Origin of the sequence: Streptomyces cinerochromogenes, from assembly GCF_014648635.1 — a bacterium.
Lineage (GTDB): Bacteria > Actinomycetota > Actinomycetes > Streptomycetales > Streptomycetaceae > Streptomyces > Streptomyces cinerochromogenes.
Window position 1 is genome coordinate 1 of record NZ_BMRM01000009.1, and the last position, 111,102, is coordinate 111,102.

General features: G+C 73.1%; 108 protein-coding genes and 1 tRNA gene (1 of these 109 only partly in view). 64 read left to right on the top strand and 45 right to left on the bottom strand.

The annotated features are described in order from the left end of the window. From IEZ20_RS18330 to IEZ20_RS18380, 11 genes are all read left to right on the top strand, one after another. Positions 1-662 (top strand): glutamine amidotransferase-related protein (locus IEZ20_RS18330; RefSeq protein WP_444545258.1); only part of this gene is annotated, 662 nt, incomplete at its 5' end. A 126-nt stretch (positions 663-788) separates the two neighbouring features. Beyond that, positions 789-1,415 carry an NUDIX domain-containing protein gene (locus IEZ20_RS18335; RefSeq protein WP_189299923.1) on the top strand — a complete coding sequence of 209 codons (627 nt, stop codon included), beginning with the start codon at positions 789-791 and terminating at the stop codon, positions 1,413-1,415. A gap of 175 nt (positions 1,416-1,590) precedes the next feature. Then, on the top strand, positions 1,591-3,666 hold the full coding sequence (locus IEZ20_RS18340; protein WP_189299925.1) for a tetratricopeptide repeat protein: 2,076 nt from the start codon (positions 1,591-1,593) through the stop codon (positions 3,664-3,666). Between the two features lie 146 nt (positions 3,667-3,812). After that, positions 3,813-4,928 carry an alanine dehydrogenase gene (gene ald / locus IEZ20_RS18345; protein ID WP_229896145.1) on the top strand — a complete coding sequence of 372 codons (1,116 nt, stop codon included), beginning with the start codon at positions 3,813-3,815 and terminating at the stop codon, positions 4,926-4,928. A 414-nt stretch (positions 4,929-5,342) separates the two neighbouring features. Next, entirely contained in the window at positions 5,343-6,476 is a 1,134-nt protein-coding gene (locus tag IEZ20_RS18350) for a ParA family protein (protein ID WP_189299931.1), read from the top strand. Next, positions 6,461-7,009 carry a hypothetical protein gene (locus IEZ20_RS18355; RefSeq protein WP_189299933.1) on the top strand — a complete coding sequence of 183 codons (549 nt, stop codon included), beginning with the start codon at positions 6,461-6,463 and terminating at the stop codon, positions 7,007-7,009. Before IEZ20_RS18350 ends, IEZ20_RS18355 begins: the two co-directional genes overlap by 16 nt. Before the next feature lie 18 nt (positions 7,010-7,027). After that, positions 7,028-8,140 carry a segregation and condensation protein A gene (locus IEZ20_RS18360; RefSeq protein ID WP_189299935.1) on the top strand — a complete coding sequence of 371 codons (1,113 nt, stop codon included), beginning with the start codon at positions 7,028-7,030 and terminating at the stop codon, positions 8,138-8,140. Further along, entirely contained in the window at positions 8,137-8,754 is a 618-nt protein-coding gene (scpB, locus tag IEZ20_RS18365; RefSeq protein ID WP_189299938.1) for an SMC-Scp complex subunit ScpB, read from the top strand. The genes IEZ20_RS18360 and scpB overlap by 4 nt, the downstream gene beginning before the upstream one ends. Before the next feature lie 13 nt (positions 8,755-8,767). After that, positions 8,768-9,829, top strand: coding sequence for a pseudouridine synthase (locus tag IEZ20_RS18370; RefSeq protein ID WP_189299941.1), 1,062 nt, complete (start codon positions 8,768-8,770; stop codon positions 9,827-9,829). Positions 9,830-9,892: 63 nt separating this feature from the next. Continuing rightward, a complete protein-coding gene (locus tag IEZ20_RS18375) occupies positions 9,893-10,900 on the top strand; it encodes an ADP-ribosylglycohydrolase family protein (protein ID WP_189299943.1) in 1,008 nt (335 codons plus the stop codon). A 3-nt stretch (positions 10,901-10,903) separates the two neighbouring features. Continuing rightward, positions 10,904-11,653 (top strand): nucleotidyltransferase domain-containing protein, encoded by a 750-nt coding sequence (locus IEZ20_RS18380; RefSeq protein WP_189299945.1) that lies wholly within the window; start codon positions 10,904-10,906, stop codon positions 11,651-11,653. Here IEZ20_RS18380 and IEZ20_RS18385 read toward each other — a convergent pair. Together IEZ20_RS18385 and IEZ20_RS18390 are read right to left on the bottom strand one after the other, a co-directional pair. Beyond that, positions 11,579-12,322, bottom strand: coding sequence for a nucleotidyltransferase domain-containing protein (locus IEZ20_RS18385; RefSeq protein ID WP_189299947.1), 744 nt, complete (start codon positions 12,320-12,322; stop codon positions 11,579-11,581). The genes IEZ20_RS18380 and IEZ20_RS18385 overlap by 75 nt on opposite strands. A gap of 22 nt (positions 12,323-12,344) precedes the next feature. Next, on the bottom strand, positions 12,345-12,839 hold the full coding sequence (locus tag IEZ20_RS18390; protein ID WP_189299949.1) for a Rieske (2Fe-2S) protein: 495 nt from the start codon (positions 12,837-12,839) through the stop codon (positions 12,345-12,347). Between the two features lie 150 nt (positions 12,840-12,989). Between IEZ20_RS18390 and aroH the strand changes: the two genes are divergently transcribed. From aroH to der, 5 genes are all read left to right on the top strand, one after another. After that, complete coding sequence (aroH, locus tag IEZ20_RS18395; protein ID WP_189299952.1) at positions 12,990-13,352, top strand: chorismate mutase; 363 nt, start codon at positions 12,990-12,992, stop codon at positions 13,350-13,352. After that, a complete protein-coding gene (locus IEZ20_RS18400; RefSeq protein WP_189299954.1) occupies positions 13,349-14,434 on the top strand; it encodes a prephenate dehydrogenase in 1,086 nt (361 codons plus the stop codon). Before aroH ends, IEZ20_RS18400 begins: the two co-directional genes overlap by 4 nt. Before the next feature lie 99 nt (positions 14,435-14,533). Continuing rightward, entirely contained in the window at positions 14,534-15,229 is a 696-nt protein-coding gene (cmk, locus tag IEZ20_RS18405; RefSeq protein ID WP_189299956.1) for a (d)CMP kinase, read from the top strand. Positions 15,230-15,291: 62 nt separating this feature from the next. After that, complete coding sequence (locus IEZ20_RS18410; RefSeq protein WP_229896146.1) at positions 15,292-15,879, top strand: lysophospholipid acyltransferase family protein; 588 nt, start codon at positions 15,292-15,294, stop codon at positions 15,877-15,879. A gap of 74 nt (positions 15,880-15,953) precedes the next feature. Beyond that, positions 15,954-17,447, top strand: coding sequence for a ribosome biogenesis GTPase Der (gene der, locus IEZ20_RS18415; protein ID WP_189299960.1), 1,494 nt, complete (start codon positions 15,954-15,956; stop codon positions 17,445-17,447). 61 nt (positions 17,448-17,508) lie between these two features. On the opposite strand, the gene IEZ20_RS18420 is transcribed toward der, so the two are convergent. Further along, entirely contained in the window at positions 17,509-17,868 is a 360-nt protein-coding gene (locus IEZ20_RS18420) for a hypothetical protein (RefSeq protein WP_189299963.1), read from the bottom strand. 55 nt (positions 17,869-17,923) lie between these two features. Next, positions 17,924-18,715 (bottom strand): DUF8842 C-terminal domain-containing protein, encoded by a 792-nt coding sequence (locus IEZ20_RS18425; protein ID WP_189299965.1) that lies wholly within the window; start codon positions 18,713-18,715, stop codon positions 17,924-17,926. A 543-nt stretch (positions 18,716-19,258) separates the two neighbouring features. On the opposite strand from IEZ20_RS18425, the gene IEZ20_RS18430 reads away from it, so the two are divergent. Next, the gene (locus IEZ20_RS18430) at positions 19,259-19,969 is read left to right on the top strand and encodes a LysM peptidoglycan-binding domain-containing protein (RefSeq protein ID WP_189299967.1); all 711 of its coding nucleotides are present in this window, start codon (positions 19,259-19,261) and stop codon (positions 19,967-19,969) included. A gap of 98 nt (positions 19,970-20,067) precedes the next feature. On the opposite strand, the gene ctaD is transcribed toward IEZ20_RS18430, so the two are convergent. Beyond that, complete coding sequence (gene ctaD, locus IEZ20_RS18435; protein WP_189299969.1) at positions 20,068-21,759, bottom strand: aa3-type cytochrome oxidase subunit I; 1,692 nt, start codon at positions 21,757-21,759, stop codon at positions 20,068-20,070. A 413-nt stretch (positions 21,760-22,172) separates the two neighbouring features. On the opposite strand from ctaD, the gene IEZ20_RS18440 reads away from it, so the two are divergent. Continuing rightward, on the top strand, positions 22,173-22,388 hold the full coding sequence (locus tag IEZ20_RS18440) for an I78 family peptidase inhibitor (protein ID WP_189299971.1): 216 nt from the start codon (positions 22,173-22,175) through the stop codon (positions 22,386-22,388). Between the two features lie 119 nt (positions 22,389-22,507). Here the strand turns inward: IEZ20_RS18440 and IEZ20_RS18445 are convergent, their stop codons facing one another. Both IEZ20_RS18445 and IEZ20_RS18450 read right to left on the bottom strand, forming a co-directional pair. Continuing rightward, positions 22,508-23,587, bottom strand: a complete 1,080-nt coding sequence (locus IEZ20_RS18445) for a phosphatase PAP2 family protein (protein ID WP_189299974.1) — start codon at positions 23,585-23,587, stop codon at positions 22,508-22,510. 237 nt (positions 23,588-23,824) lie between these two features. Then, the gene (locus tag IEZ20_RS18450; RefSeq protein ID WP_189299976.1) at positions 23,825-25,231 is read right to left on the bottom strand and encodes a glycosyltransferase family 39 protein; all 1,407 of its coding nucleotides are present in this window, start codon (positions 25,229-25,231) and stop codon (positions 23,825-23,827) included. Between the two features lie 260 nt (positions 25,232-25,491). Here IEZ20_RS18450 and IEZ20_RS18455 point away from each other — a divergent pair, with 260 nt between their 5' ends. Both IEZ20_RS18455 and IEZ20_RS18460 read left to right on the top strand, forming a co-directional pair. After that, complete coding sequence (locus IEZ20_RS18455) at positions 25,492-27,258, top strand: MFS transporter (protein ID WP_229896130.1); 1,767 nt, start codon at positions 25,492-25,494, stop codon at positions 27,256-27,258. A 96-nt stretch (positions 27,259-27,354) separates the two neighbouring features. Continuing rightward, positions 27,355-28,545: an acyl-CoA dehydrogenase family protein gene (locus IEZ20_RS18460; protein ID WP_189299978.1), complete on the top strand. Its 1,191-nt coding sequence runs from the start codon at positions 27,355-27,357 to the stop codon at positions 28,543-28,545. A 39-nt stretch (positions 28,546-28,584) separates the two neighbouring features. Here the strand turns inward: IEZ20_RS18460 and IEZ20_RS18465 are convergent, their stop codons facing one another. Then, positions 28,585-29,022 carry a cell division protein SepF gene (locus IEZ20_RS18465; RefSeq protein WP_103812297.1) on the bottom strand — a complete coding sequence of 146 codons (438 nt, stop codon included), beginning with the start codon at positions 29,020-29,022 and terminating at the stop codon, positions 28,585-28,587. A 266-nt stretch (positions 29,023-29,288) separates the two neighbouring features. On the opposite strand from IEZ20_RS18465, the gene IEZ20_RS18470 reads away from it, so the two are divergent. Then, complete coding sequence (locus IEZ20_RS18470) at positions 29,289-30,617, top strand: DUF5685 family protein (protein ID WP_189299980.1); 1,329 nt, start codon at positions 29,289-29,291, stop codon at positions 30,615-30,617. On the opposite strand, the gene IEZ20_RS18475 is transcribed toward IEZ20_RS18470, so the two are convergent. Next, positions 30,618-31,541: an ABC transporter substrate-binding protein gene (locus tag IEZ20_RS18475; RefSeq protein ID WP_189299982.1), complete on the bottom strand. Its 924-nt coding sequence runs from the start codon at positions 31,539-31,541 to the stop codon at positions 30,618-30,620. It abuts the gene before it with no gap. 424 nt (positions 31,542-31,965) lie between these two features. On the opposite strand from IEZ20_RS18475, the gene IEZ20_RS18480 reads away from it, so the two are divergent. From IEZ20_RS18480 to IEZ20_RS18515, 8 genes are all read left to right on the top strand, one after another. Continuing rightward, positions 31,966-32,823: an amino acid ABC transporter permease gene (locus tag IEZ20_RS18480; RefSeq protein WP_189299984.1), complete on the top strand. Its 858-nt coding sequence runs from the start codon at positions 31,966-31,968 to the stop codon at positions 32,821-32,823. After that, positions 32,820-34,595 carry an FAD/NAD(P)-binding protein gene (locus tag IEZ20_RS18485; protein ID WP_189299986.1) on the top strand — a complete coding sequence of 592 codons (1,776 nt, stop codon included), beginning with the start codon at positions 32,820-32,822 and terminating at the stop codon, positions 34,593-34,595. The genes IEZ20_RS18480 and IEZ20_RS18485 overlap by 4 nt, the downstream gene beginning before the upstream one ends. After that, a complete protein-coding gene (locus IEZ20_RS18490) occupies positions 34,592-35,353 on the top strand; it encodes an amino acid ABC transporter ATP-binding protein (RefSeq protein ID WP_305809417.1) in 762 nt (253 codons plus the stop codon). The genes IEZ20_RS18485 and IEZ20_RS18490 overlap by 4 nt, the downstream gene beginning before the upstream one ends. A gap of 115 nt (positions 35,354-35,468) precedes the next feature. Next, a complete protein-coding gene (locus tag IEZ20_RS18495; protein WP_189299988.1) occupies positions 35,469-36,251 on the top strand; it encodes a DUF1684 domain-containing protein in 783 nt (260 codons plus the stop codon). A gap of 191 nt (positions 36,252-36,442) precedes the next feature. Continuing rightward, complete coding sequence (locus IEZ20_RS18500) at positions 36,443-37,345, top strand: S1 family peptidase (RefSeq protein ID WP_189299990.1); 903 nt, start codon at positions 36,443-36,445, stop codon at positions 37,343-37,345. Positions 37,346-37,653: 308 nt separating this feature from the next. Then, entirely contained in the window at positions 37,654-41,163 is a 3,510-nt protein-coding gene (locus IEZ20_RS18505; protein ID WP_189299992.1) for a DNA polymerase III subunit alpha, read from the top strand. Then, the gene (locus tag IEZ20_RS18510) at positions 41,160-42,128 is read left to right on the top strand and encodes a DNA polymerase Y family protein (RefSeq protein ID WP_189299994.1); all 969 of its coding nucleotides are present in this window, start codon (positions 41,160-41,162) and stop codon (positions 42,126-42,128) included. Before IEZ20_RS18505 ends, IEZ20_RS18510 begins: the two co-directional genes overlap by 4 nt. A 167-nt stretch (positions 42,129-42,295) precedes the next feature. Then, the gene (locus IEZ20_RS18515; protein ID WP_189299996.1) at positions 42,296-43,162 is read left to right on the top strand and encodes an esterase/lipase family protein; all 867 of its coding nucleotides are present in this window, start codon (positions 42,296-42,298) and stop codon (positions 43,160-43,162) included. A gap of 52 nt (positions 43,163-43,214) precedes the next feature. On the opposite strand, the gene IEZ20_RS18520 is transcribed toward IEZ20_RS18515, so the two are convergent. Continuing rightward, entirely contained in the window at positions 43,215-44,204 is a 990-nt protein-coding gene (locus IEZ20_RS18520) for a lytic polysaccharide monooxygenase auxiliary activity family 9 protein (RefSeq protein ID WP_189299998.1), read from the bottom strand. 177 nt (positions 44,205-44,381) lie between these two features. On the opposite strand from IEZ20_RS18520, the gene IEZ20_RS18525 reads away from it, so the two are divergent. Next, positions 44,382-44,882 carry a GNAT family N-acetyltransferase gene (locus IEZ20_RS18525; RefSeq protein WP_189300000.1) on the top strand — a complete coding sequence of 167 codons (501 nt, stop codon included), beginning with the start codon at positions 44,382-44,384 and terminating at the stop codon, positions 44,880-44,882. 47 nt (positions 44,883-44,929) lie between these two features. On the opposite strand, the gene IEZ20_RS40405 is transcribed toward IEZ20_RS18525, so the two are convergent. Next, positions 44,930-45,064 (bottom strand): hypothetical protein, encoded by a 135-nt coding sequence (locus tag IEZ20_RS40405; protein ID WP_256464732.1) that lies wholly within the window; start codon positions 45,062-45,064, stop codon positions 44,930-44,932. Between the two features lie 141 nt (positions 45,065-45,205). On the opposite strand from IEZ20_RS40405, the gene IEZ20_RS18530 reads away from it, so the two are divergent. Beyond that, positions 45,206-45,826, top strand: coding sequence for a class I SAM-dependent methyltransferase (locus tag IEZ20_RS18530; protein WP_189300002.1), 621 nt, complete (start codon positions 45,206-45,208; stop codon positions 45,824-45,826). A gap of 25 nt (positions 45,827-45,851) precedes the next feature. Here the strand turns inward: IEZ20_RS18530 and IEZ20_RS18535 are convergent, their stop codons facing one another. Both IEZ20_RS18535 and IEZ20_RS18540 read right to left on the bottom strand, forming a co-directional pair. Then, entirely contained in the window at positions 45,852-46,391 is a 540-nt protein-coding gene (locus tag IEZ20_RS18535; protein WP_189300004.1) for a ribonuclease FAU-1 family protein, read from the bottom strand. Then, the gene (locus tag IEZ20_RS18540; RefSeq protein ID WP_189300006.1) at positions 46,372-47,301 is read right to left on the bottom strand and encodes a GNAT family N-acetyltransferase; all 930 of its coding nucleotides are present in this window, start codon (positions 47,299-47,301) and stop codon (positions 46,372-46,374) included. Before IEZ20_RS18540 ends, IEZ20_RS18535 begins: the two co-directional genes overlap by 20 nt. A 72-nt stretch (positions 47,302-47,373) precedes the next feature. On the opposite strand from IEZ20_RS18540, the gene IEZ20_RS18545 reads away from it, so the two are divergent. Further along, positions 47,374-47,745 (top strand): GntR family transcriptional regulator, encoded by a 372-nt coding sequence (locus IEZ20_RS18545; protein WP_189300008.1) that lies wholly within the window; start codon positions 47,374-47,376, stop codon positions 47,743-47,745. Positions 47,746-47,831: 86 nt separating this feature from the next. Here IEZ20_RS18545 and IEZ20_RS18550 read toward each other — a convergent pair whose 3' ends face one another. Next, the gene (locus tag IEZ20_RS18550; RefSeq protein ID WP_189300011.1) at positions 47,832-48,602 is read right to left on the bottom strand and encodes a DUF72 domain-containing protein; all 771 of its coding nucleotides are present in this window, start codon (positions 48,600-48,602) and stop codon (positions 47,832-47,834) included. Between the two features lie 15 nt (positions 48,603-48,617). Beyond that, positions 48,618-49,712, bottom strand: a complete 1,095-nt coding sequence (locus tag IEZ20_RS18555; RefSeq protein WP_189300013.1) for a DUF5925 domain-containing protein — start codon at positions 49,710-49,712, stop codon at positions 48,618-48,620. Between the two features lie 251 nt (positions 49,713-49,963). Here IEZ20_RS18555 and IEZ20_RS18560 point away from each other — a divergent pair, with 251 nt between their 5' ends. Further along, a complete protein-coding gene (locus IEZ20_RS18560; protein ID WP_189300015.1) occupies positions 49,964-50,770 on the top strand; it encodes an SGNH/GDSL hydrolase family protein in 807 nt (268 codons plus the stop codon). A gap of 179 nt (positions 50,771-50,949) precedes the next feature. Here IEZ20_RS18560 and IEZ20_RS18565 read toward each other — a convergent pair whose 3' ends face one another. From IEZ20_RS18565 to IEZ20_RS18575, 3 genes are all read right to left on the bottom strand, one after another. Continuing rightward, positions 50,950-52,527 carry a HoxN/HupN/NixA family nickel/cobalt transporter gene (locus IEZ20_RS18565; protein ID WP_189300018.1) on the bottom strand — a complete coding sequence of 526 codons (1,578 nt, stop codon included), beginning with the start codon at positions 52,525-52,527 and terminating at the stop codon, positions 50,950-50,952. Next, positions 52,524-54,113, bottom strand: coding sequence for a tetratricopeptide repeat protein (locus IEZ20_RS18570; protein ID WP_229896131.1), 1,590 nt, complete (start codon positions 54,111-54,113; stop codon positions 52,524-52,526). The genes IEZ20_RS18565 and IEZ20_RS18570 overlap by 4 nt, the downstream gene beginning before the upstream one ends. An 88-nt stretch (positions 54,114-54,201) precedes the next feature. Then, positions 54,202-55,743: a DUF4331 domain-containing protein gene (locus tag IEZ20_RS18575; protein WP_189300020.1), complete on the bottom strand. Its 1,542-nt coding sequence runs from the start codon at positions 55,741-55,743 to the stop codon at positions 54,202-54,204. Between the two features lie 210 nt (positions 55,744-55,953). Between IEZ20_RS18575 and IEZ20_RS18580 the strand changes: the two genes are divergently transcribed. The 3 genes from IEZ20_RS18580 (at position 55,954) to IEZ20_RS18590 (ending at position 57,719) form a co-directional block, all read left to right on the top strand. Continuing rightward, positions 55,954-56,496, top strand: coding sequence for a sigma-70 family RNA polymerase sigma factor (locus IEZ20_RS18580; RefSeq protein ID WP_189300022.1), 543 nt, complete (start codon positions 55,954-55,956; stop codon positions 56,494-56,496). Next, positions 56,493-57,335, top strand: a complete 843-nt coding sequence (locus tag IEZ20_RS18585; protein ID WP_189300024.1) for an anti-sigma factor — start codon at positions 56,493-56,495, stop codon at positions 57,333-57,335. The genes IEZ20_RS18580 and IEZ20_RS18585 overlap by 4 nt, the downstream gene beginning before the upstream one ends. Positions 57,336-57,461: 126 nt before the next feature. After that, complete coding sequence (locus IEZ20_RS18590; RefSeq protein WP_189300026.1) at positions 57,462-57,719, top strand: hypothetical protein; 258 nt, start codon at positions 57,462-57,464, stop codon at positions 57,717-57,719. Positions 57,720-57,761: 42 nt separating this feature from the next. On the opposite strand, the gene IEZ20_RS18595 is transcribed toward IEZ20_RS18590, so the two are convergent. The 3 genes from IEZ20_RS18595 to IEZ20_RS18605 are packed head-to-tail and all read right to left on the bottom strand — an operon-like array spanning position 57,762 to position 60,809. Next, positions 57,762-58,958, bottom strand: a complete 1,197-nt coding sequence (locus IEZ20_RS18595) for a CaiB/BaiF CoA transferase family protein (RefSeq protein ID WP_189300027.1) — start codon at positions 58,956-58,958, stop codon at positions 57,762-57,764. A 46-nt stretch (positions 58,959-59,004) separates the two neighbouring features. Beyond that, positions 59,005-59,754 (bottom strand): ABC transporter permease, encoded by a 750-nt coding sequence (locus tag IEZ20_RS18600; RefSeq protein ID WP_373303948.1) that lies wholly within the window; start codon positions 59,752-59,754, stop codon positions 59,005-59,007. Between the two features lie 26 nt (positions 59,755-59,780). Next, positions 59,781-60,809, bottom strand: a complete 1,029-nt coding sequence (locus IEZ20_RS18605) for an ATP-binding cassette domain-containing protein (RefSeq protein WP_189300032.1) — start codon at positions 60,807-60,809, stop codon at positions 59,781-59,783. Positions 60,810-60,873: 64 nt separating this feature from the next. Here IEZ20_RS18605 and IEZ20_RS18610 point away from each other — a divergent pair, with 64 nt between their 5' ends. Together IEZ20_RS18610 and IEZ20_RS18615 are read left to right on the top strand one after the other, a co-directional pair. Further along, positions 60,874-61,584, top strand: a complete 711-nt coding sequence (locus IEZ20_RS18610) for a TetR/AcrR family transcriptional regulator (RefSeq protein ID WP_189300034.1) — start codon at positions 60,874-60,876, stop codon at positions 61,582-61,584. Positions 61,585-61,612: 28 nt separating this feature from the next. Further along, positions 61,613-62,152 (top strand): nucleotidyltransferase domain-containing protein, encoded by a 540-nt coding sequence (locus IEZ20_RS18615; RefSeq protein ID WP_229896132.1) that lies wholly within the window; start codon positions 61,613-61,615, stop codon positions 62,150-62,152. 95 nt (positions 62,153-62,247) lie between these two features. Here the strand turns inward: IEZ20_RS18615 and IEZ20_RS18620 are convergent, their stop codons facing one another. From IEZ20_RS18620 to hmgA, 3 genes are all read right to left on the bottom strand, one after another. Next, positions 62,248-63,402, bottom strand: coding sequence for a type ISP restriction/modification enzyme (locus IEZ20_RS18620; protein ID WP_189300036.1), 1,155 nt, complete (start codon positions 63,400-63,402; stop codon positions 62,248-62,250). Positions 63,403-63,534: 132 nt separating this feature from the next. Then, the gene (locus IEZ20_RS18625) at positions 63,535-64,281 is read right to left on the bottom strand and encodes a GntR family transcriptional regulator (RefSeq protein ID WP_189300038.1); all 747 of its coding nucleotides are present in this window, start codon (positions 64,279-64,281) and stop codon (positions 63,535-63,537) included. Between the two features lie 46 nt (positions 64,282-64,327). Further along, positions 64,328-65,638, bottom strand: coding sequence for a homogentisate 1,2-dioxygenase (gene hmgA, locus IEZ20_RS18630; protein ID WP_189300040.1), 1,311 nt, complete (start codon positions 65,636-65,638; stop codon positions 64,328-64,330). A 151-nt stretch (positions 65,639-65,789) separates the two neighbouring features. Between hmgA and IEZ20_RS18635 the strand changes: the two genes are divergently transcribed. The 9 genes from IEZ20_RS18635 to IEZ20_RS18675 all read left to right on the top strand — a co-directional run bounded on the left by IEZ20_RS18635 (position 65,790) and on the right by IEZ20_RS18675 (position 76,455). Further along, entirely contained in the window at positions 65,790-66,452 is a 663-nt protein-coding gene (locus IEZ20_RS18635; RefSeq protein WP_229896133.1) for a hypothetical protein, read from the top strand. A gap of 125 nt (positions 66,453-66,577) precedes the next feature. Next, positions 66,578-67,195, top strand: a complete 618-nt coding sequence (locus IEZ20_RS18640) for a TetR/AcrR family transcriptional regulator (RefSeq protein ID WP_189300042.1) — start codon at positions 66,578-66,580, stop codon at positions 67,193-67,195. A 113-nt stretch (positions 67,196-67,308) separates the two neighbouring features. After that, positions 67,309-69,540, top strand: a complete 2,232-nt coding sequence (locus IEZ20_RS18645) for a molybdopterin oxidoreductase family protein (protein ID WP_189300044.1) — start codon at positions 67,309-67,311, stop codon at positions 69,538-69,540. Between the two features lie 124 nt (positions 69,541-69,664). After that, complete coding sequence (locus IEZ20_RS18650; RefSeq protein ID WP_189300046.1) at positions 69,665-71,053, top strand: CitMHS family transporter; 1,389 nt, start codon at positions 69,665-69,667, stop codon at positions 71,051-71,053. A 22-nt stretch (positions 71,054-71,075) separates the two neighbouring features. Then, positions 71,076-72,314 (top strand): MFS transporter, encoded by a 1,239-nt coding sequence (locus IEZ20_RS18655; protein ID WP_189300048.1) that lies wholly within the window; start codon positions 71,076-71,078, stop codon positions 72,312-72,314. Between the two features lie 102 nt (positions 72,315-72,416). Then, positions 72,417-73,118 carry a hypothetical protein gene (locus tag IEZ20_RS18660; protein ID WP_189300051.1) on the top strand — a complete coding sequence of 234 codons (702 nt, stop codon included), beginning with the start codon at positions 72,417-72,419 and terminating at the stop codon, positions 73,116-73,118. Then, positions 73,105-73,815, top strand: coding sequence for a class F sortase (locus IEZ20_RS18665; RefSeq protein ID WP_189300053.1), 711 nt, complete (start codon positions 73,105-73,107; stop codon positions 73,813-73,815). Before IEZ20_RS18660 ends, IEZ20_RS18665 begins: the two co-directional genes overlap by 14 nt. Before the next feature lie 154 nt (positions 73,816-73,969). Next, entirely contained in the window at positions 73,970-75,358 is a 1,389-nt protein-coding gene (locus tag IEZ20_RS18670) for an aldehyde dehydrogenase family protein (protein WP_189300055.1), read from the top strand. Positions 75,359-75,372: 14 nt separating this feature from the next. Continuing rightward, the gene (locus tag IEZ20_RS18675) at positions 75,373-76,455 is read left to right on the top strand and encodes a Zn-dependent alcohol dehydrogenase (RefSeq protein WP_189300057.1); all 1,083 of its coding nucleotides are present in this window, start codon (positions 75,373-75,375) and stop codon (positions 76,453-76,455) included. A gap of 331 nt (positions 76,456-76,786) precedes the next feature. Here IEZ20_RS18675 and IEZ20_RS18680 read toward each other — a convergent pair whose 3' ends face one another. Both IEZ20_RS18680 and IEZ20_RS18685 read right to left on the bottom strand, forming a co-directional pair. Next, complete coding sequence (locus tag IEZ20_RS18680) at positions 76,787-77,500, bottom strand: ArsR/SmtB family transcription factor (protein WP_189300059.1); 714 nt, start codon at positions 77,498-77,500, stop codon at positions 76,787-76,789. 46 nt (positions 77,501-77,546) lie between these two features. Further along, a complete protein-coding gene (locus tag IEZ20_RS18685) occupies positions 77,547-78,182 on the bottom strand; it encodes a TetR/AcrR family transcriptional regulator (protein WP_189300061.1) in 636 nt (211 codons plus the stop codon). Positions 78,183-78,273: 91 nt separating this feature from the next. On the opposite strand from IEZ20_RS18685, the gene IEZ20_RS18690 reads away from it, so the two are divergent. The 3 genes from IEZ20_RS18690 to IEZ20_RS18700 all read left to right on the top strand — a co-directional run bounded on the left by IEZ20_RS18690 (position 78,274) and on the right by IEZ20_RS18700 (position 80,471). Beyond that, on the top strand, positions 78,274-79,425 hold the full coding sequence (locus tag IEZ20_RS18690) for an acyl-CoA dehydrogenase family protein (protein ID WP_189300064.1): 1,152 nt from the start codon (positions 78,274-78,276) through the stop codon (positions 79,423-79,425). Positions 79,426-79,485: 60 nt separating this feature from the next. After that, positions 79,486-79,773 carry a YiaA/YiaB family inner membrane protein gene (locus IEZ20_RS18695; protein WP_189300068.1) on the top strand — a complete coding sequence of 96 codons (288 nt, stop codon included), beginning with the start codon at positions 79,486-79,488 and terminating at the stop codon, positions 79,771-79,773. 74 nt (positions 79,774-79,847) lie between these two features. Further along, positions 79,848-80,471, top strand: coding sequence for a TetR/AcrR family transcriptional regulator (locus tag IEZ20_RS18700; protein ID WP_189300070.1), 624 nt, complete (start codon positions 79,848-79,850; stop codon positions 80,469-80,471). 9 nt (positions 80,472-80,480) lie between these two features. On the opposite strand, the gene IEZ20_RS18705 is transcribed toward IEZ20_RS18700, so the two are convergent. Next, entirely contained in the window at positions 80,481-80,942 is a 462-nt protein-coding gene (locus IEZ20_RS18705) for a MaoC family dehydratase (RefSeq protein WP_189300072.1), read from the bottom strand. 104 nt (positions 80,943-81,046) lie between these two features. Here IEZ20_RS18705 and soxR point away from each other — a divergent pair, with 104 nt between their 5' ends. Further along, a complete protein-coding gene (gene soxR, locus IEZ20_RS18710; RefSeq protein WP_189300074.1) occupies positions 81,047-81,505 on the top strand; it encodes a redox-sensitive transcriptional activator SoxR in 459 nt (152 codons plus the stop codon). 192 nt (positions 81,506-81,697) lie between these two features. Here soxR and IEZ20_RS18715 read toward each other — a convergent pair whose 3' ends face one another. Then, positions 81,698-82,300, bottom strand: a complete 603-nt coding sequence (locus tag IEZ20_RS18715; RefSeq protein WP_189300076.1) for a hypothetical protein — start codon at positions 82,298-82,300, stop codon at positions 81,698-81,700. 207 nt (positions 82,301-82,507) lie between these two features. Here IEZ20_RS18715 and IEZ20_RS18720 point away from each other — a divergent pair, with 207 nt between their 5' ends. Then, positions 82,508-85,297 carry a penicillin acylase family protein gene (locus tag IEZ20_RS18720; RefSeq protein ID WP_189300078.1) on the top strand — a complete coding sequence of 930 codons (2,790 nt, stop codon included), beginning with the start codon at positions 82,508-82,510 and terminating at the stop codon, positions 85,295-85,297. 18 nt (positions 85,298-85,315) lie between these two features. On the opposite strand, the gene IEZ20_RS18725 is transcribed toward IEZ20_RS18720, so the two are convergent. Beyond that, positions 85,316-86,614: a serine-threonine protein kinase gene (locus IEZ20_RS18725; protein ID WP_189300079.1), complete on the bottom strand. Its 1,299-nt coding sequence runs from the start codon at positions 86,612-86,614 to the stop codon at positions 85,316-85,318. Positions 86,615-86,644: 30 nt separating this feature from the next. Continuing rightward, positions 86,645-87,865, bottom strand: a complete 1,221-nt coding sequence (locus tag IEZ20_RS18730; RefSeq protein WP_189300080.1) for an exo-beta-N-acetylmuramidase NamZ family protein — start codon at positions 87,863-87,865, stop codon at positions 86,645-86,647. A gap of 130 nt (positions 87,866-87,995) precedes the next feature. Here IEZ20_RS18730 and IEZ20_RS18735 point away from each other — a divergent pair, with 130 nt between their 5' ends. From IEZ20_RS18735 to IEZ20_RS18745, 3 genes are read left to right on the top strand one after another with little or no spacing between them, the layout of a single operon-like run. Further along, positions 87,996-88,769, top strand: a complete 774-nt coding sequence (locus IEZ20_RS18735) for an SDR family oxidoreductase (RefSeq protein WP_189300081.1) — start codon at positions 87,996-87,998, stop codon at positions 88,767-88,769. After that, entirely contained in the window at positions 88,766-90,427 is a 1,662-nt protein-coding gene (locus tag IEZ20_RS18740; protein ID WP_189300082.1) for a class I adenylate-forming enzyme family protein, read from the top strand. Before IEZ20_RS18735 ends, IEZ20_RS18740 begins: the two co-directional genes overlap by 4 nt. Positions 90,428-90,453: 26 nt before the next feature. After that, on the top strand, positions 90,454-91,047 hold the full coding sequence (locus tag IEZ20_RS18745) for a TetR/AcrR family transcriptional regulator (protein WP_189300083.1): 594 nt from the start codon (positions 90,454-90,456) through the stop codon (positions 91,045-91,047). A gap of 79 nt (positions 91,048-91,126) precedes the next feature. On the opposite strand, the gene IEZ20_RS18750 is transcribed toward IEZ20_RS18745, so the two are convergent. The 7 genes from IEZ20_RS18750 to IEZ20_RS18780 form a co-directional block, all read right to left on the bottom strand. Further along, positions 91,127-92,341 (bottom strand): acyl-CoA dehydrogenase family protein, encoded by a 1,215-nt coding sequence (locus tag IEZ20_RS18750; RefSeq protein ID WP_189300084.1) that lies wholly within the window; start codon positions 92,339-92,341, stop codon positions 91,127-91,129. Positions 92,342-92,346: 5 nt separating this feature from the next. Further along, positions 92,347-93,369: a phosphotransferase family protein gene (locus IEZ20_RS18755; protein ID WP_189300086.1), complete on the bottom strand. Its 1,023-nt coding sequence runs from the start codon at positions 93,367-93,369 to the stop codon at positions 92,347-92,349. 238 nt (positions 93,370-93,607) lie between these two features. Continuing rightward, the gene (locus IEZ20_RS18760) at positions 93,608-93,907 is read right to left on the bottom strand and encodes a hypothetical protein (protein ID WP_189300088.1); all 300 of its coding nucleotides are present in this window, start codon (positions 93,905-93,907) and stop codon (positions 93,608-93,610) included. A gap of 244 nt (positions 93,908-94,151) precedes the next feature. Further along, positions 94,152-94,478 (bottom strand): DUF202 domain-containing protein, encoded by a 327-nt coding sequence (locus IEZ20_RS18765; protein WP_189300090.1) that lies wholly within the window; start codon positions 94,476-94,478, stop codon positions 94,152-94,154. Next, positions 94,475-94,867 carry a YidH family protein gene (locus IEZ20_RS18770; RefSeq protein WP_189300092.1) on the bottom strand — a complete coding sequence of 131 codons (393 nt, stop codon included), beginning with the start codon at positions 94,865-94,867 and terminating at the stop codon, positions 94,475-94,477. Before IEZ20_RS18770 ends, IEZ20_RS18765 begins: the two co-directional genes overlap by 4 nt. A 21-nt stretch (positions 94,868-94,888) precedes the next feature. Then, entirely contained in the window at positions 94,889-95,404 is a 516-nt protein-coding gene (locus IEZ20_RS18775; RefSeq protein ID WP_189300094.1) for an NUDIX domain-containing protein, read from the bottom strand. A 52-nt stretch (positions 95,405-95,456) separates the two neighbouring features. After that, positions 95,457-96,371, bottom strand: coding sequence for a DMT family transporter (locus IEZ20_RS18780; protein ID WP_373303942.1), 915 nt, complete (start codon positions 96,369-96,371; stop codon positions 95,457-95,459). Positions 96,372-96,888: 517 nt separating this feature from the next. On the opposite strand from IEZ20_RS18780, the gene IEZ20_RS18785 reads away from it, so the two are divergent. The 3 genes from IEZ20_RS18785 to IEZ20_RS18795 all read left to right on the top strand — a co-directional run bounded on the left by IEZ20_RS18785 (position 96,889) and on the right by IEZ20_RS18795 (position 99,386). Beyond that, the gene (locus IEZ20_RS18785; protein ID WP_189300098.1) at positions 96,889-97,863 is read left to right on the top strand and encodes a hypothetical protein; all 975 of its coding nucleotides are present in this window, start codon (positions 96,889-96,891) and stop codon (positions 97,861-97,863) included. Between the two features lie 148 nt (positions 97,864-98,011). After that, a complete protein-coding gene (locus IEZ20_RS18790) occupies positions 98,012-98,776 on the top strand; it encodes a molybdopterin-dependent oxidoreductase (protein ID WP_373303943.1) in 765 nt (254 codons plus the stop codon). Beyond that, positions 98,760-99,386 (top strand): cytochrome b/b6 domain-containing protein, encoded by a 627-nt coding sequence (locus tag IEZ20_RS18795; RefSeq protein WP_189300100.1) that lies wholly within the window; start codon positions 98,760-98,762, stop codon positions 99,384-99,386. Before IEZ20_RS18790 ends, IEZ20_RS18795 begins: the two co-directional genes overlap by 17 nt. A gap of 20 nt (positions 99,387-99,406) precedes the next feature. Here IEZ20_RS18795 and IEZ20_RS18800 read toward each other — a convergent pair whose 3' ends face one another. Genes IEZ20_RS18800 through IEZ20_RS18815 form a run of 4 tightly spaced genes read right to left on the bottom strand, consistent with a single transcriptional unit; the run spans position 99,407 to position 103,178 of the window. Further along, positions 99,407-100,426 (bottom strand): L-idonate 5-dehydrogenase, encoded by a 1,020-nt coding sequence (locus tag IEZ20_RS18800; protein ID WP_189300102.1) that lies wholly within the window; start codon positions 100,424-100,426, stop codon positions 99,407-99,409. 14 nt (positions 100,427-100,440) lie between these two features. Further along, positions 100,441-101,202, bottom strand: coding sequence for an SDR family oxidoreductase (locus tag IEZ20_RS18805; RefSeq protein ID WP_189300103.1), 762 nt, complete (start codon positions 101,200-101,202; stop codon positions 100,441-100,443). Between the two features lie 10 nt (positions 101,203-101,212). After that, a complete protein-coding gene (locus IEZ20_RS18810) occupies positions 101,213-102,610 on the bottom strand; it encodes a GntP family permease (protein WP_189300104.1) in 1,398 nt (465 codons plus the stop codon). A 40-nt stretch (positions 102,611-102,650) separates the two neighbouring features. Continuing rightward, positions 102,651-103,178: a gluconokinase gene (locus IEZ20_RS18815; protein WP_189300105.1), complete on the bottom strand. Its 528-nt coding sequence runs from the start codon at positions 103,176-103,178 to the stop codon at positions 102,651-102,653. Between the two features lie 139 nt (positions 103,179-103,317). On the opposite strand from IEZ20_RS18815, the gene IEZ20_RS18820 reads away from it, so the two are divergent. Beyond that, entirely contained in the window at positions 103,318-104,019 is a 702-nt protein-coding gene (locus IEZ20_RS18820; RefSeq protein WP_189300106.1) for a FadR/GntR family transcriptional regulator, read from the top strand. On the opposite strand, the gene IEZ20_RS18825 is transcribed toward IEZ20_RS18820, so the two are convergent. Next, positions 104,020-104,172, bottom strand: coding sequence for a hypothetical protein (locus IEZ20_RS18825; protein ID WP_189300107.1), 153 nt, complete (start codon positions 104,170-104,172; stop codon positions 104,020-104,022). It abuts the gene before it with no gap. 224 nt (positions 104,173-104,396) lie between these two features. On the opposite strand from IEZ20_RS18825, the gene IEZ20_RS18830 reads away from it, so the two are divergent. Further along, entirely contained in the window at positions 104,397-105,590 is a 1,194-nt protein-coding gene (locus tag IEZ20_RS18830; RefSeq protein WP_229896134.1) for a putative hexosyltransferase, read from the top strand. 34 nt (positions 105,591-105,624) lie between these two features. On the opposite strand, the gene IEZ20_RS18835 is transcribed toward IEZ20_RS18830, so the two are convergent. Further along, positions 105,625-105,999, bottom strand: a complete 375-nt coding sequence (locus IEZ20_RS18835) for a YchJ family protein (protein ID WP_189300108.1) — start codon at positions 105,997-105,999, stop codon at positions 105,625-105,627. A gap of 95 nt (positions 106,000-106,094) precedes the next feature. Here IEZ20_RS18835 and IEZ20_RS18840 point away from each other — a divergent pair, with 95 nt between their 5' ends. The 3 genes from IEZ20_RS18840 to IEZ20_RS18850 are packed head-to-tail and all read left to right on the top strand — an operon-like array spanning position 106,095 to position 108,848. Further along, positions 106,095-106,406, top strand: a complete 312-nt coding sequence (locus IEZ20_RS18840; RefSeq protein ID WP_189300112.1) for a dsRBD fold-containing protein — start codon at positions 106,095-106,097, stop codon at positions 106,404-106,406. Between the two features lie 11 nt (positions 106,407-106,417). Then, positions 106,418-107,719 carry a phosphoribosyltransferase family protein gene (locus IEZ20_RS18845; protein WP_189300114.1) on the top strand — a complete coding sequence of 434 codons (1,302 nt, stop codon included), beginning with the start codon at positions 106,418-106,420 and terminating at the stop codon, positions 107,717-107,719. Between the two features lie 10 nt (positions 107,720-107,729). Further along, entirely contained in the window at positions 107,730-108,848 is a 1,119-nt protein-coding gene (locus IEZ20_RS18850) for a CapA family protein (protein ID WP_189300116.1), read from the top strand. 10 nt (positions 108,849-108,858) lie between these two features. On the opposite strand, the gene polX is transcribed toward IEZ20_RS18850, so the two are convergent. Together polX and IEZ20_RS18860 are read right to left on the bottom strand one after the other, a co-directional pair. Then, positions 108,859-110,586 (bottom strand): DNA polymerase/3'-5' exonuclease PolX, encoded by a 1,728-nt coding sequence (gene polX / locus IEZ20_RS18855; protein ID WP_189300118.1) that lies wholly within the window; start codon positions 110,584-110,586, stop codon positions 108,859-108,861. 64 nt (positions 110,587-110,650) lie between these two features. After that, positions 110,651-110,738 (bottom strand) — tRNA-Leu (locus IEZ20_RS18860). A 232-nt stretch (positions 110,739-110,970) separates the two neighbouring features. Between IEZ20_RS18860 and IEZ20_RS18865 the strand changes: the two genes are divergently transcribed. Then, positions 110,971-111,102 carry the 5' portion of a M20/M25/M40 family metallo-hydrolase gene (locus tag IEZ20_RS18865; RefSeq protein WP_189300121.1) on the top strand. 1,194 nt of this gene lie beyond the right edge of the window, so only the first 132 of its 1,326 coding nucleotides appear in the window; its start codon is at positions 110,971-110,973; its stop codon lies off the right edge, out of view.

Genomic DNA, 111,102 nt, shown 5'->3' on the forward strand with positions numbered 1-111,102 from the left:
AGATCAAGTGGGTGACCTCCGACGACTGCAAGACCCCGGCCGGTGCCCAGGCCCAGCTGGCGGACGTGGACGGCATCTGCATCCCCGGCGGGTTCGGCGACCGCGGTGTGCTGGGCAAGGTCGGCGCGATCCGTTACGCCCGGGAGAACAGGATCCCGCTGCTGGGGCTCTGCCTGGGCCTGCAGTGCATCGTGATCGAGGCCGCCCGGAACCTGGCGGACATCCCGGACGCGAACTCCACCGAGTTCGACCCGGGCACCGCCCACCCGGTGATCTCCACCATGGCCGAGCAGCTGGACATCGTGGCCGGCGAGGGCGACATGGGCGGAACGATGCGCCTGGGCATGTACCCGGCCAAGCTCGCCGAGGGCTCCATCGTCCGCGAGGTCTACGACGGCAAGGAGTACGTCGAGGAACGCCACCGGCACCGCTACGAGGTCAACAACGCCTACCGCGCGGAACTGGAGAAGAAGGCCGGCATCGTCTTCTCCGGCACCTCCCCCGACGGCAAGCTCGTGGAGTACGTGGAGTACCCGCGTGACGTCCACCCCTACCTGGTCGCCACGCAGGCGCACCCGGAGCTGCGCTCGCGGCCGACCCGTGCGAACCCGCTCTTCGCCGGGCTGGTGAAGGCCGCGGTCGAGCGGAAGAACTCGAAGTAACACACCGGTTGTACGGTGGCCGGGGTGCATACCTTCAAAGGTGGGCACCCCGGCTTCGCTTTTCCGGTGCGCCGCGCGGCCCGCGGGGAACCGGTCTTCGTGTGAACGTGTGTGGAGGGACAGGGCATGACGATCAAGGACACCCCCGAGGAGTGGGAGATCCGGGCCACGGACACCCCCTTCGTGGGCAACAAGACCTCCGTCCGCACGGACGACGTGGTCATGCCCGACGGCTCGGTGGCCCGCCGTGACTACCAGGTCCACCCCGGATCCGTGGCCGTCCTCGCCCTCGACGAGGAGGACCGGGTGCTGCTGATCAACCAGTACCGGCACCCGGTGCGGCACAAGCTGTGGGAGATCCCGGCCGGCCTGCTGGACGTGCCCGGCGAGAACCCGCTGCACGCCGCCCAGCGCGAGCTGTACGAGGAGGCACACGTCAAGGCCGAGGACTGGCGGGTGCTGACCGACGTGTACACCACCCCCGGCGGCTGCGACGAGGCCGTACGGATCTTCCTGGCCCGCGGCCTGTCCGACGCGGAGGGGGAGCGCTTCGCGGCGGAGCACGAGGAGACCGACATGCAGCACGCGCGCGTGCCGGTGGAGGAGCTGGTGCGCCGCGTCCTGGCCGGAGACGTGCACAACAACTGCCTCGTGGTCGGCGTGCTCTCCCTGGTCGCCGCGCGCGGCGGGGACGGACTGGACGCGCTGCGCCCGGCGGACGCGCCCTGGCCCGCGCGGCCCTTCGAGAGCTGAGCGCGGGACGAGCCCGACCCGTCCGGGCCACTGGTGTGACGATCGCCTGATCCGATCGGGCGATCCGTCCGCCGCGCTCCTCCGGGAACGTCGCAGAGCGTGAACTAGGCTCTTCAACGCCCGTACCGGAAGACACCGGCGGGCTTGCGCGTGCGGTGGGACGGGAGTGTGGCCCGTGACGGATCAGGCGGTGGACCCAGACGGTGCGGAACTGTCCGCGCGCCCGGCCGCGGAGGACCGATTCCTGGGCCGTACCCGGGAGTTGAAGGAGCTGCGCGCCGACATCGAACGCGCGGGCCTGGACACCCTCTCCGGCCGCAAGGCCCCCCGCGCGCGCGTGCTCCTCATCGCCGGCCGCCCCGGTTCCGGCCGTACCCGCCTCGCCGAGGAACTCGTCCGGCAGGTCGCCGAGCGTTACCCCGACGGAGTGCTGCGGGCCCGGCTCGGCGAGCCCGGCGGCACCCCGGTGCCCGTCGAGCAGGCCGCCCGCGACCTGCTGGCCGCGCTGGGGCTGCCCGCCCCCGCCGGGGCCGCCGAGGACGACCTGGCCGCGGCCCTGCGCGCGGCCCTCGCCGGCAAGCGGATGCTGCTCCTGCTGGACGACGCGGCCGGCGCCGAGCAGGTCGACGCACTGCTCCCGGACACCCCCGACTCCCTGGTGGTCGCCGTCTCCCAGGGCCCGCTCACCGGCATCGCGGACGTCCGCCCCTGCACGCTCGGCGGCCTCGACACCAAGTCCGCGCTGGAGCTGCTCACCGGGTACACCGGCTCGGTCCGCATCACCGTCGACCCGCGCGCCGCGGAGAGCCTGGTGGAGGCCTGCCAGGGCCACCCCGCCGCGCTGGTGCTGGCCGGCGGCTGGCTCGCCGCCCGTCCCCAGGCCGCCGTCTCCGACCTGGCCAAGCGGATGCACGCGTACACCGAGGGCGGCGCGGACGGCGCCGACGGCACCCCGCTCTCCCGCGTCTTCCGGCTCGTGTACGAGCAGCTGCCCGGACCGGCCGCCCGGATGCTGCGACTGCTCTGCCTGGCCCCGGCCGGCCTCGCCGACCCGCACACCGCCTCGGCGCTGGCCGGCTGCTCGGTCGACGCCGCCCGCGCCGTCCTGGACGACCTCGTCGCCCTCGGCCTGCTCCGCGCGGCGGACTCCCCGCTGCCCCAGTACGAGGTCCCCGGCTGTCTGCACCCGTTGCTGCGCGCCCTGGCCGAGAGCCAGGAGCGGCCCGCGGAGCTGCAGCTGGCCCGGGCCCGGATGCTGGAGCGGACGGTACGGCTGCTCCAGTCCTGCCGGGCGATCACCGAGACGGACAGCCCGCAGGCCAGGGAGAAGCTGAACGGCATGCCGCCCGCGCTGCGCTTCCCGAGTCCCCGGGCGGCCGCCGACTGGCTGCGCATCCGGCGGCCCGCCCTGCTGGCGTCCGCGCGTCTCGCCGTGGCCGACGGCGAGCTGGACACCCTCGCCCGCCGTCTGATGTCCCAGCTGGTCAGGGCCCTGGCGGCGCATGTGGGCACGCAGGCCGCCGCCCCCGACCTGTACGGCGTCCACGGCCTCGTCCTGGACATCGCCGAGCGGCGCGGGCTGCCCCGGGAGAAGGCCGCGGCCCTGCTGAACCTGGGCGATCTGGACGCGCAGACCGGCCGCACGCGGGAGGCGCTGGTCCGCTACCGGGCCGCCCTGGACGCCGGACGGGAGGCGAACGACCCGTACGCGACCGGCCGCGCGATGGAATCCGTAGGCGGCGCCTACCAGGAGCTGGGGGACCACGACCGGGCCGCCGACTGGTTCGGGCGGGCGCTGGCCGAACGGCTGGCCCGGGGGGAGCACCCGGAGGCCGCCCGGCTGTACGGCCGTATCGGCACCGCGCACACCTACGCCGGGCGCTACGGCGAGGCGCTGAGGAACTGGCGGGCCGCCCTGGCCGGCTACCGCAGGAGCGGTGATGTCGCCGCCAGCGCACGGGCGTTGAGCGAGATCGCCCGGGTGCAGGAGTACGCGGGGCGGCCCGAGGAGTCGCTGCGCACCTGCCAGGAGGCCGTGGAGTGGGCGCGGCGCGCCGAGGACCGCCGGTTGCAGGCCGCGCTCCAGCTGCGGCTCGCCGACACCCTCGACCGGCTCGGCGACCCGGCGGCGGCCCGCCTGCACCGCGCCGCGGCGGAGCGCATGCTGGGTGAGGAGCCCCCGGAGGAGGATGCAAGGCCGGAACAAGCCGCTAACACCTGCGAAATCCGCACTGCATCCAGCGAAGATTGATGCAATGAAAGGCTAGACAGCAGGAACACCTTCATTAGACTGGCTCTGCCGCACGTTCTCCTGCGGTGTCTCCCGGTATGCCCCCGCATGTCTGGGTACGTCTGTATTGCACCCCCATACCCTCTGAGCCAAGGACCGTGATCGACGTGAAGGTCGGCATCCCCCGCGAGGTCAAGAACAACGAGTTCCGGGTGGCCATCACCCCCGCCGGTGTGCACGAGCTGGTGCGCAACGGCCACCAGGTCGTCATCGAGCGGGGCGCCGGCCTCGGCTCCTCGATCACGGACGAGGAGTACGTCAGCGCCGGTGCCGCCATCCTCGACACCGCGGACGAGGTCTGGGCCTCCGCCGATCTGCTGCTGAAGGTCAAGGAGCCGATCGCGGAGGAGTACCACCGCCTCCGCAAGGACCAGACCCTCTTCACCTACCTGCACCTGGCCGCCTCCAAGGAGTGCACGGACGCGCTGCTGGAGTCCGGCACCACGGCCATCGCCTACGAGACCGTCGAGCTGCCGAACCGCGCCCTGCCGCTGCTCGCCCCGATGTCCGAGGTCGCGGGCCGGCTGGCCCCGCAGGTCGGCGCCTACCACCTGATGCGCGCGGCCGGCGGCCGTGGCGTGCTGCCGGGCGGTGTCCCGGGTGTGACCCCGGCCAAGTGCGTCGTCATCGGCGGCGGTGTCTCCGGCTGGAACGCCACCCAGATCGCCGTCGGCATGGGCTTCGAGGTGACCCTGCTCGACCGCGACATCAACAAGCTGCGCGAGGCCGACCGGATCTTCGGCACCAAGGTCAAGGCGATCATGTCCAACTCCTTCGAGCTGGAGAAGGCCGTCCTCGACGCCGACCTCGTCATCGGTGCGGTCCTCATCCCGGGCGCCAAGGCCCCGAAGCTGGTCACCAACGAGATGGTGTCCCGCATGAAGCCGGGAAGTGTCCTTGTCGACATCGCGATCGACCAGGGCGGCTGCTTCGAGGACTCCCGCCCCACCACGCACGCCGAGCCGACCTTCCAGGTCCACAACTCGGTCTTCTACTGCGTCGCCAACATGCCGGGCGGCGTGCCGAACACCTCCACCAACGCCCTCACCAACGCCACGCTGCCGTACATCGTCTCGCTGGCCAACAACGGCTGGGCGGAGGCGCTGCGCCGCGACGCCGCGCTCGCCAAGGGTCTCAACACCCATGACGGCAAGGTCGTTTACAAGGAGGTCGCCGAGGCGCACGGCCTCGACCACGTCGAGCTGGAGTCCCTGCTCGGCTGACCCCCGTGACCTGGTGAGTCGTTAAGTCGCCCACCGGCAAAAGGCGATTCGTCAACACGTCTCGTCAACCCCGCGCACCCGGCCGGACCTTGCCCGACAAGGTCCGGCCGGATGTGTGTATGGTCACTTTGCGACTCTCGGTCAACTCGCCTCGAACGTAACCCTTCGACCGATTCGCACACCGGTGAAACCTGCTGTGCGACGGCCGTACGCCCTTGACAGAGGGATGTTTCATTGCCGACACATCCTGCCGGGTCCGGCGGATTGTGTTGCTGCGGACCGCCGACACGCCATAGAGTCGCCAACCGTCGGCATGGTGCCACGCTGACCTTGTCTAGAAGTTTCCTGGTCACCAAGGAGGTAAGACGACTTGTGAATGAGTCGACATTTTCTCCCGGGGGTGGTCAACCAGGAATGCCTGCACGGGACCAGGGTCCCGCGGGTTTCGAGGCTGTCGGCTCCGTAGCTGTGCGCACCTTCGCAGCCCACCAGAGTTCCGGTCCGCAGGCGGCCGGGACAGCACACCCGAGCATGGATGGCCATCACGTGAACGCCATGGCCGGCGACGGAAGTGGCGCGCCCCACAACCACTTCGCCGACTACGACGAACTGCCCGAGGGGCACTTCTACGACCCCGACGCCGAGTACGAGCCCGATCCCGAGTACGCGGCCACGCTCGCGCCCGACGCGGCCCGCCAGCGCCGTGAGCGCATCGGCCCGACCGGACGCCCGCTGCCGTACTTCCCGATCCCGGGCCCGCTGACCGACCACGGCCCCGCGACGATCATCGCGATGTGCAACCAGAAGGGCGGCGTCGGCAAGACGACGTCGACCATCAACCTGGGTGCCGCGCTCGCGGAGTACGGCCGGCGCGTGCTGCTCGTGGACTTCGACCCGCAGGGCGCGCTGTCGGTCGGTCTCGGCGTCAACCCGATGGAGCTGGACCTCACCGTCTACAACCTGCTCATGGAGCGGGGCATGTCCGCGGACGAGGTCCTGCTGAAGACGGCGGTCCCCAACATGGACCTGCTGCCCTCCAACATCGACCTGTCGGCCGCCGAGGTCCAGCTGGTCTCCGAGGTCGCGCGCGAGTCGACGCTCCAGCGGGCGCTGAAGCCCCTGCTGCCCGACTACGACTACATCGTGATCGACTGCCAGCCCTCGCTCGGCCTGCTCACCGTCAACGCCCTGACGGCCGCTCACAAGGTGATCGTGCCGCTGGAGTGCGAGTTCTTCGCCCTGCGCGGTGTGGCCCTGCTGACCGAGACCATCGAGAAGGTCCAGGAGCGGCTCAACCCCGAGCTGGAGCTGGACGGCATCCTCGCCACGATGTACGACTCGCGCACGGTGCACAGCCGCGAGGTGCTGGCCCGCGTGGTCGAGGCGTTCGACGACCACGTCTACCACACGGTCATCGGCCGCACGGTCCGCTTCCCGGAGACCACGGTCGCCGGTGAGCCGATCACCACGTACGCCTCCAACTCCGTCGGTGCCGCCGCCTACCGCCAGCTCGCCAGGGAGGTGCTCGCCCGGTGTCACGCCGAGTGAGTCTGCCCGGGGCCGACGAACTGTTCCGCACGACCGGGGGGATGGCGCTCCAGCCGTCCACGCCCCGCCGGGCGGTCAACGGCGAGGCCCGGGTGCCGGCTCCCGCGGGGGAGAGCGACGAGGCGGCCGCCGCCGAGGACGCACCGCAGGCGGTGCCCGTCCAGAGCGGGGACGGAGAGGGCGCGGAGCACGTGGCGGCGGAGGCCGAGCCGGCCGAGGCCGGCGAGTCCCGCACCCGGCCGGCCCGGCGTCAGGCGGCGCAGGAAGGTTCTGCCGCCGCGCAGCCGCGCAAGCGCGGCCGGGCGGCGACGCGGCGGCCCAGCGGGCGCGAGCGGCACGACGAGAAGATCACCGTCTACGTCTCCGCCGAGGAGCTGATGGACCTGGAGCACGCGCGTCTGGTGCTCCGCGGTGAGCACGGGCTCGCGGTGGACCGCGGGCGGATCGTCCGCGAGGCGGTGGCCGTGGTCCTGGCCGACCTGGAGTCCCGCGGGGACGCGAGCATCCTCGTACGACGGCTGCGCGGGCGGTAACGGTAGCCTGCGGGGGCTATGACCTCGAACGGAGCCCCTGCCCCCGGCGCAACCGCCGGCCGTCGGCGTGCGCTGGGGCGAGGGCCGGGCGCCGCGCCGGACGAGCCGGTCGCCGTACCCGCCGAGACCCCTGGACCGGAGCTGCCGGAACCGGAGCCGGCGCCCACCGGGCCGGAGCCGGCCGAGCCGGAGCCGAGTGAGTCCGAGCCCGTGGGGCCCGAGCCGCGCGAGCCGGAGCCCGTCGACCCCGAGTCCACCGAGCCCGAGCCGACTGCGCCCGAGCCCGCTTCCGACGGTGTCTTCACGGTGCGCCTCTCCAACTTCGAGGGCCCCTTCGACCTGCTCCTCCAGCTGATCTCCAAGCACAAGCTGGACGTCACCGAGGTCGCCCTGTCGAAGGTCACCGACGAGTTCATGGCGCACATCCGGGCCATGGGCCCCGACTGGGACCTGGACCAGACGACGGAGTTCCTCGTCGTCGCCGCCACGCTGCTCGACCTCAAGGCCGCCCGGCTGCTGCCCGCCGCCGAGGTGGAGGACGAGGCCGACCTGGCGCTGCTGGAGGCCCGCGACCTGTTGTTCGCGCGGCTGCTCCAGTACCGCGCGTACAAACAGATCGCCGACATCTTCGACCAGCGGCTCGGCGAGGAGGCCCGGCGCTACCCCCGTACCGTCGGCCTCGAACCCGAGCACGCCGAGCTGCTGCCGGAGGTCGTCATCAGCATCGGCCCCGAGGGGTTCGCCAGGCTGGCGGTCAAGGCGATGCAGCCCAGGCCCAAGCCGCAGGTCTACGTCGAGCACATCCACGCCCCGCTGGTCAGCGTGCAGGAGCAGGCCGGCCTCGTGGTCGCGCGGCTGCGGGAGCTGGGCGAGGCCAGCTTCCGGGTGCTGGTGGAGGACACCGACGACACCCTCACCGTCGTGGCGAGGTTCCTGGCGCTGCTGGAGCTGTACCGGGAGAAGGCCGTCGCCCTGGACCAGGAGACCGCCCTCGGTGAGCTGCTGGTGCGCTGGACCGGCGGGGACGGGGACGGGGCGCCGAGGGTCACGGACGAGTTCGACCGGCCGCCGGAGGCGCCCAAGGAGGAGAAGGCCGGGCGGGAGAAGGCCGGGAAGGAGAAGAAGGCATGAGCGAGACCGCCGACCTCGACCTCAAGCCCGCCCTGGAGGCGATGCTCATGGTCGTGGACGAGCCCGCGACCGAGGAGCACCTGGCGAGGATCCTGGAACGGCCCAAGCGGCACATCGCGGACGCGCTGCGCGAGCTGGCCGACGAGTACACCGTGCAGGGCCGCGGCTTCGAGCTGCGGTTCGTGGCCGGCGGCTGGCGCTTCTACACCCGCGCCGCCTACGCGCCGGCCGTCGAGCGGCTGGTCCTGGACGGCCAGACCGCCCGGCTCACCCAGGCCGCGCTGGAGACGCTCGCGGTCGTCGCCTACCGCCAGCCGGTGAGCCGCAGCCGCGTCTCCGCCGTGCGCGGGGTGAACTGCGACGGGGTCATGCGCACCCTCCTGCAGCGCGGTCTGGTCGAGGAGGCGGGCACGGAACCCGAAACAGGTGCGATCCTGTACAGGACGACGAACTACTTCCTGGAGCGGATGGGCCTGCGCGGCCTGGACGAGCTTCCGGAACTCGCGCCCTTCCTCCCCGAGGCGGAGGCGATCGAGGCCGAGACCCAGGAGGGGGTCCCGTCGTTCGACCCGGACGCGCCCGACGCGCCCGGCGGTCAGGACGCAGACGACTAAGACGGAAACCTTGATGCGAAGCAGCGGCAGCGGCAAGAGCGGCGGGCGCGGTAACTACCGCGGTGCCGGCAACGACAGGGACCAGAAGCAGGGGCAGGGCCGGCCCCGCAAGCCCCGCCCCGAGGAGCGCCGCTACGACGTGGGCCCCGGGGCCACCAAGGACGGCCCCAAGGCCGGACGCGGCGGGGCGGCCCGCGGCGGCGCCAAGGGCGGCCCGAAGCGGCCCCAGCAGGGCGGTCGTACGGCCCCGGCGCGCTCGCGGGAGTACGAGACCCGGGTGGAGGAGCGCAACCGGGACCGGTACGCGGGCAAGAAGGACATCAAGCTGCCCAAGACCTTCCCCGGCGCCGAGCAGGAGGGCGAGCGGCTGCAGAAGGTCCTCGCGCGCGCGGGCTACGGCTCCCGGCGGGCCTGCGAGGAGCTGATCGACCAGGCCCGGGTCGAGGTGAACGGCGAGATCGTCACCGAGCAGGGCAAGCGGGTCGACCCGGAGAAGGACGAGGTCAAGGTCGACGGCCTGACGGTCGCGACCCAGTCGTACCAGTTCTTCTCGCTGAACAAGCCCGCCGGTGTCGTCTCCACCATGGAGGACCCGGAGGGCCGGCAGTGCCTCGGTGACTACGTCACCAACCGCGAGACCCGGCTCTTCCACGTCGGGCGGCTGGACACCGAGACCGAGGGCGTCATCCTGCTCACCAACCACGGCGAGCTGGCGCACCGCCTCACCCACCCGAAGTACGGCGTGAAGAAGACCTATCTCGCCGCGATCGTCGGGCCGATCCCGCGCGACCTGGGCAAGCGCCTGAAGGACGGCATCCAGCTGGAGGACGGCTACGCGCGCGCGGACCACTTCCGGGTGGTCGAGCAGACCGGCAAGAACTACCTGGTCGAGGTGACCCTGCACGAGGGCCGCAAGCACATCGTGCGCCGGATGCTGGCGGAGGCGGGCTTCCCGGTCGAGAAGCTGGTGCGCACCTCCTTCGGCCCGATCACACTGGGCGACCAGAAGTCCGGCTGGCTGCGGCGCCTGTCGAACACCGAGGTCGGCATGCTGATGAAGGAAGTCGACCTCTAAAGCGCCTTGCCGTGATCACCGTCCCCCTTTATTGTCATGGTGACGATAAAGGGGGACGTGCATATGTCCAAGCAGCCGGCGACCGGAGCGCTTCTCGGCCTCGCCCTGGGGGACGCCCTCGGCTTCCCGACCGAGTTCAAGACCGTGCCGCTGATCGAGTCGGTGTTCGGGCCCTGGCGGAAGCTGGAGCTGCCGGAGCGGGCGCGCGTCTCCGACGACACCCAGATGACCCTCGCCCTCGGGCGGGCCTTGCGCACGGCCATGGAGCGCGGACACCTCGCCCCCGAGCGGCTGGAGCGGCCCCTGCGCGAGGAGTTCGTGGACTGGTACCGGTCGCCGGAGAACAACCGCGCCCCGGGCAACACCTGTCTGCGGGCCTGCGAGCTGCTCACGGCGGAGGGCCGCGCCTGGCAGGACGCCAGCCAGATCGGCTCCAAGGGCTGCGGTGCCAACATGCGGGTCGCCCCGATCGGACTCGCGCCGTGCCTGAGCGCCGAACAGCGGGCCGGCGCGGCCCAGTTGCAGTCCGCGCTCACCCACGGCCACCCCACCGCGCTGGCCGCCTCCGACCTCACCGCCCACGCCGTCCACCTGCTCGCCCGGGGCACCGACCCGGCCGGACTGGTCGGGCAGCTGCGCTCGTACGCCCTGGACAACCGCACCCGCTACCACCACACCTGGCTCGGCGACCTGTGGACCCGCTCCCAGGACCCCGGCCCCGAGCACTTCATCGCGCGCGGCTGGGACGAGTGCCTGGAGATCCTCGGCCGGCTCCAGGAGGCCGTACGGACCGTCTCCCCGGAGACCGACCCGTGCCTGGCCACCGGCGAGGGCTGGATCGCCGAGGAGGCCCTCGCCACCGGGCTGCTGTGCTTCCTGCTCTTCCCCGGCGAGCCCGTCACCGCCCTGCGCCGCGCCGCCTGCACCGCCGGCGACTCCGACTCCATCGCCTGCCTCACCGGTGCCTTCGCGGGCGCCTGGCTGGGCGCCGGTGCCTGGCCCGCCGACTGGACCGGCCGGATCGAGTACCGAGGCGACCTGTTGGCCCTCGGAGCGCTCTGGGACGCTTAGTCCATGATCGACGACCTCGACATCGACCTGGCCCCGGTGGTCGCGGAACAGCCCGACCCGCTGCTGTTCGCCACCGTCTCCGGCGCCCACCTGTACGGCTTCCCCTCGCAGGACTCCGACGTGGACCTGCGGGGCGTCCATCTGCTCCCCGCCGCCGACCTCGTCGGACTGCGCGAGCCGGAGGAGACCCGCTCGCGGACCTGGGTCCGGTACGGCGTCGAGCTGGACCTCGTCACCCACGACCTGCGCAAGTTCGTACGGCTGATGCTCCGCCGCAACGGCTATGTGCTGGAGCAGCTGCTCTCGCCCCTCGTCGTGCACACCACCGACGCCCACCGGGAGCTGGCCGACCTGGCCCCCGGCGTCCTCACCGGCCACCACGCCCACCACTACCGCGGGTTCGCGGTGACCCAGTGGCGGCTGTTCGAGAAGACCGGCGAACTCAAGCCGCTGCTCTACACCTTCCGTGTGCTGCTCACCGGCATCCACCTGATGCGCAGCGGCGAGGTCCAGGCCCATCTGCCCACCCTCCTGGAGGAGGTCGGCGGGCCCGGCTACCTGCCCGAGCTGATAGCCGCCAAGCGGGAGCGGGAACACGGCACGGCCGACGTCGACCGCGAGCGCGTCGAGGCCGACGTGGAGCGGCTGCACGACGTGCTCGACGAGGCGCAGGCCGGCTCAGCCCTGCCCGACGCCGCCGGCGCCCAGGACGCCCTGCACGACCTCGTGGTCCGGCTCCGCCTGGCGGGCTGAGGCACGGCGCGCCCGGTACAGGAAACCGGCCACGCGCGCGTGGTCCGGCTCCGGCGGCAGCGGGCTGCCCCGCAGGGCCTCCTCGGCCTCGGCCGCCAGCCGGACCATCCACGCCTCGACCGCGGCCCACGGCACCTCGCCGTGCTTCACCGCCAACAGGCGCTCGCGCTGCTCACCGACGTCGATCACCAGCTCGCCGGTGCGCAGCAGGTCCCGGGCGCTCGTCAGCAGCCGCAGCAGATGCATCGCGTGCTTCCAGCGCGGGGCGCCCGTCGCGCGGACGTCCGCGTCGAGCTTCCTGCGCTGGCCGAGGGCGTACCGCGTGAAGGTGCCGTACACCTGCCGGGACAGGAAGGCGCCGCGCAGGGACAGCAGCTCGCGGCCGGTGGCGTCCACGTGCTCCACCAGCGGGGAGTGCAGGCACTCCAGGATGTTCGGGTTGCCGCGCAGCGCCAGCTCGCAGAAGCGTTCCAGCTCCCAGGAGAACTGCTCCTCGCCCGGCCCCTCCACATGGGTCGGCGGCTTCTCGAACCGCCAGAACAGCGGGGTCGGGGCGAGGAACACCCCGCGCCGGTCGGTGTCGCTGGCGTCCGTCGCCAGACCGAAGGCACGGGAGCCCATGACACAGGCGTAGATCGTGTGGTGGCGTACGAGGTCCTGCGGCTGCATCCCCGGAGCGTACGCGGCCCCCTCAGTCCACGTGGACCGAGTTTCCGTCCACCGCGACCGACCGCTTCTCCAGCGGCCTGGTCGCGGGGCCGTGGACCACCGAACCGTCGGTGATCCGGAACCTGCTGCCGTGGCAGGGACAGTCGATGGTGCCGTCCGCCACCTCGTTCACCGTGCAGCCCTGGTGGGTGCAGACCGCCGAGAAGGCCTTGAACTTCCCCTTCTCCGGCTGCGTGACCACCACCTTCTCCTTCTTGAACACCTTGCCGCCGCCCACCGGGATGTCGCCGGTCAGCGCCAGCACCCTCCCCGCGTGGGACGCCTCCTCGGCGACGGGGGTGGTCTCCTCCGCGGCGGGGGACGCCTCCTCGGCGGCGGGGGGCGCCGACGACGCCGTCATCGACGCCGTCGCCGGTGCGGCCTCGCCGCCGTCCTTGCCGCCGCACCCCACGCATCCCAGGGCGAGCGCGCCGGCGCCGGTGGCGAGGACCGTTCGCCGTGTAGCTGGCTGGGGCATGTCAGACCTCCGTGACAGAAGTGTGCATATCGGTGGATACCGGAACGTCCGCATCGTCTCAGCGAGCGAGCGGCGCACGCCCGTCCCGCGCGGGCTGACTAGGCTGGACGGACCAAGAACGGAACACGCATGTCAGCGAGGAGCAGCGCCGTGGCGGTACGAGCGGTCCGGGGGGCCGTCCAACTGGAGCGGGACGAGGCCGGGCACATGGAGGAGCAGGTGGGGGCCCTGCTCACCGCCGTCCTGGAGCGGAACGGGCTGACCGCCGACGATTTGATCAGCATCTGGTTCACGGCCACCCCCGACCTGCACAGCGACTTCCCGGCCGCCGCCGCCCGCAAGCTCGGCATCGTGGACGTCCCCCTCATCTGCGCCCAGGAACTGGACATCGAGGGCGCCATGCCCCGGGTCGTGCGGATCCTCGCGCACATCGAGTCCGACACGCCCCGCGCCGACATCAACCACGTCTACCTCGGCGCCGCCGCGGCCCTGCGCAAGGACATCGCCCAGTGAGAACCGCACTCGTCATCGGAACCGGCCTCATCGGCACCTCCGCCGCCCTGGCCCTCGCCCAGCGCGGCGTCACCGTCCACCTCGCCGACCACGACCCCGGGCAGGCCCGCACGGCCGCCGCGCTCGGCGCCGGCACCGACGAGGCCCCCGAGGGCCCGGTCGACCTGGCCGTCGTCGCCGCCCCGCCCGCCCATGTGGCCCGGGTGCTCGCCGACGCGATGCGCCGGGGCGTGGCCCGCGGCTACCTGGACGTCGCCAGCGTCAAGGGCGGCCCCCGCCGCGAGCTGGAGGCGCTCGGCCTGGACCTCACCGCGTACATCGGCACCCACCCCATGTCCGGCCGGGAGAAGTCCGGCCCGCTGGCCGCCACCGGCGACCTCTTCGAGGGCCGCCCCTGGGTGCTCACCCCCACCCGCGACACCGACACCGAGGTGCTCAACCTCGCCCTGGAGCTGGTCTCGCACTGCCGGGCCGTCCCGGTCGTCATGGACGCCGACGCCCACGACCGCGCCGTGGCCCTCGTCTCCCACATGCCCCACCTGGTGTCCAGCATGGTCGCCGCGCGCCTGGAGCACGCCGAGGAGGCCGCCGTACGGCTGTGCGGGCAGGGCATCCGGGACGTGACCCGGATCGCCGCCTCCGACCCCCGCATGTGGATCGACATCCTGTCCGCGAACCCCGGCCCGGTCGCCGACCTGCTCTCCGACGTCGCCTCCGACCTGGACGAGACGGTCCGCGCGCTGCGCGCCCTGCAGTCCTCCGACGAGGACAAGCGGGCGCAGGGCACCGCCGGCATCGAGGACGTGCTGCGCCGTGGGAACGCCGGCCAGGTGCGGGTACCCGGCAAGCACGGCAGCGCCCCGCGCGTGTACGAGACCGTCGTCGTCCTCATCGACGACCAGCCCGGCCAGCTGGCCCGCATCTTCGCGGACGCGGGCCGGGCCGGCGTCAACATCGAGGACGTCCGGATCGAGCACGCGACCGGACAGCAGGCCGGTCTGGTGCAGCTCATGGTCGAACCGAAGGCCGCCACGGCCCTGAAGGAGGCGCTGCGCGAGCGGGGCTGGGCGCTGCGCCAGTAACGCCCGGTGAGGACGGCTCCCGCGAGCCAGTAACCTTGTCCGGGGCGCCCTCGCGCCCCGGACCCCGCCCACCACCCTTCACCAGGAAGGTGCCCTCCCGTGGAAAACGGCGCCGCCCCGACCGCCAAGCCCGTGATCGTCGCCATCGACGGTCCCTCCGGCACGGGCAAGTCGAGCACGTCGAAGGCCGTGGCCGCGCAGCTCGGCCTCAGCTACCTGGACACCGGTGCCCAGTACCGGGCCATCACCTGGTGGATGGTGACCAACGGCATCGACCTGGAGGACCCGACCGCCATCGCCGCCGTCGCCGGCAAGCCGGAGATCGTCTCCGGCACCGACCCGGCCGCCCCGACCATCACGGTCGATGGTGTCGACGTCGCCGCCCCGATCCGCACCCAGGAGGTCACCTCCAAGGTCAGCGCGGTCAGCGCGGTGCCCGAGGTGCGCGCCCGGATCACCGAGCTGCAGCGCTCGCTGGCCGCGGCCGCGGAGCACGGCATCGTGGTCGAGGGCCGCGACATCGGTACGACGGTCCTCCCGGACGCCGACCTGAAGATCTTCCTCACCGCCTCCCCGGAGGCCCGTGCGGCCCGCCGCAGCGGTGAGCTGAAGGGCGCCGACGTCCACGCCACCCGCGAGGCCCTGATCAAGCGGGACGCGGCCGACTCCAGCCGCAAGACCTCGCCGCTCGCCAAGGCGGACGACGCGGTCGAGGTGGACACCACCGAGCTGACCCTCGCCCAGGTCATCGAGTGCGTCGTCACCCTGGTCGAGGAGAAGCGGGCCGGGAAGTGAGCCGTACGCCGGTCGCGTCGGAGCGGGGCGCCGAGGTCGGGCGGCGCATCGGCGTCGGCCTGATGTACGGCCTGTGGCGGCCGCGCGTGCTCGGCGCCTGGAAGATGCCGGCCACCGGCCCGGTGATCCTCGCCGTGAACCACTCCCACAACATCGACGGCCCGATGGTCATGGGCGTGGCGCCCCGGCCCACGCACTTCCTGATCAAGAAGGAAGCCTTCGTCGGGCCGCTGGACGCCTTCCTGACCGGCATCGGCCAGCTGAAGGTGGACCGGGCCACGGCCGACCGCACCGCGATCACCGAGGCCCTCGGCGTGCTGGCGGCCGGGGGAGTGCTGGGCATCTTCCCGGAGGGCACCCGGGGTGAGGGCGACTTCGCCTCGCTGCGCGCCGGGCTCGCCTACTTCGCGGTCCGCAGCGGGGCGCCGATCGTCCCCGTGGCCGTCCTGGGAAGCGCCGAGCGGCCCGGACGGCTGGTGAAGGCGCTGCCCCCGCTGCGCTCCCGCGTCGACGTCGTCTTCGGCGACCCGTTCGAGGCGGGCGACGGCAGCGGGCGGCGTACGCGCAGGGCGCTGGACGAGGCGACCGAGCGCATCCAGAAGCAGCTCACCGGCCATCTGGAAAACGCCAGGCGCCTGACCGGGCGCTAGGCGACACTTGAGTAGTGGATCAGCCGCTGTACGGCGGTCCACCGATCACCACGAACGAACGAGGTACGGACTTCATGAACGACCAGATCCAGCCCGACGGCTCGGACGCGCACGAGAGCGCGCACGAGTACGAGCACGGGGCTCTCGGCGACGCCGAGTACGCGGAGTTCATGGAGCTCGCCGCGGAAGAGGGCTTCGACATCGAGGATGTCGAGGGCGCCATCGAGGCGGCGGGCCACGGTCCGCTGCCCGTGCTCGCCGTCGTCGGCCGCCCCAATGTCGGCAAGTCGACCCTGGTGAACCGGATGATCGGCCGCCGTGAGGCGGTCGTGGAGGACCGGCCGGGCGTCACCCGCGACCGCGTCACCTACGAGGCCGAGTGGGCCGGCCGCCGCTTCAAGGTCGTCGACACCGGCGGCTGGGAGCAGGACGTCCTCGGCATCGACGCCTCCGTGGCCGCGCAGGCCGAGTACGCGATCGAGGCCGCCGACGCGGTCGTCTTCGTGGTCGACGCCAAGGTCGGCGCGACCGACACCGACGAGGCGGTGGTCCGGCTGCTGCGCAAGGCCGGCAAGCCGGTCGTGCTCTGCGCCAACAAGGTCGACGGCCCGAGCGGCGAGGCCGACGCGGCCTACCTGTGGAACCTGGGCCTCGGCGAGCCCCACCCGGTCTCGGCCCTGCACGGCCGCGGCACCGGCGACATGCTCGACGCCGTCCTGGAGGTCCTGCCGGACGCCCCCGAGCAGTCCTTCGGCACCGCGATCGGCGGCCCCCGCCGCATCGCCCTCATCGGCCGCCCGAACGTCGGCAAGTCCTCGCTGCTGAACAAGGTGGCCGGCGAGGAGCGCGTCGTCGTCAACGAGCTGGCGGGCACCACCCGCGACCCGGTGGACGAGATGATCGAACTCGGCGGCAAGACCTGGAAGTTCGTGGACACCGCCGGTATCCGCAAGCGGGTCCACCTCCAGCAGGGCGCCGACTACTACGCCTCCCTGCGCACGGCGGCCGCGGTGGAGAAGGCGGAGGTCGCGGTCATCCTGCTCGACGCCTCCGAGAACATCTCGGTCCAGGACCAGCGGATCGTCACCATGGCCGTCGAGGCGGGCCGCGCGATCGTCCTGGCCTTCAACAAGTGGGACACCCTCGACGAGGAGCGCCGCTACTACCTGGAGCGGGAGATCGAGACCGAGCTGGGCCAGGTCGCCTGGGCGCCCCGGGTCAACGTCTCGGCGCGCACCGGCCGGCACATGGAGAAGCTGGTCCCGGCGATCGAGACGGCGCTGGCGGGCTGGGAGACGCGTGTCCCCACCGGCCGCCTGAACGCCTTCCTCGGAGAGCTGGTCTCGGCCCACCCGCACCCGGTCCGGGGCGGCAAGCAGCCGCGCATCCTGTTCGGCACCCAGGCCGGCACCAAGCCCCCGCGGTTCGTGCTCTTCGCCTCCGGCTTCATCGAGGCCGGCTACCGGCGCTTCATCGAGCGCCGGCTGCGCGAGGAGTTCGGCTTCGAGGGCACCCCGATCCACATCTCGGTGCGGGTGCGCGAGAAGCGCGGCGGGAAGAAGAAGTAACGGCGGTACGACGCCTCAGGGCGGCCCTGGAGTTCCAGGGCCGCCCTGAGGCGTTCGTGGGTCACGCGCCGCGGCGCGGTCCCGGCGGCAGGGCGGCCGCGATGGTGCCGACGCGCTGCCACTGCGACTGCTGCCGGGCGCTGTAGGCCCCCGCGCTGTAGGCGCTGTACGAGCTGCTGAACGACCCCGGCCGGTGGCCGCCGTACGTGCCCGCGCCGTCCGGGAGGTCCCCGAACGCGCTGAACCCCAGCTCCTCCTCGCCGCTGCGGTCACCCGGCAGCGTGCGGAAGGTCTTGACCCACTCCGCGTAGAGCGAGTCGTAGATCGGCGTGGCAGACGGCCCGCCGGACGGCTCGTGTGCCGTCCGGGCGGACGGCACGGACGAGAAGGACCGGCGGGGAGAAGTGTCGTATGCGTGCACGTATGTCCAAACGACCGGATCTCCAAAGAGATGCGGTCGGCGGACTCACCGGGTCTCAGGTGCCGGCGAGCGGAAGCGCCGCGGCGACCAGCTTGCCGCCCGCCGCGGCCTTGTCCAGCGCGTCCCGCAGCAGGTCCTCCCGCGGCTGGCGCCCGATGGAGCCCACCGGTGCCGCGAACAGCAGCACCTGCTGGTGCTTGTTGGCCGCGGCCCGCCAGCTGTCCGTCACCTGGAGCGGCTGGTGCGCCTGCCACCAGGCCACCGGCTGGCCCCCGGCGGCGGACGGCTGCAGCACCGCGTGCAGCTGTCCTACGGCCAGCAGGACGGACCAGCCGTGCAGCACCGGCGGGACGGACGCCAGCTCCGTCAGCGGCATGAAGCCCTGCTCGATGAGGAGCGGCAGGAAGTCGTCGCCGGCCCCGGTGGTGCCCGGACGGACGATCGGTGAGGTCGGCTCGACCACGAGTGCGGGGTGCAACTCACCGTCGAGCAGGACGAGTCCGCTGGTCACGCCGAGCACCGCCTGCTCGGGCACGGCCCTCTGCGGCTCGCCCTGGGGCGGGTGGCCGCCGGTGCCGCCGATGGACCGCACGGCGCCCTGCAGCTGCTCCTCCGTCACCTGGACGACCTGCGAGGGCAGACAGCTGGCGTGGGCGAAGGCGAGGACGGCGGTCTCGTCGCCGACGAACAGAACGGTGCTGGTGCGCTCCTGCTCGGAGTCGCCCGGGGTGCGGCAGGACGTGCAGTCGTAACTGCCCGGGGCGTTCTCTCCGGCGAGCAGCCGGTCGGCTTCTTCGTCGCCGATCTCGGCGCGTACGGCGTCGCTGACGTCGAGCATGCGCGGCACGGGTGGCTCCCTCGGGATGCGGTGCTGGGGTCGGCCGGGTGGCTCCCGGCCGATGAGCCCCGGGGTTCCGGGCTCATGAAGAAGACAACGGGCGTCCTGTGGTGGGAGTCACGCCCCGGCGCCGACCGGTTCGCATCGGCCACCGCAGACGGTCACAACGGGTGCGGAATCGGACACTCACCGTCAACCTTGTGTACAGTCAAGGAACTTGAACAGGTGAAGTGGGTCACAGGTCACCTGGACCGGTGGTCGAAAAATCGGGAAATCAGCGCATGTAGTGGGTGTCCTGAAATCGCCGATACCCGCGGTAACGCGCAACTGGCCTGGCCGGACGGCGAGTTGGTTGATCCGGGCCGCTCGTCCTCCTTACATTCCTCCGCCGTGTGCAACGAGCACCGCTCGGGTACGTCCGCCGGCCGGCACAGGCAGAGCCGAATCGCCGACTCCGGTCACGGCGGGCGGGGCGGGCGCGAGGAACCGCGGTCCTACGCGGCGAGGCGCGCTCCGCCTTGGGGGAGCCCGGGTTCGTGGAGAGGGAACTACATGTCCGAGTGTGCCGATACCACCCGCAACACCGCCCGTCCCGCCGGCGCCCGTCCCGACGGATCCCGCAAGGGCCGTACGACGGCCGCACTCGCCGGAGCCGCCCTGCTGGCCCCGCTGGGACTGCTGGCCGCGACCGGCAACGCCGCCGCGGCGGACAACGGAGTGTGGGACCGCATCGCCCAGTGCGAGAGCGGCGGCAACTGGCACATCAACACCGGCAACGGCTACTACGGCGGACTCCAGTTCTCCGCCTCGACCTGGCGCGCGTACGGCGGCTCCGCCTACGCCGCGACGGCCGACCAGGCCTCCAGGAGCGCGCAGATCGCCGTCGCCACCAAGGTCCAGCAGGCCCAGGGCTGGGGAGCCTGGCCGGTCTGCTCGGCCCGGGCCGGAGCCTCCGGAGCCGCTCCGGCCGAGGCCCGCACCGGGTCCTCCGGAACGGCGGCCTCCAGCGGCGGCGCGACGACGAGGTCCGCCCCGGCGCGGCCCGCCCCGTCGAAGTCCGCCCCGGCGACGACGCCGGAACGCACCGCGGCCGCCACGCCCCGCGGCACCTCGCGCGGTGACTACACCGTCCGCGAGGGCGACACCCTGAGCATCATCGCCGCCCGGCACGGGACCACCTGGCAGCGGATCTACGCCGCCAACAAGGCCGTCATCGGCGACGACCCGGACCTGATCGTGCCCGGCCAGCGCCTCGCGCTCTGAGCCCGCACCGCCACGGCGGGCAGCCGCCGCTCCGACGGGGGCGGCGGCTGCCCGCGTCCCGGAGGCCCCGGGCACGCCCGGACGTCCCGGACGCGCCGTCAGGAGGATCCGGGGCCGGCCTGGTGCCGCTCCGGCTCCGGCTGCGGGGTCTGGGCCGCGTACTCCGGGTGGTGCAGGTCGAACGCCGGGGACTCCGAGCGGATCCGGGGCAGCGTGACGAAGTTGTGCCGGGGCGGCGGGCAGGAGGTCGCCCACTCCAGCGAGCGGCCGTAGCCCCAGGGGTCGTCGGTCTCGACCTTCTCGCCGTACCTGGCCGTCTTCCAGACGTTGTACAGGAACGGCAGCGTGGACAGGCCGAGCAGGAAGGAGCCGATCGTGGAGACCGTGTTGAGCGCGGTGAAGCCGTCGGCCGCCAGATAGTCGGCGTACCGGCGGGGCATGCCTTCGGCGCCCAGCCAGTGCTGCACCAGGAAGGTGGTGTGGAAGCCCGTGAACAGGGTCCAGAACTGGATCTTCCCGAGCCGCTCGTCCAGCATCCTGCCGGTGAACTTCGGCCACCAGAAGAAGAAGCCGCCGAAGACCGCGAACACCACGGTGCCGAAGACCACGTAGTGGAAGTGGGCGACCACGAAGTACGAGTCCGTGACGTGGAAGTCCATCGGAGGCGAGGCCAGGATCACCCCGGTCAGCCCGCCGAACAGGAACGTCACCAGGAAGCCCATCGCCCACAGCATCGGGGTCTCGAAGGACAGCGAGCCCTTGATCATCGTGCCGGTCCAGTTGAAGAACTTCACGCCCGTCGGCACCGCGATCAGGAACGACATGAAGGAGAAGAACGGCAGCAGCACCGCGCCGGTGGCGAACATGTGGTGCGCCCACACCACCATCGACAGCCCGGTGATCGCCATCGTCGCCCCGACCAGCGTCAGGTAGCCGAAGATCGGTTTCCGGCTGAACACCGGGATGATCTCCGTGATGATGCCGAAGAACGGCAGCGCGATGATGTAGACCTCCGGGTGCCCGAAGAACCAGAACAGGTGCTGCCACAGCAGCGCCCCGCCGTTCGCCGCCCGGAACACCTGCGAGCCGAACCGCCGGTCCGACTCCAGCGCCAGCAGTGCCGCCGCCAGTACCGGGAACGCCATCAGGATCATGATCGACGTGAACAGGGTGTTCCAGGTGAAGATCGGCAGCCGGAACATCGTCATGCCCGGCGCGCGCATCCCCACGATGGTGGCGATGAAGTTGACCGCGCCGAGGATCGTCCCGAAGCCCGCCAGCGCCAGGCCCATGATCCACAGGTCGGCGCCCACACTGGGGGTGTGCCTGAGGTCGTTGAGCGGCGCGTAGGCGAACCAGCCGAAGGAGGCCGCCCCGTCGGGCACCAGCAGCGAGCCCAGCACGATCAGCCCGCCGAACGCGAACAGCCAGTACGACAGCATGTTCAGCCGGGGGAAGGCCACGTCCGGGGAGCCGATCTGCAAGGGCATCAGCTCGTTGGCGAAGCCCGCGAAACTCGGCGTCGCGAACAGCAGCAGCATGATCGTGCCGTGCAGCGTGAACATCTGGTTGTACCGGTTGTTGTCCAGCAGCTGCAGACCCGGCCGGGCGAGTTCCGCGCGCATCAGCAGCGCCATGACGCCGCCCGCGAGGAAGAAACCGAACGCCGTGATCAGGTAGAGATGGCCGATCTTCTTGTGGTCGGTGGTGGTGAGCCAGTCCACCACCACCCGGCCGCCCCGGTCGCGCCGCCCCGGTCGGGCCGCCGCCCCAACGGTCTCGGTCCCCATCGCTCGCTCGCCCCTTCGCATCGTCGCGCCCGGGCCCGCCGCCGCCCGCGGCACGCGTACCCGCGGGCCGCCGTCCCGATGTCCGCCGGGCGTGCGCTCCGACAGGGGGCGTCCGGCGGTTGTGTGCTGAATCCGTGAAATTCCTATGTGGTGTCAGCTGCCGTGGCACACCGGCGGATTGCGCGGGGAATCGCGTCCCGGGCCCGCCCCGATCCCCACTGCGGCACTTTCCGCCGGGGAATTCGGAGCGGCTCTCCGACACGCGTGAATTCTGTTCGATTACCCCGGTAGGCCGAACGGAAACCCCCGTACGTGTGACGGAGTTCGAGTAAAACGCGGCCCGCAGGCTGTGACAGAAGTGTGACGGGGGCGGACGCTTCTCCTGCCCCGGCGTGCGGGACTAGCGTGGCCGCATGGCACCGATTCCCACTCCGCCAGCGGAGCCCCAGGACAGTCCGGACGGGTACGTCGGCCTCGACGCCGTGCACGCCGAGCGGCTCGCTCGGGAGCGCGGCTGGTCGACGGTACGGTCGCTGCCCCCGGGCGCGATCATCACCATGGAGTACCGGGCCGGGCGGCTGAACTTCGAGGTGCGGGACGGCAGGGTGTCCCGCTGCTGGAAGGGCTGACCGCCGGCGCGGTACGGACACGTGGACGACGAAGGCCCCGCTCCTCTTCCTGGAGCGGGGCCTTGCGTCGTGCGCGGGGGCGGTGGTGCGTACCGGAACCCCCTTGCCGCGTGCCGCCGTCAGCCGCCGGTCAGGGGGCGGGCCGGCTGGGAGGTGCCGCGCGGGAGCCGGTCGGCGTGCGGCGGGCGGCGGCTGCCCGCCGGGGTGACCGGGGTGCGTTCCGAACGGGCCGTGTGCGGTCCGGGCGCCAGGTGCGCCAGGCCCCGGGAGGTCCGGGTCAGGGAGACCGGCTCGCGGACCGGCACCGCCGGTTCGGCCGGTGCCGGCTGGTCCGGCGCCGTCGGCTGCCCGGCCGGCGCCTGTGGTGCGGCCGGCGCGCCGCGTGCGGTGAGCACGCCCGGGGCGACCGGGAGGGCCGGCTCGGGCGCGGGCCGGCCGCGACGCGCGCGCCAGCGGTCGCGCAGGTCGAAGAGGACCAGCTCCGCCTTGGTGATCAGCGGCTCGAACCAGGGCAGGGCGAGCAGGATCAGCAGGCCCGCGGCCCAGCCCAGCAGTACGTCGCTCAGCCAGTGCGTACCGAGGTAGACGGTCGTGAGGCCGACGCCGAGCGAGGTGACCGCGGAGAGGGCCGACAGCCAGCGCCGCGCTCTCGGGCTGGAGGCCAGATACGCCAGGATTCCCCAGGTCACCACCGCGTTGGCGGTGTGGCCGCTGGGGAATATATCGCCGCCCAGGCCCATCTCGTTCGAGCCGATCACGGTGGCGTAGTGCGGTCCGAGCCGCCCCATGCCGAGCTTGGCGGCGCCGACCGTGATGTTCAGCAGCAGCAGCGAGGTGGCCAGGGTGAGCAGCGGACGCAGGGTGTGCTGCCGCCAGGAGCGCCAGCCGAGCCAGGCGGCGACCATCACGGCGGTGGGGCCGCGCTGGCCCAGCACCACGTAGTAGTCGAGGAACGCGTGGATCTCGGGCCACTGCTGGTACGGCCGGAAGAACATGACCTGCCAGTCCAGCCGGACCAGCCACGAGGTCGTCACCACGGCCCACACGATCGCCAGGTAGAAAGCCAGGGTCGCCGAGAACAGCACGACCCGGTGCCGGCTCATCCTCGGCACATCGATGTGGGCCGGTCGTTCCGGCTCACGGTCCAGTCTGGCGAACACCCGGTCCAGACGCCGGGTGAGGTTTCGTTCGGTACGCACCCAATCGACGTTACAGCGAGTGAGCGGTGTTCCCGGTCGAAACAGGGGCTTTGTGATGACGATGTGATGTGGGAAACCTCTCAAGGGCGGGCCGAATTCCGAGGATTCCGCAATCCGGGGAGACCGTTCGGGCCAATTCCTTTGATCGTTCCGGGTGTTGTTTATATCGCGCTTATGAATGCGTTAACCCGGCCCTGGTACGGAATTTTCCGGGGCGTCATCGGGCGGCCCGGTCGATCACGGCGGACCGGAGCCGTTCAGCCAGAAGGCCCCGTAGACCGCCGCGGCCGCCGCCAACCCGGCGACGAGTAGGGCCGATCGGGGGACGCGCAGCCGGGCCAGGGCGCCGGCGAGCGGCAGCAGCACCGGGAAGGCGGGCATCAGCAGCCGCGGCTTGGAGCCGAAGTAGCTGGAGGCACACAGGGCGAGGGCCAGCACGACGCCCGTGTACACCAGCAGGGCGACCGGCTGGCGCCCGCGGACGCCGGTGACGTACAGCCAGATCAGCAGGGCGACCCCGACGATCAGGCCCAGGCCGGCGAGGGCGGACGGAAATGACGTGAACTTGTCGCCCACGAAGCGGGCGAAGGCGTAGCCGCCGTCGAAGCCGTTGCGCCATCCGGCCTGGACGTCCAGATAGCCGAGCGGGCCCCTGCCGGTGCGGTGGCCGACCCAGAGGACGTACCCCGCGGCGCCGAGCGGGGCGATCAGCATGCCGAGCGCACGCCGCCAGACGGGGGCGCGCGGGACGACCGAAGCGCTGGGGGCGGGCGCGGGAGCCCCCGGGGAGACGCGTGCGCCGAGCGTGGGAGCGGCGTGCGCGCCGGGCGCGGGGGTGCGTGTGTCGGGGTGGGCGCCGGGCGCGGGGGTGTGCGTGTCGGGGTGGGCGCCGGGTGTGCGGTCGGGTTCGTGGGAGGGGGCGCCGGGTGTGGGGGTCCGGGGAGCGGAGTGTGCGTCGGGGGTGTGTTCGTCGTGGTGCGCGCCCGGCGTGTGCCGGGTGCCGCGCTCTCGCACGAACGAGACCACGGCCGCCGTCCACAGCGCCGCGACCACCGCCATCCCCACCGGCCGGGTCAGCCCCGCCAGCGCCGCCAGCGTGCCCGCGCTCAGCCACCGCCCGGTCAGCACCGCGTACAGCGACCAGGCCGCCAGCGCCGTGAACAGCGACTCGCTGTACGCCATCGACTGCACCACCCCGACCGGCAGCACCGCCCACAGCAGCACGGCACAGACCCCGACCCGGGGCCCGTACACCCGGTCCGCGACCGCGAAGATCCCGGCCGCCGCGGCGAGCGAGGCCAGCAGGCTCACCACGAACCCGGCGTCCGCGTACGACAGCGGGGTGACCGCGTGCCCCAGCCGCTCCAGCCACGGCAGCAGCGGGAAGAACGCCAGGTTGGAGTGGACGTCCCCGTTCGGCAGCCGCACCTGGTAGCCGTAGCCCAGCTCGGCGACCCGCGTGTACCAGAGCGAGTCCCAGCGCGCGGTCAGCAAGGTGTACGCGCTCTTGCCGCGCGCGGCGCTCCACACCACCAGCACCAGCAGCCCCAGCGCGCGGACCGCCGCGTAGCCCAGGAGGGCCGGGGCCGCCCGGCGCAGCAGAGGGGCGTGGGGCCGGGCCACGCGCGTGTCAAGATCGGTCACGGGCTCGATTATCGACCGCGCACCTCACCGGACCCGTCGCCGGGTCCCGGTCAAGAGGGGATCACGTGGCGTACGCCACACGGGTTCCGTCGTGCGTGTGAGAGGTCCGCCACGTGCCCCCGCGGGGAACTCGCGTACGCTGACGAGTCACCCGCGAGGGTTCGCGCGGGCCGGGGACACCGCTCCTCTCCGGCCGTACGACAGGGAGTCCCCACCCCGTCGGTCCGCCCCATGCGAGGGATCATCTGGGAGGTACGTACATGTCCGGGACGACCACGGCTGCCGTAGGGCCGCGCCGTCGGACGCCCGGGGCCGGTGCCAACCGCTGGGTCGTCCTCGTCGTCCTCTGCGTCAGCCTGCTGCTCGTCGCGCTCGACGCGACCGTGCTGCACGTGGCGGTCCCCGCCGTCACCGAGGACCTCAGGCCCGGCGCCATCGAGCTGCTCTGGATCGTCGACGTCTATCCGCTGGTCTGCGCCTCGCTGCTGATCCTCTTCGGCACCCTCGGCGACCGGGTCGGCCGCAGACGCGTCCTGCTGCTCGGCTACGGCCTCTTCGGCGTCGCCTCGGCCGTGGCCGCGTTCGCGCAGACCGCCGAGATGCTCATCCTGGCCCGCGCGCTGCTCGGCGTCGGCGGCGCGATGATCATGCCCGCGACCCTGTCGCTCCTCCGCCAGGTCTTCCCCGACCGGCGCGAGCGCGCCCTCGCCATCGGCATCTGGAGCGCGGTCGCCGCGGTCGGCGCGGCCGTCGGACCGCTGCTCGGCGGCTTCCTGCTGGAGCACTTCTGGTGGGGTGCGGTCTTCCTGGTCAACATCCCGCTGATGCTGGTCAGCCTCCCCGTGGGCCGGGCCCTGCTGCCCGAGTCCCGGGGCGGGGGTGACGGCCCCTGGGACGTGACCGGCGCCCTGATGGCGGCGGCCGGGCTCTTCGGCGTGGTCCTCGGCGTGAAGCGGCTCGGCGGCGGGGAGGCGGCGGCGAGCCCCTTCACCCTGCTGCCGCTGCTGATCGGCGGCGCCCTCCTCGTCCTCTTCGTACGGCGCCAGCGCCGGCTCCCGCATCCGCTGGTGGACCTGGGGATGTTCCGGCGGCCCGCGTTCAGCACCTCGGTGGGCTGCATCGTGCTGGCCATGCTCGCGCTGGTCGGCCTGGAGCTGATCGCCGCCCAGTACCTCCAGCTGGTCCTCGGCCTGTCCCCGCTCCAGACCGGTCTCCGGCTGCTGCCGCTGACCGTGGCGGCGATGGCGGCGGGCCTCGCGGGCGCGCGCATGCTGCGCCGCTTCGGGCCCCGCCGGATGGTGTGCTTCGGCTTCTGCCTGACGGCCGCGGCGGTGCTGACGCTGACGGCGATGGGAGGCACCGACAACCCGGCGCTCCTGCTGGCCGGCTTCGTGCTGCTGGGCTTCGGCCTGGAGACCACGCTCTTCGGGGCGTACGAGTCGATGCTCAGCGAGGCCCCGGCCGACCAGGCCGGCGGCGCGGCGGCCATCGGCGAGACCTCGTACCAGCTCGGCGCCGGGATCGGCATCGCGCTGCTGGGCAGCGTGATGAACGCGGCCTACACGCCGGGGCTGCGCGCGGTGCCGGGCGTGCCGCGGCGCGCGTCGGACGCGGCGGGCCACTCGCTCGGCGAGGCCTACGAGGTCGCCGGCCGGCTCGGCGGCACCGCCGGGGCGGCGCTGCGCCGGGCGGCGCGGGACTCCTTCGTGCACGGGCTGCACCTGACCCTGCTGGTGAGCGCGGGCCTGTTGCTGCTGGGCGCGGTGATGGCGCTGCGGCTGCCGTGGGTCATGCAGTGCGGCGAGGAGCACTCCGGTGCCGGTGAGCCGGCCGGCGTCGAGGAGCAGTCCGGCGTCGAGGGGCGGACCGGTGCCGGGGAGCGGGCCGGCACCGATGGGCAGGCCGGCGCCCGGGACCATGCCGGTGCCCGGGACCGGGCCGGTGAGGAGCAGGCCGGGGCCGAGGTCGGGCTGCCGTCGCCGCGGGAGGCGGGGGCGGCGGCCGGGAAGCCGCGGGTCACCGCCTGACCCCTCTGGACGTGCGGGACACTGCACCGTAACGTCGGCCGGAGCCGTAACTAGCGCTGCTAGTTTTGTCGATGTCCCGTGTCCGGAGGGTGTTCCATGTCCGCGTCCGCGAAGCTGCCCCCGTTCGATGCCGCCGACCCGCTCGGGATCGACGACCTGCTGGAGCCGGAGGACCGGGCCGTCCGGGACACCGTCCGCACCTGGGCGGCCGACCGCGTGCTGCCGTACGTCGCCGACTGGTACGAGAAGGGGGAGCTGCCCGGGATCCGGGACCTCGCCCGCGAACTGGGGTCGATCGGCGCGCTCGGCATGTCCCTCACCGGGTACGGCTGCGCGGGCGCGAGCGCCGTCCAGTACGGCCTGGCATGCCTGGAGCTGGAGGCGGCCGACTCGGGCATCCGCTCGCTCGTCTCCGTGCAGGGATCCCTCGCGATGTACGCCGTTCACCGGTTCGGCAGCGAGGAGCAGAAGCGGGAGTGGCTGCCGCGCATGGCGGCCGGCGAGGTGATCGGCTGCTTCGGGCTGACCGAGCCCGACCACGGCTCCGACCCCGCCTCCATGCGCACCCACGCCAAGCGCGACGGCGACGACTGGGTGCTGAACGGCCGCAAGATGTGGATCACCAACGGCTCGGTCGCCGGGGTGGCGGTCGTCTGGGCGCAGACCGAGGAGGGCATCCGCGGTTTCGTCGTCCCCACCGACAGCCCCGGTTTCTCCGCGCCGGAGATCAAGCACAAGTGGTCCCTGCGCGCCTCGGTCACCAGCGAACTCGTCCTGGACGACGTACGCCTGCCCGCCACGGCCGTGCTGCCGGAGGTCACCGGGCTGCGCGGACCGCTCAGCTGTCTCTCGCACGCCCGCTACGGCATCGTCTGGGGCGCGATGGGTGCCGCGCGCAGCAGCTTCGAGGCGGCCCTCGACTACGCGAGGTCACGGGAGCAGTTCGGGCGGCCCATCGGCGGCTTCCAGCTCACCCAGGCCAAGCTCGCCGACATGGCGGTGGAACTGCACAAGGGGATCCTGCTCGCCCACCACCTGGGGCGGCGGATGGACGCCGGCCGCCTGCGTCCCGAGCAGGTCAGCTTCGGCAAGCTCAACAACGTCCGCGAGGCCATCGAGATCTGCCGTACGGCGCGGACGATCCTCGGTGCCAACGGGATCTCCCTGGAATACCCGGTGATGCGGCACGCGACCAACCTGGAATCGGTGCTCACCTACGAGGGCACCGTCGAGATGCACCAGCTCGTGCTGGGCAAGGCGCTCACCGGGCTCGACGCCTTCCGGTGAGCCCCGGTGGGGAGGCGGGGCCGGTACGGCGGCCCTGCCTCAGCTCTGGTTGAAGAAGCCGTCCGAGCGGTGGGCGGACGCCTCGCCGCTGATGATCTCCGTGTCGGCCGGGGTGAGCAGGAACACACGGTTGGAGACCCGGTCGATCGAGCCGCGCAGACCGAAGATGAGCCCCGCCGCGAAGTCCACGACCCGCTTGGCGTCGCCGGGCTCCATGTTGGTGAGGTTCATGATGACCGGGACGCCGTCCCGGAACAGCTCGCCGATGGCGCGGGCGTCCCGGAAGCTGTCCGGGGTGACCGTGCCGATCCGGCGGCCCTTGTCCTCGGCCGTGTCCGTGGCCACCTTCACCCGCGGGTCGGTGACCCAGGCGTCCCCGGACTCGGTGCCCTCGGAGTAGTCGTCGTCGTAGTAGCGCTCGTCATCGTTGTCGTCGACGAGGCCGAGCCACGCACTCGCCTTGCGTACCGATCCCATGGACGCCTCCTCTCACAGCGGTCATTCTTGCTTTCCGCATCCCTATGGTCATCCATGATGCGGACGGTGCGCCAAGTGGATAGACGCCGCGCGGGGGGTTTGTGACGGTACTGGTGCACAGTCGATCCGTCGAGAGTCCTTGTGCCCCAAGGGCCGCGACTCATACGGGTGCTGACTGAGAGTGAAATATGATTGTCTGCGGCGGACGGGTGATGCGCGGTGCGTACGGGTGAACGCCAACGTCGTATCACAGTACGGGGGATGTTGTGTTCGGAATCGTCAGGCCGTGTTCCCACCGGCTCGGCGAGAGCCTCAAGGCCGCGTGGACGGCGCACTTGTGCGGGCTCTGTCTCGCCCTGCGCCGGGACCACGGTCAGTTCGCGCGGGTCGTGACGAACTATGACGGTCTTCTCATATCCGTTCTGACAGAGGCTCAGACCGGTCCGGTGAGCGGTGGCCGTCGTACGGCCGGGCCGTGTGCGCTGCGTGGCATGCGGACGGCGTCCGTCGCCCAGGGTGAGGGCGCGCGGCTCGCCGCCGCCGTCTCGCTGGTGCTCGCCGCCGCGAAGGTGCGCGACCATGTCGCCGACCGGGACGGACTGCTGGCCCGCAGGCCGGTCGCCGCCGCGGCGCGCCGGGTCGCCGCGGGCTGGGGCCGGGCGGGGGAGCACAGCGGGGCGGCGGTCGGGTTCGACACCGGCGTCCTGGTCGACGCCGTCGACCGGCAGCTCGGCGTCGAGACCCTGGCCGGGCCCGGCACCCCGATCCTCACGGTCACCGAGCCGACCGAGACCGCGACCGCCGCGGCCTTCGCGCACACCGCGGTGCTGGCCGGACGGCCCGGCAACGCGGCGCCCCTGGCGGAGGCGGGCCGGCTCTTCGGCCGGCTCGCGCACCTGCTGGACGCCGTGCAGGACCAGCGGGCCGACGCCCTGTCGGGTGCCTGGAACCCCCTCACCGCCACCGGCACGCCGCTCATCGAGGCCCGCCGGCTCGCCGACGACGCCCTGCACGGCATCCGGCTCGCCCTGCGGAAGGCCGAGTTCCGCGACGGCGGGCTCGCCCACCTCCTCCTCGTCCACGAGCTGCGCCGCTCGGTGGACCGAGCCTTCGGCACGGCACCGGTGTGCGCGTCCCACCAGCACGGACCGTACGGCGGCGGGGTGCCGCAGGGACCGTACGGCGGCGGGGCGCCGCAGGGGCCGTACGGCGGTGGGTATCCGCAGGGCGCCGGTGTCCCCGCCGCGGGCAATCCGTATGCCGGCGGCGGATTTCCCGGCGGCAGCGGCGGTCACGGCGGCTACGGCGGCTACGGCGGTCACGGTGGAGCCGGCGGCCACGGCGGGGGCGGCGGTGGTGTCGGCGGTGGTGGTTTCGGGCCGCCGCCCGAGCCCGCCGCCAAGGGCCGGCGCGGTTTCTGGGCGGGCTGCGGGATGTTCCTCGCGCTGTTCTGCACCTGCCGGATGTGCTGCGCCGAGGAATACGAGGGCCCGTGGTCCCGCAAGAAGCGCAACGGCTGCTGCCAGTGGTGCGACTGCTCCTGCCCCGGCGGCTGCGACTGCTGCGACTGCTGCTGCCCCTGCGACGGCTGCTGACTAGTTCTTCAGTTCCGGCGGGCTGATCCGCGACCGGGTGATCGCCGAACCCGTGGTACCCCACTTCTTCAGAATCCGGTCGTAGGTTCCGTCGGACAGGAGTTTGTTCACCGCCGCCTGGAACGCCGGCGCCAGTTTCGTGCCCTTCTTGAAGGCGAAACCGACGTCGAGCCGGTGGTACTCGTTGAGGAACTTCAGGCCCTCCTGGTGGGCGACGGCATAACGCAGGCCGTTGATCGTGGACATCACGACGTCGCTGCGGCCCTGCTGCAGCGAGGACCAGATCGCGCTCTGCTCGGCGTACGTCTGCACCTGGTACGCCTTCTTGCCGGCGTCGGTGCACAGATGCTTGTTGTCTTCCAGCGTGGCCTCGAACGTCGTGCCGGCGCCGGTCGCGACGTTCAGGCCGCACAGCTGCTTCAGGTCGGTGATCTTCCCGAGTTCGCTGTCCTTGCGGGTGGCGAAGCCCTGGCCGTCGTTGATGTAGGTGACGAAGTCGATCGTCTTCCGCCGCTCGTCCGTGACGCCGAAGTTGCTCGCGCCGACGTCGTACTTCCCGCTGTCCAGGGCGGGCAGGATCGCCTCGAAGCCGGCCTGCTCCACCTTCAGCCGGATGCCGAGCACCCTGGCGACCGCCTTGGTGAAGTCGACGTCCTGGCCGGTCAGGGTCTTGCCGTCGGAGAGGTAGGTGGTGCCGGGCGGGGTGCCGCCGACGCTCACCGCGACGGTGAGGCGGGTGGTGCCGGCGGGCAGCAGCTTCGCCACGGCGTCGTCCTTCCGCACGGCGGAGACGACGTCCGTGGTGGGCACTTTCACGGACTTGGCCGCCACCGAGGCGGTGCCGGTCTCGCCGGAGCCGCAGGCGGTAAGGAGCAGAGTGGCCGAGGTAATGGCGGCAAAAGATATCAAAAGGTGTGTACGCATCGGGTAGCGGTCTCCTGGCAGCAGAAGGCGTGCAGAGCGCGAGGGGAGGGGTGCGCGTGTGAAGGCAAGGAAGAGCAGGAGGAGAAAAGAGAAAGCGGGAGAACGCGCGAATGCGGCCGCCCGGGGGCAGGCCTGCGCAGGGGGTCAGCTCAACAGGACGAGGACCACACGCGACCGAAGTCGATGTGGGAGCGGGTGACCAGCCACTGCTGTGGATGCATGGGCCAAGTGGAACAGGCATCCGGTTCCGCGTCAACTGACGTGAGACGTACGGCTCACAGTGCGGACAGCCTTGACAGCGGACGTAAGCATCCCCGTACTCTCGGTGCACGGCCCTGCTGAGGGGCTCGGCCGTAGCGCGCCGCCCGGCGCGTCCGTGTGAAGGCACCACCCGTGTTCGACCACCGCGTCACGGAGCCTTCGCATGTCATCCGACACCCTCGCCAAAGTCCCCGCCGCGTCGGGGACACCCCAGCCCGCGGACGCCCCGCGGATCGTCCCGCAGCGCCGGTACGGCCAGTGGGCGGCGGCCGTCGTCGTCCTCGCGCTGCTCGGCCTCGCCGTCAACTCCGTCCTGCGCAACAGGGCGTTCCAATGGGACGTCGTCGCCGACTACTTCACCTCGGACTCCATCCTGCGCGGGCTGTGGCTCACCCTGTGGCTGACCGCCGTGGTGATGGTCCTCGGCTTCGCCCTCGGCACGCTGCTCGCCGCGTTCCGGCTGTCCGCCAACCCCGTGCTGCGCGCGGTCGGCTGGGGATACGTGTGGCTGTTCCGGTCCATACCGATCCTGGTGCAGCTGCTGCTGTGGTTCAACATCGGTGCGCTGTACCCGCAGGTGCTCGGCGTGAAGACCGTCGACCTGCTCAGCCCGGTCGCCGTCGCGATCGTCGGCCTCACCCTGCACGAGGCCGCCTACGCCGCCGAGGTCGTCCGCGGCGGCATCCTCTCCGTCGACCGCGGCCAGATCGAGGCCGCCCAGGCGCTCGGTCTGAGCCCCTGGCGGCGCTGGTGGCGGATCGTGCTGCCGCAGGCGATGCGCGCCATCGTGCCGCCCGCCGGCAACATGCTGATCGGCACCCTCAAGGGCACCTCGATCGTCAGCGTCATCGCCGTCAACGACCTGCTGTTCTCCGCCCAGTTGATCTACCACCGCACCTACCAGGTGATCCCGCTGCTGATGGTCGCCACCCTCTGGTACGCCGTGGTCACCTCGCTGCTCGGCATCGGCCAGTACTACGTGGAGAAGCGCTACGCGCGCGGCACGGAGACCACCCGATGAGGCAGCAGCTGGTGATCGTCGGAGCCGGTCCGCGGGGGACCGGCATCCTCGAACGCCTCGCCGCCAACGCACCCGAGCTGTACGCCGGTCCGGGCCTCGACATCCATCTGGTCGACCCCCATCCGCCGGGCGGCGGACGCATCTGGCGCCAGGAGCAGTCGCCGCTGCTGTGGATGAACTCGCAGGCCGAGGACGTCACCATGTTCACCGACGACACGGTGGCCATGGCCGGCCCAGTGCGCGAGGGTCCGACCCTGCACGAGTGGGCCGGGCTGGACGGCCGTACCTTCCCCGACCGGCGGCTCCAGGGCCGGTATCTGCGCTGGGTGTACGAACAGGCCTGCGCCGGCCTCCCCTCGAACGTCACCGTCCACCACCACCCGCACCGCGCCCTCCGGGTCGGCGGACCGCGCGAGGGCCGCCAGCAGGTCTGGCTGGAGGGCCGCCCGCGCCCGCTCGCGGCCGACCTGGTGATCCTCGCCCTCGGCCACCAGGACACCGAACTCGATGCCGAGCAGAGCGCGTTGGCGGAGTACGCCCGAGAGCACGGCCTGGTGCACCTGCCGCCCGACTTCACCGCCGACAGCGACCTCTCCCCGCTGAGGCCGGGCGAGCCCGTCCTCGTCCGCGGCTTCGGGCTGGCCTTCGTCGACCTGATGGTGCTGCTCACCGAGGGGCGCGGCGGGCGGTTCGAGACGGGAGGGCCCGACGGGCCGGTGTACGTCCCCTCCGGGCGGGAGCCGGTGCTGTACGTCGGCTCGCGGCGCGGAGTGCCGTACCACTCGAAGATCGGCTACGACTGGACCGGCGACCGGCCCCCGCTGCCCCGCTTCCTCGGCCCCGCCGAGGTGGAGGCGCTGCTGGCCCGGCCGGGGGGCTTCGACTTCCGGCGCGATGTGTGGCCGCTGGTCGAGAAGGAGCTGGGCTTCGCCCACTACCACCGGCTGTTCACCGCCCATCCCGGGCGTACGGCGATGGCCTGGGCCGACTTCGAGGAGAAGTACGCGGCGGCGGAGGACCCCGCCGAGACCCGGGCGCTGGTCGCCGTCGCCGTACCCGACCCGGCCGACCGGCTCGACCTCGCCGCGCTCGACCACCCGCTGGACGGGGTGCGGTACGCCTCGCACGACGACTTCCAGGAAGGGCTCAGAAGCTATGTCGAGGCCGACCTCGAACGCCGTCACGACCCCGCCCGCAGCCAGGACCTGAGCGTCTTCCTCGGGCTGCTCTCCGTCTACGGGCAGCTGGTGCGGCTCGGGGACATCGGGACCTGGTGGCACGGGTTCTTCAGCTATCTGGCGTCCGGGCCGCCCGGGCCCCGGCTGCGGCAGATGCTCGCGCTGTCCCGGGCCGGACTGCTCCGGTTCGTCGGGGCCGGCATGACCGTCACCGCCGAGGACGGCGTGTTCCGGGCCGCCAGCCCCACCGTGCCGGGCTTCTCCGTCGAGGCCCGGGCGCTGGTGGAGGCCCGGCTGCCCGAACCCACCGTCGGCCGCGCCCGCGACAGCCTGCTGCGCGAGCTGTACGCCGACGGCGCCGCCGAGACCCCCGACGGACTGCTCCGGGTCGACCCCGGCGACGGCCGGATCCTCGACCGCGCCGGACGCCCGCACCCACGGCGGTTCGCGCTCGGCCCGCACACCGAAACCCGTACCGCCGGGGCGTTCACCCGTCCCCGCACCGGCGGTCCCGCCTTCCGCCAGAACGACGCGACCGCCCGGGCGGTGCTGGCCTTTCTGAGCGGCTCCCTCGCGAAGGAACTCGTGCGATGAGTGTCATGGTCGACATCCGGTCGGTGCACAAGAGCTTCGGCTCGCTCGAGGTGCTCAGGGGCATCGACCTCCAGGTGCGTGCCGGCGAGGTCACCGTCGTGCTCGGCCCGTCCGGCTCCGGCAAGTCCACGCTGCTGCGCACCATCAACCACCTGGAGAAGGTGGACCGGGGCGAGATCAGCGTGGACGGCGCGCTGATGGGCTACCGGCGGGCCGGGGACAAGCTGCACGAGCTGCCCGAACGCGAGGTGCTCCGGCAGCGGACCCGGATCGGGTTCGTCTTCCAGAACTTCGGCCTCTTCCCGCACCTCACCGTCCTGGAGAACATCGTCGAGGCGCCGGTGTCCGCGCTGAAGCGGCCCCGGAAGGCGGTGGAGGAGCGCGCGCACCGGCTGCTGGAACGGGTGGGGCTCGGGGACAAGGCCGGCGCCTATCCGCGGCAGCTGTCCGGCGGGCAGCAGCAGCGGGTGGCCATCGCCCGGGCCCTCGCCCTGGAGCCGAAGCTGTTGCTCTTCGACGAGCCGACGTCCGCGCTCGATCCCGAGCTGGTGGGGGAAGTCCTGGACGTCATCCGGGACTTGGCGGCGCAGGGGACGACGATGATCGTGGTCACGCACGAGATCGCGTTCGCCCGGGAGGTCGCCGACACGGTGGTGTTCATGGCCGACGGGCGGATCGTGGAGCAGGGGCCGCCGGACGAGGTGCTGGGCGCTCCGCGCGAGGAACGGACCCGGGGCTTTCTGGCGAAGGTCCTGTGAGGTGTGAGGTCACGGTGTCCCGGGAGCGCGGAGTTCTGCGAGGACAGAGTTCTGTGAGCGCGGAGTTCTGCGAGGACAGCGTCCTGCGGGAACGCAGGGGAGAGGAGACGACGACATGACGACGGACGCGTCCGACGCCTGGAAGCAGTGGCACGAGCAGCGCGTGGAGGGGGTCGCGGACCCCTACGGGCCGCTCGCGCTGACCGCGACGCACTGGGTCGAGGACTATCCGGAGGGGCGACTTCCGGACATTCCCGGGAACTGGGTGGCGGATGGGGGCGGGGTGGTGCTGACGGCCGCCGAGGCCGACGGCCTGACCGTGGACGGCCGGCCCTTCACGGGGGAGGTGCGGCTGTCCGCCGACCGCGGTCCGGAGGCCGGGTCGCGGGTGGCGCTGGGCGAGAAGCGGCTGGTGGTGCTGGTGCGCGAGGGGGTCTGGGGAGTGCGGGTCTACGACCCCGGCTCCGCCGCCCGGCAGGCCTTCCGCGGCATCGAGGCCGGCCCCTACGACCCCCGCTGGTCGGTGCCGGGCCGGTTCACGCCGTACGAGGGCACGCGCACCGTCCGGCTGGCCAACGCCGACGGCCGCGAGCGGGGGTTCGAACTCGCCGGGGAACTCACCTTCACCCTGGCCGGACAGGAGCGGACCCTGAAGGTCGCGCAGCAGGGGGACGGGCGGCTGTGGGCGGTGTTCGCCGACGCCACCAGCGGCGACACGAGCTTCCGGTTCCGCTTCCTCTTCCCGCCGGCCCCGGACGCCGAGGGGCGCACGACCGTCGACTTCAACCGCGCCCAGCTCCCGCCGTGCGCCTTCGCCGACCACTTCATCTGCCCCTTCCCGGCGCCCGGCAACACGCTGGACGTGGCGGTCGAGGCGGGGGAGCGCCGCCTGAGCTGACGTGACGTCAACCGCCCCGTGGTGTAGGGCCGACGGCCGAAAGGCACCCTTGTGCCGACCGGCCGTTCGGCCGAATACTCCCCCCAGCGCTTGTCAGGGGCATGCATATTCGAATTCCGGTCGGCCCCTGGCTGCGCCTCACGGGCCCCGACCCCACGCGGGCCCCCGACTTCCCTTGGAGGGAACGAAACGTGAGGATCAAGCGCACCACTCCCCGCGCCGGCACCGCGAGACGGATCCGGCTGACCGCCGTGGCCACCGGTTTCCTGGCCGCAGCCGCGTTCGCCGCCCCCACCGCGAACGCCAGTGACGCCCACACGTTCAGCGCCGCCCAGCTCACCAAGGCGAGCGACTCCGTCCTGAAGGCCGACATCCCCGGTACCGCCTGGGCGGTGGACAGCAAGACCGACCGCGTCGTCGTCACCGTCGACAGCACGGTCTCCCAGGCCGAGATCGCCAAGATCAAGAAGCAGGCCGGCGCCACCGCGGACGCCCTGGTGGTCAAGCGCACGCCGGGCAAGTTCAACAAGCTGATCTCCGGCGGCGACGCCATCTACGCCAGCAGCTGGCGCTGCTCGCTGGGCTTCAACGTCCAGGACTCCAGCGGCAACTACTACTTCCTGACCGCCGGGCACTGCACCGACGGCGCGGGCACCTGGTGGTCGAACTCGTCCCACTCCACCACGCTCGGCACCACAGCCGGCTCCAGCTTCCCCGGCAACGACTACGGCATCGTGCGCTACACCAACAGCTCGGTGGCCAAGTCGGGTGCCGTGGGCAGCCAGGACATCACCAGCGCGGCCACGCCCTCCGTGGGCACGACCGTCTACCGCCGCGGGTCGACCACCGGTACGCACAGCGGCCGGGTCACCGCGCTCAACGCCACGGTCAACTACGGCGGCGGCGACGTCGTCTCCGGCCTGATCCAGACCACCGTCTGCGCCGAGCCCGGCGACTCCGGCGGCCCGCTGTACGGCGGCACGACGGCCTACGGTCTGACCTCGGGCGGCAGCGGTGACTGCACCTCCGGCGGTACGACCTTCTTCCAGCCGGTCACCGAGGCGCTGAGCGCCTACGGGGTGCACGTCTACTGAGCGACCCCCTTCTCCGGCGGTCCGGCCCCCGCACGCCCTGGGTGTGCGGGGGCTTCGCCGTGCGCGTCGGCCAGGGGGCGAGGGATCTGTTTCCGGGGCTGTTCCCGGGGTCTGTTCTCGGGGTCTGTTCTCGGCCGGGGGCGGTGCCGTCACCGGCCGGTCACGGGGGGTCTCGGTGGCGCGTTTGCGCAGGTGAGGGCCGGGTGAACAGGTGTCGTACACACGTTCGAGAATGGGGGTATGGTGGAGATGGATTTGGGAACTGATGTTCGAGAGCTGTTCGGGGCTCACGAGTGCGGGAGGTGGGTGTGCCGGGCTTCGCGCATCTGCACACCGTCTCCGGGTTCTCCCTGAGGTACGGGGCCTCGCACCCGGAGCGGCTGGCGGAGCGTGCCTCGGAGCGGGGCATGGACGCCCTCGCCCTGACCGATCGCGACACCCTCGCCGGTGCCGTGCGCTTCGCCAAGGCGTGTGCCGGGGTGGGCGTCCGTCCGCTGTTCGGGGTGGACCTGGCGGTGGAGGCGCGGGAGGCCGTACGGCGCGACCGGCGGCGGACGCCGGTGCGCGGGGGTGCCTTCGTGGACGAGTCGGCCCCCCGGGTGACCTTCCTCGCCCGGGACGGCGCCCGGGGCTGGGCCGAGCTGTGCCGGCTCGTCACGGCGGCGCACGCGGGGGAGGGGACCCCGCTGCTCGCCTGGGCCGCCCACCGGGGCGAGGGCCTGGTGGTGCTGCTCGGTCCCGGGTCGGACGTGGGGCGGGCACTCGCCGCCGGGCGGCCCGACCGGGCGGCGGCACTGCTGGCCCCGTGGCGCGAGGCCTACGGCGACGCGCTGCGGCTGGAGGCCGTCTGGCACGGGCGGACGGGCACGGGGGAGGGTTCCCTGCGGCTGGCGGCCCGTACCGTCGGGTTCGCCGCCGAGCAGGGGGTGCGGCCGGTGCTCAGCAACGCCGTCCGGTACGCCGATCCCGGGCAGGGTCCGGTCGCCGATGTGCTGGACGCCGCGCGGCGCCTGGTGCCGATCGACCCCCGGGGCGAACTGGACTCCGGTGAGGCCTGGCTGAAGGACGCGCCGGCCATGCTGGACGCGGCCGAGCGGATCGTGGAGGCGGCCGGGTACCGGCGGGACACCGCCCGGCGGCTGCTGGAGCAGACCGGGGCCACGGCCGCCGAGTGCCGGGTCGACCCCGAGGGCGATCTGGGCATGGGGGGCGTGTACTTCCCCGAGGCGCACCTCGTCGGCGCCGGGCGGCGCACCGCGCAGCGGGCGCTCGCCTCGCGGGCGGCGGCGGGCATGCTGCGGCTCGGGTACGGCGGACGGCGCGCGTACTGGGAGCGGATGCACGACGAACTGGACATCATCGCCCACCACGGCTTCGCCTCCTACTTCCTGACGGTCGCCCAGGTCGTGGACGACGTACGGGAGATGGGGATCCGGGTGGCCGCCCGCGGCTCCGGCGCCGGGTCGCTCGTCAACCACCTGCTCGGGATCGCGCACGCCGACCCCGTCGAGCACGGGCTGCTGATGGAGCGCTTCCTGTCCAGGGAGCGTGTCGTGCTGCCCGACATCGACATCGACGTGGAGTCCGCCCGGCGGCTGGAGGTCTACCGGGCGATCATCGGCCGGTTCGGCGGCGAGCGGGTCGCCACCGTCTCGATGCCGGAGACCTACCGGGTCCGGCACGCGATCCGGGACGTGGGCGCCGCGCTGTCCATGGACCCGGCCGAGACCGACCGGATCGCCAAGTCCTTCCCGCACATCCGGGCGCGCGACGCCCGTGCGGCGCTGGAGGAACTGCCCGAGCTGAAGCGGCTGGCGGGGGAGAAGGAGAAGTACGGCAGGCTGTGGGAGCTGGTCGAGGCGCTCGACGCCCTGCCGCGCGGGGTCGCCATGCATCCGTGCGGGGTGCTGCTGTCGGACGCCTCCCTGCTCGCCCGTACGCCGGTGGTGCCGACCAGCGGTGAGGGGCTGCCCATGTCGCAGTTCGACAAGGAGGACGTGGAGGACCTCGGGCTGCTCAAGCTGGATGTGCTGGGCGTGCGGATGCAGTCGGCGATGGCGCACGCGGTCGCCGAGGTGGAGCGGGTGAGCGGGGAGCGGATCGACCTGGACGCGGTGGAGCCGGGGGACCCGGAGACGTACCGGCTGATCCGGTCCACCGAGACGCTGGGCTGCTTCCAGATCGAGTCGCCCGGCCAGCGGGACCTGGTGGGACGGCTCCAGCCGAGCACCTTCCACGACCTGGTCGTGGACATCTCGCTGTTCCGGCCCGGTCCCGTCGCCGCCGACATGGTGCGGCCGTTCATCGAGGCGCGGCACGGGCGGGCGCCGGTGCGCTATCCGCACCCGGACCTGGAGGGGCCGCTGAAGGGGACGTACGGGGTCGTCGTCTTCCACGAGCAGGTCATCGACATCCTGGCCGTCATGACCGGCTGCGGGCGGGGCGAGGCCGACCGGATGCGGCGCGGGCTGTCCGATCCGGAGTCACAGGGGCGGATCGGGGTGTGGTTCGCCCAGCAGGCGGCGGCCAGGGGGTACGACGCGGAGACGATCCGGCGGACCTGGGAGATCGTGGAGGCCTTCGGGTCGTACGGCTTCTGCAAGGCGCACGCCGTCGCCTTCGCCGTACCCACCTACCAGTCGGCGTGGCTGAAGGCGCACCACCCGGCCGCCTTCTACGCCGGGCTGCTCACGCACGACCCCGGGATGTACCCGAAGCGGCTGCTGCTGGCGGACGCCCGGCGGCGCGGGGTGCCGGTCCTGCCGTTGGACGTGAACGTCTCCGGGGTCGCACACAGGATCGAACTGGTGTCTGAATCGCCGGCGGTGTGGGGGCTGCGGCTCGCCCTCTGCGACGTCCACGGCATCAGCGAGGCCGAGGCGAAGCGGATCGCGGACGGGCAGCCGTACTCCTCGCTGGTGGACTTCTGGGAGCGGGCCCGGCCGAGCCGGCCGCTCGCCCAAAGGCTCGCGCAGGTGGGCGCGCTGGACGCCTTCGGCGCCAACCGGCGGGACCTGCAACTGCACCTGACCGAACTGCACCGGGGCGCCCGGGGCGGCGGCGGAGGCCAGCTCCCGCTGGCGGGCGGGCGGAGGACCGCGCCGGCCGGGCTGCCGGACCTGACCTCGGCGGAGCGGCTCAGCGCCGAGCTGGGCGTGCTGTCCATGGACGCCTCGCGCAATCTGATGGACGACCACCGGGAGTTCCTCACGGAGCTGGGCGTGGTCTCCGCGCGCCGGCTGCGCGAGGCCCGGCACGGTGAGACCGTGCTGGTCGCGGGCGCCAAGGCGGCCACCCAGACCCCGCCGGTCCGCTCCGGCAAGCGGGTCATCTTCTCCACCCTGGACGACGGCACGGGCCTGGTCGACCTGGCGTTCTTCGACGACTCGCACGACGCGTGCGCCCACACCGTCTTCCACTCGTGGCTGCTGCTGGTGCGCGGAGTGGTGCAGCGGCGCGGCCCGCGCAGCCTGAGCGTGGTCGGCTCCGCCGCCTGGAACCTCGCCGACCTGGTGGAGGTGCGGCACGCGGAGGGGCTCGACGGGGTCGCGGCCCGGCTGGCCGGACCGTCCGGCACGGACGGCTCCCCGGCCGGGGACGACGGCGGTGCGCTCCGGGCCCGGCTCGCCGGCTGCGAGGGGCTGCCCGCGCCGGCCGGCTCCGCGGCCCGTGACCCGATGACGGACCGGACGATCCGCATGCCCACGGGGTACGAGATGCACCCCTGGGCCGATCTGCGGCCCGCCGGCCAGGACGCCGCGCAAGGGCCGGCGGCGATACGGAAGTTGTGGCACCAGAGCCCGGGGAGTGCGGGATGACCATTCTCTGCGTACGTTTCCAGCTGCCACCGATGTACGAGGCGGCCCTGCCGGGACTGCTGGGGCTGCTGGAGGAGTTCACCCCGGTCGTGGAGGCGCTGCCGCCGGACGGGGCGCTGGCCGATCTGCGCGGCGCCGAGCGGTACTTCGGGCGCAGCGCGGTGGAGCTGGCCTCGGTGATCCGGGTGCGGGCCCTCGCGCGGTACGGCGTCGACTGCGTGATCGGCGCCGGGCCGGGCCCGATGCTGGCCCGCGTGGCGCTGCGTGACGCCCGGCCCGGGGTGACCTGCGCGGTGCCCGAGGACGCCGTCGCCGAGTTCCTCGCCGGCAAGCCCGTCGCCGCGCTGCCCGGCGTCGGCGCGGCGACCGCCCGCACCCTGGACGAGTACGGCCTGGACACCCTGGGCCGGGTCGCCGCCGCGCCGCTGTCCACGCTCCAGCGGCTGATCGGCGCGAAGGCGGGCCGGGAGCTGCGCGAGAAGGCGAGCGGCATCGACCGCGGCCGGGTCGTCCCGAACGCCGTGGCGCGCTCGCTGACGACGGAACGGGCCTTCGGCATCGACGAGCTGGACCCCGCCCGGCACCGCAGGGAGCTGCTGTCGGCCGCCGAGGAGACCGGCGCCCGGCTGCGCGCGGTGGAGAAGGTCTGCCGCACCCTGACCCTCACCGTGCGCTACGCCGACCGGTCCGCCACCACCCGAAGCCGCACCCTGAAGGAGCCGACCGCGCACTCGGCGGCCCTGACCCGGGCGGCCTACGGCATGTACGAGGCGCTCGGCCTCCAGCGTGCCCGGGTCCGCGCCCTCACCCTGCGCGCCGAGGGGCTGACCCCCGCCGACCAGGCGTCCCACCAGCTCACCTTCGACCCCGTGGACGAGAAGGCCCGCCGCATCGAGGAGGTCGCGGACCGCGCGCGGGCGAAGTTCGGGCCGCGGGCGGTGATCCCGGGCAGCCTCGCGGCCTGACCCCTCGGGCGGGCCCGCGGAGGCCCCGGTTATCACTGGAAGTTTTTACTGACGCGTAACTTCACACTTGCACTACTCGCCCGTAACTTGACGAATGAACAGCATCCCGTGATCCGGATCACAGGGTTGGCCGTGCACCTCCCCTTGAGCCGCAAGGAGATCACACGATGCTGCCCTGGAAGCGCGCCCTGAGACCCCTCGCCGCGCTGCTCCTCACCGCCGCCGTCGCCGTCGTCCCCGCCGCCACCGCCAGCGCCTCGGACAGCGCCGCCCCCAGCAGCGGCTGGAACGACTACTCCTGCAAGCCCTCCGCCGCCCACCCCCGCCCCGTCGTCCTCGTCCACGGCACCTTCGGCAACTCGGTCGACAACTGGCTCGGCCTCGCCCCCTACCTGACGAGCCGCGGATACTGCGTCTACTCCCTCGACTACGGCGAGCTGCCCGGCGTCCCCCTCTTCCACGGCCTCGGCCCCATCGACAAGTCGGCCGAGCAGCTGTCCGCCTTCGTCGACAAGGTGCTCGCCGCCACCGGAGCCGCCAAGGCCGACCTGGTCGGACACTCCCAGGGCGGCATGATGCCCCGCTACTACCTGAGGTTCCTCGGCGGAGCCGCCAAGGTGAACGCCCTCGTCGGCATCGCCCCCGACAACCACGGCACCGACCTGGACGGCCTCACCCACCTGCTGCCGTACTTCCCCGGCGCCGAGGACCTGCTCAAGGCCACCACCCCCGGCCTCGCCGACCAGATCACCGGCTCCGCCTTCCTCACCAAGCTCAACACGGGCGGCGACACCGTCCCCGGGGTGCGCTACACGGTCCTCGCCACCCAGTACGACGAGGTGGTCACCCCCTGGCGCACCCAGTACCTGAGCGGTTCCGACGTCCGCAACGTCCATCTCCAGGACCTGTGCCCGCTCGACCTCTCCGAACACCTCGCGATCGGCCTGTTCGACCGCATCGCCTTCCACGAGGTGGCCAACGCCCTCGACCCGGCCCACGCCACCGCCACCACCTGCGCCTCCGCCTTCAGCTGAGACGCCGCCGGGGCCTGTCCGGCCTGAGCCGCCGGACAGGCCCCGGAACCCCTCACCGGCGGTGGCCGCCCCCCGCCGCGCGCCGCCGCACCGACAGGAACAGCACCGCGGAACCGGCCGCCAGCGCCGCCGCGCCGCCGACCGCGAGGGAGAAGGTGCCGGCGGAGGCACCCGTCTCGGCGAGATCCGCCGAAGTCCCGGTGGCCTCCAGCCGGTTGACCGGGGCCGCCGCGGACGGCTCCGCCGAGGTGCTCGCGGCGTCGTCACCGTGCCCGTGGTGCCCGATCGTCGACTTGCCGGCGCCGTCCGCGATCTGCTCGTCCGAGGGCGCGGAGGCACTCGGCACCGGGGCGCTCGGCGCCGGGGCGCTCGGTGCGGGGGCGTTCGGTGAGGGAGCCGTACCGCCGCTGCCGCTGCCGCCGAAGTCGACGTCCGAGCAGGAGTAGAAGGCCTCCGGGCTGTCCGAGCGCTGCCAGACCGCGTACAGCAGGTGCCGGCCGGACCGCTCGGGCAGGGTGCCGGCGAACGTGTAGAAACCGCCGGACGGGACCGGGTCGGTGGCCGTCGCCACCGGGTGCTCCAGGTCCAGCTCGGACCAGGCCAGAGGCTTCGCCGGGTCGTAACCGGGCTTGGTGGCGTAGACGGTGAAGGTGCCCTTGTGCGGGGCGGTCACGCGGTACCGGAAGGTGTACGACCCCGCGTGCACGCTCGTCGCCGGCCAGTCGGCGCGGGCCAGGTCGAGCCCCTTGAACTCCTCGTTGCCCGCGCTGCACAGCTTGCCGTCCGGGACCAGCTGCCGGTGCCGCCCGGCCGCGTCGCCGATCCGGATGCCGTTCCAGTCGTACAGGGCCTGGGTGCCGCCGGCCGCCACGGCCGCCTTGCACGCGGCCGACTCCGGGCTCTCCGGACCCTCCGCGTAGCACTGCGCGACACGGCTGACCGGGTCACCCATGGAACCGTGCGCGGACGCGGGGGCGGCACACAGCGCGAGCGCGGTGAGACCGAGCGCGGCTGCGGCGGCGGCCTTGCGGCGTGCGGACATGGGGAACTCCTCGGAACGGTCCTGGGGGTGGGCTGAATCCCGCGGCGGTGATCAGAAGCTAGCCCCAGAAAACCGCGAAATCCCCTGCTGGGAGCGGCTGGAGGAGATCCTTATGGTGCGCTTAAGGGAGCGCTCAGACTGCGCTCAGGCAGATGCCCGGGCGGATACCGTGCGGGCATGACCGACCAGCACGACGACCGGCACGAGAACGACAACGACACGGGACGGGTCCGGGCCGCCGGCCCTGAGGACACGGCGGCGGTGAAGGCGGTGACGGACGCGGCCTACCACCCCTACATCGAGCGCATCGGTGTGGTGCCCCAGCCCATGGAGGCGGACCACGCGGCCGACGTGGCCGCGGGCAGGGTGTTCGTCACGGGGGAGCCCGTCGTCGGGCTGGTGGTGGTCGAGGCGCACGCCGACCACCTCTTCCTGGACAGCATCGCCGTCCACCCGAGCGCCCACGGCACGGGCGTCGGACGCCGGCTGCTGCACTTCGTCGACGCCCGTGCGCGGGAACTGGGGCTCGGCGAGATCAGGCTCTACACGAACGCGATGATGTGGGAGAACCAGAAGATCTACCCGAGGTACGGCTACGAGGTCGTGGCGCGCCGGGTCGACGGCCCGTACGACCGTGTCCACTACCGCAAGCTGCTGAGCCGAGCCGCACCGAGTTGAATCGACGTGAGCCGGGCCGGACCGAACCGGGCGGGGCCGTGCCCGTGTCAGCCGTCCGGCCACCAGGTCCGGGCGATGTCCTTGCGGACCTCCGGGCGCCCTGCCGGGCGTTCCTCCGCCTCTTCGCGGATCCGGCGGCTGTCCGTCCTCTTCAGGGGCTTCTGCACGGTTGCACGGCGCATGGCTGCTGCCTCCTTCAGTGCCTACCGTGTTCCGCGTTGTCACGGAGGCAGACGCTTGTGGGGAGAGTTCCTCATCGGTGCCGGGTTGTCAGTGGCGGCTGTCACGTCCGCACTGTCAGTGGCGTGTGTCACTCTCCGGGAATGACGAGCGAGAACACGCACGGGGTTGCGGCTGCCCAGGAAACGGACTGGGATGCACAAGCCGCGGCCTTCGACGACGAACCCGACCACGGCCTGCGCGACGCCGGGGTCCGCGCGGCCTGGGCGGACCGGCTCCGCGCCTGGCTGCCCGAGCACCCCGCCGACGTCCTCGACCTCGGCTGCGGAACCGGCAGCCTGTCACTCCTCGCCGCCGGGCAGGGGCACCGGGTGACCGGGGTCGACCGGTCCCCGGCGATGGCCGAGCGCGCCCGGGCCAAGCTCGCCGGGCACCCGGCGGAGATCCTGTGCGGGGACGCCGCGGCCCCGCCCGTGGGGGACCGGCGCTTCGACGTGGTGCTCGTACGCCACGTGCTGTGGGCGCTGCCCGACCCCGCCGGAGCACTCCGGCACTGGCGGGGCCTGCTCCGTCCCGGAGGCCGGTTCGTGCTGGTCGAGGGCGTCTGGGGGACGATCGCCCCGGTCGGCATACCGGCCGCGCGGCTCGCCGCCCTGCTGGAGCCGCTCGCCCGGGACGTGCGCGTGGAGCACCTGTCCGGACACTCGCTGTTGTGGGGCAAGGACGTGGACGACGAGCGGTACGCGGTCGTGGCCGGGGTGTGACAGCGGTGCCGGCCGGGACGGGGGGTCAGGACAGCAGCTCCTCGAAGCCGTCGGCGCGGGACGCCAGCGCCTCCAGCGTGTCGAGCGCGGCCACCGCGGCGGACGCGGCCTGCGGGTCGGTCTCCGTGAGCCCGCTCCCGGCGAACTCGTCCTCGTCGAGGCGCCGCACGTCCCGCCCGTCCGCGGAGCGCCACAGGTCCAGGTCGAGGTCCTCCACGACGAGGCCGGGCCCGACGGCGGTCTCCCCGTCCGGGCGAGTTCCCGGGGGGAGGAGGACGGCGGGCCGTGTGACGTCGCAGTACCAGCCCTTGACCGAACCGTCCGCGGCCCGCACCTCCTTCACCGAGTACCACCGGTCCCGCCAGTAGTACTCGGTGAACACGTCGCCGGGCTCGAACCGCACGAACCCGAAGTCCCGGACTCCGGAGCCCGCCCACGGAGCGCGTACGGTGATCCGGTTGCCGTCGTCCTGGAGCAGCTCCGCCGGGTAACGGATCTTCGTACGGCCCGCCTTGACCAGGACGACCTCCAACCGGGCTCCCGGCTCAGCCGAGTTCACGGACATAGCGCACCTCCGTCGCGCAGATCTCGTAGCCGAGCCGCTTGTTGATCGCGATCATCGGATCGTTGCCGGTGTCGTTGCCCGTGAAGGCCTCGGTGACACCGGCGGCGCGGGCCCGGTGCAGGGAGTGGGCCTTGGCGAGCCCGGCCAGGCCGCGGCCGCGGTGGGCGCGTGCCGTGCCGGTCATCGCCGAGGAGTAGCGGGAGCCGCCGTCGGTGTACGCCACGGTGAAGGCGACCGGCCGGCCGTCGACACAGGCGGCCGTGGTCAGCTCCCGGTTCAGCAGCGGGTGGTTCCAGGTCTCCGCGAGCCAGGCGTCGTAGTCCGTGAACTCGTAGTCCACGTCGCTCGGTTCGTCCCGTACCGTCTCCGCGTCCAGCTCGAACAGCGGCCGGGGATCGTCCGCGAAGTCGGCGGCCGTCCGCAGTTCCACGCCCGGCGGGATCTCCGGGAGCGGCGGGAGCGTGCCGTGCGCCAGGTCGAGCCGGAGGAAGTGCGCGCTGCGGCCCGGCCGGTAGCCGCGCCGCTCGGCGAACGCCCGGTTGTCCGGCTCGTCCAGGGCCCAGGCCAGCAGTCTGCTCGCACCCAGGTCCGCCAGGTACTCCTCGGCGGCCCGGACCAGCAGCCGGCCGGCGCCGCGGTGGGTCCGGTCCGGGCGGACGTACACGTTCAGGGAGCCCTGGCCCGGGTCGGGGCTGTCGTGGATCAGATGGACCTGCGCCGTGCCGATGATCTCGCCGTCCTCCTCCGCGACCAGCGGCCGGAACCGGGCGTCGGGGTGGACATGGAGGACCGTGTGCCGCACCGAGTCCGCGGTGAACAGGATGTAGGGCAGGGCGAGCCGGCGGACGCGGGCGAAACCCTCGGCGTCGGCCGGTACGTCGGGGCGGAGGGCACGCACGAGCACTGTCATGAGGAGGCACCGTACGGGGCGGGACGACGGGGCTGCCTCTCATTTTCCCGCGGGTGCGGGACAATCGGCCGTGTGAGCCTGAAGATCCGCATCGATGACAGCGCGCCCCCGTACGAGCAGGTGCGGGCGCAGATCTCCGAGCAGGCGCGGTCCGGGACGCTCCCGGTCGGGTACCGGCTGCCGACCGTGCGAGGACTGGCCGAGTCCCTGGGGCTCGCGGTGAACACGGTGGCCAAGGCGTACCGGGCGCTGGAGGGCGACGGGGTGATCGAGACCCGGGGGCGCAACGGCACGTTCGTGGCTGCCGCCGGCTCGGCCGCGGAACGGGAGGCAGCAGCCGCCGCCCAGGCCTACGCCGAGCGTGTGCGCCGGCTGGGACTGGGGGAGGCCGAGGCGTTGGGCACCGTACGGGAGGCCCTGCGGGCGGCGTACGGCGAGGGCTGACGGCGAGGGCTGGCGGCGAGGGCTGAGGGGGGTACGGCACCGCCGGATTCCGCCGCCGTGGCCGAGCGCCGCTGCGGCGGGGAAAGTCAGCCGGGCTTCGTCGGCTCCGGGGTTCTCGTCACCGTCAGGCCCGCCCTCCTCGCTGCCCTGCCGAACGTCACCGCGTCCCGCACGGCCGCGCCCCCGGGGTCGTTGTTGAAGTAGGCGTGGACGTCCTCCCCGTCGGACCAGGTGGTCGCGATGCGGTCCACCCAGGTGTCCAGGGAACGGCGGCCGTAGCGCGGCCACGGCCGGGCGCGGCCCTGGTGGAAGCGGACGTAGCCCCAGTCGGTGGTGCGCCACAGCGGGGTGACCGGGCGGGCGAGGACGTCCGCCCAGCACAGGGCGGCCTTCCGGGATTCCAGCACCTGCCGTACCTGCGGCGTCCACCAGGAGTCGTGGCGGGGTTCGACCGCGACCCGCGTACCCGGGGGGAAGCACGCCAGGCAGGCGTCCAGCAGCGGCGGGTCGGCGCGCAGGGTGGGCGGGAGCTGCAGGAGGACCGGGCCCAGCCGGTCGCCGAGACCCGCCGCGTGGCTCATCAGGCGGTGCACCGGCTCCTCGGGCTCCTTGAGCCGCTTGATGTGGGTGAGGTACCGGCTGGCCTTGACCGCGACCACGAACTCCGGCGGCACCCGCTCACGCCAGGCGGCGAAGGTGTCGTACGACGGCAGCCGGTAGAACGCATTGTTGATCTCCACGGTCGCGAACAGCCGGGTGTACTCCTCCAGCCACAGCCGCGCCGGCACCCCGGCCGGATAGACGAGGTCCCGCCAGTCCTTGTACTGCCACCCCGACGTGCCGACGAACAGGGTCATACCCTCATGAAAGCACTACAGGTACAGCCCCGCGTCCGCACCCTCGCGCGCACCCGGCACCGACGTCGGCGCGGTGCCCCGGCGCAACGCGTACAGCTCGGCCAGGGTCGCCCCCTCGCGGCCCACACCCTCCTCGGTGCCGAGCCAGTTCACCGCCTCCGCGCGGGTCAGCGGACCCACCTCGATGCGGGCCAGGCAGCGGCCGGGGCGGACCACGGCCGGGTGCAGGCGCTCCAGGTCCTCGTTGGTGGTGACGCCGACCAGGACGTTGCGGCCCTGGCCGAGCAGGCCGTCGGTGAGGTTCAGCAGCCGGGACAGCGCCTGGCCCGCCGTGTGCCGGGCCTCCCCGCGGATCAGCTCGTCGCAGTCCTCCAGCAGCAGCAGCCGCCAGCGGCCCTTGCCCGCGCCGTCGTCCTCGCCGATCGCGATGTCCATCAGATAGCCGACGTCGGAGAAGAGCCGCTCCGGATCCAGCACGCAGTCGACCTGGCACCAGTCCCGCCAGGAGCGGGCCAGGGTGCGCAGGGCGGAGGTCTTGCCGGTGCCCGGCGGGCCGTGGAGGAGGAGCAGCCGGCCCGCGATGTCCTCCGGGGTCGTCTCCATCAGGCGGTCCATGGCCTCGGCCACCGGAGCCGTGTAGTTGGGCCGGACCTCCTCCCAGGTGCCCGCGGAGATCTGGCGGGTGGTGCGGTGCGGGCCGCGCCGGGGCGAGACGTACCAGAACCCCATCGTCACGTTCTCCGGCTGCGGTTCCGGCTCGTCGGCCGCGCCGTCCGTGGCCTGGCCGAGGATCCGCTCCGCCAGTTCGGCGCTGGTCGCGGTGACCGTGACGTCCGCGCCCCGGTTCCAGCGGGAGACCAGCAGGGTCCAGCCGTCCCCCTCGGCGAGGGTCGCGCTGCGGTCGTCGTCGCGGGCCGTCCGCAGGACGCGGGCGCCCTCCGGCAGCAGGGTCGCGCCCGAGCGCACCCGGTCGATGTTCGCGGCGTGCGAGTACGGCTGCTCGCCCGTCGCGAAGCGGCCGAGGAACAGCGCGTCGACGACGTCGGACGGCGAGTCGGAGTCGTCGACGTGGAGCCGGATCGGCAGAGCGTCGTGTGGGTTGGCAGACATGCCGCCATGATCCGTCACAGGTGTGGTCCGTGCACGGCATTTCCCTCCCTTGCTCCGGGTGTTCCCTGCCCGCCCGCCCGTCCCGGGGCTGACCGCCCGTCAACACACGGGACATGCACGCGCAATAGATGAACAGTGAATGTTTCCGGCTCATCTCGTTGAGATCACAAAAGTTTTGACATGAACACTTCCCGTCAACACGCGTAGCTGCTACCAAAGTTGAGGCAGAGATCCTGCTAAAGGGAGGTTCCATGAGACGTTCCCGACTTACCGGATTCGTGACCTCGCTCCTCCTCGCCGCAGGCCTCGGTCTCACCGGGGCCGCTTCGGCGCAGGCTTCCTCGACAGCCGCGGCCGGCGGCTACGTGGCGCTCGGCGACTCCTACTCCTCCGGAGTGGGCGCCGGCAGCTACATCAGCTCCAGCGGCAGCTGCGACCGCAGCACGAAGGCGTACCCGTACCTGTGGAACGCCGCGAACAGCCCCTCCTCGTTCGCCTTCAACGCCTGCTCCGGCGCCACGACGGACGATGTGCTCGCGGGCCAGCTCGGCTCGCTGAACTCCTCCACCTCACTGGTGTCCATCACCGTCGGCGGCAACGACGCCGGTTTCGCCGACGTCATGACCACCTGCGTGACCAGCTCCGACAGCACCTGTCTGTCCCGCATCGACACCGCCAAGGCGTACGTCGCCAACACGCTCCCCGGCAAGCTCGACACCGTCTACAACGCGATCAGCGCCAAGGCCCCGTCCGCCCGGGTCGTCGTCATCGGCTACCCCCGCTTCTACCTGCTCGGCCAGTCGTGCCTCGGCCTCTCGGAGACCAAGCGCTCCGCGATCAACGGCGCCGCCGACTACATCGACTCCGCCATCAAGGCCCGTGCCACCGCCCACAACTTCGTCTTCGGCGACGTCCGCACCACGTTCTCCGGCCACGAGATCTGCTCCGGCAACTCCTGGCTGCACAGCGTCAACTGGCTCGACATCGGCGAGTCGTACCACCCGACCGCGTCCGGCCAGTCCGGCGGCTACCTGCCGGTCTTCAACAACGCGGCCTGAACCCCGTGACCCTAACCATGACCTGACGCGTGACCCGAACCATGACCTGACGCACGGCCTGACCCACGGTCCGACGTGTGGTCCGACCCGTACGGGCTCGCCCCTCCGAGCGAACCTGCTCAGGGCGAGCCCGACGGCGAAGGGGGCCCCGTCCGACGGGGCCCTCGTGCACGAACGGCTCAGCCGAAGGCGGACGCGGCCCCCTTGAGCACCAGTCCCACGCCCAGCGCCAGCACCGCCAGCGCCGACACGAGCGGCAGGGTGCGGCGCACCAGCGCGGTCAGCGGGTGGGCCGTCCAGCGCGGGCGCCGCTCCAGCACCCGGGCCGCCCCCGCGCCCAGCCGTACGACGGCGAAACCGGCGGCGGTGAGCGTCAGCGCGAGACCCGCCCCGTACGCCACGACGAGCAGCAGCCCGAACCAGGCCTTGCCGAGCGCGGCGGCGCCGACGAGGACGACCACGGCGGACGGACTGGGCACGAGCCCCCCGGCGAATCCGAGCAGGATCGTGCCGCGGAGGGTCGGTGCGACGGGGTGGGTGTGGGTGTGACCGCCGTGGGTATGGGTGTGCCCCCCATGTGAGTGGTCCCCGTGTGTGTGGGTGTGCGTGTGTGAGTGGTCCCCATGGGTGTGCTCACCACTGTGATGGTGGTGATGCCGGTGAGCGGCGCTGTGTTCCGCGCCCACCGTCACCAACTCCCGCCGCTCCACATGCTCGTGGCGAGTCCCGGCACCCCGCACGCGACTGTGCCAGGCCCGGCGGACGAGGGTGACGCCCGCCCCGAGCACCAGCGCGCCGCTGGCGATGCCCAGCCAGGAGATCACCGCGGGTGTGGCCGCGGAGCCGGCCGTGACGAGGAGGCCCAGGGCGACCACGCCGAGGGTGTGGGTCACGGTGACCGAGGCGGCCAGCGGCAGTACGTCCCGCGGCCGGGCCCGGCCCCCGCGCGCCGCCGCCGTCGCGGCCATCAGGGTCTTGCCGTGGCCCGGTGCCAGGGCGTGCATCGCGCCGAGGACGACGGCGACGAGCAGGGCCAGCGCGGCGAAGCCGAGCGTGAGGTCGTGCCGGGCCACGAGGTCGTCCAGGGCGCGGGTCCAGCGGTCGGCGCCCCGGGGCAGCACCGCGGCGCCCGGGGCGTCCTGCCGCTCCTCGGCGAGGGCCGGACCACCGGGGCGCACGCGCACGGAGGCGGTGGCGGTGTCGGCCGGGGAGGACAGCAGGTCCTTGGGGTACGTCGTCAGTTCGTGCGACACGGAGGTCTTCGGTACGTCCGTCGAGGTGAGCGTCATACGGTCGCCGCGCGCGGTGATCTCCCGCCAGCCGGGCCCGCCGGAGGCCCCCGCGCCGTGGAAGCCGAGGGTGACGGACTTCCCCCGGGGAAGCGGCGCGGTGAACCGGCACTCCACCCGCAGCGTGTTCAGCCCGGCCTGCCCCGGGCGCAGCTCGGCCCGGGCGGAACCGGTGGCCAGCGCGGTGTGGCGCCCCTCGACGGTGAGCCCGCTGTCCCGCGCGGCCCCGGCGCACCGCCCTTCGGCCCACGCGGTGAGGCCCAGCCGCTGGATGTCGGGCTTGGCCTGGGTCGCCGGGATCTCGGCGAGGTCCTCCACATGGTCGACGCGGAGCCGGCCGGGGGCGGCGACGAGACCGTCGTAGCGGTTGACGGTGAAGTTGCCGAGCGGGTGCGCGCTCGCGGTGCCGACCGGGAGGAGTGCGAGGGTGCCGGCGGCGACGAGGACGAACGGCAGACGCAGCTTCACTTCGCGGCCTCCAGTGCCGTACGGGCCTCGGCGGCGCCCAGCGGGGAGAAGCCGGGGTTCAGGGCCAGGGCCGCCCGCAGGGAGGCACGGCCGTCCCGCGCGTGGCCCGTGGCCAGCTCGATCACGCCGCGGTGGTAGAGGAAGGCGGCGTTGCGGTAGCCGGTGGCGGTGGCCCGGCGGGCGTAGGGCAGGGCCTCCTCGTCACGGCCGTTGACGTGCAGGGCCCAGGCGAGCGCGTCCGCGGTGTGCACGGTGTGCCGGCGGGCCCACTCGGCGCGGGCCGCGCGCAGCGCGGCGCCCTTGTCGCCGTGGTCGGCGGCGGCCAGCGCGGTGTCCAGATCGGCGTTGACGCCGTTGGCGCGGGCCAGCGCGATCCAGGCGTCGACCAGCGCGTACTGCTGCCGGGCCCGCGCACGGTCGCCGGCCGCGCCCCGCGCCTCGTACAGCTCGCCCAGCGCGACCAGCGGGCCGGGCAGCGGGGAGCGGGCCACCACGGCCTCCATGTCCTTGATCGCCGCGGCCCGGTCACCGCTCGCGGCCCGGGCGCGGGCCCGGCCCTCCAGCGCCGGGAGGTAGCCGTCGTCGGCGGCGAGGGCGCGCGCGTAGAAGGTGAGGGCGGTCCGGTAGTCGCCCTGGTTCCAGGCGAGTTGGCCGAGCTGGGTGGCGACGTACGCGGTGTCGCCGGGAGAAGCGGCAGCGGACAGCGCCTGTTCCAGCACCCGGCGTGCGGTGCCGACGTCCCCGCGCAGCTCGTGCACGTAGGCGTACCGGGTGAAGACCGGGACGCCCGGCCTGCGGGCGTCGGCGGTCCGCGCGGCCTGCTCCGCCTCGGCGTACCGGCCGAGTTCCACCAGGGCGTCGATCCGGGAGGACAGCGCGCGCTCGCTGTACGGGTTCAGGCGCAGGGCCGCGTCCGCGAAGGTCAGCGCGTTCTTGAAGTCGTGCCGGGCGGCGGCGAGGGCGGCGCGGCCGGCCAGGGCCTGGTCGTCGTCCGGCGCCAGCGACAGGGACCGCTTCAGCGCCCGTTCCGCCTGCGGGTACCGGGACGGGTCCGCCTTGGTCCGCGCCTGTTCGACGTAGGCCAGCCCGAGGGTGGCCCAGCCGCCGTGGTCCTTCGGCTGTGCCCGCAGCTGTGCCTGGAGCGCGGTGATGCTCGCGTCCAGGTCGCCGCCGCCCAGCACGCCCGGGTCCACGGCACCGGCGGCGACCGGCACGGACGCCGGTGCCCGGTCGGCACCGAGCGCGATGGCCCCGCCGGTCATGGCGACCGCCAGCAGAGCGGCGGAGCAGGCCAGGTGCAGGGACCGCCGGCGCCGCACGACGGCCCCGACCCGCCGCACGGCGGCGACCCGCTCCCCGTCACCGACGCGTTCACCCGCACCGCGTGCCACCTGCGCCCCGGCCCTGTGCTCCTCGGCGGGCTGCTCCCCGGTCCTCTGCTTCTCGGCGGGCTGTTCCTCGGCCCTGTGCTCCTCGGCGGGCTGCTCCCCGGTCCTCTGTTCCTCGGCCGGCTGTTCCCCGGCCTTCCGCTCCGGGGTCCTCTGCTCCTCGGCCCTCTGCTCCTCGTCCTGCCCGCGCGGGACCATGCCTTCTCCTCCGTCGGTCGTGTGGGAGGCGCGGCCCGCCGTGGGGGAGGGGGGAGTACGGGCCGCGCCGGTCTCGGTGGGTAGGGGGTCAGTACGCGCGCTGCATACGCCGGCGCCACCAGGCGAAGACGGTGCCGAGCAGCAGGATCCCGGCCGCGCCGGAGGCCGCCGACGCCGCGATCAGCATGGTGTTGCCGGAGCCGCCGGAAGAGGAACCGGCCGGCTGGAGGGCGTCCCCGAGCTGGCTGCGCACGTCCGTCCCCGCCGTCGTGCCCTTGGCGAGCGCGCCGCGCGAACCGGACGTGGGCTGGGCGACGTAGGGGAAGTAGTTCTCGAACTTCTTGTCGTTCTTGTCGACCGCGTCACCCAGGTCGTTCTTCGAACCGACCAGTTCGCCCTCCACGACCTGCAGCGCCGCGTCGATCACGTCGTCGCCGAGCCGGCGCCCGTTCGGGAAGCCCGCGTTGTCGCCGTCCAGCACGCCCAGCCGCTTCGGGTGCATGCTCGGCTTGACCGAGGTGTTCAGCCGCAGCTCCTCCGCGGGCTTCACGTGCGGCGGCTGGTTGAGGCCCTTGACGCCCTTGAGGAAGACGTCGACCAGGTCGTTGCGCGGCTCCGCGGGCGCCTTGATCTTGTAGATGGACTCGATGAGCTTCGGCAGCTCGGGGTTGGTGACGTTCTTCAGGAACTGGGCGTCGTACGCGGGCTGGGACGCGTTGAACCTGTCCTTGTCCTTCTGCGGGTTGACGACCTCGTTGACCAGCGGGTTGCCGAGGCGCGAGACCTGGCTGTAGTAGCCCTGGGCGTTACGGCGCTGGGTGGTGGACCAGATGCCGACGACGGGCTGGTGGGAGGACTCCCGGATCAGGTCGTTCGGGACCTGGAGGGCGATGGTGTTGACGTTGTAGCCCTTGAGGGTGTCCCGGCCGACCTCGGTGAGGTTTCCGCCGTACAGCAGGTCGAAGACGCGCAGGTCCGCGAAGAACGGGTCGTCCGCCTGCCCGGCGAAGGTCGCGGCGCCGCCCGCCGTCTTGTACACCGCCTGCGCCCGCAGCTTGCCGTAGTCCGGCATGGACGCCTTGCCGACGTTCGACGGCGCCACCGGCACGTCGTCGGCCAGCTTGGTCTTCGACATCTCGTGCCCGCCCCGGACCTTGATGAGGTCGATGTCGTACGTCTGGGTGATGTTGAGGTCGGGGTCGTCCAGGCTGGTGACGGGACCGGTGTTGTAGAGGAACGTGTTCCCGTTCTTCGTGTGCGTCTTGAAGGTGTAGCGGAAGACCAGCTCGCCCTGCGCGTCGCCGTTGTTGTCGATGTGGAGGTCGTACTGGGCGTCGTCGGCGAACGTGTAGAAGTTCGGTCCGCCGGCCGGTTCCTCGAAGGGGATCCAGTTCGCCACGATCGTCGTCGTGTCGGGCTTGTCCGGGCTGACGAACGCGTACAGGTCGGTGTTGTCGTACTGCGGGGTGCCCGAGATCAGCGGGGCCTCCCGGTGGGAGGAGGCGGAGGCCGCCCCGGGTGCCAGCGTGGCGACGCCGGCGGCTGCGAGCCCTCCGGCGGCCAACGCGCCGCAGATGAGCGTGGCCAGGCCCTTGCGTCCCGAACCGCCCCTGGAGAAGAGAGGTGTCATGCCGTCCGTCCTCAGTGCCGACTTGCCTTTGACGGACGGGTATACGGAGCGGAACCGCCGATCGGTTTGGTCGGACGGCGAAAAACTTTTTCCCGCTCCGGGACCCGCGTTTTCGGCCCGCGGATCCGTAAATCCTCAGGGAGGTGTGTCTCGGTGCGGATGCGCGGTGCGCGGGGAAGAGCCGGCTGCGGCCACGGAGAGGGGGCCCGCATGCAGGCGGACGAACTGCTGCTGCTCGTGGCGGGCGGCGACCAGAGGGCGTTCGAGGAGCTGTACGGACTGGTGTCCGGGCCGGTGTACGGGCTCGTCCGGCGGGTGGTGCGCGACCCCGCCCAGTCCGAGGAGGTCGCCCAGGAGGTGCTGCTCGAACTGTGGCGCTCCGCAGCCCGGTTCGACCCCGGCCGGGGCAGTGCCCTGTCCTGGGTCCTCACCCTCGCCCACCGCCGCGCCGTCGACCGGGTGCGCAGCGCCCGCGCGGCCGGCGAGCGCGAGCAGCGCGAGGCCCTGCGCGCCGGGGAACCCGCGTTCGACCAGGTCGCCGAGGAGGTGGAGGCCGGCCTGGAACGCGAGTGGGTGCGCCGCTGCCTGCACCGGCTCACGGCCCTGCAACGCCAGTCGGTGACCCTCGCCTACTACGACGGGTACACCTACCGCGAGGTGGCCGAGCGGCTGAAGCTGCCGCTCGGCACGGTCAAGACGCGGATGCGCGACGGACTCACCCGGCTGCGCGAGTGCCTGGGAGGCGCCGCATGAGCATCCTCGGCAGGCTGCTGCGCCGTGAGGACCTGCACTCCCTCGCCGCGCCCTACGCGCTCGACGCCCTCGAACCGGGCGAGCGGCGCCGCTTCGAGAAGCACCTGGCGGGCTGCGACCGCTGCGCCGCCGAGGTGCGGGACCTGGCCGAGGACGCGGTCCGGCTCGCCTGGTCCACGGCGGCCCCCGCGCCCGCCGCCCTGCGCGACCGGGTCCTGGCCGCCGTCCGCAGCACCCCGCAGGAGCCGGCGCGCCAGCACGCGGGCGGGCGGGACCGGGCGCCGGCCCGGGAGCGTGCGACCCAGCTGCCGCCGCACGTCTGGGGCACCCAGCCCCCGCCGGGCCGCACCCGTACGGCCCCGAGGCGCCCCCTGTTCGCCCCGTTCGCCACGGCCACCGCCGCCGCGGCCCTCGTCGTCGCCTCCCTCTTCGCCGTCCAGGCGCACCGCACCGAGGACCGGCTCGACGCGGAGCAGGCCCGGGCACGTGAGATCGCCCACGTTCTCGCCGCGCCCGACGCCCGCGCGGCGAGCAGCGGGGACGCGCGCGGCCGCAATATCGGAGTGATCGCTTCCGCCTCCGGGCGGGAGGCCGTCGTCACCCTCAGCGGATACGGCACCCCGCCCGGCGGACGCGTCCACCAGCTCTGGCTCATGCGCCCCCGTGCGCAACCGCGTTCTCTCGGCCTCCTCGCGGGCGACACGCCCTTGGTCGCGAAGGGCCTCGACCCCTCCTCGATGTCACTCGCCGTAACCGTCGAACCTGACGGGGGGTCAGCGCAGCCCACCGGTCAACCGATTGTCCAACTCACCCTGAAATCGGTCGGATTCGGAGAGTAGTCAAAGAGGGGTGGTCAACCCCCTTACAGGGAAGGTGAATCCTGTGGCCGAGATACACGCGTGCCCCACCGGGGCGATAGGGTTACCCTGCCCGGGCCGGGTGGACTCGTACGGGTGGGGAGTGACATGGAACAGATAACAGTGCGCAGCAGGGCCAGGGTCCCTGCGATCACCTGCGGGAGCAGCGCGACCAGTTCGCGCCTCGACCGTCATCTGTCGGTGCTGGCGGGTCCCGCCATACCGCAGCGGGAAACGGTCGAGGCGACCTCGCTGATGCGCGAACTCACGGCGCGTGACACCACGCACCGGGGCGCGCGGGTCAGCCGCGTCTCCCTCTTCGCGCCGTTGCGCCGACTGCGCCGTTCGCTGTTCGGCGGTCACTGACCGCGTCGCAGGGCCCCTGACCCCGAGCAGGGGTGCCCGCGCTCAGGCCGCCACACCGTCCCGGCGCAGCGCTGCGATCTCGTCGTCCGTCATCCCCACGGCACGCAGCAGCGCTCCGGTGTGCTGTCCGAGTGCGGGCACGTCCCCCATCCGTGCCTCGTCCCCGCCCGGCAGCGTGATGGGAGGCAGCAGCGCCTTCAGCGGTCCGGCCGGCGAACCCACCCGACGCCACCGCTCCCGGGCCGCGAGCTGCGGATGCCCCGCCAGCTCGTGCAGATCCCGCAGCCGGGCACAGGCGATGCCCGCCTTCTCCAGCCGTGCCAGCGCCTCCTCGGCGTCCAGCACCGCCAGCGCACCCGCGACCAGGGCGTCGGTCGACTCCCGGTGCGCCACCCGCGCGGCGTTCGTCGCGTACGCCGGGTCCGCGCCCAGCTCCGGGCGGCCTATGACCTGCTCGGCCAGCCGCCGCCACTCCCGGTCGTTCTGCACCGACAGCAGCACCCGCCCGCCGTCCGCCGTCGGATAGGCGTCGTACGGCGCGATCACGGCGTGCGCGAGTCCCGTGCGCGCCGGGGGCTCACCCCCGTGCATCGCGTGGTGCAGCGGATGACCCATCCACTCGGCGAGCGCCTCCAGCATCGACACCTCCACCGGCCCGCCCCGCCCGGTCGTCCCGCGCCGCACGAGCGCCGCCAGCACACCGGAGAACGCGTACATGGCCGCCGCGATGTCCGCCGCCGGGATGCCCGCCTTCACCGGCTGCTCCGGCGTCCCGGTGACCGACACCAGCCCCGCCTCGCACTGCACGAGCATGTCGTAGGCCCGCTTGTCCGCGTACGGTCCCGAGCCGCCGTAGCCCGAGATGTCCACGGCGACCAGCCGCGGGTGCGCGGCGCACAGCGTGGCCGCGTCCAGACCGAGCCGGGCCGCCGCGCCGTGCGCGAGGTTCTGCACGAACACGTCCGCGTCCGCGACCAGCCGCCGTACGACGTCCAGGCCGCGCGGGTCCTTCAGGTCGAGCGCGATGGATTCCTTGCCGCGGTTGCACCACACGAAGTGCGAGGCGAGACCGCGGGCCGCGGTGTCGTAGCCGCGCGCGAAGTCGCCGCCGTCGACCCGCTCCACCTTGATGACCCTGGCGCCCAGGTCGGCGAGCTGCCGGGTGGCGAAGGGCGCGGACACGGCCTGCTCGACGGCGACGACGGTGATGCCCTCCAGGGGCAGGGGGAGATGATCCATGGGGTGGATGATCTCCCCGGCCGGCGGCTTTGTCAGCAGTGCGGGTTCACTCGGCCCGCGCGTACCGGCTCACCGCGAGCGGCAGGAACACCGCGGTGAGCAGCAGGCACCAGACCAGCGACCCGGCCACCGGGTGGGCCACCGGCCAGGCGGCACCCTCCGGGACCGGCGCGTTGCCGAAGAGGTCGCGCAGGGCCGTGGTCACCGCGCTGATCGGGTTCCACTCGGCGAGCGTGCGCAGCCAGCCCGGCAGGTTGTCCGTCGGGATGTAGGCGTTGGACAGCAGCGGCAGCACGAAGGAGGAGGAGCCGAGCTGCCCGGCCGCCTCCTCGCTGCGGCTGAGCAGTCCGAGGAGGATCCCCGCGCAGGTGCAGGCGAACCGGAAGAACAGCAGCAGCCCCACGGCACCGGCCACCCCGGCCGCCGACCCCTCGATCCGCCAGCCCACCGCGAGACCGGTCAGCAGCAGCGGCACCGTCCCGACCGCTGTGACCACGAGGTCCGCGACGGCCTGTCCGAGCGGTACGGCGGCCCGGCTCACCGGCATCGTGCGGAACCGGTCCGCCACGCCCCGGTGGGTGTCCTGGGCCGCCTGGAACATGCCGGTCATCAGCCCGCCGGCGGCCGTCGCGACGAGCAGTCCGGGCACCAGGAAGGAGCGGTACTCGCGGCCGGGCACGGTCAGGGCGCTGCCGAACACATAGCCGAAGAACAGCAGCATGTTGACCGGCATGATCTGGGTCAGGACCGCGAGGCCCGGGTTGTTGCGGACCCGGCGCAGCTGCCGCCCCGCCATCGCCAGTCCGTCGTACGCGGGTGCCCTCACGCGGCACGCTCCTTGCTGTCGGTGGAGTCGTCGGTGGAGTCGTCGGTGGAGCCGTTGGGGGAGTGGCCGGCGGATGTGCCGGCGGGGTGGTCGGCGGCCTCCCCGGTGAGCCGCAGGAAGACGTCGTCGAGGGTGGGCGGCCGGATGCCCGCGTCCAGCAACGGCACACCGGCCGCGTCCAGTTCGCGCACCAGCCGGGGCAGGGTCAGCGTCGGGTCGGTGGTGACCGCGCCCACCGCGTTCCGGTCCCGGTCGAGCACGGGCTCCCGGCCGGTCAGCCGGTCGAGCACGGCCGCCGCCCGGGTGAGCGCGCCGGCGTCCGCGACCACCGCCTCCGCGTACGACCCGATCACCGCCTTGAGCGCGGCGGGCGACCCGGTGTGGGCGACCCGGCCCCGGTCCACCAGGGCGATGTCGTCGGCGAGTCGGTCGGCCTCCTCCAGGTACTGCGTGGTCAGCAGCACGGTCGTGCCGTCCGCCTTCAGCTCGCGCACCGCCTGCCAGACGCGGGCACGGCTGGCCGGGTCGAGTCCGGTGGTCGGCTCGTCCAGGAACAGCACGTCGGGACGGCGGACCAGGCTCGCGGCGAGGTCGAGGCGGCGGCGCATGCCGCCGGAGTAGTCGGACGCCCTGCGGTCCGCCGCCTCGGTCAGGCCGAAGCGCTCCAGCAGTTCGTCGGCCCGGGCGGCCGGCCCGCGCACCCGGTGCAGCCGGGCGAACAGCCGCAGGTTCTCCCGGCCGGTGAGGTCCCCGTCCACCGAGGCGTACTGCCCGGTGACCCCGATCCGGCGCCTCACCGCCGCCGCCTCCCGGACGAGATCGTGCCCGGCGATCCGGGCCGAGCCCCCGTCCGGGCGCAGCAGCGTGGTCAGCAGCCGCACCGCCGTCGTCTTCCCCGCCCCGTTCGGGCCCAGCAGCCCGCAGACCGTGCCCTCGGCGACGGCCAGATCCAGCCCGCACAGGGCCCGCACAGCGCCGAAGCGCTTCTCCAGACCCTCACTAAGTACAGCGTACGTAGTAGCCATGCCGGGACCATACCGCACTACGTACGCCGTACGTAACTACGATGGTGGCCGAGGTGATCGAACGATGGCAGTCCGAGGAGCCGTCCCCGAGGTGATCTGGGCGCGCCCCGAGCGCACCGGCCGGGGCCCGAAGCCGGCGTACACGCGCGACGACATCGCCGCCGCCGCCGTCCGGATCGCCGACGCCGAAGGGCTCGACGCGGTGTCGATGCGGCGCGTCGCCGCCGAGCTGGGCTGCGGCACCATGTCGCTGTACAACTACGTCCCCCGCAAGGAGGACCTGTACGAGCTGATGGTGGACGCGGCCGGCGGGGAGCACGCCCCCTGGGAGCCGAGCGGGGACTGGCGGGCCGACATGCGCCGGGTCGCCCGGCAGACGCGTGAGCTGATGCACCGGCACCCGTGGCTGCCCCGCCTGATGTCCCCCGTGTACGGCTTCAGCCCGAACGCCCTGCGCTACCTGGAGCACTGCCTGGCCTGCCTGGACCCGCTGGAGGAGCGGTACGGCACCAAGCTGGAGCTGATCGCGATGCTCAACGGCATGGTCACGACCTACGTCCGCAACGAACTCGACACCGCCGAGCGGGTCCGTGCCCTGCCGTGGTCGGAGGACGAGGAGAACGCGGCCCGCATCGCCTACCTGGGCAGCCGGATCGCCACCGGCGCGTACCCGCGCATGGCGGCGGCGTTCACGGAGGACGCCGGCCCGATCGATCTGGAAGCGGTGTTCGAACGAGCGGTGGAACGGGTCATCGACGCGTTCGCGCCGCGCTAGCCGGTTTTCGCCGTCGGAGACGGGGGTCGTGGTGGAACGGGAACGGGCGCGGCGGCAGCTCGGCCTGATCGCGGAGGTGCTGGAGGCGGCCCGGGACGGCGGCATCCCGCTCTGGCTGCGGGGCGGCTGGGCGATGGACTTCTTCCTCGGGGAGGTCAGCCGGGACCACGGGGACATCGACTGGTTCGCCTGGGCGAAGGACGCGGAGCCCCTCGCCCGGGCGCTGACCCGGCTCGGCCACACACCGGTCCCCGGGCCGCCCGCAGGTCTCCAGCTCGACTTCGTGAAGGACGGCCTGGAGAGCAGCTTCACCCTGGTCGAACGGGACGCGGCGGGCCGGGTGACCGTCGCCGGCGGGCCCTGGGCCGGCACCCCCTGGCCGGACGGACTGCTCGGCGGGGAGCCCGGCCGTATCGGTGCGCTCCAGGCGCCGATCGTGGACCCGCGCGTGCAGATCGAGATCAAGCGCATGATGCCCGTCTGGGACCCCTCCCGGCCCCGCCGGGCCAAGGACGCCCAGGACATCGCCCGGCTGGAGGCCGCCCTGGGCGGGCCGGCCGGCGGCTGAGGGGCTTCCTTCCGATCGGCCCGGGTCCGCGACGCCCGGCAGCCAGGGGGTTTCCTTCGGATCCGCCCGGGTCCGCGACGCCCGGCACGGCACCCCTAGAGCAGCGCGAACTGCCCGTCCGGGCCCTCCTCGTGGTGGTCGAGGACCGAGGCGGGACGGCGGGCGGGCGCGGGTACCGGCAGGACGCCCGCCCGGCGCAGCTCCGCCGCCGTGACCGGTGACGTCACCGTCAACCCGGCCCGCAGCGGCCGCACTTCCGCCAGCAGGGCGAGGACCGTGACCAGCTCCAGCAGTTCCGACGTCCAGGCCTGCGGCCAGCTCGCCGGACGGACCGCGGCGAGCGTACCCGGCTCGGCGGGTGCGGTGCGGGCCGTGAACCAGGCCTCCAGGACCCGGACTCCGGCCACCTCGTAGTCCCAGGCCGCGGGCGGGACGGGGGAGATGCGGCCCTCGTCCAGGTACAGGGTCTCCTCGTCACGGTCGTAGTGCAGGGCGAGCGGCCGGACCGGCAGGGGCGCGCGGACGTACGGGCGGCGCCCGCCCGGCAGCTTGGGGCGCTCGCCGTCGCGCCGCAGCAGCCACAGCGTCCGGCGGCCCACGTCCACGCCGGCCTCCCACACGCCGAGGTCCCCGGTGAGCGGGACGGTGAGATCGGGGCGGACCGCCGCGAGGATCCAGGCCAGCACGTCCGGCGCGGAGGGCCGGGCGCCCAGCCGCGCCGACAGGTGGTCCAGCAGGCCGGGGGCCAGGTTCGGTTCCGTGCCGCCGGGGCGGCGGTACAGCGGGCGGACCCGGCCGGTGCGCAGGATCGGCAGGTGCGAGGTCGCCAGCAGCGGGGTGTCCGGGTCGCCCGTCCCGACGGCGAACACCTGCTGCCCGTCCGCCACCCGCCACAGCTCCGGGCGGGCCGTGTCGAGCAGCCGGTGGTCCGGGATCAGCCACTGCTCGTCGAAGGGGGCGGCCAGCACCCGCACCGGCTCCGCGCAGGGTCCCTCCGCGCGCACGAGCCGCTCCGTGCCGGTGGACTGGCCGGGCAGCTGGCCCACCGCCGACTGGAGCGTACGGGCGCGGCTCGGCTCGAACAGGGCCTCCCGGTCCGGGCCCTCGGCCTTCAGCAGGGCGTCCCAGCGGGCCCTCAGCGAGCCCGGATCGGGCGCCGCCGGCCAGGCACGGCCCGGCCGCAGCGGTGCGACGGACCACGGCATGAGGTCCGCCAGCAGCGGAGCGTCGTCGTGCGTCACGCTGGGCATGGTACGGCAGCCCGGCAGCCCCCCAGAGGGGTCCCGGACCGCACGCGGGGTACGGCCGCGCCGCGCGGTGCGACCGGCCGCGGCGGGCCCGCGGACGGCCGGCGGCCCGGCGCCGCGGAACCGGCGGAGCGTCTACGCGTCGAGGGTGACGGTGAAGGAGAACCTGTCCCCCCGGTAGTGGATGACGGCCACGTCCAGCACCCGCCCCTCGCTGTCGTACGTCACGCCCGTGTAGTGCAGGATCGGGCTGAGCAGCGGGATCTGGAGCAGGCGGGCCGTCTCCGGGTCGGCGAGCCGGGCCTCCACGGTGTCCGTGATCCGGCTGATGTCCGCCTTCACCACGTCCCGCAGCACCTTGGTCATCGGCCAGCGGACCAGGTCGTCCACGTCGACGCGCTCGGCCAGTTCGGGACGGATGTGGTTGACGGCGTGGTTGGTCGGCTCGCCGGTCTTCTCGTCGCAGCGCAGACGGTGGTACGACGCCACCTCCGCGCAGTCCGGGAAGTACTCGGCGAGTCCGGCGGGCACCGGCACCCGCCCGTGGCCGAGCAGTTCGGTCGTCATCCCGGACTGCTGGGCCACGATCGCGTCCACCGAGCCCAGCAGCCGGACCGGGGCCCCGCGCCGGACACCCGGCTCGATGAACGTCCCGCGCCGCCGGTGCCGGCTGATCAGGCCCTCGTCCTCCAGCTCCTTCAGCGCCTGCCGCATGGTCAGCACGCTCACGCCGTAGTGCTCCGCCAGGCGCTCCTCGGTGGGCAGGCGCAGCGGGTCCTCGGGCGAGCGGCCCAGTATCGAGGCGCGCAGCGACTGCGACACCTGGTACCACAGCGGCAGCTTGCGGTTCAGGACGATCGAATCCGGAGCGAAGGAGGTCACGCGGCTATCCGTACCTGTCGGAGAACGTTCGGCGCAACGGTGGCGGTCACCCCCTGAAGTGCCGTTCCAGCCCCTGCCACACGTCGTCGTAGCGCTGCTGGAGGTGTTCGGCGCCCGCCGCCTGCGGGGTGAGGGTCACCGGCCAGCGGGTCTCGAACATGAACGCCAGCCCGTCGTCGATCTTCTGCGGCCGCAGCTCGGCCGCGCTCGCCCGGTCGAAGGTCTCCCGGTCCGGGCCGTGCGCCGACATCATGTTGTGCAGCGAGCCGCCGCCCGGAACGAAGCCCTCCGCCTTGGCGTCGTACGCGCCCTCGATCAGGCCCATGTACTCGCTCATCACGTTCCGGTGGAAGTACGGCGGCCGGAAGGTGTCCTCGCCCACCAGCCAGCGCGGCGCGAAGACCACGAAGTCCACACCGGCCAGGCCCGGGGTGTCCGAGGGGGAGGTCAGGACCGTGAAGACGGACGGGTCGGGGTGGTCGTAGGAGATGGTGCCGATCACATTGAACCGGCGCAGGTCATAGACGTACGGCACATGGTTGCCGTGCCAGGCGACCACGTCCAGCGGGCTGTGGTCGTAGGTGGCCCTCCAGAGGTTGCCGCAGAACTTGTTCACCACCTCCACCGGGCTCTCGACGTCCTCGTACGCCGCGACGGGCGCCCGGAAGTCCCGGGGATTGGCGAGCCCGTTGGCGCCGATCGGCCCGAGATCGGGGAGCTTGAACGGCGCCCCGTAGTTCTCGCACACATAGCCTCGGGCCGACTCGTCGAGCAGCTCCACACGGAAGCGCACCCCACGCGGGATCAGCGCAACATGGGCAGGCTCCACATGCAGGCGCCCGAACTCGGTGTGCAGCAGCAGCCCGCCCCGCTCGGGCACGATCAGCAGTTCGCCGTCGGCGTCGGAGAAGACCCGGTCCATCGAGGCGTTGGCGTGGTACAGGTGCACGGCCATGCCGGAGCGCTGGGTGGCGTCGCCGTTGCCGCCCAGCGTCCACAGGCCCGCGAGGAAGTCGGTGCCGGCCGGGGGCTGCGGCAGCGGGTTCCAGCGCAGCCGGTTGGGGTCGGGCACCGTCTCGGTGAAGGGGGCCGTGCGGATCGCGCCGTTGCCGGTGCGGGTGAACGCGGGGTGCGCGGCCGAGGGGCGGATGCGGTACAGCCAGGAGCGCCGGTTGTGCGCCCGCGGCTCGGTGAAGGCCGTACCGCTCAGCTGCTCGGCGTACAGGCCGAGCGGTGCGCGCTGCGGCGAGTTGCGGCCCTCGGGCAGGGCGCCCGGCACCGCCTCCGAGGCGTGTTCGTTGCCGAACCCGGTCAGATACGACAGCCCCTCGGCGGTCTTCCGTGCGTCCCCGCTCATCATCGCTCCTCGTGTTCCCGATTCCTATGCAACACCGTAGGAATGAGCGGGGGTCCGCGCAAGAGGGTCCGGGGTCCTCCCCCTCAGGTAGGGGCGGAACCCGACCTGAGGGGGATCCGGGCCGCCCCGCCGCTGTTCTACGCTCCCGCTCATGTCGTGGACGAAGGGGAAGCGCGGGCCGCTCGCCGCGCTCGCGGTGTGCGTCCTGCTGCCGCTGGGGGCGGTGGCCTGTACCACCGGTGAGGCGCACGGGGGCGCGGTCTCGTCCTCACCCGTGGGCAAGGTGCTGGACGAGACCGACACCACCGGCCGGAACCTGCGGGAGGTGCCCCGGAAGAACGCCCCCGAGGTCGCCGTCGAGGTCACCGAGGACCCGGCCGGCGGCTGGGACGTCCGGCTGGCCTTCCGGTACTTCGGCTGCTCCGCGCCCGGCGCGCGGCCGGCGGCGGTCACCGGCCGCGGATTCGTCCGCCTCTTCGTGGACGGGCGCCGGGTCGCCCGGCTGCACGGCCCCGCGTACCGCCTGGGCGCCGACGCCGTCCCGCACGGCACCCACCAGATCACCGCGCGCCTGTACGCCGACGACGGCACGGTGTGGGCGGTCCACGGCAAACCGGTCGAGAGCAGCGCCGACATAACGGTGTCGGACGCGGAGACGGGGAAGGCCGGCACGGGTCCGGACGGAACGGGCACGGCCGTCCCGGATGCTGCCGGCACGGGTGCGGCCGGCAGTGGCACCGCCGCCCCGGAAGGGACCGGCACGGATGCGGCGGAGGCGCCGGCCGGGGGCGCGTCGCCCGCCGGCGGCGGATGAGCCGGGCCCGCGGACCGGTCACACCGGCGCGGGCCCGCGCACGAGCCGCGCCCGCACATGAGTGCACCGGCCACCCGTCTCCGTACTGTGGGGGGAGGTTCACCGGATCCCGGCGGAAAGGCATCATGAAGCCCGTGCCCCACGCGACATCGCTCCGCCGTGCGCCCGTCCAGCGGCGCAGCGCCGAACGGCTGACCAGAATCCTGGACGCCTGCGCCGAACTCCTCGACGAGGTCGGCTACGACGACCTGAGCACCCGTGCGGTCGCCGAGCGCGCCGGAGTCCCCATCGGCTCGGTCTACCGCTTCTTCGGCAACAAACGGCAGATGGCCGACGCCCTCGCCCAGCGCAACCTGGAGCGGTACGTCGAGCGCGTCACCGAGCGGCTGAAGGAGGCCCCCAAGGGCGACTGGCGGGCCGCGATGGACGCCGTCCTGGACGAGTACCTCGGCATGAAGCGCACGGCGCCCGGCTTCTCGCTGGTCGACTTCGGCAACCAGATCCCGGTCGGCGTCCGGCAGGCCGAGCCCAACACCCGGGTCGCCGACCGGCTCGTCCACCTGCTCTCCGGCTACCTCGGCCGCAGCCCCGACGAGGAGCTGCGCCGCGTCTTCCTGGTCGCCGTGGAGACCGCGGACACCCTGGTCCAGCTCGCCTTCCGCCTCGACCCCCAGGGGGACGAGGCGGTCATCCGGGAGACACGGGAGCTGCTGCGGGCGTACCTGGGGCGCGTACTCGACTGAGCCGGGGGCGGCGCGGGTGCGGGAAGAAGCTCCCGGCAAGGGGGCTCCCCTCCATGCCTACCGGTCGGTATGCTCGCTCGGACCCGCCCGCGCCGACCCCTACGGGAGGACCCGTGTCCCGCACCGCCCTGCGAATCTGCCCCCTGTGCGAGGCCACCTGCGGGCTGACCCTGACCATCGAGGGCACCCGCGTCACCGGCGCCCGCGGCGACCGGGACGACGTCTTCAGCAAGGGCTTCATCTGCCCCAAGGGCGCCGCCTTCGGGGCCGTCGACGGCGACCCCGACCGGCTGCGCGGCCCGCTCGTCCGCAGGGACGGCATCCTGCGCGAGGCCACCTGGGAGGAGGCCTTCGACGCGGTCGCCGCCGGTCTGCGCCCGGTCGTGGAGCGGTACGGTCCCGACGCCGTCGGCGTGGTCCTCGGCAACCCCAACGTGCACACCGTGGCCGGCGGCCTGTACCCGCCGGTCCTGGTCGGCGCGCTGCGCACCCGCAGCCTGTTCACCGCCTCCACGGTCGACCAGATGCCCAAGCACGTCTCCAGCGGGCTGCTGTTCGGGGACGCCCACGCGATCCCGGTGCCCGACCTCGACCGCACCGGCCATCTGCTGCTCATCGGCGCCAACCCGCTGGAGTCCAACGGCAGTCTGTGCACCGCCCCCGACTTCCCCGGCCGGCTCAAGGCGCTCAAGGCCCGCGGCGGCCGCCTCACCGTCGTGGACCCGCGCCGCACCCGCACCGCCCGGCTCGCCGACCGGCACCTGGCGATCCGGCCCGGCACCGACGCCCTGCTGCTCGCCGCGATGGCGCACACCCTCTTCGCCGAGGACCTCGTCGACCTCAAGCACCTCGCCCCGCACGTCCAGGGTCTCGGCGAACTCCGGGACGCGCTGGCCGACTTCACCCCCGAGGCCGCGGCCCCCGCCTGCGACCTGGACGCCGCCGTCATCCGCACCCTGGCCCGGGACCTCGCCGCGGCCGACACCGCCGCCGTCTACGCCCGCATCGGCAGCTGCACCGTCCCGCACGGCACCCTGGCCAGCTGGCTGGTCGACGTCCTCAACATCCTCACCGGCAACCTGGACCGCCCCGGCGGCGCCCTCTTCCCGCAGGCCGCCACCGACCGGACACCCCGCCCGGCGGGCCCCGGCCGCGGCTTCCAGCTCGGCCGCTGGCACTCCCGGGTGAGCAAGCACCCGGAGGCGAAGGGCGAGTTGCCGCTCTCCGCGCTCGCCGAGGAGATCGACACCGCGACCGACGAGGGCACACCGGTCCGCGCGCTGATCGCCGTCGCCGCCAACCCCGTGCTCTCCGCGCCCGACGGCGACCGGCTCGACAAGGCCCTCGCCTCCCTGGACTTCATGGTCAGCGTCGACCCGTACCTGAACGAGACCTCGCGCCACGCCCACGTCGTACTGCCCCCGCCCCCGCCGTCCCAGAGCCCGCACCACGACTTCGCCTTCAACACCCTCGCCGTGCGCAACCAGGTCCGCTACACCCGCCCGGCCGTCCCGCTGGAGCCCGGCCGCATGGCCGAGAGCGAGATCCTCGCCCGGCTGGTCCTGGCCGCCACGGGCACGGACGGCGCCGACCCGGCCGCCGTCGACGCGATGGTGATCGAGCAGACCCTCGGCAAGGCCGTCCGGGACGCGCACTCACCGGTGCACGGCCGCGACCCGCACGACCTCGCCGCCCGGCTCACCGGCGACAACGGCCCCGAGCGGCGGCTCGACCTGATGCTGCGCCTCGGCCCGTACGGCGACGGCTTCGGCGCCCGCCCCGACGGGCTCACCCTGCGGAAGCTGCTCGACCACCCGCACGGCATCGACCTCGGCCCGCTGCGCCCGCGGCTGCCGCAGCCGCTGAAGACCCGCAGCGGCAAGGTCGAGCTGCTGCCCGAGCCGATCGCCGGCGACCTGCCCCGGCTGCGCCGGGCGCTGGACGAGCGGCCGGAGGGCCTCGTCCTCGTCGGCCGCCGCCATCTGCGCTCCAACAACAGCTGGATGCACAACGTGCCCGCCCTCACCGGCGGCAGCAACCGCTGCACCCTGCACATCCACCCCGAGGACGCCGGCCGGCTCGGCGTCCGGGACGGCGCGGACGTCCGCGTCAAGGGCGCCGGGGGAGCGGTGGTGGTCCCCGCCGAGGTCACCGACGGCGTCCGGCCCGGGGTGGTGAGCCTGCCGCACGGCTGGGGCCACGACCGGCCCGGCACCCGGCTGAGCCACGCCGCCGGCGTCCCCGGCGTCAACGTCAACCAGCTGCTCGACGGCAGCCTGCTCGATCCGCTGTCGGGCAACGCGGTGCTCAACGGCGTACCCGTCGAGGTCGTCACACTGCTGTGACCTGGACTTTTGCGCGTATTGCTCGCGTGTCAACGTCTTGTTAACGCCGTTTGAACGGACCTAACGTCATCGCACCGCCGACCCCCAGGTGGGATGTTCAAGGGCGAACGTTAGGTATCCACTCATGCTGACCATCCTCGGCTTCGCCATGATCGCGACCTTCCTGGTCCTGATCATGCTGAAGAAGATGTCGCCGATCGCGGCGCTCGTGCTCATACCCGCGCTCTTCTGCGTGTTCGTGGGCAAGGGCGCCAAGCTCGGCGACTACGTCATCGACGGCATCACCGGCCTCGCCCCCACCGCGGCGATGCTCATGTTCGCGATCGTCTACTTCGGTGTGATGATCGACGTCGGCCTCTTCGACCCCGTCGTGCGGGGCATCCTGAAGTTCTGCAAGGCCGACCCGCTGCGGATCGTGATCGGTACGGCCGTCCTCGCCGCGATCGTCTCCCTGGACGGCGACGGCTCCACCACCTTCATGATCACCGTCTCGGCGATGTACCCGCTGTACAAGCGCCTGAAGATGTCCCTGGTCGTGATGACCGGTGTCGCCGCCATGGCCAACGGCGTGATGAACACGCTGCCGTGGGGCGGCCCGACCGCCCGCGCCGCCACCGCGCTGAAGCTCGACGCCGGCGACATCTTCGTGCCGATGATCCCGGCCCTCGCCATGGGCCTGCTGTTCGTCTTCGCCCTCGCCTACGTCCTCGGCCGCCGCGAGCGCAGGCGGCTCGGCGTCCTCACGCTGGACGAGGTGCTGGTGGAGGAGACCGAGACGGTGCTGGTCGGCGCCGGAGCCGGCGCGGACGTGCAGAAGGCCGGCGGTTCGACTCCCGGCGCGGACCTGCCCGACGCGCCCGAGGACAAGAGCCTCCAGGTCCTCGACCCGGACCGCGCCACCCTGCGGCCCGCGCTGTACTGGTTCAACGCGCTGCTCACCGTCGCCCTGCTCACCGCCATGATCATGGAGTGGCTGCCGATCCCGGTGCTGTTCCTGCTCGGCGCGGCCCTCGCCCTGACCGTCAACTTCCCGCACATGCCGGACCAGAAGGCCCGGATCGCCGCCCACGCGGAGAACGTCCTCAACGTCTCCGGCATGGTCTTCGCCGCCGCCGTCTTCACCGGTGTGCTCCAGGGCACCGGGATGGTCGACCACATGGCGAAGTGGCTGGTGGCCAACATCCCCGACGGCATGGGCCCCCACATGGCCTTCGTCACCGGCGTGCTGAGCATCCCGCTCACGTACTTCATGTCCAACGACGGCTTCTACTTCGGCGTCCTGCCGGTGCTCGCCGAGGCCGGCCAGGCGCACGGCGTCCCCGCGGTGGAGATCGCCCGCGCCTCGATCATCGGCCAGCCCCTGCACATGTCCAGCCCGCTCGTCCCCGCCGTGTACGTCCTGGTCGGCATGGCCAAGGTCGAGTTCGGCGACCACACCCGGTTCGTGGTCAAGTGGGCCGCGCTCACCTCCCTGGTGGTGCTCGGCGCGGGAATCCTGTTCGGCATCATCTGACCACTCCACGGAGGTCGTACCCATGGCGCCCGGTGGGAACCGCGGCTGGCTGCTCCGCCTCGTCATCGCCTTCTCCTTCGCGCAGGGGGCGGTGTCGATGGCCCGGCCCGCCGTCTCCTACCGGGCCCTCGCGCTGGGCGCCGACGAACGCGCGGTCGGTGTCATCGCCGGTGTGTACGCGCTGCTGCCGCTGTTCGCCGCCGTACCGCTCGGCCGCCGCACCGACCACGGGCGCTGTGCGCCCCTGCTGCCGGTGGGTGTGGTCCTCATCGCCGGCGGCTGCGCGCTCAGCGGGCTCGCCGGCTCCCTGGGGACGATGGCCCTGTGGAGCGGGGTGATGGGCCTCGGCCACCTCTGCTTCGTGATCGGCGCCCAGTCGCTGGTGGCCCGCCAGTCCGCACCGCACGAACAGGACCGCAACTTCGGCCACTTCACCATCGGCGCCTCCCTCGGCCAGCTGATCGGCCCCGTCGCCGCCGGTGCCCTCATCGGCGGCCCGGACATGGCGCACAGCAGCGCGCTCGCCCTCGTCGTGGCGGGGGCGGGCGCGGCCGTGGCGTTCGCCTCGCTGTGGCGCATCGAGGACCGTACGGCCGCCGGCTCCCGCTCGCCGCGGGGCGAACGGGTGCCGGTCGCCGGGATCCTGCGCGCCCGGGGCGTGCCCGCGGGCATGCTCGTCAGTCTGTCGGTGCTGTCCGCGACCGACATCCTCACCGCCTACCTCCCGGTGGTCGGCGAGCACCGGGGCATCGCCCCGTCGGTGATCGGTGTCCTGCTCAGCCTCCGGGCCGGCGCGACCATCGCCTGCCGGCTGGTCCTCACCCCGCTGCTGCGGCTGCTCGGCCGGCCCGCGCTGCTCAGCGTGACCTGCCTGCTGGCCGCCCTGCTGTGCGCGGGGGTGGCGCTGCCGGTGCCGGTCCGGGTGCTCGGCGCGATGCTCACGGCCCTCGGCTTCTGCCTGGGCGTCGGCCAGCCGCTGTCGATGACGACGGTGGTGCAGGCCGCGCCCGACCGGGCCCGCTCCACCGCGCTCGCGCTGCGGCTGACCGGCAACCGGCTCGGCCAGGTCGCCGCGCCCGCCGCCGCGGGTCTGGTCGCCGGTGTGGCCGGGGTGGCGGCGCCGTTCGTGATGCTCGGGGCGTTGCTGCTGCTGTCGTCGGGGGTGGCGCTGCGCTCGCCGGGCCGGTCCGAGGGGCCGTCCGGGCGGGTGAGCGGGAAACGGCCGAGGCGCCCGGGATTGCGCCGCACGAGCGATCTCTGACGGCGCGTCGGGCGTCGGTGCCCGGGGCCGCGCGGCCCATGACGGAGAGTCCAGGCGAAAGAGCGATTTGTATGAAAATCGTCTGAACTCGGAGGATTGCGCATGCCCACCCTGACACTCCCACGTGCCGTCGGCTCCCGCGCGGGCGCCACAGTCGTCCTCACCGCCCTCGCCGCGGCGGGCGCGTCATGGGTGGCGGCGCCGAGCGCGGTGGCCCAGGGGGAGAACGGCGACATCCGGATCCACGACGAGCGCCACCTCCGCGGAACGTCGCTCGTGGGATCGGCCAAGGACGATCCGGTGGTCTGCAGGTTCTATCTCGAGGCCGTCAACTTCGACACCCTGACCAGCATCGCCTACACGATCACCCCGCAGCCCCCGCTGCCCACCGCCGCCACCGTCTCCGGGGTCATCCAGCTCGCCGGGGGCGCCGGGCACACCGACCCGCTGGGCCTGGCGGACGGGCAGTACAAGATCAGCTGGATCGTGGGGACCCCCGCGGCCGTGAAGGAGAAGGTCTTCCGGGTCAACTGCAAGGAAGGGCGCCACGAGGGGGAGCAGGGGGAGCGCGGGGAGCACGGCCCGAACGGGCAGATCGCCGACGACCAGCGGAACAACAACGGCGGCTGGGGCGGGAACGACCACGACGGCCCCAAGGGCGGCGTCCACGCGGGCGGCGGCGGCCTCATCGACACGGCCGCCGCGTACTCCCCGGTGGCCGCCGCGGCCGCCGTGGGTCTGGTCGCCGTCTGCGGTGCCGTGTACGTCCGGCTGATCCGCCGGCGGCCCCATGGTGCCGCGTAGGCGCCGACGCAGGCCCTGGCACCGGACCCGCGCCTACCGTCTGGCCAGGACGGCCCTGCTGGTGACCGTCCTGGTGACGGTAGTGGCCCGGTGCGGGCCGGACGGCGGAGCGGCCGGGGCCGGCCGGCGTGCCGCGGCGGCCTCCGGTGCGGACTCCTCCCGGTCCGGCGGCGGGGACGGCGGAGCGGAGGCCGGCCCCGACGAGGACCCGCCCCCCGACGCCCCGCCGCCCCGCCCGCTGCCCCGGTCCCGGCCGACGTCCTTCCGCGTGCCCTCCCTGGGGATCGACGCCCCCGTCACCCCGCTCCGCCTCGACCGCAACCACGAACTGGAGACACCGCCCGTCGACGCGCCCCGGCTGGTCGGCTGGTACGAGGGCGGCCCCACGCCCGGCGAGGCCGGCACCGCGGTCGCCGTGGGGCACCGCGACACCCGCACCGGGCCGGCCGTGTTCGCCGGACTCGCCCAGGTCGGATCCGGCAGGCGCATCGAGGTCCGGCGGGCGGACGGCCGTACCGCCGTCTACTCGGTGGACGGGGTGAAGGTCTTCGACAAGGCCGGCTTCCCCGACAAGGAGGTCTACGGCCCCACCGGCCGCCCGGAGCTGCGGGTGATCACCTGCGGCGGCCTCTTCAGCCGGCGGACCGGCTACACCAGCAACGTGGTGGTCTTCGCCCATCTGACCGCGACCCGGTGACCGGAGGGCCGGCCGGTACGGACTCCCTGTCCGCACCGGCCGGCCCGTTCGCGATGATGTCCCGGAAGGTCCGCGGCCCAGGAATGTCTGGCGCGCGAAAACTATCACCGCTAGTTTGAGTGCCGGACGACGCGGACCCGCCGGGAGGACACACATGAAGGCACACGACGCCCTGTACATCGACGGCGCCTGGCGCCCCGCGGAGAGCAGGGACGTGATCGAGGTCGTCAACCCCGCCGACGAGCAGGTCATCGGCCGCGTCCCGGCGGGCGGCGCGCTGGACGTCGACACCGCCGTACGGGCCGCCCGCGCCGCCCTGCCCGGCTGGGCCGCCATACCCCCGGCCGAACGCGCCGCGCGCCTGACCGCCCTCCGGGACGCCCTCGTGGCCCGCAAGGACGAGATCGCCGAGACGGTCACCGCGGAACTGGGTTCGCCCCTCGCCTTCTCCCAGGCCGTGCACGCGGCCGTGCCGATCGCGGTCGCGGGCTCCTACGCCGAGCTGGCCGCGACCCACGCCTTCGAGGAGAAGGTCGGCAACTCCACCGTCCTGCACGAGCCGGTCGGCGTGGTCGGCGCGATCACCCCCTGGAACTACCCGCTCCACCAGATCGTCGCCAAGGTCGCCCCGGCCCTCGCCGCCGGCTGCACGATCGTCCTCAAGCCCGCCGAGGACACCCCGCTCACCGCCCAGCTCTTCGCCGGGGCGGTGCACGAGGCGGGCCTGCCCGCGGGCGTGTTCAACCTGGTCACCGGCCTCGGCCCGGTCGCCGGCCAGGCCCTCGCCGAGCACCCCGGCGTCGACCTGGTCTCCTTCACCGGCTCCACGGCGGTCGGCCGGCAGATCGGCGCGGTGGCCGGCGCGGCCGTGAAGAAGGTCGCCCTCGAACTCGGCGGCAAGTCCGCCAACGTCATCCTGCCGGGCGCCGACCTCGCCAAGGCCGTGAACGTCGGCGTCGCCAACGTGATGTCCAACTCCGGCCAGACGTGCAGCGCCTGGACCCGGATGCTGGTCCACCGCGACCAGTACGCCGAGGCCGTCGAACTGGCCCGGACCGCCGCCGCCAGGTACGCCGACCGCATCGGCCCGCTGGTCAGCGCCAAGCAGCAGGCCCGGGTGCGCGGGTACATCGAGAAGGGCGTCGCCGAGGGCGCCCGCCTCGTCGCCGGCGGCCCCGACTCCCCCCGCGCGCACGGCTACTTCGTCAGCCCGACGGTCTTCGCGGACGTCACCCCCGAGATGACCATCGCCCAGGAGGAGATCTTCGGCCCGGTCCTGTCGATCCTGAGGTACGAGGACGAGGAGGACGCCCTGCGCATCGCCAACGGCACGGTGTACGGCCTCGCGGGCGCCGTCTGGGCCGCCGACGAGGCCGAGGCGGTGGCCTTCGCCCGCCGCATGGAGACCGGACAGGTCGACATCAACGGCGGCCGGTTCAACCCCCTCGCGCCCTTCGGCGGTTACAAGCAGTCCGGGGTCGGCCGGGAACTCGGCGCGCACGGACTCGCCGAGTACCTCCAGACCAAGTCCCTCCAGTTCTGAGGAGTCCGACACCCATGGCCGTACGAGCCGCCGTCCTGCCCGCCATCGGCGCCCCGCTGGAGATCACCGGCATCGAGCTGCCCGACCCGGGCCCCGGACAGGTCCGGGTCCGCCTCGCCGCCGCCGGCGTCTGCCACTCCGACCTGTCCCTGTCCAACGGCACCATGCGGGTGCCGGTCCCGGCCGTCCTCGGCCACGAGGGCGCCGGCACGGTCGTCGCGGTCGGCGAGGGCGTCACCCAGGTCGCGCCCGGCACCCCGGTCGTCCTCAACTGGGCGCCGTCCTGCGGTACCTGCCACGCCTGCACGCTGGGCGAGGTGTGGCTGTGCGCCAACGCGATGAACGGCGCCGCCGACGTCCACGCCCGCACCGCCGACGGCACCGCACTGCACCCAGGGCTGAACGTGGCCGCGTTCGCCGAGGAGACGGTGGTCGCCGCGTCCTGCGTGCTGCCGCTGCCGGAGGGGGTGCCGCTGACGGACGCCGCCCTGCTGGGCTGCGCCGTGCTCACCGGGTACGGTGCCGTCCACCACTCGGCGCGGGTCCGCTCCAGTGAGACCGTGGCCGTCTTCGGCGTCGGGGGAGTCGGCCTGGCCACCCTCCAGGCGGCCCGCATCGCGGGCGCGTCCCGGATCATCGCGGTCGACGTCTCGCCGGGGAAGGAGGAACTGGCCCGCGCGGCCGGCGCCACGGACTACGTCCTCGCCTCCGAGAACACCCCCCGCGAGATCCGCGCCCTCACCGGCAGGCAGGGCGTCGACGTCTCCGTGGAGTGCGTGGGCCGCGCGGTCTCCATCCGCGCCGCCTGGGAGTCCACCCGCCGGGGCGGCCGTACGACGGTCGTCGGCATCGGCGGCAAGGAGGAGCAGGTCGGCTTCAACGCCCTGGAGATCTTCCACTGGGGCCGCACCCTCTCCGGCTGCGTCTACGGCAACAGCGACCCCGCCCGCGACGTACCGCTGCTCGCCGAGCACGTCCGCGAGGGCCGCCTGGACCTGTCCGCCCTGGTCACCGAGCGGATCGGCCTGGAGGACATCCCGACGGCCTTCGAGAACATGCTGGCGGGCAAGGGAGGCCGGGCGCTGGTCGTGTTCTGAGGGGCGCGCCCGCGCTGTTGCCGGGCGGGGTGGGGCCGCCCGCCCGCGCCCCGAAGGGGCGCGGGGAACTGCGCGACCGGCCACGACGGGCCCGCCCCCGGCGTCCGGCGCCCCGCACGGCCCCGGCATCCGGCGCCCCGCACGGCCCCGGCATCCGGCACCCGCGCCGCCCGGGCGTCCGGCACCCGCGCCGCCCGGGCGTCCGGCACCCCGCACCGCTCCGGCGTCCGGCACCCCGCACCGCTCCGGCGTCCGGCACCCCGCACCGCTCCGGCGTCCGGCGCCCGCACCGCCCCGGCGTCCGGCACCCCGCACCACCCCGGCAGCCGCGTCAGCGCAGGGCGCTGGGCGGGATACCCAGCAGGTCGGAGAACGCCCGCTCCCCGGCCGGCGTCACCGTGACGGCCCGGGCCGAGCCGATCCGCGCGCACCACCCGGCGTCCAACGCGTGCCGGCACAGCGCCGCCCCCGCCGCCCCCGCGAGATGGGGTCGCCGTTCGGTCCAGTCGAGGCAGGCCCGGGCCGGCGGGCGCCGGCCGGTGAGGTCCAGCGGGATGCCCGCCGTACCGAACCACTCCACCCCGGCGTCGGTCAGCGCGAACCCGGTGTCCTGCCGCAGCAGCCCCCGCCCGGTCAGCGCATCGGTCAGCACGGTTCCCAGCCGCCCGGCCAAGTGGTCGTAGCAGGTACGCCCCCGCGCCATGGCCGCCCCGGCGCTCGCCGCGCGCAGGGTGCGCGGAGTCTGCCGCGCCCCCGCCGGGGGCACCTGTGCGGCGAGGTCCTCGACCAGCTGCGCCACCCGCGCACCGGCCAGCCGGACGTACCGGTGCCGGCCCTGTCGTTCCTCCGCGAGCAGGCCGCCGGCCACCAGCTTGCCCAGGTGCTCGCTCAGCGTGGACGCCGCGACACCGGCGTGCCGGGCCAGCTCCCCGGCCGTCCACGCCCGCCCGTCCAGCAGCGCCAGCAGACACGCGGCCCGGGTCCGGTCGGCGATCAGCCCGGCCAGCGCGGCCAGGCCCGCGGCCTGGGGGTCCTCGGTGCTCATGCCCCCAGCATGCGGCACCCGCGCTTCGGCGCCGGCCGAAGCGTCGTCACACGCGTACCTGCTCGTACTGCTGGGCCAGCCCGTCCAGCAGCGCGCTCAGCCCCGCCTCGAAGGCCCGCTCGTCGATCTTCTCCTGCTGCTCGGCGAGCAGGTGCGCCTGCCCGAGGTGGGGATAGTCGGCGGGGTCGTACGCGCTCGCGTCGTCCACGAAGCCGCCGGCGAACGAACCGAGCGCCGACCCCATGATGAAGTACCGCATCAGCGCGCCGATCGAGGTGGCCTGCGCCGGCGGCCAGCCCGCCTCCACCATCGCGCCGTAGACCGCGTCGGCCAGGCGCAGCGCGGCCGGGCGGCGGCCGGGGCCGCGGGCGAGGACCGGGACGATGTTCGGGTGGTCGCGCAGGGCTGCCCGGTAGGAGACGGCCCAGTCGTGCAGCGCGGTCCGCCAGTCCCGGCCGTCCTCGAACATCGACAGGTCGACCAGCGCGCTCACCGAGTCCGCCACGGCCTCCAGGATCTCGTCCTTGGTGCGGAAGTGGTTGTACAGCGAGGGCCCGCTCACCCCCAGCTCCGCGGCGAGCCGCCGGGTGGAGACCGCGGTCAGGCCCTCCCGGTCCACGAGGTCCCGGGCTGTCGCGACGATCCGGTCGGTGCTGAGGAGGGGCTTGCGCGGTCGGGCCATGGCGCACATAGTAGGGCTGCGCACCGGAAACTAGCAGTGCTAATTTAAATGTACGGCTTTCAAGAACCATCGGTTATGGGGTGATCTCGTGGTGAACCTGGGTCTCAGCGAGGAGCAGACGGCCGTACGGCGGCTCGCCCGGGACTTCGTGGAGCGCGAGATCGCCCCGCACGTGGTCGCCTGGGACCGCGCCGAGGAGGTCGACCGGGGCATCGTGAAGAAGCTCGGCGAGGTCGGCTTCCTCGGCCTCACCGTCGCCGAGGAGTACGGCGGCTCCGGCGGCGACCACCTCTCCTACTGCCTGGTCACCGAGGAACTGGGGCGCGGGGACTCCTCGGTCCGCGGCATCGTCTCCGTCTCCCTCGGACTCGTCGCCAAGACGATCGCCGCCTGGGGCAGCGAGGAGCAGAAGCGGCGCTGGCTGCCGGGGCTCACCTCCGGCGCGTACGTCGGCTGCTTCGGCCTCACCGAGCCCGGCACCGGCTCCGACGCGGGCAGCCTCACCACCCGGGCGGTGCGCGACGGCGACGACTACGTCGTGAACGGCACCAAGATGTTCATCACCAACGGCACCTGGGCCGACGTCGTCCTGCTCTTCGCCCGCTCCACCGACGCCCCCGGCCACAAGGGAGTCTCCGCCTTCCTCGTGCCCGCCGACACCCCCGGCCTGACCCGCCGCACCGTCCACGGCAAGCTCGGCCTGCGCGGCCAGGCCACCGCCGAACTCGTCCTGGAGGACGTGCGCGTGCCCGCGTCGGCGATGCTCGGCGAGGAGGGCAAGGGCTTCTCCGTCGCCATGTCCGCGCTCGCCAAGGGGCGGATGTCGGTGGCCGCCGGCTGCGTCGGGATAGCCCAGGCCGCGCTGGACGCGGCCGTGCGCTACGCCGGCGAGCGGGAACAGTTCGGCGGGCCCATCGCCCGGCACCAGCTGGTGCAGGAGCTGATCAGCGACATCGCCGTCGACGTGGACGCGGCCCGGCTGCTGACCTGGCGGGTCGCCGACCTCGTCGACCGCGGCGAGCCCTTCGCCGTCGAGTCCTCCAAGGCCAAGCTGTTCGCCTCCGAGGCCGCCGTGCGCGCCGCCAACAACGCCCTCCAGGTCTTCGGCGGCTACGGCTACATCGACGAGTACCCCGCGGGCAAGCTGCTGCGCGACGCCCGCGTGATGACCCTCTACGAGGGCACCAGCCAGATCCAGAAGCTGCTCATCGGACGTGCGCTGACCGGGGTCTCGGCGTTCTGAGTACCCGGCTGAGTATCTCGGCGGATGCGGCGGGGCCCGCGTTCGCCGAGGCTGTCGGCCATGAGTGAGACACCGGTCAGACAGCAGGGCACGGCCGCGTTCTACGGCCAGGCCGTCGCCTCCTTCGCGGTCGCCATGACGGCCACCGCCATCGGCATCCTCCGGCTCGACGCCAGTGCCTGGGTGCGCGGGTTCCTGGCGATCGCCGTCCTCTACCTCGTCACCTCCGCCTTCACCCTCGCCAAGGTGATCCGGGACCGGCAGGAGGCCGGGCAGATCGTCAGCCGCGTCGACCAGGCCCGCCTGGAGAAGCTGCTGGCCGAGCACGACCCCTACGAGAAGCTCTGACACGGCTACGCTAAGCGCTCGCTCACCGTCGGCGGTATGGTGGTGCTCCTGTCACCGAGAGGGGCGAGCGAGCGATGAGTACGGCGCAGGAGACGACCGGCGGCGAAGTGGAGCCGTGGGAAGAGGTCACCCCTGACGCGGCCCGGCGGCTGCTCGTCGCCGCCGTGGAGGCCTTCGCCGAGCGTGGGTACCACGCGACGACGACCCGCGACATCGCCGGCCGCGCCGGCATGAGCCCGGCCGCGCTCTACATCCACTACAAGACCAAGGAAGAGCTGCTCCACCGGATCAGCCGGATCGGCCACGACCGGGCCCTGGACATCCTGCGCACGGCGGCCCGCCGCGAGGGCAGCGCCACGGAGCGGCTGGCCGACGCCGTCAGCTCCTTCGTCCGCTGGCACGCGGGGCGGCGCACCACCGCGCGGGTGGTCCAGTACGAACTCGACGCCCTCGGCCCCGAGGCGCGCGCCGAGATCGTCGCGCTGCGCCGGCAGGTCGACGCCGAGGTGCGCGGGATCATCGAGGACGGCGTGGCCTCCGGCGAGTTCGACGTGCCGGACGTCAAGGGGACCACGCTCGCCGTGCTGTCGCTGTGCATCGACGTGGCCCGCTGGTTCGACGTGAACGGCCCGCGCACCCCCGAGGAGGTCGGCGCGCTCTACGCCGACCTCGTGCTGCGCATGGTCGGGGTCCGCTAGGCCCCGGGGCTACAGGTAGTACCGGGAGACCGATTCCGCGACGCACACCGGCTTGTCGCCGCCCTCGCGCTCCACGGTGAAGGCGACCGTCACCTGGACGCCGCCGGTGACGTCCTCGACGCCGGTGATCCTCCCGGTGGCGCGCAGCCGGGAGCCGACGGGGACGGGGGAGGGGAAGCGGACCTTGTTCGTCCCGTAGTTGACGCCCATCTTCACGCCCTCGACCCGGATGAGCTGCGGCCCGAAGAGCGGGAGCAGGGACAGGGTGAGGTAGCCGTGCGCGATGGTGGTCCCGAACGGTCCCGTGGCGGCCTTCTCCGGGTCCACGTGGATCCACTGGTGGTCCCCGGTCGCCTCGGCGAACAGGTCGATCCGCTTCTGGTCGACCTCCAGCCAGTCCGTGTGGCCCAGCTGCTCGCCCACGGCCGCCCTCAGCTCGTCGGGGGAGGTGAAGATCCTCGGTTCTGCCATGTTCCCGGCCTCTCGCTCGCGTCTCTAAGCAACTGCTTAGCATGGTCGGGTGAGGGGGCGATGTCAACGGAGGCGGGACCGGCCGGGTGGGTAGTCTCTGAGAGGTGCCACAGATTCCCGAGAAGATCCACGAGCTGACCGTCGGCCAGTTGTCCGCGCGCAGCGGAGCCGCGGTGTCCGCCCTGCACTTCTACGAGTCCAAAGGCCTGATCTCCAGCCGGCGCACCCCCGGCAACCAGCGCCGCTACAGCCGCGACACCCTGCGCCGGGTGGCCTTCGTCCGCGCGGCCCAGCGGGTCGGCATCCCGCTCGCCACGATCCGGGAGGCCCTGACCGAACTGCCCGAGGAGCGCACGCCGACGAGGGAGGACTGGGCGCGGCTGTCGGAGAAGTGGCGCACGGAACTGGAGGAGCGGATCCAGCAGCTGAACCGTCTGCGGGACCACCTCGCCGACTGCATCGGGTGCGGGTGCCTGTCCCTGGAGACGTGTGTGCTGTCCAACCCGGACGACGTGTTCGGCGAGCGGCTCACGGGGTCGCGTCTCATGGCGGAGCGGCGCTGAGGGGGACGACCGGGCCGGGGGACGGTTCGTCGCCGGCCGCGGGCGCGCGGTGGCTGATCGCGCGGTTCCCCGCGCCCCTGGGGAGCTGCGGCCGTCGTCGGCCTCAGGGCGCCGTCACGGCTGCGCCCTGCGCGGTAAGGGTGCGGCATCCCCTACGCACCCCCGCATCGGTGCCGGTCACCGCCCGGGTCCTCAGGCCGACATCAGCAGCCGTCCCCGTCGGGCGTGCTCAAGGGCCCTCGGGTCCAGGACGGGGCGCGGCACCAGGATCCCGCAGTCCGTGCAGACCGGGCCGGACGACGGCTCGTGGTCCAGGCCGTACTTCCAGACCAGGCGCTCTCCGCCGCACACCGGGCAGGACGAGCCCGGCTCCCGCTCCAGCGCGGCGATCAGCCGGCGCAGCACCACCGCCAGCGGCTCGTCGGGGTGCACCCGCGGGTCGTCGCACCAGGCGACCCCGAACCCGCCCCAGGTCAGCCGGTGCCAGTCGTCCACGCTGCCGGGCCGGCGCAGCCCGTCGTGCTTCTCCTTCCTGCGTCGCTCGGTGAAGTCGGTCTCGTAGGCGAGCCAGACGTCACGAGCCTCCTCCAGCTCCTCCAGCGCGGCCACGAGCCGCGCCGGATCGGGGGAGCGGTCCTCGGGGCCGAAACCCGCCCGGGAGCACAGATGGTCCCAGGTCGCCCGATGCCCGTAAGGGGCGAACTTCTCCAGGCACTTGCGCAGTGAGTACCGCCGTAGCGCCAGATCGCAGCCCGGGTCGCGTACCTGTCTCGCCAGACTCCGGAAACCGGCCATCGCCCTGCACCTCCGTCACACCTGCACCTGTACTTCGGTCACTTCGGCGTCGTCGCACGGACGTCGCCGAATAGACGTATCGACAGGCGATTCGGCTCCATCCCTTCTCGGGATCTCCTTGCGGACTCCAGAAAGTGACGCATGTTCATCTTTGAACGGGGGGATACCGGCGGTAACGTTCGGCCACCCCTGTCGCTAGGAGCTGCCATGCCACGGCGAACCCCACGTACCACGCTCGACAGACTGAGAACGTCCCGCCGACTCCCCGGGTTCCTGAAGACCGCGTCGATATGCGTCCTCGTCGCCGGTCTTCTCTCACCCCTCACACAGACCGCGGCGGCGGCGACCGGGACGGCGGCCGCCAACGACTACTGCGGCGGCCGGTGTTCGGACATCCTGCCGCCCGGCGAGAACGGCAACGCGACCCTCGCCCAGATCCTGCTCAACCAGGCCTTCGGCACCCAGCCCGCGCACGCCGAGGACCAGCTCGGCCCGTACGCCGACCTGGCCACCGGCTACAAGGGACTGACCGACGCCACGGTCAACACCTTCTTCAACGACGCCTCCTTCGGCGTCCCCGCCGACCAGGTCGCCTCCACCGAGAAGCCGGCCGGCCGCGGCGACGTCACGATCGTCCGCGACAAGAAGGCCGGTGTGCCGCACATCACGGGCACCACCCGGTACGGCACCGAGTTCGGCGCCGGATACGCGGCGGCCGAGGACCGGCTGTGGCTGATGGACGTCTTCCGGCACGTCGGCCGGGGCCGGCTGACCTCCTTCGCCGGCGGCGCCCCCGCCAACCAGGGCCTGGAGCAGCAGTTCTACCGCAACGCCCCCTACACCGAGGCGGACCTCCAGGCGCAGATCGACAACGCGGTCGCGAAGAACGGCGCCCGCGGCCAGCAGGCCCTCGCCGACGTCAAGGCCTACCTCGACGGCATCAACGCCTACATCGACGCCTCCGACAGCGGCCGCTACTTCCCCGGCGAGTACGTCCTGACCGGTCACAAGGACTCCGTCACCAACGCCGGCACCATAGAACACTTCAAGGTCACCGACCTGGTGGCGCTCGCCTCCGTGATCGGCTCGCTGTTCGGCTCCGGCGGTGGCGGCGAGGTCGACAACGCCGTGTCCCTGCTCGCCGCCCAGGCCAGGTACGGGGTCGAGGAGGGCACCAGGGTCTGGGAGTCCTTCCGCGAACGCAACGACCCCGAGGCCGTCCTCACCGTCCACGACGGCGAGAGCTTCCCCTACGGCGCCAAGCCCGCCGACGCCCAGGGCCAGGCCCTGCCCGACACCGGCTCGGTCACCCGGGAACCGCTCGTGTACGACCGCACGGGCAGCGCCGGGACCGCGGCCGCGAAGAGCACCACCGCCACCGCCGCGAAGACCGCCCTCGGCTCCGCCCGGCGCGGCATGTCCAACGCCCTCGTGGTCAGCGGCAAGCACACCGCCGGCGGCCACCCCATCGCCGTCTTCGGGCCGCAGACCGGCTACTTCGCGCCGCAGCTGCTCATGCTCCAGGAGATCCAGGGCCCCGGCCTCAGCGCCCGCGGCGCCTCCTTCGCGGGCCTGAGCATGTACGTCGAACTCGGCCGCGGCCAGGACTACTCCTGGAGCGCCACCACCTCCGGCCAGGACATCATCGACAGCTACGCGGTCGAGCTGTGCCAGGACGACTACCACTACCTGTACCACGGCACCTGCACGCCCATGGAGAAGGTCGAGCAGAAGAACGCCTGGAAGCCGACCACCGCCGACGGCACGGCCGAGGGGTCGTACACCATGCGCGTGTGGCGGACCCGGTACGGCCCCGTGGAGTACCGGGCGACCGTCGGCGGCAAGAAGGTCGCCTACACCACCCTGCGCTCCTCCTACCTGCACGAGGCCGACTCCATCATCGGCTTCCAGATGCTCAACGACCCCGACTACGTCAAGGGTCCGCAGGACTTCCAGAGCGCGGCGCAGCACATCAACTACACCTTCAACTGGTTCTACGCCGACTCACAGCACACCGCCTACTACAACAGCGGTGACAACCCGGTCCGGGCGAGCGGTGTCGACAGCGAGTTCCCGGTGTGGGCGCGGCCCGCGTACGAGTGGCGGAACTGGGACCCGGCCACCAACACCGCCGACTACACCCCGGCCTCCGCGCACCCCCACTCCGTCGACCAGGACTACTACGTCTCCTGGAACAACAAGCAGGCCGAGGACTACACGACCGCGTCCTGGGGCGACGGCTCCGTGCACCGCGGCAACCTGCTGGACGACCGGGTGAAGAAGCTGGTCGCGGCGGGCGGGGTGACCCGTGCCGAGCTGGTGCGGGCCATGGCGGACGCGGGCCTCGCCGACCTGCGCGCCGAGGACGTGCTGCCCAGGCTGCTCAAGGTGATCACCTCCTCGCCGGTGACCGACTCCACGGCCGCCGCGGCGGTGGGCAAGCTCCAGGCGTGGGTGACGGCGGGCGCCAAGCGCACCGAGACCTCGGCCGGTTCCAGGAAGTACGCCGACGCCGACGCGGTCCGCATCCTGGACGCCTGGTGGCCGCTGCTGGTCAGGGCCGAGTTCGAGCCCGGTCTCGGCAGCGACCTGTACACGGCGTTCACGAGCAACCTGCCGGTCGACGAGGCGCCCTCCGCCGGACACGGACCCACCGGCTCGCACGCCGGCAGCTCCTTCCAGTACGGCTGGTGGTCCTACGTCGACAAGGACGTCCGGGCCGTGCTCGGGGAGCCCGTGCGGGGCGGCCTCGCCCGGACGTACTGCGGCGGCGGCAGCCTCACCGCCTGCCGGGACACCCTGATCAGCACGCTGAAGGACGCCGCGGGCAGGACCGCCGCCCAGGTCTACCCGGGCGACGACCAGTGCGCGGCGGGCGACCAGTGGTGCGCCGACTCGATCGTCCAGCGCACCCTGGGCGGCATCAAGCACGGGAGGATCAGCTGGCAGAACCGGCCGACCTTCCAGCAGGTCGTGGAGTACACCTCGCACCGCTGAGGTGACGCGGGCGGCGGGTCACGCGATACGGCCCGCCGCCACCACCAGCCGCGCCAGCTCGGGGTGCACGATGTCGCTGTGCGCCCCCGTCGGCGCGCCCCCGCGCCGGACCACGGCCGCCGCGTCCACGTTCACGCACCCCGACGCGGGCAGCCGGCCGTCCAGCGCCGCCGCGAGGTCCAGCCGGACCGTGCCCTGCACCGCCTGCACCCCGTCGTGCCCCAGGGCCCCCCACCGCGGCCCGAGCACGGCCGCGATCTCGTTGCCCGCGCAGGAGCGGTCGTCCCCGGCGAGCCGGGAGGCCAGCGGGTAGAACGTGCCGAGGGCCGCGTCGAAGTGCGAGTAGCAGCACACCAGCGGGCCGTCGACGCGCCGCTGCAGGTCCTTCAGCATCCCCGACCGGTCCGGGGCGTGCGGCAGCCGGGCCGCGAACGCGTAGTGCGAGAAGGCACCCTGCAGCAGGGTCACCGACTTCACCGTGTCCACGCCCCCGGGCAGCCCGCGCAGCGCGAACGCCACCAGCCGGCCGCCGAAGCTGTGCCCGACGAGGTGCACCCGCACCCCGGGAGCCGCCTGCGCCAACCGGCCCAGCAGCGGGCCGAGTCCCCGCTCACCGACCGTCCCGGCCCGCCGTTTCATCCGGTAGTACGTCGCCTGCCGCAGCAGCTCCTTGGCGCCCTCCCACGGGTTCGGGATGCCGAACTGCGGCGCCCCGGAGGAGTCGAGCGCGGCCAGCGCCCCGGCGAACTGCTCGCAGGCGGCCACCGGATCACCACCGAACACGGCGGGCTCGCCGTCCTCGTCCGTGTCGGCCACCGGCTCCGGTGCGCCGTCGTCCAGCAGCAGCCGCACCAGCCGCCCGAACTCCGCCAGCCCCGCGGTGCCGTCCGGCCGTTCGTCCAGCATCCGGGCCAGCTGGTCCAGCACGGTCGTCCGGCCCGGGAAGGCCTCCAGCAGCGCGCGCCGGGTGTCCTTGTCCAGCGCCGGACGCGGCCGCGCCTCCGCCTCCACGGCCGCCACCGACCTCGGGAAGTCGGGGATCGGCTCGTCGCTGAACCGCATCGACGGCCAGACCACGCCGACGTACCCGAGCCGGGCCTTCGGCGCCAGCCCCGGAACCGGGGCGAAGAAACGGCGGTACAGCGCCGTCGCGCCCGAGCGGTCGTTGTTCCAGCCGTGCGAGAAGACGATCAGGTCACGGACACCGCGGTCCGCGGCCTGCGCCAGCAGCCGGTCGCGTTCGGGGCCGTCCACGTCCCCGTCCGCGTCGAAGGTCAGCTCCCAGTACGGAGCCACACTCATCCCAGGATCCGCCATGCCAGGCCCCCAAGTCCCGGAGGAGGTGCGCTATGTGTACAGGAGATACCCCTTCCGCACGCGCCGGAACGCGGCGAGCTCCTCCTGCCAGGCCCCCGTCACCTCGTCGGTGCCGGCACCCGCGTCGATCATCGTGCGCACCCGGGCCGAACCGGTCAGCTTGTCGATCCAGTTGTCGGGCCGCCACGCGAAGCCGCTCCACACCTTCCGCGCGGTCACCAGCAGGGCGACGCCGGTGCGCACGGGGTCGTAGGCGGCCCGGTCGGTCACATGGATCTGCACCCCGCCGACGGTCCTGCCCTGGAACTTGGAGAACGTGGGCGTGAAGTACGCCTCCCTGAACCGCACCCCGGGCAGCCCGAGTCCGTTCGCGGCGGCGGCCCAGCGGCCGTCCAGCCCCTCGGCGCCGAGGAGTTCGAAGGGCCGGGTCGTGCCGCGCCCCTCGGAGAGGTTGGTGCCCTCGACCATGCAGGTGCCGGAGTACACCAGCGCGGTGTCCGCGGTGGGCATGTTGGGGCTCGGCGGCACCCAGGGCAGGCCCGAGGCGTCGTAGAACGCGGAACGCCGCCAGCCCGTCATGCGTACGGTCTCCAGGGGGACCGGCGTGGTCAGGAACTCCCCGTTGAACAGGCGGGCCAGCTCCGCGACGGTCATCCCGTGCGCCTGCGCGACCGGCTGCCGGCCGACGAAGGTGGCGAACTCCTTGTGCAGCACCGGCCCCTGGGCCTCGCGTCCGGTCACCGGGTTGGGGCGGTCCAGCACGACGAAGCGCTTCCCGGCGAGCTGGGCCGCCTCCATGCAGTCGTACAGGGTCCAGATGTAGGTGTAGAAGCGGGCGCCGACGTCCTGGATGTCGAAGACGACGGTGTCGACACCGGAGGCGGTGAAGACGTCGGCGAGCGGCCGGCCGCTCTTCAGGTACGTGTCGTACACCGGCAGGCCGGTCGCGGGATCGTCGTAGCGGTCCTCGGAGCCGCCCGCCTGCGCGGTGCCGCGGAAGCCGTGCTCGGGACCGAAGACCGCCGTCAGCCTGACGCGGGAGTCCTGGTGCATCACGTCGACGATGTGCTCGGTGGCCCGGGTGATGCCGGTGGGGTTGGTGACGACGCCGACCTTCTGGCCGTCCAGCAGCGCGTATCCGTCGTCGGCGAGCCGTTCGAAGCCGGTGCGCAGGTGCTCGTGGTGGCGGGGCGCCGCCGGGGCCGCCGCCAGCGCCGTCGAGGCGAGCAGGTTTCTCCGGGAGAGATGCATGGGGTCCTCCGGTGAGTGGGCACGCCCTTTGAGGTTGGAGCAGTTCCCCTTCCTTCACACATACCGACCGGTTAGTCTGGCCCGACCAGAGCCGACGCGCGCCGCGCGAAAGTCGTGTCGAAGGAGACCGATGGTGGAAGCCGTGCAGGATGCGGGAGTGGTCGTCACCGGAGCGGGTGGCGGGATCGGGGCCGCGCTGGCCCGGCGGTTCGCCGCCGAGGGGGCCCGGGTCGTGGTCAACGACCTGGACGCCGCGAAGGCGAAGGCGGTGGCCGACGAGATCGGCGGGACCGCCGTGCCCGGGGACGCCTCCGCGATCGTCGCCGACGCCCGGGACGCGCTCGGCGGCACGGTGGACGTCTACTGCGCCAACGCGGGCGTCGCCTTCGAGGACGGCGACCTCGACGGCGCCCTGGACGAGAAGACCTGGGCGACCTCCTGGGACGTCAACCTGATGGCCCACGTCCGGGCGGCCCACGCGCTGCTGCCCGACTGGCTGGAGCGGGGCAGCGGACGGTTCGTCTCCACCGTCTCCGCGGCCGGGCTGCTGACCATGATCGGCGCGCCCTCCTACAGCGTGACCAAGCACGGCGCCTACGCCTTCGCCGAGTGGCTGTCGCTGACGTACCGGCACCGGGGGGTCAGGGTCCACGCGATCTGCCCGCAGGGCGTGCGCACCGACATGCTGGCCGCCACCGGCAGCGCGGGCGACCTGGTGCTCCAGCCGACCGCGATCGCGCCGGAGGCGGTGGCCGACGCCCTGTTCGAGGGCATCGCCCAGGACCGCTTCCTGATCCTGCCGCACCCGGAGGTCGCCGGCTTCTACCAGGCGCGGGCCGGCGAACCCGACCGCTGGCTCGCCACCATGAACCACATCCAGCAGAAGTGGGAGGCCGCCCGGTGACCACCTCCCCCTACGCCGCCCGCCCCTGGCTCGCCCTGCTGGAGGAGGCCCAGCGCGCCCCGCTCGACCCCGCCGACTCCCTCGTCCACGCCCTGCGCGACGCCGTCGCCGAGGCCCCCGACCGGCCCTGTCTCGCCTACTTCGACGCCCGGCTCGGCTACCGCGAGGTCGACGAGCTGAGCGACTCCGTCGCCGCCCACCTCGTGGCGCGCGGCCTGGAGCGCGGCGACCGGGTGGCCGTCCTGCTGCAGAACTCCCCGCACTTCGTGCTGGCCGTGCTCGGCGCCTGGAAGGCGGGCGCGACCGTCGTCCCGGTCAACCCCATGTACAAGTCGGCCGAGGTGGCGCACGTCCTGCGGGACGGCGAGGTGGCCGCGCTGGTCTGCTCCGACCGGGCCTGGGAGTCGTACCTGAGGGAGACGGCCGCCGGCTCGCCGGTGCGGATCGTGCTCACCGCGTGCGAGCGGGACTTCCAGAGCCGGAACGACCCGCGCGTGCTGGCCTTCGAGCGGCTGCCCCAGGCCCCGGACGCCGATGACCTGGTCGCCGTCGCCCGGCAGGGCGGCCGGGCACCCGAGGGCCTCCTGCCGCGCCCGGACGACATCGCGCTGATCAGCTACACCTCCGGCACGAGCGGCACCCCCAAGGGCGCCACCAACACGCACGCCAACATCATGCACAACGCCGAGCGGCTGGCCACCGGGCTCGGCCTGCCCCAGGCGCCCGTCTTCTACGCCCTCGCGCCGCTCTTCCACATCACCGGCATGGTCTGCCAGTTCGGCGCCTGCCTGAGCAGCGCCGGCACCCTGGTGCTCACCTACCGCTTCGACCCCGGCGTCGTGCTGGAGGCCTTCGCCGAGCACCGCCCGCACTACACCGTCGGCCCCGCCACCGCCTACATGGCGCTCGCCGCCCACCCGGACGCCGCCCCCGAGCACTTCGCCTCCTTCGTGGACCTCGCCTCGGGCGGCGCACCCGTGCCGCCGGCCCTGGTGGAGAGGTTCCGGGAGCGCTTCGGGCCGTACATCCGGGTCGGCTACGGCCTCACCGAGTGCACCGCCCCCTGCGCTGCCGTCCCGCCCCACCTGGAGGCCCCCGTCGACCCGGTCTCCGGGACCCTCTCCGTCGGCCTGCCCGGCGCCGACACCGTCGTGCGGATCCTGGACGAGCAGGGCGCGGAGGTGCCCTTCGGCGAGCAGGGCGAGATCGTCGTCCGCGGACCGCAGGTGGTGCCGGGCTACTGGCGGCGCCCGGACGCCACCGCCGAGACCTTCCCGGACGGCGAGCTGCGCACCGGCGACATCGGGTTCATGGACGAGCAGGGCTGGCTGTACGTCGTGGACCGCAAGAAGGACATGATCAACGCGTCCGGTTTCAAGGTGTGGCCGCGGGAGGTCGAGGACGTCCTCTACACGCACCCGGCGGTGCGCGAGGCGGCCGTCGTGGGCGTGCCCGACGGGTACCGTGGCGAGACCGTCAAGGCTTATATCAGCCTCCGTCCGGGCGCGGAGGCGGACCCGGACGAACTCGCCGGGTACTGCAAGGAGAGACTGGCCGCCTACAAGTACCCGCGGCAGGTGGAGGTCCTGCCCGACTTGCCCAAGACGGCGAGTGGGAAGATCCTCCGTCGGGAACTGCGTTCCCGGAACACCGAGTGAACATCACGGAAAGGCAGGTGGCGGCAGTGCCCAGGACGACGGACGGAGACGGTACGCCCGTCCCGCAGCGGCTGCTGGCCGCCGCCACCCGGCTCTTCGCCGAGCGCGGCTACGACCGCACCTCCGTGCAGGAGATCGTGGAGGCGGCCGGCGTCACCAAGGGGGCGCTCTACCACTACTTCGGCTCCAAGGACGACCTGCTGCACGAGGTGTACGCGCGCGTGCTGCGCCTCCAGCAGGAGCGGCTGGACACCTTCGCGAACGCCGACGAGCCCGTGGAGAAGCGGCTCAGGGGCGCGGCGGCGGACGTCGTCGTCACGACGATCGAGAACCTCGACGACGCGATGATCTTCTTCCGGTCGATGCACCACCTGAGCCCGGAGAAGAACAAGCAGGTCCGCGCCGAGCGCCGGCGCTACCACGAGCGGTTCCGGGCGCTGGTGGAGGAGGGGCAGAAGGCGGGCGTCTTCTCCACGGCGACCCCGGCCGACCTGGTGGTGGACTACCACTTCGGCTCCGTCCACCACCTGTCGACCTGGTACCGGCCCGACGGACCCCTCAGCCCCCAGGAGGTGGCCGACCACCTGGCCGACCTCCTCCTGCGGGCCCTGCGGCCCTAGCGGGTCCTGGGGACCTGGCGGGTCCTGGGGACCTGGCGGGTCCTGGGGACCTGGCGGGCCCTGGGGACCTGGCGGGTCCTCAGAGGTACCGCTTCAGCTCCCGGCGGGCCAGCGACCGCTGGTGCACCTCGTCCGGGCCGTCGGCGAGCATCAGGGTCCGGGCGCTCGCGTACAGCTCGGCCAGCGGGAAGTCCTGGCTCACCCCGCCCGCGCCGTGCAGCTGGATCGCCCGGTCCAGGATGCCGACCACCGCGCGCGGGGTGGCGATCTTGATGGCCTGGATCTCCGTGTGGGCGCCCTTGTTGCCGACGGTGTCCATCAGCCAGGCCGTCTTCAGCACCAGCAGCCGCAGCTGCTCGACGGTGACCCGGGCGTCGGCGATCCAGTTCTGCACGACTCCCTGCTGGGCCAGCGCCTTGCCGAACGCGGTACGGCTCACGGCCCGCCGGCACATCAGCTCGATCGCCCGCTCGGCCATGCCGATCAGCCGCATGCAGTGGTGGATCCGGCCGGGGCCGAGCCGGGCCTGGGCGATGGCGAAGCCGCCGCCCTCCTCGCCGACGAGGTTCGCCACGGGCACGCGCGCGTGGTCGAAGACCACCTCGGCGTGGCCGCCGTGGGAGTGGTCCTCGTAGCCGAAGACCTGCATCGCCCGCCGGACCGTGACACCGGGGGTGTCGCGCGGCACCAGGACCATGGACTGCTGGCGGCGGATGTCCGCCCCGTCCGGGTCCGTCTTGCCCATCACGATGAAGAGGGCGCAGTCCGGGTTCATCGCCCCGGAGATGTACCACTTGCGGCCCGTGATGACGTACTCGTCGCCGTCCCGCTCGATGCGCGTGGTGATGTTGGTGGCGTCCGAGGAGGCCACCTCCGGCTCGGTCATCGCGAACGCCGACCGGATCTCACCGGCCAGCAGCGGCTGGAGCCACTGCTTCTTCTGCTCCTCGGTGCCGAACTGCGCCAGCACCTCCATGTTCCCGGTGTCGGGCGCGGCGCAGTTGGTCGCGGTGGGCGCGAGGTGCGGGGAGCGGCCGGTGATCTCGGCGAGGGGCGCGTACTGGAGGTTGGTCAGCCCCGCGCCGTACTCGGCGTCCGGCAGGAAGAGGTTCCACAGACCCTGCCGGCGCGCCTCGGCCTTCAGCTCCTCCACCACGGCCGGGGTGTCCCAGGGGGAGGCGAGGGCGGCCCGCTGCTCCTCCGCGACCGCCTCGGCGGGGTAGACGTACTCGTCCATGAAGGCGAGGAGCCTGGTGCGCAGTTCCTCGGTGCGCGCGTCGAACGCGAAGTCCATGCCGGTCAGCCTTCCTGAAGAGTGGTCAGTCCGTGGTGGATGAAGACGGGCACGAGGTCGCCGATGCGGTCGAAGCCGCGGCCGACCGTCTGGCCGAGCGTGTACCGGTAGTGGATGCCCTCCAGGATCACGGCGAGCTTGAACCAGGCGAACGCCGTGTACCAGGAGACGGCCGAGACGTCCCGGCCCGAACGCCGGGCGTACCGCTCGATCAGCTCCCGGGGGTCGGGGTGGCCCGGGGCCTCGGCGGTAGTGGAGACGGGGGAGTCCGGCATGCCGAGCGGCCGGCTGTACATCACCAGCAGGCCGAGGTCGGTCAGCGGGTCGCCGAGCGTGGACATCTCCCAGTCGAGGATCGCCTTGATCGTGTCGTCGTCCCCGATCAGCACGTTGTCCAGGCGGTAGTCGCCGTGCACGACGGCCGGGGCGGGGGAGACGGGCAGGGCACGGCCGAGGGCCGCGTGCAGCTCGTCGATGCCCGCCAGGTCGCGGTTGCGGGAGGCGTCCAGCTGCTTGCCCCAGCGGCGCAGCTGGCGGTCCAGGAAGCCTTCCGGGCGGCCGAAGTCGGCGAGGCCCACCTCGGCGGGGTCCACCGCGTGCAGCTCGACCAGCGTGTCCACCAGGGACAGCACCGCGTTCCGGGTGCGCTCCGCGCCGAGCGGCGCGAGCTGGTCGGCGGTGCGGTACGGCGTCCCCTCCACGAACTCCATGACGTAGAAGGGTGCCCCGAGCACCTCCTCGTCCTCGCACAGCAGCAGCGGGCGGGGGACCGGCACCTGGGTCGGGTGCAGCGCGCTGATGACCCGGTGCTCGCGCTTCATGTCGTGCGCGGTGGCCAGCACATGGCCGAGCGGGGGACGGCGGACGACCCACTTCGACGTGCCGTCGGAGAGCGCGTAGGTGAGGTTCGACCGTCCGCCCTCGATCAGCCGTCCGGTCAGGGGGCCGCTCACCAGACCGGGACGCTCGCGGTCGAGCAGGGCGCGCAGCCGGTCCAGGTCGAGTCCGGGCGGGTGGTCGGCGCTCATACATCACTCCTACGAACGGGTGAACAGGACCCGACTCATGATGCCGACCGGTCGGTATGTCGTCCAGTGTGCGCGGCGAAGATCCGCCCGAACGTGACCGGAGCCACGATAGGCCGACGGCCCCCCGGCGCGCTGCCGGGGAGCCGCCGGCCCTCGTCATGGCGGGGTCAGCGGTGGTCTCCGTCCCGTCGGGGCGCCTCGCTGCCGTCGGGCCGGTGGTCGTCTCGTTCCCGTCGGGTCAGTGGTCGTCCCAGTGGTTTCCGTGCTCGGCGTGCCGGTGCCCGCCGTGCAGGTAGTCCACGTGGTCGCCGTGCCGCACCTGCGCGTGCCCGCACTCGTCGTGGTGCACGTGCTCATGGGCCTCGTGCACGGCGTGCCCGGCCGGTTCGCACTCGTCCCAGTGGCCCGCGTGCTCCCGGTGCAGATGCCCCTCGTGCGCGTAGTCCACGTGGTCGCCGTGCGGTACGGCGCTGTGCCCGCAGCCCGGCCCGTGGCGGTGCGCCCCGTGCTCGGCGTGTTCCTGGTGGAGGGTGGTCATGGTGCTCACCTCCGTGGGGTACGGGGTGCCCGGCATCGGAACCGCCACGCGAAAGCCGTGTGCCGGGGCATCCCGGTCGCGTGGCGCACGAGTACCCCGGAGGGCCGAGGGCATGAAGGGCATCGGCCACCGCCGCTACGGCGGACCGCAGGTGCCGGGGTACGGCGAGCCGCGTGACCCCGAGGCCGGCCCCGACCCGGTCCTGGCCGGGGTGCGCGCGGTGATCCCGGCCGCGAAAAAGGTCCTAGACGACGAGCACCGCCGCGCACACCGCCAGCGCCACCGCGCACAGCGCCGCCGCCGTCGCGTGCCGGGGCGCCAGCGCGGGAGGGCGGGGGCCGGCCGTCAGGGTGCGGATGCGGTGCTGGGCCACTCCCAGGAAGCCCAGCCAGAGCGCGCCGCACACCGCGCACGCGACGATCCCGGCGGCCGGCCCCCGCCCGTGCAGCGCGCTCTTCACCGCGAGCACCGCGGCCACGGTCGCCGACAGGGTCGTACGCCGCCAGGCCAGCCGGGTGCGCTCCGGCTGGAGCCCCGGGTCCCGCTCGGCGCCCGCCGCTCCGGTGCTCATCCTTCCCACCCGACCAGCACCACCACGACCATCGCGACGGCCACCACCGCCACGACCAGGCTCAGCAGCGCCGGGAAGCGGGACGCGGGCAGGTCCTCGCCGCGTCGCATCGCCCGCTCGCAGCGCACCCAGTGGTTCACCGCGCGCAGGGAGCAGAGCACACCGGCCGCGAGCAGGGCGAGGGCGAGGCCGACGCGCCACGCCCAGCGCAGGTCCGGCAGGAACTGGTCCACCGCGAATCCGCCGCCGATCAGTGCCAGCGCGGTGCGCAGCCAGGCGAGGAAGGTGCGCTCGTTGGCCAGCGAGAACCGGTAGTCGGGCGTACCGCCCTCGTCCCGCACCCGCTCCGGCGTGAACCACAGCCGGATGTTCCGTACGAATTCGCTCACGCGGCCGACCCTACCCGGCGGTCACCGGCCCGCCCGGAACGCCCGCAGCCGCTCGTACGCCGCCCGTCCGTCCGGCACCCACTCCCACGCGCCGAGCCGCCGCTCGACCTCCTCCTCGGGCAGGAAGGCGTGCCACTGGACCTCCTCCGGCTGCGGGCGCACCGGCAGCTCGCAGCGCACCTCGTACACCGCCGACCACCAGCTGTTCCCGGCCCCGTCGTCGTACAGGAACTTGAAGAGGTACGCCGGCCGGGGCAGCCCCGTCACGCCCAGCTCCTCCTCGGCCTCCCGCAGCGCCGCCTCGTCGTACGACTCGCCCGCGCCGACGACCCCGCCGACGAACACGTCGTACAGGGAGGGGAAGACGAGTTTGGTGGCGGTGCGCCGGTGCACGAAGATCCGGCCGGCCGCGTCCCGGGCCTGGACGAACACGCAGCGGTGGCGCAGCCCGCGCACGTAGACCTCGCCGCGCGGGTACTGGCCGACGACCCGGTCGTGCTCGTCGACGATGTCGAGGATCTCGTCAGCAGGGTTCATGCCGGTATCCAAGCAGGGCGGTTCGTGCCGGGGTCCTGGCGGGGCGGCTGTCTCAGCGGCGCTGGAGGGCCCGGGGCGTGCGCTCCGTCTCCGCCGTGCCGCAGGGCATCGCCGGATGCAGCCCGAGCAGCACGATGCCCGCCACCACGGCCGCGAGCCCGGCCGCCTCCCAGGCCAGCGCCCCGGTGTCGGTGCGCAGCCGGTCGCCCATGAAGCCCACCCCGCACAGGATCCCGGCGAGCGGCTCGGCCGCCGTGAGCGCGGGCAGCGACATGCGCAGCGGGGCCGTCTCGAACGCGCTCTGCACCAGGACGAGACCGGTGACCCCGCACGCCACCACGCCGTACGGCTGCCAGCCGGTGAACAGCTCGGTGAGGCCGCCGTCGGAGAAGCGGGTCCCGCTCACCCGGGTCAGCGCGTCCTGGACGCCGTACAGCAACCCGGCCGCCAGGGCCAGCAGCACCGGGCCCCAGCTCAGCCGGGAGCGCTTGGCGTACGTCGTGAGCAGCAGGGCGGCGCCCACCACCAGCCCGATGATCAGCCAGTGCCGCAGCGGATCGTCGACCGCCGAGCCGCCCCGTGGCTCACCCGCCGTGATGAACGCGCTCACCCCGCCCGCGAGCAGCAGCAGACCGGCCCAGCCCTGGCGGCCCAGGGCCTGCTTGGTCTGGTGCCGGGACAGGGCCAGGGCGAACAGCAGGTTGGTCGCGAGCAGCGGCTCGACCAGGGAGATCTCGCCCTCGCCGAGGGCGACCGCACCGAGCACCATGCCCGCCACCATCAGTCCGAGCCCGCCCAGCCAGCGCGGCACCCGCATCAGGTCGAGCAGCAGCCGGAAGGAGAGGAAGTCGCCGAGCGGCGCCCGCTGCGCCGCGTTCTGCTGGAGGACGAAGCCGAAGCCCAGGCAGCAGGCCGCGCTCACGGCGAGCAGGAGAACCAGTACGGACACGCTGTGTACCTCGATCATCCGGCCGGACCACGGGCGGGTAGTGGCCGACTGTAGCGCCCCGGGGACGGCATTGCCCCGGAAGTACCCGGAACCGGGCGGTTGACTCGCCATGGTCCGGGGCCGGGGCGCGCGGCGCCATGGTGTACGCCACAGAGGACGACAGCATGGCGCACGCCACAGTGACCGGTGCCCTGCCGTAGGCCGCGGAGGACCGGTGTGGTCGCGTACGCCACGGAGGACCGGTGTCGCCGCGTACGGCACGGGCGGGTGTCCTGGCGTACCGCACGGGCGGGTGGCCTGGCGTACGCCGCCGAAGTCGGGGCGGGCGGCCCGGAAAGCTGTGGCATAGGCCAGGGGAAAATTCCCGGCGCCGGCCGCCCCACGACCCGGCCCACCTGCGGCGCGTCCGTCAAGTGCCGCCCCCGGCCGGGAGGTTGAAGCGCGTAACGCCGCCGTTCCGCTTGACGCAACCCCTGGCTGGGGGTTTGCTGTGCGTGACCGGTCGATGGCAGCCCGAGAAACAGGAAGCCCCGCGGTGCCTTCTCTCCCGCCTCTGCTCGGCGCTCGCCGGGCCCCCACGGACCCGTCCGGCGAGACCGCCCAGGACGACTCCGGTGCCTTCGACGCCGCCCTCGACGACGCCGAACTCCGCACCGCCCGGACCGCGTTGGCCCAGGGCCGACGGCAGGCAGCCCGCTCCCTGCTGGTGCACACCGGCGACGACTGGGACCGCCGCGGCCACCGCCTCACCGTGCTCGCCCAGGACCCCTACGCCGCCGCCTGGGCGTCCGGCTGGCTGGCCGCCGAGCCCGGCTCCGCCGACGCCACCGCCCTCCTCGCCCTGGCCCTGGTCCACCGCGCCCTGCGCGGCAAGGAGGAACCCGACCGGGCCCGCGAGGCCTGCGACAGGGCCGCCGCGCTCGCCCCCGCCGACCCGACCCCCTGGCTCGGCCGGCTGCTGCTCGCCCGCGCCCTCGGCCCCGAACACGAGGTGCTCGCCGCCTTCACCGAGCTGTGCCGCCGCCACCCCGAGCACCACCACGCCCACCACCTGCTGATCGCCCGCCTCGCCGAACGGCCGGCGGGCGGCCGCTTCGAGGCCCACGAGGTGTACGACCTCGCCGAACTGGCCGCCGCCGAGGCCCCCGCCGACTCCCCGCTGGCCGTCCTGCCGGTCGTCGCCTACGCCGAGCGCTACCGGGTGCTCGTCGCCACCGGCCTGGCGCCGGCCGATCCCGCCGCCTCCGGCCACTGGTCCGGCCCGCGCGCCCGGCGCATCCTGCGTGCCTGTTTCGACTGGTGGCTGGAGTGGGAGCACGACGAACACCCCCGCCGCCACGTCGACCTCAACCACCTCGCCTTCGCCCTCTCCTGCGCGGGCCGCCCGGCCGAGGCCGCGGCCCTGTTCCAGCGCATCGGCGACCACGCCACCCCGGCGCCCTGGGCGTACGCGCACCCCGACCCGCGGGCCGCCTTCCACACGGCCCGCACCCGCGCACTCGGGCAGTGAGACACGGGGCCCCGCGGGACGTAGGTAGGGGCGTAGGCAGGTGGGAGGTGAGGGGTGATTACGGAATTCTGACCGGTGACCCGATCGTCTGGCCCCGCGCGGCCCCGAGTGCTCGAATGAATACGTGAACCCTGAACAATCCAGGGGCGTGAGCCCTGAACAACCCGGGGACGTGAACCCGGAGCAGGCCGGGGGACCGGACCGTGAGCAGGACGGCCGGCCCATCGGCCGCCGTGTCTTCCTCGGCACCCTCGGCCTGGGCGCCCTCGGCGTGGTCGCGGCCCCCGGGCTGCAACGCGGCCTGGAAGGCTTCCTCGGCGGCGTCGCCGACCGGGACCCCACCGGACTGACCGGTCTGCTGCCGAACGGCGGCGGCTTCCGCTACTACTCCGTCGCCGCCTCCGTCCCGCACCGGACCGCCGCCGACTACCGCCTCACCATCGACGGCCTCGTCGACCGCCCACGCGGCTACTCCCTCGCCGAGCTGCGCGCCCTGCCGCAGACCCGGCTGGTCAGGGACGTCCAGTGCGTCACCGGCTGGCGGGTCCCCGGCACCCCCTTCGAGGGCGTACGGCTCTCCCACCTGCTCGACGCGGCCGGTGTCCGACCCACCGCCAAGGCCCTCCGGTTCACCTGCTTCGACGGCACCTACACCGAGAGCCTCACCCTCGACCAGGCCCGCCGACCGGACGTCCTGGTCGCCCTGCGCATGCAGGACAAGGACATCGGCCACGACCACGGCGGCCCGGTCCGCCTCTACGTCGCCCCCATGTACTTCTACAAGTCCGCCAAGTGGCTCTCCGGTATCACCGTCACCGACCGGGTACGGCCCGGCTACTGGGAGAACCTCGGCTACGACGTCGACGCCTGGGTCGGCCGCTCGAACGGACGGACCGATGACCCTACGAGCTGAGATCCCGGCCCCGCCGAGCGCCCGCGTCCCCCGCTTCAGCCGTGCCGAACGGTGGGTGCACCGGGCCACGGCCGCGCTGATGGGCGTGTGCGTGCTGACCGCCGCCGTCCTCTACATCCCGCAGCTGGCGGTCCTGGTCGGCCGCCGCGAACTGGTCGTACGGATCCACCAGTACGCCGGACTCGCCCTGCCGGTGCCGGTCCTGCTGGGCCTGGCCTCCCGGGCCTTCCGCGCCGACCTGGGCTTCCTCAACCGCTTCGGCCCGCACGACCGGGTCTGGCTGCGCGCCGCCCTGCGCCGCGACCGGCGCCGGGAGTCCCGGCCCGCCGGCAAGTTCAACGCCGGCCAGAAGATCTACGCCGCCTGGATCGCCGGCGCGACTCTGGTCATGCTCGGCACCGGCCTGATGATGTGGTTCACCCACCTCACCCCGCTGATGTGGCGCACCTCGGCGACCTTCGTCCACGACTGGCTGGCGCTGACCATCGGCGTGGTCCTCGCGGGCCACATCGGCATGGCCCTGGGAGACCCGGAGGCGAGGAGGGGACTGCGGACCGGAGCGGTGAGCGAGGACTGGGCGAACCGGGAGCACCCGCTCTGGCGCCCGTAGACCCTCGCCGGCCGTGCCGCTCAGAACTCCAAGAGCACCTTGCAGGCCCGCCCCCGGTCGGCGGCCAGCGCGAACGCGGACTCCGCCCCGGCCACGGGGACCACGGAACTGATCAGCCCGTCGAACTCGCCCCGGGCGGCGAGCAGCTCCAGCGCGTCGTCGAACTCGGCGTCGAACCGGAACGCGCCCCGCAGTTCGATCTCCCGGCTCACCACCAGGTTCCCGGCGAACGGTGTCCGCCCCGCCGGCAGCATCCCGAGCTGGACGACCACACCCCCGCGCCGCACCAGCCGCAGACAGGTGTCCAGACCGGCGGCCACCCCGGAGGCCTCCACGGCCACGTCCACCTCCGCCGGCCATCCGGCGTCGGCCGGATCATCGGCCCGTACGAGCGAGTCCGCGCCGGCGACGGCCGCGTACCCCAGCGCCTCGGGCACCAGGTCGGTCACCGTCACCCTCGCCGCGCCGGCCGCCTTCACCGCCGCGACGACCAGGCACCCGATCGGGCCGGCCCCGGTGACCAGCACGTGCCGCCCGGCCACCGCCCCGGCCCGCCGCACCGCGTGCAGCGCCACCGACAGCGGCTCGGCGAGCGCGGCCCGGCGCAGCCCGAGCCCGTCCGGCAGCGCCCTCAGCTGCCCGGCGGGCACGGCCACCCGCTCCGCGAACCCGCCCTGGACGTGCGGGAAGCGTGCCGCGCTGCCCAGGTACCGGGTGTCCCGGCACACGTTCGCCCGTCCGTCGGCGCACTCCGGGCAGAGCCCGCACGGCGTGGCCGGATGCACGGCGACCGGCGTGCCCGGGGCGGGACCGGTGGCCCCGGGGCCGTAGGACACCACCGTCCCGACCACCTCGTGCCCGAGCACCATCGGCTCCCGGAGCCGGAAGTCCCCGACCCCGCCGTGCCGCCAGTAGTGCAGGTCGGACCCGCACACCCCGCCGTACCGGACGGCCACCAGCGCCTCGCCGGGCCCCGCCTGCGGGTCGGGCAGTTCCTGCACCCGCAGCTCGCCGGCTCCGTGCACCACACATCCCAGCACGCCCGTCGCCCCTTTCAGAGCACGCTCGTCATGCCGCCGTCGACGTACAGCACCTGCCCGCCGACGAAGTCCGCCGCGGGCGAGGCCAGGAAGAGCAACCCGCCCACCAGGTCCTCGGTACGGCCCCAGCGCCCGGCCGGGGTGCGGCGGCGCACCCAGGCGCTGAACTCCCCGTCCTCCACCAGGGGCCGGGTCAGCTCGGTCTCGATGTAGCCGGGGCCGAGGCCGTTGACCTGGACGCCGTACGGGCCCCAGTCGGCGCACATGCCCTTGGTGAGCATCTTCAGCGCGCCCTTGGTCGCCGCGTACGGCGCGATGCCGGGCCGGGCGACCTCGCTCTGCAGCGAGCAGATGTTGACGATCTTGCCGTGGCCGCGTTCCGTCATCCGCCGGGCGGCCTCCCGGCCGACGAGGAACGCGCTGGTGAGATTGGTGTCCAGGATCCGGTGCCAGTCGGCGTCGGCGAACTCCAGCAGCGGGGCGCGCAGTTGCATGCCCGCGTTGTTCACCAGGATGTCGAGCGGGCCCACCCGCTCCTCGACGTCCGCGATCCCGGCGGCCACGGCCGGTCCGTCGGTCACGTCGAACACCGCCGTACGCACCTCACCGGGGAGGCCCGCGGCGGCCTCGGCCAGCCGGCCGGCGTCGCGCCCGTTGAGGACCACCGTGCAGCCGGCCTCGGCCAGGCCCCGGGCCAGGGCGAGGCCGATGCCCCGGCTGGACCCGGTGACCAGGGCCGTACGGCCGCTGATGTCGAAGAGGGGGTGAGCCGTCATCGCCGTACCCCTAGATGATCAGGGAGAGGAGCAGGACCAGGCCGCCGGCGACCACCGAGATGATCGTCTCCATCACCGACCAGGTCTTCACGGTCTGCCCCACGCTCAGCCCGAAGTACTCCTTCACCAGCCAGAAACCGGCGTCGTTGACATGGCTGAAGAAGAGGGAGCCCGCGCCGACGGCCAGGACGAGGAGCGCCGCGTGCGTGGTCGACATGTCGGCCGCGAGCGGTGCGACCAGGCCGGCCGCCGAGACCGTCGCCACCGTCGCCGAGCCGGTCGCCAGCCGGATCGCCACCGCGATCAGCCAGGCCAGCAGCAGCGCGGGGATCGACCAGTCCTTGGAGACGTCCAGGATCATCTGGCCCACACCGGAGTCGATCAGCGTCTGCTTGAAGCCGCCGCCCGCGCCCACGATCAGCAGGATGCCGGCGATGGGCATCAGGCCCTTCTCGACGGTCTGCTGGAGCCGGTCCCTGGTGAAGCCGGCGGACCGGCCCAGCGTGAAGAAGCCGACGATCACGGCGGCGAGCAGCGCGATCAGCGGGGAGCCGACGACGTCGAAGACGCGCTGGGTGGTGTCGGCCGGGTCGTCGATGACGATGTCCACGAGCGCCTTGGCCAGCATCAGCACCACCGGCAGCAGCACGGTGGCGAGCGTCGCGCCGAAGCCCGGACGGCGCTCCAGCTCCTCCGAGGCGCGCTGCGGCAGCATCCGGTCGGGCGCCGGCACGTCGACCCAGCGGGCCGCGACCTTCGAGAACAGCGGACCGGCGATGATCACCGTCGGGACGGCGACCAGGATGCCCAGCGCCAGGGTGACGCCCAGGTTGGCCTTGACCGCGTCGATGGCGACCAGCGGGCCGGGGTGCGGCGGGATCAGGCCGTGCATCACCGACAGTCCGGCGAGGGCCGGGATGCCGATGCGCATCAGGGAGTAGTTGCCGCGCTTGGCGACCATCAGCACGACGGGTATCAGCAGCACGATGCCGACCTCGAAGAACAGCGGCAGGCCGATCACGGAGGCGATCAGCACCATCGCCCAGGGCATCGCCCGGCCACCGGCCTTGGCGAGGATCGTGTCCACGATCTGGTCGGCGCCGCCGGAGTCGGCGAGCAGCTTGCCCAGGATCGCCCCGAGCGCGATCAGGACGCCGACGCCGGCCACGGTGGAGCCGAGCCCGGTGGTGAAGCTGGTGATGGCCTTGTCCAGCGGTGCCCCGGCGACCGCCCCCAGGGTCAGCGAGCCGATGGTCAGTGCCAGGAAGGCATGGAGCTTGAACTTGGTGATGAGCAGGACGATGACGGCGATGCCCACCAGCACGGCGATGCCCAGCTGGGCGTGTCCGGCGGAGGTGATCGGCGCAGGTGCGTCCGCTGCCAGCATCTCGACGCTGAGTCTGGTCACGGGGGTTCCCTTGCGGTGACGGGGGGTGTACTGACGGGCGCTACTGAGCGGTGCCCGCGGTGTCGGGAAGCAGGGCGAGGGCCTGTACGGCGCGCTCGGTGATCTCCTGGGGGCTGCCGCTGACGTCCACGGCGACTCCCGCCTCGTCCGGCTGGAGCGGCTGGAGCGTGGCGAACTGGGAGTCCAGCAGCGCGGTCGGCATGAAGTGGCCCTGCCGCCCGCGCATCCGGTCCTCGATCAGCTGCCGGTCGCCCGTGAGGTGCACGAACACGATTCCGGGGGCCACGGCCCGAAGCCGGTCGCGATACGACCGCTTCAGCGCCGAGCTGCTGACCACCCCGCCCAGTCCGGCCCGGCCGTGCGCCCAGTGCCCGATGGCCTCGAGCCACGGCCACCGGTCGGCGTCGTCGAGCGCGATCCCGGCCGACATCTTGTCGATGTTGGCCTGCGGGTGGAAGTCGTCGCCCTCGGCGTACGGGACGCCCAGCCGCGCGGCGAGCAAGGGACCGATCGTGGTCTTGCCCGTCCCCGCGACGCCCATCACGACGACGACCTGGGGGGTTCGCATCACTGCCTCGCTGTCTTCCTCGACATCGACGCCACTGCGGCGTCGCCACACTGAAACCCATTAGGTACGACGAATTCAAGAGTCTGTGACATATAAGTCTGACTTTTTGCGGCTGTGATCCACGCCGTACTCTGAGTGCATGACCACACCGGGCCGGGGGCTGCACGGCCGTGTACTGGACACCCTCGGCCCCGCGATCACGGCGGGCGAGTACCCGCCGGGCAGTGTGCTGCGCACCGACGAGCTGGCACAGCACTTCGAGGTGTCGCGCTCCGTGATGCGCGAGGCGGTCCGCGTGCTCGAATCCATGCACCTGGTCGAGTCCCGCCGCCGGGTGGGCGTCACGGTCCGCCCCAAGGCCGAGTGGAACGTCTACGACCCGCAGGTCATCCGCTGGCGTCTGGCCGGCGCCGACCGCCCCCACCAGCTGCGCTCGCTCACCGTGCTGCGCTCCGCGATCGAACCCGTCGCGGCCGGCCTCGCCGCGCAGCACGCCACGGCCGAGCAGTGCGCCGAACTCACCGAGTGCGCGCTCGGCATGGTGGCCAACTCACGCGGCCACAAGCTGGAGCAGTACCTGGTCCACGACATCGCCTTCCACCGGGTCGTCCTCACCGCCTCCGGCAACGAGATGTTCGCCCGGCTCGGCGACGTCGTCGCCGAGGTACTGGCCGGCCGCACCCACCACGAGGTCATGTTCGAGGACCCCGACCCGGCGGCCGTCACCCTGCACGTCCGGGTCGCCGAGGCGGTCCGCGCCGGCGACGCGTCCCGCGCCGAGGAACTGACCCGGCAGATCGCCGTGGGCGCCCTCCAGGAACTGGACATCCTGGCGCCCTAGCTAGTCCTCCTTCCGCGGCAGGCCGCTGACCGGCCTCCCGCGGAGCTTGCGGACCAGCATCACCAGCCCCGCGTACGCGCACGGCAGCGCGATCCCGACAAAACCCCCGATCACGTGAGCGACCTCGGGATTGAGCTGGGCCAGCCAGCTCATCGCCGGGCCGCCTCTTCGACGAGGTCCATTCCCACAGGGTCCTCCCGCCACGCCCCGGCCACCACTCCGGCCGGAGCCCGCGGCGACACCCGGTCCCCGCCGGGCCGCGGCAAGCAGCTCATCCGCTCGCCCACCAGGCCCCACGGGGGCGAAGTCGCCGCGTGCGCAGGCGAGGCGCAGTATCGAAACACGGCCGCCCACGACCCGAGGCGGTGAGGAACGACGTGGGACGTCGCCTGTCCCGGAGCGCCACGCACTGGTTCCAGGAGGCGCTGCCGAAGGAGCGCATCCGCCTGCCCGGCCCCCGGACCCTGCGGGTGGTACGCCCGGCACTCGTGATCTACGGCGCCGCCACACTGCTGCACCTCGGCGTCCTCGCGATCATGATCCCGCCGGGCGGGCCCGGCCTGCGGGACCGGCTGCTCGCCTGGGACGGCCGCCTGTACACGGAGATCGCCGCACACGGCTACCCCAGCGGTCTCACCGAGACGCTCCCGGGCCGGCCCACCGGCAACAACCTCGCCTTCTTCCCCCTGTTCCCGCTGCTCGTCCGCGCCGTCCACACCGTCACCCGCCTGGAGACCGGCACCGCGGCGATCGTCACCGCGAACCTGGCCTTCGCCGCCGCCCTGATCGTCGTCGGCCTCCTGATGACCCGGCTGTACGGCCGGCGCACGGCCCTCGTCACCGTCGTGCTGCTGGCGGCCGTGCAGCCCATGTCCCTCGTCTTCGTCATGGCCTACAGCGAGTCACTGTTCCTCGCCCTGTCCGCGGGCACCCTGCTGGCCGTCCGGCGGGAGGCCTGGCTCACCGCGGGCGTCCTGGCCATGCTGGCCGGACTGACACGGCCGGCCGGAGTGGCGACCGCGGCGGCTCTCGCCTTCGCCGCCGCCCTCTTCCTGGCACGGACCCGCCGGCTCGCCCCGCGCCCCCTCGCGGCCGTCGCGCTCGCCTGCACGGGGACACCCGGCTATCTGTGGTGGGTGGCCCGCAGGGTCGGCCGGCCCGACGCCTGGTTCGCCGTCCAGCGAGCCGGCTGGGACACCCGCTGGGACGGTGGCAGATCCTTCCTGCGCTTCCTCACCCAGACGCTGACCAGCGGCGACGGCTGGGTCGCCGTGAGCACGGCGGTCCTCCTGCTCGCCGTCATCGACGCCACCCTCGTCACCTGTCACCGGAGCACCTGGCCGCCCCTGCTCGTCTACGGCCTCGGCATCCTGGTCCTGGCCCTCGGGCAGAGCAGCTTCTACCACTCCAAGCTGCGCCTCGTCCTCCCCGCCATGCTCTTCCTGGTCCCCGCCGCCCGTGCCCTCGCCCGCGCGCGCACCCGCACCGCCGTCATCGCTCTGGGCGGCGGTGCGCTCTTCGGCTGCTGGTACGGCGCCTACATGCTCACCGTGTGGCCGTACGCCATCTGACGCCATCTGACCGGGAGCACCGGCGGCAGAGGCCCTAGTCCAGGAACTCCCCGTCGACATACACCCACGCGCCGTCCACCCGCTCGAACCGGCTCCGCTCGTGCAGCGAGCCGCCCCGGTAGGAGGCGCGGAACGTCACCGTGCCCGTGCCGTGGAAGGCGGACCCGTCACGGGCGTCCAGGATCTCCAGCCCCGTCCACCGCATCCGCGGGTCGAGGTCCAGCCGCTCCGGCCGGGTCCGCGGATGCCAGGTGCGCAGCAGATACCCCGCGTCCCCCTTCACGAACGCGCTGTACCGCGACCGCATCAGCAGCTCCGCGGTCGGCGCGGCGGCGGTCCCCGCATGGAAACGGCCGCAGCAGGCGTCGTAGGTCCGGGGAAGTCCGCAGGGGCAGGTGCGCGAGGTCATGGCCCACATTCTGCCCGGAGCAGGGGAGGCGTCCGCCCCGGGCCGGGTGCACAGTGGAAGAGCAGCGCAGCGCAGTCCGGGAGGTGAGACGGACGATGACCGGACCGATGAGCAGCCGGGCTCCCGCCGTCAAGGAGTGGCGGCTGAACCTGTACCTGTCCGAGCACGATCCGGACACCACCGCCCGGATCATCCTCGACACCGGGGACAACGTCCTGGAGAGCCACGCGGAGGCCCGCCGCAACCCCTACGACCGGGCGATCCCGGAGATCGGCGACGAACTCGCCGCCGGGCGCGCCCTCATCGCCATGGGCCGCCTGCTGCTGCGCGCCGCCGACGGCGACATGAAGGCGACGGGAGCCGCCGACACGGACGGCCCGGTACCGCTCTGGCTGCCCCGGGAGTGAAGGAGGCCACCGTGTTCAGGAACCGCCTCGAAGCGGGACGGCGGTTGGGTGAACGCCTGGAGTACCTCAGGGGCCAGGACGTGGTGGTGCTCGGGCTGCCCCGGGGAGGCGTGCCGGTCGCCGCCGAGGTCGCGGCGGCACTCGACGCCCCCCTGGACGTCTGCCTGGTACGGAAACTCGGCGTGCCGTACCAGCCCGAACTCGGCATGGGCGCGATCGGCGAGGACGGCGTCCGCGTCATCAACCAGGACGTGCTGCGCGGGACCGGCGTCTCACCGGACGACCTCCACCTGGTCGAGGAACGCGAGCGCCGGGTACTGCACGACCGGGCCGCACGCTACCGCGGCGCGACACCCCCGGTCTCCGTCGCCGGACGCACCGCCGTGGTGGTGGACGACGGCGTCGCCACCGGCTCCACCGCACGGGCCGCCTGCCGGATCGCCCGCGCCCGCGGCGCGGCCCGCATCGTCCTGGCCGTCCCCGTGGCCCCCCGCGACTTCGCCCGGCGCCTCGCCGGGGACGCCGACGACCTGGTCTGCCTGGACAACCCGTGGGACTTCGCCGCCGTCGGCCAGTTCTACGGCGACTTCACCCAGGTCGAGGACGAGGAGGTTACCGCCTGCCTGCGCCGGGCCGCGAGCCGCCACCGGCACACCGCCGGCGCCCGCTCCACCGACCGCGAGGTGACCGTGACCGCCGGCGGCACCCGGCTCGGCGGACGGCTCACCCTGCCCGACGGCGCCATCGGCGTGGTCGTCTTCGCCCACGGCAGCGGCAGCAGCCGGCACAGCCCGCGCAACCGGTTCGTCGCCGAGGGACTGCACCGGGCCGGGCTCGGAACCCTGCTGTTCGACCTGCTCACCGACGCCGAGGAGGCCGACCGGGGCAACGTCTTCGACATCGCGCTGCTGGCCGGCCGCCTGCTCGCCGCCACCCGCTGGCTGCGCGAGGAACCCGACGCCGAGGGGCTCGCCCTCGGCTACTTCGGCGCCAGCACCGGCGCCGCCGCCGCGCTCTGGGCCGCCGCCGAGCCCGACGCACGACCCGCCGCGGTCGTCTCCCGCGGCGGCCGGCCCGACCTCGCCGGACCCCGGCTCGCCGAGGTGACGGCACCCACGCTGCTCATCGTCGGCGGCGCCGACCCGCTGGTCCTCGAACTCAACCGGGAGGCACAGACCCGGCTCCCGTGCGAGAACCGGCTGGAGATCGTCCCCCGCGCCACCCACCTCTTCGAGGAGCCCGGCACGCTGGAACGGGTGACCGAACTGGCACGTGACTGGTTCACGGACCACATGGCACCCGCGCACGTATAGTCCCGCGGCCATGCGCCGGAAGACCGTCACCGTGTTCCTCGCCGGTGACGTCATGCTCGGCCGGGGCGTCGACCAGATCCTCCCGCACCCCGGCGACCCGGTCCTGCGGGAGGGCCACATCCGCGACGCCCGGGAGTACGTCGCCCTGGCCGAGGCCGCGAACGGCCCCGTACCCCGGCCCGCGGACCCCGCCTGGCCCTGGGGCGAGGCGCTCACCGTCCTGGAGCGGGCCGCACCGGACGTACGGGTGGTCAACCTGGAGACCGCCGTCACCCGGGACGGCACCTTCGCCCCCGGCAAGGCCGTCCACTACCGGATGCACCCCGACAACCTGCCCTGCCTCGCCGCGGCCCGCCCCGACGTCTGCGTCCTCGCCAACAACCACGTCCTCGACTTCGGCCCCGCCGGCCTCCTGGAGACGCTGGACTGCCTCGCCGCGGCCGGGCTGCGCACCGCCGGCGCGGGCCGGGACGCGGAGGAGGCGTGGCGCCCGGCGACCGTCCCGCTCCGGCCGGACGGACGCGTCCTCGTCCTCGCCTTCGGGATGCCCTCCAGCGGCATCCCGCACAGCTGGGCCGCCACCGCCGAACGGCCCGGCGTCGCCCTCGTCACCGCGCCCACCACGGCCGCCGCCACCGACTTCGCCGACCGCCTGCGGCGCACCGGGCGGCGGCCCGGCGACCTCGTCGTCGCCTCCGTCCACTGGGGCCCCAACTGGGGCTACACCCCCTCCCGCGCCGAGGTCCGCTTCGCCCACGCGCTGATCGACGCGGGCGCCGACCTGGTCCACGGGCACTCCTCGCACCATCCGCGCCCGCCGGAGATCTACCGGGACCGGCTCGTCCTGTACGGCTGCGGCGACCTCGTCGACGACTACGAGGGCATCGGCGGCTACGAGCGCTACCGCGACGACCTGCGCCTGCTCCACCTGGTGTCCGTCGAGTCCGGCACCGGCCGGCTGACCGGTCTGCGGATGGTGCCGCTCCGGGCACGCCGGCTGCGCCTGGAGCACGCACCGGCCGAGGACACCGCCTGGCTGCGCACCGTCCTCGACGAACACGCCCGCCCCCTCGGCACCCGGGTCGTACCCGCCGACGACGGCACACTGACGGCACGGCCCGCGCCGTGAGCCCGGCCCCTCAGGCCCGTCCGGCCTTGCGCAGGAACCGGCGCAGCCGGGTCAGCGGCCAGGCGTTGATCACGTCGTCCGCGGTGAGCCAGCCGCGCTGCGCCGTACCCACCCCGTAGCGCGGCTGCGCGAGGTGCGGGACGGAGTGCGCGTCGGTGTCCACCGCGAACCTCACCCCGTGCTCCCGGGCCCGCAGGATGTCCTCGTCGCACAGGTCCAGCCGGTCCGGCTGGGCGTTGACCTCCAGCGCGGTACCGGTGCGCGCGCACGCGGCGAACACCTCGTCCCAGTCCGCGTCGACCCCCGGCCGCTTCCCGATCAGCCGGGTCGTGGGATGCCCGATGACGTTGACGTACGGGTTCTCGCAGGCCCGCACCAGCCGCCGCGTCATCGCCTCGCGGCCCAGGTCGAAGTGCGAGTGCAGCGACGCCACGCACAGATCGAACCCGGCCAGGAACTCCCCGGGCCAGTCCACCTCCCCGTCCGGGCCGATGTTCAGCTCCGTGCCGTGCAGCAGCCGCATCCGGCGCCGGGTGCCGTCCAGCTCCCGCAGCCGCTCCCGCTGGGCGAGGATCTTCTCCTCCGTCATGCGCTGCATGTACAGGCCGGGCGCGTGGTCGGTGACCGCGTAGTACGCGTACCCGCGCTCGGCGGCCGCCTCCACCATCGTCTCCAGCGAGGCCAGACCGTCCGTGAGGTCGGTGTGCGTGTGCAGGTCACCCCGGATGTCCCGCTCGGTCACCACCTCCGGCAGGCCGTCGCCCAGCGCCGCCTCGATCTCCCCGCGGTCCTCGCGCAGCGTCGGCGGGATCCACGGCAGCCCGAGCCGCGCGTACACCTCCTCCTCGCTGCGGGAGGCGACCGACTCCCCGCTGCCGGTGTCGAACACGCCGTACTCGGACAGTTTCAGCCCCCGGTGCACCGCGAGGGTCCGGGTACGGATGTTGTGCGCCTTCGACCCGGTGAAGTACTGCAGCGCGGCCCCCCACGACTCCGGCGGCACCACCCGCAGATCCACCTGGAGCCCCTTGCCGGTGCGCACCGACGTCTTCTTCGTGCCCCGCGCGATCACCTCGGCGGTGACCGGCAGCCCACACAGCGCGTCCATGAACGGCGCCGACCGCTCCGCCGCGACCAGCACGTCCAGATCGCCCACGGTCTCCCGCATCCGGCGCAGCGAACCCGCGTACGCACAGCGCTCGCGGCCCGTCACGCCGGACAGCTCCGCGACGATCTCCTCGGCGGTGTCCAGCGCGAGCGCCAGCGGCACCCGCGCGCCCGCCCGCTGGAGCAGCTCGATGCCGTGCCGGATGTTGTCCTGCGTCTTCTCGCCGAAGCCCTTCAGACCGGCCAGCGCGTCCGCCTCGATGGCCGCGGCCAGCTCGCTCACCGACGAGATGTGCAGGTCCTCGTAGAGCCGCAGTGCCTTCTTCGGGCCCAGGGTCGGGATCGCGATCAGCTCCCGCACCCCCGCGGGGATCTTCGCCCGGCGCTCCTCGACCACCGCCATCGTCCCGGTGCGCAGGTACTCGGCCACCTTGTCGGCGATCGACCGGCCCACGTTCGGGATCTCCCGCAGCCCCTCGGCGTCCAGCTTCGAGACGTCCGCCGGATACCCGCCGATCGCCCGCGCCGCCTTCTCGTAGGCGCGTGCCTTGAAGGCATCGCCTCCGGTGATCGCGATGAGATCGGCGTACTCCCGCAGGATCGCCTCGACCTCGTCGTTGGCCCGGGCCACTCCACAAGTCTAGGAAGCCGGACCCGGGCACGGGAAAGGCCCCTGCCGAAGCAGGGGCCTTCGCTGGTGTCCGAGGGGGGACTTGAACCCCCACGCCCGATAAAGGGCACTAGCACCTCAAGCTAGCGCGTCTGCCATTCCGCCACCCGGACAAGGTGTCTGTCGTGCGAGGTTTCCCTTTCGGCGGGGTTTCCCTCGCGGCGACGAAGGAAACATTACCAGGCTTTCGGGGGTGGCTGATCACCCCCGGTCCCGGAGCCGGTCGCACGTGAACGGCGTGTCACAGGCCGGGCCCGGTCTTGGGCCCGGGGCGGGGCCGGAGAGAGGATGAGGAGGACCCCCAGCAGTGGCGGGACCATCAGCAGCGACAGCGGGAGGAAGCACGTGAGCGAGACGGACACGGCCAGGAGCGTCACCGGCGAGGACGAGGTCGTGGACCTCTGCCGCGAGCTGATCCGGTTCGACACCAGCAACTACGGCGACCACTCCGGCCCGGGCGAGCGCAAGGCCGCCGAG

What these genes read in the sequence shown, in the direction of transcription:
- IEZ20_RS18670 (WP_189300055.1), top strand. Translation starts at nt 73,970, where the DNA reads ATGAAGGCACACGACGCCCTGTACATCGACGGCGCCTGGCGCCCCGCG.
- IEZ20_RS40405 (WP_256464732.1), bottom strand. Translation starts at nt 45,064, where the DNA reads ATGCGCCGTGCAACCGTGCAGAAGCCCCTGAAGAGGACGGACAGCCGC.
- IEZ20_RS18575 (WP_189300020.1), bottom strand. Translation starts at nt 55,743, where the DNA reads ATGACACCTCTCTTCTCCAGGGGCGGTTCGGGACGCAAGGGCCTGGCC.
- ctaD (WP_189299969.1), bottom strand. Translation starts at nt 21,759, where the DNA reads ATGGGGACCGAGACCGTTGGGGCGGCGGCCCGACCGGGGCGGCGCGAC.
- IEZ20_RS18390 (WP_189299949.1), bottom strand. Translation starts at nt 12,839, where the DNA reads ATGCCCCAGCCAGCTACACGGCGAACGGTCCTCGCCACCGGCGCCGGC.
- IEZ20_RS18530 (WP_189300002.1), top strand. Translation starts at nt 45,206, where the DNA reads ATGACGAGCGAGAACACGCACGGGGTTGCGGCTGCCCAGGAAACGGAC.
- IEZ20_RS18385 (WP_189299947.1), bottom strand. Translation starts at nt 12,322, where the DNA reads ATGCAGCCGCAGGACCTCGTACGCCACCACACGATCTACGCCTGTGTC.
- IEZ20_RS18465 (WP_103812297.1), bottom strand. Translation starts at nt 29,022, where the DNA reads ATGGGATCGGTACGCAAGGCGAGTGCGTGGCTCGGCCTCGTCGACGAC.
- IEZ20_RS18640 (WP_189300042.1), top strand. Translation starts at nt 66,578, where the DNA reads ATGAAGCCCGTGCCCCACGCGACATCGCTCCGCCGTGCGCCCGTCCAG.
- IEZ20_RS18590 (WP_189300026.1), top strand. Translation starts at nt 57,462, where the DNA reads ATGGAACAGATAACAGTGCGCAGCAGGGCCAGGGTCCCTGCGATCACC.
- IEZ20_RS18765 (WP_189300090.1), bottom strand. Translation starts at nt 94,478, where the DNA reads ATGAGCACCGGAGCGGCGGGCGCCGAGCGGGACCCGGGGCTCCAGCCG.
- IEZ20_RS18495 (WP_189299988.1), top strand. Translation starts at nt 35,469, where the DNA reads ATGACGACGGACGCGTCCGACGCCTGGAAGCAGTGGCACGAGCAGCGC.
- IEZ20_RS18650 (WP_189300046.1), top strand. Translation starts at nt 69,665, where the DNA reads ATGCTGACCATCCTCGGCTTCGCCATGATCGCGACCTTCCTGGTCCTG.
- IEZ20_RS18705 (WP_189300072.1), bottom strand. Translation starts at nt 80,942, where the DNA reads ATGGCAGAACCGAGGATCTTCACCTCCCCCGACGAGCTGAGGGCGGCC.
- IEZ20_RS18585 (WP_189300024.1), top strand. Translation starts at nt 56,493, where the DNA reads ATGAGCATCCTCGGCAGGCTGCTGCGCCGTGAGGACCTGCACTCCCTC.
- IEZ20_RS18440 (WP_189299971.1), top strand. Translation starts at nt 22,173, where the DNA reads ATGGCACCGATTCCCACTCCGCCAGCGGAGCCCCAGGACAGTCCGGAC.
- IEZ20_RS18540 (WP_189300006.1), bottom strand. Translation starts at nt 47,301, where the DNA reads ATGACAGTGCTCGTGCGTGCCCTCCGCCCCGACGTACCGGCCGACGCC.
- IEZ20_RS18685 (WP_189300061.1), bottom strand. Translation starts at nt 78,182, where the DNA reads ATGGCCCGACCGCGCAAGCCCCTCCTCAGCACCGACCGGATCGTCGCG.
- IEZ20_RS18550 (WP_189300011.1), bottom strand. Translation starts at nt 48,602, where the DNA reads ATGACCCTGTTCGTCGGCACGTCGGGGTGGCAGTACAAGGACTGGCGG.
- IEZ20_RS18605 (WP_189300032.1), bottom strand. Translation starts at nt 60,809, where the DNA reads ATGGCTACTACGTACGCTGTACTTAGTGAGGGTCTGGAGAAGCGCTTC.
- IEZ20_RS18375 (WP_189299943.1), top strand. Translation starts at nt 9,893, where the DNA reads ATGTCCAAGCAGCCGGCGACCGGAGCGCTTCTCGGCCTCGCCCTGGGG.
- IEZ20_RS18370 (WP_189299941.1), top strand. Translation starts at nt 8,768, where the DNA reads ATGCGAAGCAGCGGCAGCGGCAAGAGCGGCGGGCGCGGTAACTACCGC.
- IEZ20_RS18635 (WP_229896133.1), top strand. Translation starts at nt 65,790, where the DNA reads ATGTCGTGGACGAAGGGGAAGCGCGGGCCGCTCGCCGCGCTCGCGGTG.
- IEZ20_RS18570 (WP_229896131.1), bottom strand. Translation starts at nt 54,113, where the DNA reads ATGGTCCCGCGCGGGCAGGACGAGGAGCAGAGGGCCGAGGAGCAGAGG.
- IEZ20_RS18735 (WP_189300081.1), top strand. Translation starts at nt 87,996, where the DNA reads ATGGTGGAAGCCGTGCAGGATGCGGGAGTGGTCGTCACCGGAGCGGGT.
- IEZ20_RS18520 (WP_189299998.1), bottom strand. Translation starts at nt 44,204, where the DNA reads ATGTCCGCACGCCGCAAGGCCGCCGCCGCAGCCGCGCTCGGTCTCACC.
- IEZ20_RS18535 (WP_189300004.1), bottom strand. Translation starts at nt 46,391, where the DNA reads ATGTCCGTGAACTCGGCTGAGCCGGGAGCCCGGTTGGAGGTCGTCCTG.
- IEZ20_RS18825 (WP_189300107.1), bottom strand. Translation starts at nt 104,172, where the DNA reads ATGAGCTGGCTGGCCCAGCTCAATCCCGAGGTCGCTCACGTGATCGGG.
- IEZ20_RS18795 (WP_189300100.1), top strand. Translation starts at nt 98,760, where the DNA reads ATGACCCTACGAGCTGAGATCCCGGCCCCGCCGAGCGCCCGCGTCCCC.
- IEZ20_RS18510 (WP_189299994.1), top strand. Translation starts at nt 41,160, where the DNA reads ATGACCATTCTCTGCGTACGTTTCCAGCTGCCACCGATGTACGAGGCG.
- IEZ20_RS18715 (WP_189300076.1), bottom strand. Translation starts at nt 82,300, where the DNA reads ATGGCCGGTTTCCGGAGTCTGGCGAGACAGGTACGCGACCCGGGCTGC.
- IEZ20_RS18620 (WP_189300036.1), bottom strand. Translation starts at nt 63,402, where the DNA reads ATGCCCAGCGTGACGCACGACGACGCTCCGCTGCTGGCGGACCTCATG.
- IEZ20_RS18655 (WP_189300048.1), top strand. Translation starts at nt 71,076, where the DNA reads ATGGCGCCCGGTGGGAACCGCGGCTGGCTGCTCCGCCTCGTCATCGCC.
- IEZ20_RS18610 (WP_189300034.1), top strand. Translation starts at nt 60,874, where the DNA reads ATGGCAGTCCGAGGAGCCGTCCCCGAGGTGATCTGGGCGCGCCCCGAG.
- IEZ20_RS18820 (WP_189300106.1), top strand. Translation starts at nt 103,318, where the DNA reads ATGACCACACCGGGCCGGGGGCTGCACGGCCGTGTACTGGACACCCTC.
- IEZ20_RS18525 (WP_189300000.1), top strand. Translation starts at nt 44,382, where the DNA reads ATGACCGACCAGCACGACGACCGGCACGAGAACGACAACGACACGGGA.
- IEZ20_RS18665 (WP_189300053.1), top strand. Translation starts at nt 73,105, where the DNA reads ATGGTGCCGCGTAGGCGCCGACGCAGGCCCTGGCACCGGACCCGCGCC.
- IEZ20_RS18485 (WP_189299986.1), top strand. Translation starts at nt 32,820, where the DNA reads ATGAGGCAGCAGCTGGTGATCGTCGGAGCCGGTCCGCGGGGGACCGGC.
- IEZ20_RS18460 (WP_189299978.1), top strand. Translation starts at nt 27,355, where the DNA reads ATGTCCGCGTCCGCGAAGCTGCCCCCGTTCGATGCCGCCGACCCGCTC.
- IEZ20_RS18815 (WP_189300105.1), bottom strand. Translation starts at nt 103,178, where the DNA reads ATGCGAACCCCCCAGGTCGTCGTCGTGATGGGCGTCGCGGGGACGGGC.
- IEZ20_RS18775 (WP_189300094.1), bottom strand. Translation starts at nt 95,404, where the DNA reads ATGAACCCTGCTGACGAGATCCTCGACATCGTCGACGAGCACGACCGG.
- IEZ20_RS18595 (WP_189300027.1), bottom strand. Translation starts at nt 58,958, where the DNA reads ATGGATCATCTCCCCCTGCCCCTGGAGGGCATCACCGTCGTCGCCGTC.
- IEZ20_RS18410 (WP_229896146.1), top strand. Translation starts at nt 15,292, where the DNA reads ATGTACGGCCTGTGGCGGCCGCGCGTGCTCGGCGCCTGGAAGATGCCG.
- IEZ20_RS18835 (WP_189300108.1), bottom strand. Translation starts at nt 105,999, where the DNA reads ATGACCTCGCGCACCTGCCCCTGCGGACTTCCCCGGACCTACGACGCC.
- der (WP_189299960.1), top strand. Translation starts at nt 15,954, where the DNA reads ATGAACGACCAGATCCAGCCCGACGGCTCGGACGCGCACGAGAGCGCG.
- IEZ20_RS18475 (WP_189299982.1), bottom strand. Translation starts at nt 31,541, where the DNA reads ATGCGTACACACCTTTTGATATCTTTTGCCGCCATTACCTCGGCCACT.
- IEZ20_RS18730 (WP_189300080.1), bottom strand. Translation starts at nt 87,865, where the DNA reads ATGCATCTCTCCCGGAGAAACCTGCTCGCCTCGACGGCGCTGGCGGCG.
- IEZ20_RS18455 (WP_229896130.1), top strand. Translation starts at nt 25,492, where the DNA reads ATGTCCGGGACGACCACGGCTGCCGTAGGGCCGCGCCGTCGGACGCCC.
- IEZ20_RS18750 (WP_189300084.1), bottom strand. Translation starts at nt 92,341, where the DNA reads ATGGACTTCGCGTTCGACGCGCGCACCGAGGAACTGCGCACCAGGCTC.
- IEZ20_RS18430 (WP_189299967.1), top strand. Translation starts at nt 19,259, where the DNA reads ATGTCCGAGTGTGCCGATACCACCCGCAACACCGCCCGTCCCGCCGGC.
- IEZ20_RS18675 (WP_189300057.1), top strand. Translation starts at nt 75,373, where the DNA reads ATGGCCGTACGAGCCGCCGTCCTGCCCGCCATCGGCGCCCCGCTGGAG.
- IEZ20_RS18490 (WP_305809417.1), top strand. Translation starts at nt 34,592, where the DNA reads ATGAGTGTCATGGTCGACATCCGGTCGGTGCACAAGAGCTTCGGCTCG.
- IEZ20_RS18335 (WP_189299923.1), top strand. Translation starts at nt 789, where the DNA reads ATGACGATCAAGGACACCCCCGAGGAGTGGGAGATCCGGGCCACGGAC.
- IEZ20_RS18380 (WP_189299945.1), top strand. Translation starts at nt 10,904, where the DNA reads ATGATCGACGACCTCGACATCGACCTGGCCCCGGTGGTCGCGGAACAG.
- IEZ20_RS18515 (WP_189299996.1), top strand. Translation starts at nt 42,296, where the DNA reads ATGCTGCCCTGGAAGCGCGCCCTGAGACCCCTCGCCGCGCTGCTCCTC.
- IEZ20_RS18760 (WP_189300088.1), bottom strand. Translation starts at nt 93,907, where the DNA reads ATGACCACCCTCCACCAGGAACACGCCGAGCACGGGGCGCACCGCCAC.
- IEZ20_RS18560 (WP_189300015.1), top strand. Translation starts at nt 49,964, where the DNA reads ATGAGACGTTCCCGACTTACCGGATTCGTGACCTCGCTCCTCCTCGCC.
- IEZ20_RS18600 (WP_373303948.1), bottom strand. Translation starts at nt 59,754, where the DNA reads ATGGCGGGGCGGCAGCTGCGCCGGGTCCGCAACAACCCGGGCCTCGCG.
- IEZ20_RS18850 (WP_189300116.1), top strand. Translation starts at nt 107,730, where the DNA reads ATGCGCCGGAAGACCGTCACCGTGTTCCTCGCCGGTGACGTCATGCTC.
- hmgA (WP_189300040.1), bottom strand. Translation starts at nt 65,638, where the DNA reads ATGAGCGGGGACGCACGGAAGACCGCCGAGGGGCTGTCGTATCTGACC.
- IEZ20_RS18840 (WP_189300112.1), top strand. Translation starts at nt 106,095, where the DNA reads ATGACCGGACCGATGAGCAGCCGGGCTCCCGCCGTCAAGGAGTGGCGG.
- IEZ20_RS18725 (WP_189300079.1), bottom strand. Translation starts at nt 86,614, where the DNA reads ATGGCGGATCCTGGGATGAGTGTGGCTCCGTACTGGGAGCTGACCTTC.
- IEZ20_RS18580 (WP_189300022.1), top strand. Translation starts at nt 55,954, where the DNA reads ATGCAGGCGGACGAACTGCTGCTGCTCGTGGCGGGCGGCGACCAGAGG.
- IEZ20_RS18720 (WP_189300078.1), top strand. Translation starts at nt 82,508, where the DNA reads ATGCCACGGCGAACCCCACGTACCACGCTCGACAGACTGAGAACGTCC.
- IEZ20_RS18350 (WP_189299931.1), top strand. Translation starts at nt 5,343, where the DNA reads ATGCCTGCACGGGACCAGGGTCCCGCGGGTTTCGAGGCTGTCGGCTCC.
- IEZ20_RS18555 (WP_189300013.1), bottom strand. Translation starts at nt 49,712, where the DNA reads ATGTCTGCCAACCCACACGACGCTCTGCCGATCCGGCTCCACGTCGAC.
- IEZ20_RS18480 (WP_189299984.1), top strand. Translation starts at nt 31,966, where the DNA reads ATGTCATCCGACACCCTCGCCAAAGTCCCCGCCGCGTCGGGGACACCC.
- IEZ20_RS18780 (WP_373303942.1), bottom strand. Translation starts at nt 96,371, where the DNA reads ATGATCGAGGTACACAGCGTGTCCGTACTGGTTCTCCTGCTCGCCGTG.
- IEZ20_RS18680 (WP_189300059.1), bottom strand. Translation starts at nt 77,500, where the DNA reads ATGAGCACCGAGGACCCCCAGGCCGCGGGCCTGGCCGCGCTGGCCGGG.
- IEZ20_RS18360 (WP_189299935.1), top strand. Translation starts at nt 7,028, where the DNA reads ATGACCTCGAACGGAGCCCCTGCCCCCGGCGCAACCGCCGGCCGTCGG.
- IEZ20_RS18700 (WP_189300070.1), top strand. Translation starts at nt 79,848, where the DNA reads ATGAGTACGGCGCAGGAGACGACCGGCGGCGAAGTGGAGCCGTGGGAA.
- IEZ20_RS18805 (WP_189300103.1), bottom strand. Translation starts at nt 101,202, where the DNA reads ATGACGGCTCACCCCCTCTTCGACATCAGCGGCCGTACGGCCCTGGTC.
- IEZ20_RS18695 (WP_189300068.1), top strand. Translation starts at nt 79,486, where the DNA reads ATGAGTGAGACACCGGTCAGACAGCAGGGCACGGCCGCGTTCTACGGC.
- IEZ20_RS18660 (WP_189300051.1), top strand. Translation starts at nt 72,417, where the DNA reads ATGCCCACCCTGACACTCCCACGTGCCGTCGGCTCCCGCGCGGGCGCC.
- scpB (WP_189299938.1), top strand. Translation starts at nt 8,137, where the DNA reads ATGAGCGAGACCGCCGACCTCGACCTCAAGCCCGCCCTGGAGGCGATG.
- IEZ20_RS18755 (WP_189300086.1), bottom strand. Translation starts at nt 93,369, where the DNA reads ATGAGCGCCGACCACCCGCCCGGACTCGACCTGGACCGGCTGCGCGCC.